Origin of the sequence: Micromonospora coriariae (assembly GCF_900091455.1) — a bacterium.
Classification (GTDB): domain Bacteria; phylum Actinomycetota; class Actinomycetes; order Mycobacteriales; family Micromonosporaceae; genus Micromonospora; species Micromonospora coriariae.
Window position 1 is genome coordinate 626,220 of record NZ_LT607412.1, and the last position, 115,343, is coordinate 741,562.

Annotated in this window: 98 protein-coding genes, 2 pseudogenes and 2 riboswitches (2 of these 102 cut by a window edge); of the genes and pseudogenes, 52 read left to right on the top strand and 48 right to left on the bottom strand. The window is 71.6% G+C overall.

The window, feature by feature from the left end; genetic code table 11:
* The 3 genes from GA0070607_RS02930 to GA0070607_RS02940 form a co-directional block, all read left to right on the top strand.
* Positions 1 to 2,390, top strand: the 3' portion of a protein-coding gene (locus GA0070607_RS02930) for a Tex family protein (RefSeq protein WP_231930773.1). The gene continues 103 nt to the left of window position 1, outside the view; only the last 2,390 of its 2,493 coding nucleotides appear in the window; its start codon lies beyond the left edge, outside the window; its stop codon occupies positions 2,388 to 2,390.
* A gap of 354 nt (positions 2,391 to 2,744) precedes the next feature.
* Positions 2,745 to 3,629, top strand: a complete 885-nt coding sequence (locus GA0070607_RS02935; protein WP_089016781.1) for an aminoglycoside phosphotransferase family protein — start codon at positions 2,745 to 2,747, stop codon at positions 3,627 to 3,629.
* A gap of 34 nt (positions 3,630 to 3,663) precedes the next feature.
* The gene (locus GA0070607_RS02940; protein WP_089016782.1) at positions 3,664 to 4,131 is read left to right on the top strand and encodes a hypothetical protein; all 468 of its coding nucleotides are present in this window, start codon (positions 3,664 to 3,666) and stop codon (positions 4,129 to 4,131) included.
* On the opposite strand, the gene GA0070607_RS02945 is transcribed toward GA0070607_RS02940, so the two are convergent.
* Positions 4,061 to 5,008 carry a DUF389 domain-containing protein gene (locus GA0070607_RS02945; RefSeq protein ID WP_089016783.1) on the bottom strand — a complete coding sequence of 316 codons (948 nt, stop codon included), beginning with the start codon at positions 5,006 to 5,008 and terminating at the stop codon, positions 4,061 to 4,063. The two genes, GA0070607_RS02940 and GA0070607_RS02945, sit on opposite strands and share 71 nt — an antisense overlap.
* A 259-nt stretch (positions 5,009 to 5,267) precedes the next feature.
* Between GA0070607_RS02945 and GA0070607_RS02950 the strand changes: the two genes are divergently transcribed.
* The 6 genes from GA0070607_RS02950 (at position 5,268) to GA0070607_RS02975 (ending at position 12,298) form a co-directional block, all read left to right on the top strand.
* The gene (locus GA0070607_RS02950; RefSeq protein WP_269458418.1) at positions 5,268 to 5,966 is read left to right on the top strand and encodes a sugar transferase; all 699 of its coding nucleotides are present in this window, start codon (positions 5,268 to 5,270) and stop codon (positions 5,964 to 5,966) included.
* Positions 5,963 to 7,111, top strand: coding sequence for a DegT/DnrJ/EryC1/StrS family aminotransferase (locus GA0070607_RS02955; protein ID WP_089016784.1), 1,149 nt, complete (start codon positions 5,963 to 5,965; stop codon positions 7,109 to 7,111). Before GA0070607_RS02950 ends, GA0070607_RS02955 begins: the two co-directional genes overlap by 4 nt.
* Positions 7,108 to 7,752, top strand: a complete 645-nt coding sequence (locus GA0070607_RS02960; protein WP_089016785.1) for an acetyltransferase — start codon at positions 7,108 to 7,110, stop codon at positions 7,750 to 7,752. Before GA0070607_RS02955 ends, GA0070607_RS02960 begins: the two co-directional genes overlap by 4 nt.
* 145 nt (positions 7,753 to 7,897) lie before the next feature.
* Entirely contained in the window at positions 7,898 to 9,769 is a 1,872-nt protein-coding gene (locus tag GA0070607_RS02965; protein ID WP_089016786.1) for a nucleoside-diphosphate sugar epimerase/dehydratase, read from the top strand.
* Positions 9,770 to 9,854: 85 nt separating this feature from the next.
* Entirely contained in the window at positions 9,855 to 11,087 is a 1,233-nt protein-coding gene (locus GA0070607_RS02970) for a glycosyltransferase (RefSeq protein ID WP_231930775.1), read from the top strand.
* Between the two features lie 170 nt (positions 11,088 to 11,257).
* On the top strand, positions 11,258 to 12,298 hold the full coding sequence (locus GA0070607_RS02975) for a glycosyltransferase family 4 protein (protein ID WP_231930776.1): 1,041 nt from the start codon (positions 11,258 to 11,260) through the stop codon (positions 12,296 to 12,298).
* 97 nt (positions 12,299 to 12,395) lie between these two features.
* On the opposite strand, the pseudogene GA0070607_RS34265 reads toward GA0070607_RS02975, so the two are convergent.
* From GA0070607_RS34265 to wecB, 8 genes and pseudogenes are all read right to left on the bottom strand, one after another.
* Positions 12,396 to 13,095 (bottom strand): annotated as a pseudogene (locus GA0070607_RS34265) (IS982 family transposase).
* A 62-nt stretch (positions 13,096 to 13,157) separates the two neighbouring features.
* A complete protein-coding gene (locus GA0070607_RS02985) occupies positions 13,158 to 14,507 on the bottom strand; it encodes a glycosyltransferase (protein WP_157743066.1) in 1,350 nt (449 codons plus the stop codon).
* A 218-nt stretch (positions 14,508 to 14,725) separates the two neighbouring features.
* On the bottom strand, positions 14,726 to 16,051 hold the full coding sequence (locus GA0070607_RS02990; RefSeq protein WP_157743067.1) for a lipopolysaccharide biosynthesis protein: 1,326 nt from the start codon (positions 16,049 to 16,051) through the stop codon (positions 14,726 to 14,728).
* Positions 16,048 to 17,493 carry an O-antigen ligase family protein gene (locus tag GA0070607_RS02995; protein WP_172898969.1) on the bottom strand — a complete coding sequence of 482 codons (1,446 nt, stop codon included), beginning with the start codon at positions 17,491 to 17,493 and terminating at the stop codon, positions 16,048 to 16,050. The genes GA0070607_RS02990 and GA0070607_RS02995 overlap by 4 nt, the downstream gene beginning before the upstream one ends.
* A 65-nt stretch (positions 17,494 to 17,558) precedes the next feature.
* Complete coding sequence (locus tag GA0070607_RS03000) at positions 17,559 to 18,566, bottom strand: SDR family NAD(P)-dependent oxidoreductase (RefSeq protein ID WP_089016791.1); 1,008 nt, start codon at positions 18,564 to 18,566, stop codon at positions 17,559 to 17,561.
* Complete coding sequence (locus GA0070607_RS03005) at positions 18,563 to 19,531, bottom strand: NAD-dependent epimerase/dehydratase family protein (RefSeq protein ID WP_089016792.1); 969 nt, start codon at positions 19,529 to 19,531, stop codon at positions 18,563 to 18,565. Before GA0070607_RS03005 ends, GA0070607_RS03000 begins: the two co-directional genes overlap by 4 nt.
* Positions 19,528 to 20,283, bottom strand: a complete 756-nt coding sequence (locus tag GA0070607_RS03010) for a sugar phosphate nucleotidyltransferase (RefSeq protein ID WP_231930780.1) — start codon at positions 20,281 to 20,283, stop codon at positions 19,528 to 19,530. Before GA0070607_RS03010 ends, GA0070607_RS03005 begins: the two co-directional genes overlap by 4 nt.
* 99 nt (positions 20,284 to 20,382) lie before the next feature.
* Positions 20,383 to 21,471 carry a non-hydrolyzing UDP-N-acetylglucosamine 2-epimerase gene (wecB, locus tag GA0070607_RS03015; protein WP_089016793.1) on the bottom strand — a complete coding sequence of 363 codons (1,089 nt, stop codon included), beginning with the start codon at positions 21,469 to 21,471 and terminating at the stop codon, positions 20,383 to 20,385.
* Between the two features lie 684 nt (positions 21,472 to 22,155).
* On the opposite strand from wecB, the gene GA0070607_RS03020 reads away from it, so the two are divergent.
* Entirely contained in the window at positions 22,156 to 23,064 is a 909-nt protein-coding gene (locus GA0070607_RS03020; protein ID WP_408630887.1) for an NAD(+)/NADH kinase, read from the top strand.
* A gap of 151 nt (positions 23,065 to 23,215) precedes the next feature.
* Here GA0070607_RS03020 and pgm read toward each other — a convergent pair whose 3' ends face one another.
* Positions 23,216 to 24,859, bottom strand: coding sequence for a phosphoglucomutase (alpha-D-glucose-1,6-bisphosphate-dependent) (pgm, locus tag GA0070607_RS03025; RefSeq protein ID WP_089016795.1), 1,644 nt, complete (start codon positions 24,857 to 24,859; stop codon positions 23,216 to 23,218).
* 47 nt (positions 24,860 to 24,906) lie between these two features.
* Complete coding sequence (gene glgC, locus GA0070607_RS03030) at positions 24,907 to 26,139, bottom strand: glucose-1-phosphate adenylyltransferase (RefSeq protein WP_089016796.1); 1,233 nt, start codon at positions 26,137 to 26,139, stop codon at positions 24,907 to 24,909.
* Between the two features lie 72 nt (positions 26,140 to 26,211).
* Here glgC and glgA point away from each other — a divergent pair, with 72 nt between their 5' ends.
* The gene (glgA, locus tag GA0070607_RS03035) at positions 26,212 to 27,417 is read left to right on the top strand and encodes a glycogen synthase (protein ID WP_089016797.1); all 1,206 of its coding nucleotides are present in this window, start codon (positions 26,212 to 26,214) and stop codon (positions 27,415 to 27,417) included.
* 27 nt (positions 27,418 to 27,444) lie between these two features.
* Here the strand turns inward: glgA and GA0070607_RS03040 are convergent, their stop codons facing one another.
* On the bottom strand, positions 27,445 to 28,389 hold the full coding sequence (locus GA0070607_RS03040; protein WP_089016798.1) for an inositol-3-phosphate synthase: 945 nt from the start codon (positions 28,387 to 28,389) through the stop codon (positions 27,445 to 27,447).
* Between the two features lie 147 nt (positions 28,390 to 28,536).
* Between GA0070607_RS03040 and GA0070607_RS03045 the strand changes: the two are divergent.
* Positions 28,537 to 29,737 (top strand): annotated as a pseudogene (locus tag GA0070607_RS03045) (DUF222 domain-containing protein).
* Between the two features lie 197 nt (positions 29,738 to 29,934).
* On the opposite strand, the gene GA0070607_RS03050 reads toward GA0070607_RS03045, so the two are convergent.
* The gene (locus tag GA0070607_RS03050) at positions 29,935 to 31,221 is read right to left on the bottom strand and encodes a helix-turn-helix domain-containing protein (protein WP_231930782.1); all 1,287 of its coding nucleotides are present in this window, start codon (positions 31,219 to 31,221) and stop codon (positions 29,935 to 29,937) included.
* 16 nt (positions 31,222 to 31,237) lie between these two features.
* Positions 31,238 to 31,435: a hypothetical protein gene (locus GA0070607_RS33170; protein WP_231930784.1), complete on the bottom strand. Its 198-nt coding sequence runs from the start codon at positions 31,433 to 31,435 to the stop codon at positions 31,238 to 31,240.
* A gap of 419 nt (positions 31,436 to 31,854) precedes the next feature.
* Between GA0070607_RS33170 and GA0070607_RS03055 the strand changes: the two genes are divergently transcribed.
* The 4 genes from GA0070607_RS03055 to glgB all read left to right on the top strand — a co-directional run bounded on the left by GA0070607_RS03055 (position 31,855) and on the right by glgB (position 37,139).
* A protein-coding gene (locus GA0070607_RS03055; protein ID WP_197701278.1) for an IS5 family transposase occupies positions 31,855 to 32,654 on the top strand; the annotation gives its coding sequence in 2 pieces (ribosomal slippage) (positions 31,855 to 32,191 and positions 32,191 to 32,654; 801 coding nt in all).
* Positions 32,624 to 32,821, top strand: a complete 198-nt coding sequence (locus GA0070607_RS03060) for a winged helix-turn-helix domain-containing protein (protein ID WP_269458430.1) — start codon at positions 32,624 to 32,626, stop codon at positions 32,819 to 32,821. The genes GA0070607_RS03055 and GA0070607_RS03060 overlap by 31 nt, the downstream gene beginning before the upstream one ends.
* Before the next feature lie 152 nt (positions 32,822 to 32,973).
* Positions 32,974 to 35,049, top strand: coding sequence for an alpha-1,4-glucan--maltose-1-phosphate maltosyltransferase (locus GA0070607_RS03065; RefSeq protein ID WP_089016800.1), 2,076 nt, complete (start codon positions 32,974 to 32,976; stop codon positions 35,047 to 35,049).
* On the top strand, positions 35,037 to 37,139 hold the full coding sequence (glgB, locus tag GA0070607_RS03070; RefSeq protein ID WP_089016801.1) for a 1,4-alpha-glucan branching protein GlgB: 2,103 nt from the start codon (positions 35,037 to 35,039) through the stop codon (positions 37,137 to 37,139). Before GA0070607_RS03065 ends, glgB begins: the two co-directional genes overlap by 13 nt.
* Positions 37,140 to 37,143: 4 nt before the next feature.
* On the opposite strand, the gene GA0070607_RS03075 is transcribed toward glgB, so the two are convergent.
* The gene (locus GA0070607_RS03075; protein ID WP_408630863.1) at positions 37,144 to 38,220 is read right to left on the bottom strand and encodes an App1 family protein; all 1,077 of its coding nucleotides are present in this window, start codon (positions 38,218 to 38,220) and stop codon (positions 37,144 to 37,146) included.
* Positions 38,221 to 38,306: 86 nt separating this feature from the next.
* Between GA0070607_RS03075 and GA0070607_RS03080 the strand changes: the two genes are divergently transcribed.
* The 4 genes from GA0070607_RS03080 (at position 38,307) to GA0070607_RS03095 (ending at position 42,648) form a co-directional block, all read left to right on the top strand.
* Positions 38,307 to 39,932, top strand: a complete 1,626-nt coding sequence (locus tag GA0070607_RS03080; protein WP_408630864.1) for an ArnT family glycosyltransferase — start codon at positions 38,307 to 38,309, stop codon at positions 39,930 to 39,932.
* Between the two features lie 53 nt (positions 39,933 to 39,985).
* Entirely contained in the window at positions 39,986 to 40,783 is a 798-nt protein-coding gene (gene yaaA, locus GA0070607_RS03085; protein WP_089016803.1) for a peroxide stress protein YaaA, read from the top strand.
* A gap of 112 nt (positions 40,784 to 40,895) precedes the next feature.
* Complete coding sequence (locus GA0070607_RS03090; protein ID WP_231930794.1) at positions 40,896 to 41,612, top strand: hypothetical protein; 717 nt, start codon at positions 40,896 to 40,898, stop codon at positions 41,610 to 41,612.
* A 73-nt stretch (positions 41,613 to 41,685) separates the two neighbouring features.
* The gene (locus GA0070607_RS03095) at positions 41,686 to 42,648 is read left to right on the top strand and encodes a TAXI family TRAP transporter solute-binding subunit (RefSeq protein WP_408630865.1); all 963 of its coding nucleotides are present in this window, start codon (positions 41,686 to 41,688) and stop codon (positions 42,646 to 42,648) included.
* A gap of 11 nt (positions 42,649 to 42,659) precedes the next feature.
* Here GA0070607_RS03095 and GA0070607_RS03100 read toward each other — a convergent pair whose 3' ends face one another.
* The 3 genes from GA0070607_RS03100 to GA0070607_RS03110 all read right to left on the bottom strand — a co-directional run bounded on the left by GA0070607_RS03100 (position 42,660) and on the right by GA0070607_RS03110 (position 45,159).
* Positions 42,660 to 44,096, bottom strand: a complete 1,437-nt coding sequence (locus tag GA0070607_RS03100; protein WP_089016805.1) for a sensor histidine kinase — start codon at positions 44,094 to 44,096, stop codon at positions 42,660 to 42,662.
* 9 nt (positions 44,097 to 44,105) lie between these two features.
* Complete coding sequence (locus GA0070607_RS03105; protein WP_089016806.1) at positions 44,106 to 44,762, bottom strand: response regulator transcription factor; 657 nt, start codon at positions 44,760 to 44,762, stop codon at positions 44,106 to 44,108.
* A gap of 85 nt (positions 44,763 to 44,847) precedes the next feature.
* Positions 44,848 to 45,159, bottom strand: a complete 312-nt coding sequence (locus tag GA0070607_RS03110) for a hypothetical protein (protein WP_089016807.1) — start codon at positions 45,157 to 45,159, stop codon at positions 44,848 to 44,850.
* 100 nt (positions 45,160 to 45,259) lie between these two features.
* Between GA0070607_RS03110 and GA0070607_RS03115 the strand changes: the two genes are divergently transcribed.
* Together GA0070607_RS03115 and GA0070607_RS03120 are read left to right on the top strand one after the other, a co-directional pair.
* Entirely contained in the window at positions 45,260 to 45,598 is a 339-nt protein-coding gene (locus GA0070607_RS03115) for a DUF952 domain-containing protein (RefSeq protein WP_089016808.1), read from the top strand.
* Between the two features lie 162 nt (positions 45,599 to 45,760).
* Positions 45,761 to 46,306, top strand: coding sequence for an acyltransferase (locus tag GA0070607_RS03120; RefSeq protein WP_089016809.1), 546 nt, complete (start codon positions 45,761 to 45,763; stop codon positions 46,304 to 46,306).
* Positions 46,307 to 46,367: 61 nt separating this feature from the next.
* Here GA0070607_RS03120 and GA0070607_RS03125 read toward each other — a convergent pair whose 3' ends face one another.
* The gene (locus tag GA0070607_RS03125) at positions 46,368 to 48,125 is read right to left on the bottom strand and encodes a CDP-glycerol glycerophosphotransferase family protein (RefSeq protein WP_172898970.1); all 1,758 of its coding nucleotides are present in this window, start codon (positions 48,123 to 48,125) and stop codon (positions 46,368 to 46,370) included.
* Positions 48,126 to 48,633: 508 nt separating this feature from the next.
* On the opposite strand from GA0070607_RS03125, the gene GA0070607_RS03130 reads away from it, so the two are divergent.
* Positions 48,634 to 50,673: a DUF6541 family protein gene (locus GA0070607_RS03130; RefSeq protein ID WP_089016811.1), complete on the top strand. Its 2,040-nt coding sequence runs from the start codon at positions 48,634 to 48,636 to the stop codon at positions 50,671 to 50,673.
* A 55-nt stretch (positions 50,674 to 50,728) separates the two neighbouring features.
* Here GA0070607_RS03130 and GA0070607_RS03135 read toward each other — a convergent pair whose 3' ends face one another.
* Both GA0070607_RS03135 and GA0070607_RS03140 read right to left on the bottom strand, forming a co-directional pair.
* Positions 50,729 to 51,694 (bottom strand): Gfo/Idh/MocA family protein, encoded by a 966-nt coding sequence (locus GA0070607_RS03135; RefSeq protein ID WP_089016812.1) that lies wholly within the window; start codon positions 51,692 to 51,694, stop codon positions 50,729 to 50,731.
* Entirely contained in the window at positions 51,691 to 52,791 is a 1,101-nt protein-coding gene (locus GA0070607_RS03140) for a DegT/DnrJ/EryC1/StrS family aminotransferase (protein ID WP_089016813.1), read from the bottom strand. Before GA0070607_RS03140 ends, GA0070607_RS03135 begins: the two co-directional genes overlap by 4 nt.
* Before the next feature lie 214 nt (positions 52,792 to 53,005).
* Here GA0070607_RS03140 and GA0070607_RS03145 point away from each other — a divergent pair, with 214 nt between their 5' ends.
* The gene (locus GA0070607_RS03145; protein WP_231930796.1) at positions 53,006 to 54,133 is read left to right on the top strand and encodes a lysylphosphatidylglycerol synthase domain-containing protein; all 1,128 of its coding nucleotides are present in this window, start codon (positions 53,006 to 53,008) and stop codon (positions 54,131 to 54,133) included.
* A 100-nt stretch (positions 54,134 to 54,233) separates the two neighbouring features.
* On the opposite strand, the gene GA0070607_RS03150 is transcribed toward GA0070607_RS03145, so the two are convergent.
* The 4 genes from GA0070607_RS03150 to GA0070607_RS03165 are packed head-to-tail and all read right to left on the bottom strand — an operon-like array spanning position 54,234 to position 57,996.
* Complete coding sequence (locus GA0070607_RS03150; protein ID WP_089016814.1) at positions 54,234 to 55,421, bottom strand: glycosyltransferase family 4 protein; 1,188 nt, start codon at positions 55,419 to 55,421, stop codon at positions 54,234 to 54,236.
* 13 nt (positions 55,422 to 55,434) lie between these two features.
* Positions 55,435 to 55,902 carry an acyltransferase gene (locus GA0070607_RS03155; protein ID WP_231930798.1) on the bottom strand — a complete coding sequence of 156 codons (468 nt, stop codon included), beginning with the start codon at positions 55,900 to 55,902 and terminating at the stop codon, positions 55,435 to 55,437.
* Positions 55,899 to 56,831, bottom strand: coding sequence for an NAD-dependent epimerase/dehydratase family protein (locus tag GA0070607_RS03160; protein WP_089016815.1), 933 nt, complete (start codon positions 56,829 to 56,831; stop codon positions 55,899 to 55,901). The genes GA0070607_RS03155 and GA0070607_RS03160 overlap by 4 nt, the downstream gene beginning before the upstream one ends.
* 25 nt (positions 56,832 to 56,856) lie before the next feature.
* The gene (locus GA0070607_RS03165; RefSeq protein WP_089016816.1) at positions 56,857 to 57,996 is read right to left on the bottom strand and encodes a DegT/DnrJ/EryC1/StrS family aminotransferase; all 1,140 of its coding nucleotides are present in this window, start codon (positions 57,994 to 57,996) and stop codon (positions 56,857 to 56,859) included.
* 119 nt (positions 57,997 to 58,115) lie between these two features.
* Between GA0070607_RS03165 and lhgO the strand changes: the two genes are divergently transcribed.
* Positions 58,116 to 59,312: an L-2-hydroxyglutarate oxidase gene (gene lhgO, locus GA0070607_RS03170; protein ID WP_089016817.1), complete on the top strand. Its 1,197-nt coding sequence runs from the start codon at positions 58,116 to 58,118 to the stop codon at positions 59,310 to 59,312.
* Between the two features lie 32 nt (positions 59,313 to 59,344).
* Here the strand turns inward: lhgO and GA0070607_RS03175 are convergent, their stop codons facing one another.
* A complete protein-coding gene (locus GA0070607_RS03175) occupies positions 59,345 to 59,953 on the bottom strand; it encodes a TetR/AcrR family transcriptional regulator (RefSeq protein ID WP_089021621.1) in 609 nt (202 codons plus the stop codon).
* A 217-nt stretch (positions 59,954 to 60,170) separates the two neighbouring features.
* On the opposite strand from GA0070607_RS03175, the gene GA0070607_RS03180 reads away from it, so the two are divergent.
* From GA0070607_RS03180 to GA0070607_RS03195, 4 genes are all read left to right on the top strand, one after another.
* Positions 60,171 to 61,067, top strand: a complete 897-nt coding sequence (locus tag GA0070607_RS03180; RefSeq protein WP_089016818.1) for an ABC transporter permease — start codon at positions 60,171 to 60,173, stop codon at positions 61,065 to 61,067.
* Positions 61,068 to 61,071: 4 nt separating this feature from the next.
* Positions 61,072 to 61,881 (top strand): ABC transporter ATP-binding protein, encoded by an 810-nt coding sequence (locus GA0070607_RS03185; RefSeq protein WP_089016819.1) that lies wholly within the window; start codon positions 61,072 to 61,074, stop codon positions 61,879 to 61,881.
* Between the two features lie 147 nt (positions 61,882 to 62,028).
* Positions 62,029 to 63,546: a bifunctional cytidylyltransferase/SDR family oxidoreductase gene (locus GA0070607_RS03190; protein ID WP_089016820.1), complete on the top strand. Its 1,518-nt coding sequence runs from the start codon at positions 62,029 to 62,031 to the stop codon at positions 63,544 to 63,546.
* Between the two features lie 42 nt (positions 63,547 to 63,588).
* Positions 63,589 to 65,259 carry a CDP-glycerol glycerophosphotransferase family protein gene (locus GA0070607_RS03195; protein ID WP_089016821.1) on the top strand — a complete coding sequence of 557 codons (1,671 nt, stop codon included), beginning with the start codon at positions 63,589 to 63,591 and terminating at the stop codon, positions 65,257 to 65,259.
* A gap of 23 nt (positions 65,260 to 65,282) precedes the next feature.
* On the opposite strand, the gene GA0070607_RS03200 is transcribed toward GA0070607_RS03195, so the two are convergent.
* From GA0070607_RS03200 to GA0070607_RS03220, 5 genes are all read right to left on the bottom strand, one after another.
* Positions 65,283 to 66,029 carry an alpha/beta fold hydrolase gene (locus tag GA0070607_RS03200; protein WP_231930802.1) on the bottom strand — a complete coding sequence of 249 codons (747 nt, stop codon included), beginning with the start codon at positions 66,027 to 66,029 and terminating at the stop codon, positions 65,283 to 65,285.
* Positions 66,030 to 66,186: 157 nt separating this feature from the next.
* On the bottom strand, positions 66,187 to 67,035 hold the full coding sequence (locus GA0070607_RS03205) for a C39 family peptidase (RefSeq protein ID WP_172898971.1): 849 nt from the start codon (positions 67,033 to 67,035) through the stop codon (positions 66,187 to 66,189).
* A 226-nt stretch (positions 67,036 to 67,261) separates the two neighbouring features.
* Positions 67,262 to 67,403: riboswitch (cyclic di-AMP (ydaO/yuaA leader) on the bottom strand.
* Positions 67,404 to 67,695: 292 nt separating this feature from the next.
* On the bottom strand, positions 67,696 to 68,460 hold the full coding sequence (locus tag GA0070607_RS03210; RefSeq protein ID WP_172898972.1) for a hypothetical protein: 765 nt from the start codon (positions 68,458 to 68,460) through the stop codon (positions 67,696 to 67,698).
* A 163-nt stretch (positions 68,461 to 68,623) separates the two neighbouring features.
* The gene (locus tag GA0070607_RS03215) at positions 68,624 to 69,007 is read right to left on the bottom strand and encodes a hypothetical protein (RefSeq protein WP_089016823.1); all 384 of its coding nucleotides are present in this window, start codon (positions 69,005 to 69,007) and stop codon (positions 68,624 to 68,626) included.
* Positions 69,008 to 69,125: 118 nt separating this feature from the next.
* Positions 69,126 to 70,340 (bottom strand): acyltransferase family protein, encoded by a 1,215-nt coding sequence (locus GA0070607_RS03220; RefSeq protein ID WP_089016824.1) that lies wholly within the window; start codon positions 70,338 to 70,340, stop codon positions 69,126 to 69,128.
* 288 nt (positions 70,341 to 70,628) lie between these two features.
* On the opposite strand from GA0070607_RS03220, the gene GA0070607_RS03225 reads away from it, so the two are divergent.
* Positions 70,629 to 71,954, top strand: a complete 1,326-nt coding sequence (locus GA0070607_RS03225; RefSeq protein ID WP_089016825.1) for a polysaccharide pyruvyl transferase family protein — start codon at positions 70,629 to 70,631, stop codon at positions 71,952 to 71,954.
* Here GA0070607_RS03225 and GA0070607_RS03230 read toward each other — a convergent pair.
* Entirely contained in the window at positions 71,951 to 72,145 is a 195-nt protein-coding gene (locus GA0070607_RS03230; protein ID WP_157743071.1) for a hypothetical protein, read from the bottom strand. The two genes, GA0070607_RS03225 and GA0070607_RS03230, sit on opposite strands and share 4 nt — an antisense overlap.
* Positions 72,146 to 72,390: 245 nt before the next feature.
* Between GA0070607_RS03230 and GA0070607_RS03235 the strand changes: the two genes are divergently transcribed.
* From GA0070607_RS03235 to GA0070607_RS03245, 3 genes are all read left to right on the top strand, one after another.
* The gene (locus GA0070607_RS03235; RefSeq protein WP_408630888.1) at positions 72,391 to 72,996 is read left to right on the top strand and encodes an alpha-ketoglutarate-dependent dioxygenase AlkB; all 606 of its coding nucleotides are present in this window, start codon (positions 72,391 to 72,393) and stop codon (positions 72,994 to 72,996) included.
* Positions 72,997 to 73,242: 246 nt separating this feature from the next.
* The gene (locus GA0070607_RS03240) at positions 73,243 to 74,778 is read left to right on the top strand and encodes a glycosyltransferase family 39 protein (protein WP_089016828.1); all 1,536 of its coding nucleotides are present in this window, start codon (positions 73,243 to 73,245) and stop codon (positions 74,776 to 74,778) included.
* Positions 74,720 to 75,949, top strand: a complete 1,230-nt coding sequence (locus GA0070607_RS03245; RefSeq protein WP_089016829.1) for a glycosyltransferase family 2 protein — start codon at positions 74,720 to 74,722, stop codon at positions 75,947 to 75,949. The genes GA0070607_RS03240 and GA0070607_RS03245 overlap by 59 nt, the downstream gene beginning before the upstream one ends.
* Positions 75,950 to 76,079: 130 nt before the next feature.
* On the opposite strand, the gene GA0070607_RS03250 is transcribed toward GA0070607_RS03245, so the two are convergent.
* On the bottom strand, positions 76,080 to 78,563 hold the full coding sequence (locus tag GA0070607_RS03250; RefSeq protein WP_089016830.1) for a DNA gyrase/topoisomerase IV subunit A: 2,484 nt from the start codon (positions 78,561 to 78,563) through the stop codon (positions 76,080 to 76,082).
* Positions 78,564 to 78,595: 32 nt separating this feature from the next.
* On the bottom strand, positions 78,596 to 80,653 hold the full coding sequence (locus GA0070607_RS03255) for a DNA gyrase/topoisomerase IV subunit B (protein ID WP_089016831.1): 2,058 nt from the start codon (positions 80,651 to 80,653) through the stop codon (positions 78,596 to 78,598).
* Positions 80,654 to 80,925: 272 nt separating this feature from the next.
* Between GA0070607_RS03255 and GA0070607_RS32230 the strand changes: the two genes are divergently transcribed.
* From GA0070607_RS32230 to GA0070607_RS03270, 4 genes are all read left to right on the top strand, one after another.
* Entirely contained in the window at positions 80,926 to 81,102 is a 177-nt protein-coding gene (locus GA0070607_RS32230; protein ID WP_157743072.1) for a hypothetical protein, read from the top strand.
* 8 nt (positions 81,103 to 81,110) lie between these two features.
* Positions 81,111 to 81,845, top strand: coding sequence for a hypothetical protein (locus tag GA0070607_RS03260; protein WP_089016832.1), 735 nt, complete (start codon positions 81,111 to 81,113; stop codon positions 81,843 to 81,845).
* A 156-nt stretch (positions 81,846 to 82,001) separates the two neighbouring features.
* Entirely contained in the window at positions 82,002 to 83,258 is a 1,257-nt protein-coding gene (locus tag GA0070607_RS03265; RefSeq protein WP_089016833.1) for an SGNH/GDSL hydrolase family protein, read from the top strand.
* A 114-nt stretch (positions 83,259 to 83,372) separates the two neighbouring features.
* Positions 83,373 to 84,236, top strand: coding sequence for an alpha/beta hydrolase family protein (locus tag GA0070607_RS03270; RefSeq protein WP_089016834.1), 864 nt, complete (start codon positions 83,373 to 83,375; stop codon positions 84,234 to 84,236).
* Positions 84,237 to 84,275: 39 nt separating this feature from the next.
* On the opposite strand, the gene GA0070607_RS32235 is transcribed toward GA0070607_RS03270, so the two are convergent.
* A complete protein-coding gene (locus GA0070607_RS32235; protein ID WP_157743073.1) occupies positions 84,276 to 84,446 on the bottom strand; it encodes a hypothetical protein in 171 nt (56 codons plus the stop codon).
* Between the two features lie 197 nt (positions 84,447 to 84,643).
* Here GA0070607_RS32235 and GA0070607_RS03275 point away from each other — a divergent pair, with 197 nt between their 5' ends.
* On the top strand, positions 84,644 to 85,273 hold the full coding sequence (locus tag GA0070607_RS03275) for a hypothetical protein (RefSeq protein ID WP_089016835.1): 630 nt from the start codon (positions 84,644 to 84,646) through the stop codon (positions 85,271 to 85,273).
* 166 nt (positions 85,274 to 85,439) lie between these two features.
* Positions 85,440 to 85,811 (top strand): hypothetical protein, encoded by a 372-nt coding sequence (locus GA0070607_RS03280; protein WP_089016836.1) that lies wholly within the window; start codon positions 85,440 to 85,442, stop codon positions 85,809 to 85,811.
* Between the two features lie 55 nt (positions 85,812 to 85,866).
* On the opposite strand, the gene GA0070607_RS03285 is transcribed toward GA0070607_RS03280, so the two are convergent.
* A complete protein-coding gene (locus GA0070607_RS03285; protein WP_089016837.1) occupies positions 85,867 to 86,796 on the bottom strand; it encodes a DUF72 domain-containing protein in 930 nt (309 codons plus the stop codon).
* A gap of 131 nt (positions 86,797 to 86,927) precedes the next feature.
* Here GA0070607_RS03285 and GA0070607_RS03290 point away from each other — a divergent pair, with 131 nt between their 5' ends.
* The 3 genes from GA0070607_RS03290 to GA0070607_RS03300 all read left to right on the top strand — a co-directional run bounded on the left by GA0070607_RS03290 (position 86,928) and on the right by GA0070607_RS03300 (position 89,141).
* Positions 86,928 to 87,431, top strand: coding sequence for a DinB family protein (locus GA0070607_RS03290; RefSeq protein WP_089016838.1), 504 nt, complete (start codon positions 86,928 to 86,930; stop codon positions 87,429 to 87,431).
* A gap of 123 nt (positions 87,432 to 87,554) precedes the next feature.
* Complete coding sequence (locus GA0070607_RS03295; protein WP_157743074.1) at positions 87,555 to 88,358, top strand: hypothetical protein; 804 nt, start codon at positions 87,555 to 87,557, stop codon at positions 88,356 to 88,358.
* An 87-nt stretch (positions 88,359 to 88,445) separates the two neighbouring features.
* Complete coding sequence (locus tag GA0070607_RS03300; protein WP_172898973.1) at positions 88,446 to 89,141, top strand: Pr6Pr family membrane protein; 696 nt, start codon at positions 88,446 to 88,448, stop codon at positions 89,139 to 89,141.
* 15 nt (positions 89,142 to 89,156) lie between these two features.
* Here the strand turns inward: GA0070607_RS03300 and GA0070607_RS03305 are convergent, their stop codons facing one another.
* From GA0070607_RS03305 to GA0070607_RS03315, 3 genes are all read right to left on the bottom strand, one after another.
* Complete coding sequence (locus tag GA0070607_RS03305) at positions 89,157 to 91,238, bottom strand: amylo-alpha-1,6-glucosidase (protein ID WP_089016840.1); 2,082 nt, start codon at positions 91,236 to 91,238, stop codon at positions 89,157 to 89,159.
* The gene (locus GA0070607_RS03310) at positions 91,235 to 91,624 is read right to left on the bottom strand and encodes an SCP2 sterol-binding domain-containing protein (protein ID WP_089016841.1); all 390 of its coding nucleotides are present in this window, start codon (positions 91,622 to 91,624) and stop codon (positions 91,235 to 91,237) included. The genes GA0070607_RS03305 and GA0070607_RS03310 overlap by 4 nt, the downstream gene beginning before the upstream one ends.
* Before the next feature lie 112 nt (positions 91,625 to 91,736).
* Positions 91,737 to 92,246, bottom strand: coding sequence for a mycothiol transferase (locus GA0070607_RS03315; protein WP_089016842.1), 510 nt, complete (start codon positions 92,244 to 92,246; stop codon positions 91,737 to 91,739).
* A gap of 78 nt (positions 92,247 to 92,324) precedes the next feature.
* Between GA0070607_RS03315 and GA0070607_RS03320 the strand changes: the two genes are divergently transcribed.
* The gene (locus GA0070607_RS03320) at positions 92,325 to 92,840 is read left to right on the top strand and encodes a 2'-5' RNA ligase family protein (protein WP_089016843.1); all 516 of its coding nucleotides are present in this window, start codon (positions 92,325 to 92,327) and stop codon (positions 92,838 to 92,840) included.
* 179 nt (positions 92,841 to 93,019) lie between these two features.
* On the top strand, positions 93,020 to 93,211 hold the full coding sequence (locus tag GA0070607_RS03325) for a hypothetical protein (protein WP_146218288.1): 192 nt from the start codon (positions 93,020 to 93,022) through the stop codon (positions 93,209 to 93,211).
* 15 nt (positions 93,212 to 93,226) lie between these two features.
* Here GA0070607_RS03325 and corA read toward each other — a convergent pair whose 3' ends face one another.
* Positions 93,227 to 94,357 (bottom strand): magnesium/cobalt transporter CorA, encoded by a 1,131-nt coding sequence (gene corA, locus GA0070607_RS03330; RefSeq protein WP_089016845.1) that lies wholly within the window; start codon positions 94,355 to 94,357, stop codon positions 93,227 to 93,229.
* A 207-nt stretch (positions 94,358 to 94,564) separates the two neighbouring features.
* Between corA and GA0070607_RS03335 the strand changes: the two genes are divergently transcribed.
* The 4 genes from GA0070607_RS03335 to GA0070607_RS03350 all read left to right on the top strand — a co-directional run bounded on the left by GA0070607_RS03335 (position 94,565) and on the right by GA0070607_RS03350 (position 99,485).
* A complete protein-coding gene (locus GA0070607_RS03335) occupies positions 94,565 to 96,535 on the top strand; it encodes an amino acid transporter (RefSeq protein WP_231930803.1) in 1,971 nt (656 codons plus the stop codon).
* A gap of 86 nt (positions 96,536 to 96,621) precedes the next feature.
* Positions 96,622 to 96,733, top strand: a riboswitch (SAM riboswitch).
* A 271-nt stretch (positions 96,734 to 97,004) separates the two neighbouring features.
* On the top strand, positions 97,005 to 97,919 hold the full coding sequence (locus GA0070607_RS03340) for an ABC transporter substrate-binding protein (RefSeq protein WP_089016847.1): 915 nt from the start codon (positions 97,005 to 97,007) through the stop codon (positions 97,917 to 97,919).
* Between the two features lie 43 nt (positions 97,920 to 97,962).
* On the top strand, positions 97,963 to 98,745 hold the full coding sequence (locus GA0070607_RS03345; protein ID WP_089016848.1) for an amino acid ABC transporter permease: 783 nt from the start codon (positions 97,963 to 97,965) through the stop codon (positions 98,743 to 98,745).
* The gene (locus tag GA0070607_RS03350; RefSeq protein WP_089016849.1) at positions 98,742 to 99,485 is read left to right on the top strand and encodes an amino acid ABC transporter ATP-binding protein; all 744 of its coding nucleotides are present in this window, start codon (positions 98,742 to 98,744) and stop codon (positions 99,483 to 99,485) included. The genes GA0070607_RS03345 and GA0070607_RS03350 overlap by 4 nt, the downstream gene beginning before the upstream one ends.
* A 59-nt stretch (positions 99,486 to 99,544) precedes the next feature.
* Here the strand turns inward: GA0070607_RS03350 and GA0070607_RS03355 are convergent, their stop codons facing one another.
* The 3 genes from GA0070607_RS03355 to GA0070607_RS03365 all read right to left on the bottom strand — a co-directional run bounded on the left by GA0070607_RS03355 (position 99,545) and on the right by GA0070607_RS03365 (position 106,015).
* Positions 99,545 to 100,852: a hypothetical protein gene (locus tag GA0070607_RS03355; RefSeq protein WP_089016850.1), complete on the bottom strand. Its 1,308-nt coding sequence runs from the start codon at positions 100,850 to 100,852 to the stop codon at positions 99,545 to 99,547.
* A 148-nt stretch (positions 100,853 to 101,000) separates the two neighbouring features.
* Complete coding sequence (locus GA0070607_RS03360; RefSeq protein WP_089016851.1) at positions 101,001 to 102,575, bottom strand: Na+/H+ antiporter; 1,575 nt, start codon at positions 102,573 to 102,575, stop codon at positions 101,001 to 101,003.
* A gap of 113 nt (positions 102,576 to 102,688) precedes the next feature.
* Positions 102,689 to 106,015, bottom strand: coding sequence for an AfsR/SARP family transcriptional regulator (locus GA0070607_RS03365; protein ID WP_197701231.1), 3,327 nt, complete (start codon positions 106,013 to 106,015; stop codon positions 102,689 to 102,691).
* A gap of 174 nt (positions 106,016 to 106,189) precedes the next feature.
* On the opposite strand from GA0070607_RS03365, the gene GA0070607_RS03370 reads away from it, so the two are divergent.
* The 3 genes from GA0070607_RS03370 (at position 106,190) to GA0070607_RS03380 (ending at position 108,184) form a co-directional block, all read left to right on the top strand.
* Positions 106,190 to 107,068, top strand: coding sequence for an alpha/beta fold hydrolase (locus GA0070607_RS03370; protein WP_089016852.1), 879 nt, complete (start codon positions 106,190 to 106,192; stop codon positions 107,066 to 107,068).
* A 274-nt stretch (positions 107,069 to 107,342) separates the two neighbouring features.
* Positions 107,343 to 107,792, top strand: a complete 450-nt coding sequence (locus tag GA0070607_RS03375; protein ID WP_089016853.1) for a hypothetical protein — start codon at positions 107,343 to 107,345, stop codon at positions 107,790 to 107,792.
* Complete coding sequence (locus GA0070607_RS03380; RefSeq protein ID WP_089016854.1) at positions 107,789 to 108,184, top strand: hypothetical protein; 396 nt, start codon at positions 107,789 to 107,791, stop codon at positions 108,182 to 108,184. Before GA0070607_RS03375 ends, GA0070607_RS03380 begins: the two co-directional genes overlap by 4 nt.
* Before the next feature lie 38 nt (positions 108,185 to 108,222).
* On the opposite strand, the gene GA0070607_RS03385 is transcribed toward GA0070607_RS03380, so the two are convergent.
* The 5 genes from GA0070607_RS03385 to GA0070607_RS03405 form a co-directional block, all read right to left on the bottom strand.
* A complete protein-coding gene (locus GA0070607_RS03385) occupies positions 108,223 to 110,397 on the bottom strand; it encodes a hypothetical protein (RefSeq protein WP_089021625.1) in 2,175 nt (724 codons plus the stop codon).
* A complete protein-coding gene (locus GA0070607_RS03390) occupies positions 110,390 to 111,583 on the bottom strand; it encodes a low temperature requirement protein A (RefSeq protein WP_157743075.1) in 1,194 nt (397 codons plus the stop codon). The genes GA0070607_RS03385 and GA0070607_RS03390 overlap by 8 nt, the downstream gene beginning before the upstream one ends.
* A gap of 119 nt (positions 111,584 to 111,702) precedes the next feature.
* On the bottom strand, positions 111,703 to 112,467 hold the full coding sequence (locus tag GA0070607_RS03395; RefSeq protein WP_089016856.1) for a TetR/AcrR family transcriptional regulator: 765 nt from the start codon (positions 112,465 to 112,467) through the stop codon (positions 111,703 to 111,705).
* A gap of 62 nt (positions 112,468 to 112,529) precedes the next feature.
* Positions 112,530 to 114,164, bottom strand: coding sequence for an MFS transporter (locus tag GA0070607_RS03400; RefSeq protein ID WP_089016857.1), 1,635 nt, complete (start codon positions 114,162 to 114,164; stop codon positions 112,530 to 112,532).
* Positions 114,158 to 114,853, bottom strand: a complete 696-nt coding sequence (locus GA0070607_RS03405; protein ID WP_157743076.1) for an SDR family NAD(P)-dependent oxidoreductase — start codon at positions 114,851 to 114,853, stop codon at positions 114,158 to 114,160. The genes GA0070607_RS03400 and GA0070607_RS03405 overlap by 7 nt, the downstream gene beginning before the upstream one ends.
* A gap of 183 nt (positions 114,854 to 115,036) precedes the next feature.
* On the opposite strand from GA0070607_RS03405, the gene GA0070607_RS03410 reads away from it, so the two are divergent.
* Positions 115,037 to 115,343 carry the 5' portion of a sensor histidine kinase gene (locus GA0070607_RS03410; RefSeq protein WP_089016859.1) on the top strand. The gene runs 986 nt beyond the window's last position, so the window shows 307 of its 1,293 coding nt (coding positions 1-307); the start codon lies at positions 115,037 to 115,039; its stop codon lies beyond the right edge, outside the window.

Here is a 115,343-nt window from a genome sequence, read left to right on the forward strand (position 1 = left end):
TCATCGCCCGCTACCGCAAGGAGGCCACCGGCCTGCTCGACGACACCCAGCTGCGCACCCTTGAGGAGCGGCTGCGCTACCTGCGCGAGTTGGACGAACGGCGGGCCGCCGTCCTGGAGTCGATCCGCGGCCAGGGCAAGCTGGACGAGGCCCTGGAAGCGCAGATCATGGCCGCCGACTCGAAGTCCCGGCTGGAGGACATCTACCTGCCGTACAAGCCGAAGCGGCGGACCCGGGCGCAGATCGCCCGCGAGGCGGGGTTGGCGCCGCTGGCCGAGACGCTGCTGGCCGACCCCTCCCAGGACCCACGGGCCACCGCCGCCGGGTTCGTCGATGAGGAGAAGGGCGTCGCCGACGCCGCCGCCGCGCTGGAGGGCGCCCGGGCGATCCTGATCGAGACCTTCGCCGAGGACGCGGACCTGATCGGCACGCTGCGCGAGCAGATGTGGTCGCGAGGCCGGCTGGTCTCCCGGGTACGCGACGGTCAGGAAGCGGCCGGCGCCAAGTTCGCCGACTACTTCGACTTCTCAGAGCCGTACCCGAAGCTGCCCTCGCACCGGATCCTCGCGATGTTCCGGGGCGAGAAGGAGGGCGTGCTCGACCTGACCATGGAGCCGGAGGAGGCCGGCGAGGCGGACGCCGCGCCGACCGGTCCGAGCCGGTACGAGGCGGTGATCGCCGGCCGGTTCGGCGTGTCCGACGCCGGCCGCCCGGCCGACCGTTGGCTGGCCGACACGGTCCGCTGGGCGTGGCGCACCCGGATCCTCATCCACCTCGGCGCGGACCTGCGGATGCGGCTCTGGCAGGCGGCCGAGGAGGAAGCCGTACGGGTCTTCGCCATGAACCTGCGGGACCTGCTGCTCGCCGCGCCGGCCGGCACCCGGCCCACGATGGGGCTGGACCCCGGCCTGCGTACCGGGGTCAAGGTGGCCGTGGTGGACGCCACCGGCAAGGTGGTCGCCACCGACACCATCTACCCGCACGAGCCGCGCCGGCAGTGGGACGCGTCGATCGAGACCCTCGCCCGGCTGGCCGGCGCGCACGGCGTCGAGCTGGTGGCGATCGGCAACGGCACCGCCTCCCGGGAGACCGACAAGCTGGCCGGTGACCTCATCAAGAGGCACCCGCAGCTCAACCTGACCAAGGTGGTGGTCTCCGAGGCCGGCGCGTCGGTCTACTCGGCCTCCGCGTACGCCTCCCAGGAGCTGCCCGGGATGGACGTGTCGCTGCGCGGCGCGGTGTCCATCGCCCGCCGGCTCCAGGACCCGCTCGCCGAGCTGGTCAAGATCGACCCACGGTCCATCGGGGTGGGCCAGTACCAGCACGACCTATCCGAGGTGAAGCTGTCCCGGTCGCTGGACGCCGTCGTGGAGGACTGCGTCAACGCGGTAGGGGTGGACGTCAACACCGCCTCCGCGCCGCTGCTGACCCGGGTCTCCGGCATCGGCGCCGGGCTGGCCGAGAACATCGTGCTGCACCGCGACGCCAACGGGCCGTTCCGGTCGCGTACCGAGCTGAAGAAGGTGGCCCGGCTCGGGCCCAAGGCGTTCGAGCAGTGCGCCGGCTTCCTGCGCATCCCCGACGGTGACGACCCGCTCGACTCCTCCAGCGTGCACCCCGAGGCGTACCCGGTGGTGCGCCGGATCCTCACCAGCACGGGCCAGGACCTGCGCTCGGTGATCGGCAAGAGCGGGATCCTGCGTGGGCTGCGGGCGACGGACTTCGTAGACGACCGGTTCGGCCTGCCCACCGTCACCGACATCCTCGCCGAGCTGGAGAAGCCCGGGCGCGACCCTCGGCCGGAGTTCCGCACCGCCACCTTCGTCGAGGGCGTGGAGAAGATCGGTGACCTGACTCCGGGCATGGTGCTGGAGGGCGTGGTCACCAACGTGGCCGCGTTCGGCGCGTTCGTGGACGTCGGGGTGCACCAGGACGGTCTGGTGCACGTCTCGGCGATGTCGCGGACCTACGTGAAGGACCCCCGCGAGGTGGTCAAGTCCGGTGACGTGGTCAAGGTCCGGGTGCTCGACGTGGACGTACCCCGCAAGCGGATCTCGCTGACCCTCCGTCTTGAGGACGAGCCGGGAGCGGCATCTGCTGGTGCGCGGGACGGGCAGGGTGCCCGCAGCGGCCGGACCGGCCAGGACGGACGCGGCGAGCCGGCTCAGCGTGGTTCACAGAGCGGGCGCGGCGGCTCCGACCAGCGCGGGGGTCAAGGGGGACGCGGCGGACCCGACCAGCGCGGCGGCCAGGGCGGACGCGGCGGCCCCGACCAGCGCGGGGGCCAGGGCGGACGCGGCGGTCAGCAGCGGCAGGGGCGGGGCGGCGGCGCGCCCGCACCGGCCAACGACGCGATGGCCGAGGCCCTGCGCCGCGCCGGACTGGCCTGACTCCAATCGGGCGCGGCCACGCGCCCGCGCCGACACCGCCCGGGATGCCCGCCACAAGGCGGCCATCCCGGGCGACCGGCCCCGCCCGCCCATCACCCCACGCCGGGCGCTGTCGAGCTGCCCCATATCTGGGGCGGGCCGGCCGCACGCTGGCGACGCACGCACGGGACCGTTGGCGCCGTGCAAATCTTGGACACTTTCCGTCAGGGCGGAACGGAAACTGTCCAAGATCTGGTCTTCGCAGCGCGCCCCCAAATATGGGGCAGCTCGACAGGGACTTCGGGACGTGGTGGCAGGGCGCGGGAAATCGGATCGCTTGGTGGTGGGGTCCGGGGTGATGATCTCGCAGTGAGGATGCATACCGACCAGGTTGACGTCACCGCGGACGTGGTCGCCGCGCTGGTGGCCGAGCAGTTTCCCGAGTGGCGGGCCCTCCCGGTGCGCCCGCTCGCGTCGTCCGGCACGGTGAACTCGCTCTTCCGGCTCGGCCCGGAGATCGTCCTGCGGTTCCCGCTGCGACCCACCGCCGACCCGGAGCTGCGCGCCGAACTGCGGCGGGAGCAGGAGTACGCCCGACTGCTCGCCGCGCACCTGCCGGTCGCGGTGCCCGAACCGCTCGGCCTCGGTGAGTCCGGCGAGGGATATCCCGGGCCGTGGACGGCGTACCGCTGGATCGCCGGAGAGCCGGCGCGGCCCGACCTGATCGACGACCCGGACGCCTTCGCTCGCGACCTGGCTGGTGTCGTCGCCGCTCTGCATGACATCGACAGCGGCGGTCGGGCCTGGCCCGGGTTCGGCCGGGGCGGCCCGCTGGCCGCTCAGGACGCCGGCGTGCGGTCGGCCCTCGCCGACAGCGGCCAGCTCACCGACACCGCCCGGCTCGCGGGCGTGTGGGACCGGTGCCGGGAGGCTCCCCGGCACGACGACCATGACGTGTGGATCCACGCCGACCTGATGCCGGGCAACCTGCTGGTTCGCGACGGCCGGCTGGCCGCGGTCATCGACCTCGGCACGGTCGGCGTCGGCGATCCGGCGGTGGACCTGATGCCGGCGTGGAATCTGCTCGACTCCGGGCCGCGGGAGACGTACCGGCGGGCGCTCGGCGTGGACGACGCCACCTGGCAACGCGGGCGCGGCTGGGCCCTGATGCAGGCGATCAACGCGCTGCCGTACTACGTCGAGACCAACCCGGTGATGGCCGACATCGCCCGGCACACCCTGCGGGCCGTACTCGACTGAGCCGCGCCGCACTCGCGGGCGTACCGTCGGCGTCGTGAGTGAGCGGGACGGCCGGGAGTGGCGGGAGCGGCAGCGACAGGCGGTGCGGGCGCACGCCGACGCGGACGCGCGGCAGCGGGCCACCGAGCACGCCGAGGCGGCGGAGCTGGTGGCCTGGTTCGTGGCCGAGGCGACCCGGCGAGGGCTGCCGACCACCCGGCTGGTCGCCCGGGGCTACGACGGGCGCGGGCGCTACCGGACCCGGCTGACCGGGTGGTACGTCGACCGGGCCGAAACCCGGGCGGTGGACGTGGCCGGCCGGTTCCACCTGCTGACGGTGCCGGGCGGCCTGCGGGCGCGGCTGTTCGGGGTCGATCCGCAACCCAGCCCGGCGCCGTTGATTGTCGGAGCGGGTGGCCGCGACGGCGAGTCGATCCCGTTGCGAACGTTGCTCAACCGGCTGCTGGACGACGGGGCTGACGGGCCAGGTTCCACCACCACAGCTGCTGCACCGCGAGGGTGAGCAGCCCGGCCAGGACGATCGCGCAGAGGTTGATCACCAGCTGGAGGGCTGACCCGGCCGCCTCGTCCCACACCCCGTAGGCGCTGGCGACCGACACGTTCGCCGCGGCCGGCACCGTGGTCACGGAGATCAGCACCCCAACCAGGCTGCCTGACTTCTTCGACGTCAACGAGAGCATGCCGGCCACCCCGGCGAGCAGGCCGACCACCCAGGACAGCGCGTCCGGCCGCCAGATGAAGTCGGTGAGCGGGCGGTCCACGAGCAGCATCTCCCGGCTGACCAGACCGGCGGCGTTCAGTGCCCAGGTGCTCAACACGGTCGCGACCATTGCCACCAGGAAACCGACGGTGAGGGCTTGCACCGACCGGATGATCACCGCGAGCCGGCGGCGCAGCAGCGCGACGCAGAGCGCGGCGAGGGGGCCGAACTCCGGCCCGACCACCATCGCCCCGACGATGAGGATCGGCTGGTCCAGCAGCACACCGATACCGGCGATCATGGTGGCGATGGTGAGCAGCGCAAGGTAGGTACCGGACAGTTCGGTCTGCTCGCCGGTCTTCGCCGCGATCTCGTCCCAGACAACCGCGTCAGCACCGCTGCCCGGCGCTTTCTCCGCCGCTCGGTCGGCCGCGGTGGAGATCGTCAGCTCGACGTCGTCAGCGGCGATGCCGCCGCTCGTGTCCACGCCGATTCGCCGCAAGCCTTGGAGCACCCGGTCGGCGCTTTCCCGCACCACGTCGCAGAGGATGAGGTCGCCCTGCGGCTGCCGGGCCGCGCCAGGCAGCACGGCCAGGTGGGTCACCCCCGCCTCCGCCGCGAGCAGGTCGACGACCTGCGTCGACCTGTCCGCCGGAGCGATCACCCTCAGGTGCAGCACTATCCTCCCTCGCCCGACCGGGTTGAATTTCCGCCCCACCGGGCGGTCGCGACTCTACCGCTCGACCTGTGATGACACGGACCGCACGAGAGCCCTGAGCAGGCCGTGTCCATGCGCGATGTTTCCGGGTTGATCGGGAGGAAGCAGCCTGAGTGTCTGGATTCGAGGCTGCTTGACCGTCTTGTACTGATAAAACACGTGAGTAGTTTTACGTCGCTTTCTCTCGGAGGTCGGATCGGTGCCGGTGCCTGGTGGTCTCGTGAACGCCCCGGAAAAACCTCTGCTGCTGCCTCGCCCTGACCCGGTCAAGCGCATCTTCGACGCGACCCTCGCGGCCGTGCTGCTGGTGCTGCTCACGCCGCTGCTGGTGGTGGTGGCGGTCCTCGTCATGGTGGGCCTCGGCCGCCCGGTGCTGTTCCGCCAGTGCCGCGCCGGCCTTCACGGCCGACCCTTCGAGGTGGTCAAGTTCCGGACGATGCGGCCGCCCAATCACGGCCGCAGCCTGGTCAGCGACGGCGACCGACTCACCCCGCTGGGGCGTTGGCTACGTGCCACCAGCCTGGACGAGCTGCCCACGCTCTGGAACGTTCTGCGCGGCGACATGAGCCTGGTGGGCCCGCGCCCGCTGCTGCCGGAGTACCTCGGTCGCTACTCCGCAAGCCAAGCCCGGCGGCACGAGGTACGGCCCGGTGTCACCGGCCTGGCTCAGGTGCGCGGGCGCAACAGCCTGAGCTGGGAGGAGAAGCTGGACCTCGACGTGCAGTACGTCGACACACGCAACTTCCGCCTCGACCTGTCGATCCTGGTCGCGACAGTGCGCACCGTGCTGCGCCGCGAAGGCATCAACGCGGCGGGGTCGGTCACCGCGCCGGAATTTCGCGGGACCGGCCATTGGTCGGGATCCGGCCGACAGGAGCAGAAGCCAGCACTTCGCCCCATGTCGGAGGTGCCGCGATGAGCCGGACGATCCACCTGTCAGCACCCGACGTCGGCCCCCTGGAGGAGTCGTATCTGGTGGCCGCGCTGCGGTCGGGGTGGGTCGCGCCAGTCGGTCCCGACCTTGAGGCGTTTGAGCGGGAGGTGGCTCATCGGGTCGGCACCCAGGGCGCGGTGGCCGTCACCTCCGGCACTGCCGCGCTGCACCTGGCCCTGCTCGGCCTCGGGGCCGGTCCGGGCGACGTGGTCCTGGTACCGACACTGACTTTCGTGGCCACCGCGAACGCGGTTCGCTACACAGGTGCCCGGCCGGTCTTCGTTGACTGCGACCCGCTCACCGGCAACGTTGATGTCGGGCTGCTCACCGAGACGCTGGGAAAGCTCAGGGCCCGAGGCGAGCGGATAGCCGCGGTCATACCGGTGGACATGTTCGGCAGCTGTGTCGACTACACAACCTTGTTGCCATTTTGTGCGGAGGCAGACGTACCGGTCGTGGAAGACGCCGCAGAGAGTCTCGGCGCCCACCACAACGGGCGGCCCGCGGGCTCGTTTGGACACGTCGGAGCGATCTCGTTCAACGGCAACAAGATCATGACGACATCGGGGGGCGGGATGCTCGTCTCCGACGATCTCGCCCTGCTCGCGCACGCCCGCCACCTCGCTACCCAGGCGCGAGAGCCAACGCTGCACTACGAGCACCACGAAATTGGATACAACTACCGACTGAGCAACCTGCTGGCCGCGCTCGGCCGGGCTCAGTTGATGAGGCTCGACGGAATGATCACTCGGCGCCGTGCTCTGCGGGACCGTTACACCAAGCGCTTCACCCCGGTGCCGGGCGTCGAGTTGATCGGCGGAGAGGACACCGGCTCCAACTGCTGGTTGACCTGCCTGCGCGTGGATGCGGCGCGCTCGGGCTGGGAAGCGACGGACCTCGCCGCCCACCTGGCCGCCCGCGACATCGAGACCCGGCCGGTGTGGAAACCGATGCACCGACAGCCGGTGTATGCCGAAGCCGAGAGTGTGCTCACGGGTGCGGCCGACACGCTTTTCGCTCAAGGACTCACTCTGCCCAGCGGCAGCGGGCTGACAGAACCTCAGGTCGAATTCGTGCTCGCGGCTATCGACGAATTCCTTTCCGCCACGGCTGAGGTGGCGTTCGCGTGACCATTCCACTTGTGGTTGTCGGTTGCGGCGGCCACGGCCGCGAGATGCTCATCGTCGCCCGCGCACTGGCGGACCAACCCGGGCAACCATGCTGGCGCCTGCTCGGCTTCATCGACGATCGGCCCTCAGAGGAGAACCTGAAGCGGGTACAGCGACTGGAGGTCCCCTTCCTCGGCGGTCTCGCCTGGCTACAGGACGCACCAGCGGACACCCACCACGTCATCGGGATTGGGGACCCCCAGGTGCGCAGGGCTGTCGGGGAGCGCATCGACCACTACGGCACACCCGCGGCGAGCCTCATCCATCCGGCGGCCACGATCGGTCCGGACACCGTTCACGGGCCCGGGTTCGTCGCCTTCGCGGGCGCTCGGGTCACCACAAACGTGACCATCGGTCGTCACGTGCACCTCAACCAGAACACCACTGTCGGGCACGACTGCGTGCTCGCCGACTACGTCTCGGTCAACCCCCTCGCCGCGGTTTCCGGTGACTGCCACCTCGACGAGGGGGTGCTGATCGGCACCACCGCCGCAGTGCTGCAGGGCCTGACCGTCGGACGGGACAGCATCGTGGGGGCAGGCGCCTGCGTCGTCCGCGACGTACCCGCCCGCGCAGTTGTCAAGGGCGTCCCGGCCCGCTGAGCTGGCATCGCCGACAAAGAATCCTGACTCTTCGTCTGAAAACTGATGTATTCACCCAAACAGCGCAAATAGCATGCCTCAAGCTAAAGCGGACAACTTCCTGCCCCCTCGGGCGGAATGGTCGGAAATGGATCAAGGAGCCCACATGCCGCTGGACACGGACAGCCCGCCACGGGTGGACGAGCCAACACGCCGATCCCGAGCCCGCCGCCGCACTGTCGCGTTCCTCGCTACCGATGCCACCGCTTGGCTCTGCGGCTTTCTCGCGGCCGCATGGACCCGCTACGAGTTCCAACCACCGCCGAACCTGTTCGCGCGAGCCGCCGTCGTCGCCACGCTCGCCGCACTGGTGCACGTCGCCGTGGCCGCGCTCCGGCGGCTCTACTCCGGACGTCATCCGCTGGGCAGCCTGCAGGAGGTCCAAGGCGTCGCCGGAACAACGATCACGACGGCCGGCATCCTGCTGCTCGGGCTGCTGCCGTCCGATGACCGGCCCGTGCCGGCTAGCACCCCACTGGTCGGCGGCGCTCTCGCCCTATTGTTCATGCTGGCAGCCCGGTTCGCGTACCGGCACCGGCGCGATCTTGCCATGCGTCCTGATCACAGGTCGGCGACGCCGGTCCTGCTCTTCGGGATGGGTGACGCCGGGCAGGGCCTGCTCCGCGCGATGCTCAGCGACCCACGCGGCCGGTACCTGCCGGTCGGCGCTCTCGACGACGACCCCGACAAGCGCGACCTGCGCATCGGCGGGGTACGCGTGCTCGGTGGGCGGCGCGACGTTGGCAAAGCGGTACGACGCACCAACGCCAGCACGGTCATCTTCTCTGTCGCCAATGCCGACGCCGCATTGATTCGGCAGATACGAGAAGCAACCCTCCAGACCGGGGCGGCGTTCAAGGTGCTGCCTCCGGTGCGGGACCTGGTCGACCACCGGATCACCGTCACCGACGTCCGCGACGTGCGGATCAGCGACCTGCTCGGGCGCCGCCAGGTGGTCGGCGATTTGCCACTGAGCACAAACACCCTGACCGGCCGACGGATCCTGGTCACCGGCGCCGGCGGCTCGATCGGCTCCGAACTCTGCCGCCAGGTGATGAAGGCGGACCCGGGCGAGCTGATGATGCTGGACCGGGACGAGTCCGCCCTGCACAGCCTCCAGATGTCGCTCGCCGGACGGGCCCTGCTAGACGGTCCTGAGCTGATCCTCGCCGATCTACGGGACGACGAGGGCATCCGACGGATCATCCGAGAACGCCGTCCGGAGATCATCTTTCACGCTGCGGCGCTCAAGCACCTGCCCCTGCTTCAGCGGCACCCCGGAGAGGCGGTCAAGACCAATGTCTGGGGCACCCTGTCCGTGCTCGACGCCTGCCAGGATGTAGCTAGGTTCGTGAACATCTCCACGGACAAGGCCGCCGATCCGATCAGCGTGCTCGGGTACTCCAAGCGAATCACCGAGATGCTGACCGCGCACGCGGCCTCACGGTTTCCGGGAACCTTCCTCAGCGTCCGGTTCGGAAACGTCTTAAGTAGCCGCGGATCGGTCGTGACTGCCTTTCAGCGGCAGATCGAGGCGGGCAACCCGCTGACCGTGACGCATCCGGACGTGACGCGCTACCTGATGACTGTCGAGGAAGCCGTGCACCTTGTGCTTCAGGCCGCCGAGATCGGTCGCGACGGGGAAGCATTGGTGCTTGACATGGGTGAGCCGGTCCGGATCGCCAACCTGGCCCGGCAAATGGCCGACCAGGCCGCGAGTACGGTGCCGATCGTCTACACCGGTCTACGGCCGGGCGAAAAGCTGCACGAGGATTTGCTGGGTGCCGGCGAAACAGACACCAGGCCGTTCCACCCGCTGATCTCGCACGTTTCAGTGCCCGTCCTGGATTCGCTGGAGGTCAGCGGCCTCGACCCGTATGACGACCCGGACAAGATTGTCGCGAAACTCGCCCAACTCTGCGCCCATCCGGTCAACCCGACCCACGCCGCCACCCGCGAAGCGCCGCTACCGCACTGACCCGTGGGCGGTGGTGTGGGCGTCGGGGCGCCCGGATCACCGCCCACGTAGTCGTTGAACGTGTGCTGAAGGGAGATTCCGCACGGTGACTTCGACCCACGAGAAACAGATTCACACGCAAGGCCCGCTGGCGAGCCCCCGGCTCCGGATCGTCGTTCTGATCAAAACAAACAGCGGCGGGGCTTGGATCCTGCCGCAGGTAGAGGCGATGCGGGGGCGCGGACACGAGGTCATCCTGGTGCTTCCCCCAGGCCCCGGCCGGCTCACCACCGAGCTGCGTGAACGGGGGTTCGAGGTTTTCGAGTGCCCGTTCCCACTACGGCCGGCACCATCGACGCTGGCCGGGCTCGCACGCCTGCGCCGCCTGATCCGCCGCCTGCGGCCGGATATCGTGCAGTATCACCTGATCGCCTCAGCGTACGCGGCGCGGCTGGCAACGGTCGGGCTACCCGTCCGCCGGGTACACAGCGTTGCCGGCCCGCTGTACCTGGACTCGCCATTGATTAGGACCGCGGAGCGCCTGATGTGGCGGTTGGACGACGTCATCGTCAACGGCTGCGCCAACGCCGCGGCGCGATACGAAGCGCTGGGATGCCCCCCGCACCGACTTCCGGTGGCGACCTACGGGGTGGATACCAGCAGGTTCGATCCGACAGAAAGCCCACCGGAGCAGCGCGTCGCGGCCCGGGCCGCGTTGGGCGTCGCTCCGGATGCGTTCCTGGCCATCATGGTCGCGTATGCCTATCCGCCGAAGCGGCTGGTCCACCGGGGACGCGGCATCAAGGGTCACGACGTGCTGCTCGATGCGTGGCGACTGTTCCGCGAAAAGCGCGAAAAGCACGAAAGCTTTCACCTGCTGCTGGTCGGCGGCGGCTGGACCCAGGCTGGGGAAACGTACCGGCATAGCCTCATCGATCGGTTCGGAGTCAACGAGGACGCCAGCATCACCTGGCTGACGAGCGTGCCCGATGTCCGGCCCTGCTACCTGGCAGCGGATGTCAGCGTCAGCCCGTCGCTGAGCGAGAGCCACGGGGCAGCGGTCGAGGCCGGGGCGATGGCCGTACCGAGCATCGTCAGTGACGCCGGGGGGCTCCCCGAGACGGTCGACGCCCGGTCCGGCTGGGTCGTGCCCCGCGACGACCCGCCCGCGCTGGCAGCGGCCCTGAATGACGCATACGCCGAATTCACTGCGGGCACGTTGGCAAGCCGCGGCTCGGCCGCTCGGCAACGTATGGTCGACCAGTTCGACAACCGTAAGACAGCCGAGCAGGTCACTGATGTCTGCGAACAGGTCGCCGCGCTGGTGGTGCGCCGATGAGGGTCGTGGTGAGCACCGAATCTCGGTTCAGCCGCACCCCCAACGGTCGTGTCTGGGTCCAGGCGGGACCGGACAACTCGATCTGGCGGCGCTACCTCACCGTGTTCCAGCGCGTCCGGGTGGTCGGCCGGACGCTTGACGTAGTGGACGTTCCCGAAGGGGCCGCACGGGTGGACGGAGACGGCGTCGAGGTCTGGCCGTTGCCGTACTACGTCGGCCCCCGCCAGTACCTGCTCCGCCGGCACGTGGTGGCACGTGCTGTCACCGCATCGGCGGACGCCGACGATGCGGTGATCCTCCGAGTGCCCTCCCCTATCGGCTCTCTGTTGGCTGCGGCGCGAGAACGTGCCAGGCTTCCGTACGCCTTGGAAGTCATCGGCGATCCGTACGACGTGCTCGCCCCGGGCGTGGTCCGCCATCCACTTCGGCCGGTGCTGCGAGCGTCGGCCACACGACGGTTGCGCCAGCAGTGTCGCTCGGCAGTCGCTGTAGCGTATGAGACGGAACGGCATCTGCAGCGGCGATACCCCAGCCTGCCCAGCACTCCCACAACTGGCATTTCCAGCGTCGACCTGCCGCCGGCGGCGTACGTCCCACGAGCACGGGGCGTTCGGCCGTTGCTGCAGGAAGCCAAGCTAATTTCGATCGGCTCACTTGAACAGCTCTACAAGGGCATCGACACTTTGATCGAGGCGATCGCCCGGTCGAGGGCCCTTTCCCCGCAGCTCCGGCTGGTGCACGTCGGGGTCGGCGCGTACCGCCCCGACCTCGAACAACTCGCCGCACGGCTCGGCGTTGCAGACCGGGTGACCTTCACGGGTGTGCTGCCGACCGTCGAGGCGGTGCGCGAACAGCTCGACGGCGCCGACCTGTTCGTGATGCCGTCGCGGACCGAAGGGCTGCCACGGGCACTCATCGAGGCCATGGCTCGGGCTCTACCGGCCATCGGCTCAACCGTAGGTGGCATCCCCGAGTTGCTCCCCTCGGCCAACCTCGTTCCGCCCGATGATCCTGCGGCCCTGGCCACCGCCATCACCCGGTTGCTGGCCGACCCGGAACGGCTGGCGAGCGCCTCTGCCAACAATCTGGCTCGAGCCCGGCAGTTCTCCACCGAGACCCTCGGTGCCCGGCGGCTCGCCTACTACGGCGCGGTGGCGGAGGCTGCCCGTAAGCCGCTGCGCCAGCGCTCCACGCTCGTGATCGGGCGTTGACTCAGGCCGGGTTACGCAGCACGACGCGCGTCCCCGCGCCCGCCCGGTTGGGCGCGGAGACTCCAGTCGCGGCCTAGACGAGTAAGTCCGAAGTCGGTCAGTGGTCGTAGGCGATCAGGGACCTGGTCAGGGGTTGGCCGGTGGTCCGGTTGTGCCAGATCGCGGCGATCATCGCAAGGAGGCGTTGCGCGACTCGTGCCGAGACGCCTTCGATGCTGCGTCCGCCCTGCAGTTCGAGGTCGAGTTGGCCCTTCAACGTGTCGTTGACGGACTCGATGAGCTGCCGAACAGGTTTGAGCAAGTGCTCGTCCGGGCGTGGGACCGGTTGCGGTACGACGGTCTGAGCAATCGCACCCCACGCTCTGCCAACCACCGGTCCAGCTCCGCGGACACGTATCCCTTGTCCGCGACGATCAGCAGGCCTGGACGCTCGGCGATGAGCTCGGGGTCGTGGTCAAGGACAGCCATCGAGTCGACCACCCAGGTGCCGTCGGTCCACAGGTCGGTGTCCGCCGCGACCACGCGGATCGCTCGCTTGAGCAACGGCAACGCCGCCCGCAACCGCTTGTTGTAGCCGGACTGCCCGGGCAGGTACCTAACGCCACGGGTAGATGCCCGGGGACAAACCGCAGCCAGCGGGCTTCGGACCGCATGCCGAGCAGGGCCTGAGCCACGGCCAGGGTGAGCAGTTCCGCGTCGGACAGCCTGGGTGGCCGCCCCGGCCTACGCTGCCGCCCGAGCCAGTCATCGATCTTCACGTAAGTGCGGTCAGAAAGGGTGTTGAGGCCGGTCGTCACAAACCGATCCTCAACACCCTTTCGACCATCTCCACCCCCGAGGGTCGTTAGGACTTACTCGTCTAGCGGCGTAAACTGTGGACCCGAAATCCCAGACCGGTCGCGGCTCGTAAGGTGACATCGCGCAGGATCTGCATGTATTCGGTAAGTTGGTCCTCCCGATAGAGACCGTCCAGTGCCGCGGCGGGCACCGCTGGGATCCGGCCGCTCCGCTCCTTGACGGCCAGCCACTCGCGAAGCTGAGCCGCGATCGCATGCTTGTCGTTGTGGACAACGCCGGCGCGGCGCTCGCGCACCAACTTCGCTGCCAGCCCCGCCTCATAACCGAGCAGCAGAATCGGCCGCCGGGCTTGGAGGTAGTCGAACATCTTGCCGCTCATCGTCCCCGCGTCCCGCGGATCGTTCCACATCAACAGGACGAGTACGTCCGCCTCAGCCTGGATGCGCCAGGACTTTTCAGCGGAGACGTGACCGAGGAGGGTGACCGAGTCCTGCACACCGGCACGCTCCACGCCAGCGCGCACCACCCCGTTTTCCTCGCCGGCGAACACGACATGGACATGTGCGGCATCCGACCCGAGCAACGCGATTGCGTCAAGCAACGGGCCAGGCTCTCGCTTCCCCGGATAGATGTAGCCGGTGTGCGCCAGCGTCAACATGGGTGCGGACTCGCCTACGGCCGCACGTTCCTCGCTGATGACCGGCGCGGTGGTGGTTGGCGGAGGGAGCGGGCGACGGTCGATGCCATTCATGATCGTGTAGGTCGCGCATCCGAATGTGGTCCGCAAGGTTTCGGCCATCGGCTCAGAAACGGTCACACACGCGGCGACCGATCGGAGCAACCGCCGCTCGATCCAACGGTCCACGGCGAGACGCAACCTGGACCGCGCCCAGTACTCGTTGCCGATCGACCAAAGGTCGCGGTAGTCGGCAACCCAGGGCACACCGAGCCGGCGAGCCAGCTTGGCCGCCACGACGAACCCTGAGAAGGGTGGGCCCGAGGTGACGATGACGTCCGGCCGCCAGTCACCGCGCACCCGCAGGTACTCCCGGATTGCCGGTCGAATCCAGTTAAGTTGCGGGTCCGGCACGAGCATCTCCATGCCGAGACGCCAGAGCCGGCGGTTGGCCGCGCGCCGGACTGCCGCCAGCCGGATGCGCGACCCTGGCCGGCCGGTCGCGGAGTGTGGGGCACCCGACGGTGAAAGATTGAGCCGCGGAAGCTTCGGGGCGGGCGCGACCCGCACCACCAGATCCTCGGGGATCACGGCGGGCGCGTCACCCGACCCCGCGGCAGTGGCGGTGAGCACCTGAACGTCCCAGCCCTGCTCGGTGGCGAAGGCGACGAGAGCGGCTGGCCGCCGAGCCCCCACCGTCTCGGCCGGGGGAAAGTGGTAGGAGACGAGCAGCATCCGGGGCGTCCCGTCGGGAGCCCGGTCGCCGGCGCGGGTCCGGTCCGCGTCGTCCCACGGAGCGGGCGTCCGACGGCTCATCGACGTCCTCCGCAGAGCCATCGGCACCATTGTCGATCAACATTCGGCATCGCCTTGCTCCTTTCTGCACTGGACACCTGGGGCAACGACGCCTCCATCGGCAGAGACGTGCAGGGCGTCGGAAGAGTCGGCACCGGTCAGCCCTGCGGCACCAACGGGGTTTCGGCAACGCCGACTGCCTCGGCCCGCCGCCCGGCAGACGTGACGGCCCGCAACGCCATCAGCCATGACGCGATGTAGGCCACGAACCCGGATACGCTGAGGGCCCAGACCGCAACCAGCGATGACGCACCAGCTGCGGCAACCGCACTGACCGCCCCGGCGACGAGTACGACACGACCCACATCCCAGGCCAGTTGGCGGCCCTGTTGCTCGAAGACAACCAGAGTCTGGGACAGCGGTGACGCCATGAGTTGGCCTGCCACGTAGAGCGCCAGAGCCTGTGCGTACGTCCCGCTACGCTCCCACTCCGACCCGAACACGACGGAGAACGCGGCGGGCGCGGCGACCGAGAGCACCACTGCGGTAAGCCCGGCGAAGAGTGCGAGCTTACGACTAGCGGTAACGAAGATGGGCCGGCAACGACCGGGTTGCTGACGCACCGCGCGGGAGACCTCCGCCAGGTAGACCTGAGCGACCGCCGACGCGACCAGAGCGGCTGGAATCGCGATCACGCGTTGGGTCAACCCAAGCCAGCCGGCGACGGAGCCGCCGTACCAGTAGGCGACGAGCAATACCGGGAGCTGGGTGCCGAGGACGTTGAGCAGCCCCGACGGCGCCAGCAGTAGTGGAAACCCACGGTATCGACGGGCGACGTCCCGCAGGTGGCGCCGCTCACGACCCGCCCGCGCCTGCCCATCGGAGAGGCCCGCACCGCGCATAAGGACAAGCGCGGCCATGGCCTGGCCCAGCCCAAGCCCCAGCACCAGGCCGCCGGGGCGCAGCGCAGCGCCGCCCAGGGTGAGCTGCATTGCCGTCGTGGTCGCCGACTGGAAAAAGTTGCGCCGGCCGATTGATCCATAACGGCGGTGCCGGATGGCGAGTTGATTGAGCAGCAGCACAACGCCCGTTGCCGCCGCTGCCGGCGGGACGACCCACAACCACGTTTCCAGCTCGGGCTGCCCGAAGATCCGGGCGACATCATCCCTGAACGTCAGCACCGCGACGGCGCCTGCCAGCACCGTTGCGCAGGCTGCGGTGAGGCCGAGCGCGACCAGCGTGTGGGCGTCGCGTTCCCGTTCGGGCAGCGGGATGGCCAGATCGTAGCGGAGGACCGACACCGTCCCGATCGTCAGCGTCAGAGCGGCGACCACGGTCAGGAGGCCGAAGTCAGCGGGTCGGTAGATCCGGGCCAGCAGCGGCGCGGCTGCCATCGCTAATACCTGACCGCCGGCCGAGCCCGCAATGATGGCAACCAAGCCTCGCCGGCTCCCCGACATGCGCCGGATGCGCAGCGTGCTCAACGGCGCGCGCACTCCCCCGCTCGCCCGTGCCCCACCCTCGGTCGGCTCGGTTCCCGTCGTCCGGACACCGGCGGCACGCCCCGGCGGGTGGACGCCAGATGCCGGTCTGGCGCCCGCCAGCGCCCGTCGACGCCCTGCCAGCTCGGTGGCCCGTGCCGGTATGCGTCCCCCAGCATCCGGTGCCTGCCCGCACCCTCGTCCCGCGTCGCACCGATAAGCACGAGTAGACCGAGAGCCAGCGAACAGAACAGCGGCCGACTCGCGTTGATGTCGCCGGACGTCGAGACCGCGAGCACGTTGAAGGTCAGAGTCGCGAGGACGAATCCGGCCACCGGGTCAGTCCCGGCCGACCGCCAGAGCCCGATTGCCACGACCGCGACCGCCAGCATAAACAGCCCGCCGACCAGCCAGCCGCCCTCGGCGGTCAGCTCCAGCCACAGGTTGTGCGGATAGGTGTGCTCGATCATCCAGGTGTGGCTGTTCCAGTTGCCGTACCCAACTCCGCCCGGGTTCTCGGCGATAACGGACAGCGTGCGCTGACGCATGTCCGCTCGGGCGCTGTCGAACAGTTCCTCGGATGGGTCGACGATGAGTGCGTACATCCGCGGTGGCAGTAGCGACGGTAGTGCCCAGACGGCAGCGACCACGCTGGACATAAGCCCCACGCCGACCCACTCGCGCCGCCGCCGCCTGCCCTTCTGTCGCAGACCGGCGAGCACCAAAGTGAGAACGGCGGCAGCGGTCGCCACCAGCGGGCCCCGCGAGCCCGTGGCGAACAGACCCAAGATGAGGAGAAGTCCGATCCCAGCCGCCCACCACCCCGAGAGTCGACTGCGGAAGTACAGCCATGCCAGGGCCACCATTGCACCCCCGATCGCCCGGGCCAGCCAGATGGGATTGGAGCCGAAGCCGCCCGACCGGTCACCCTGCGGTTCGCCGACCAGCGCCGCCAGCGCCAACACCACGCCGCAGCCGAGGAAAATGGCGGCGAACATCTCGACATCCCGTCGGCCTCGAATGATCGCCACGGAGATGGTGGCGAGCAGGGTCAACGTCAACAGGAGGAAGAACTTCTGCTGCCCGTACTCGGTCTCCGGCCTTCGCAGAATCCCCGGCAGGGCAAGGACCCCGAACATCAGGAGCACCCAGAAGACGACGACCCGCGCGCGCGAGGCCGGTCGGAACAGATCGTGAAGCACCACCAGCACCGCGAGGACGGCCCCGGTGATGAGGAAGGCCCGGCCAACCGTGCGCGGGAACTGGTCGAAGTTCAGCAAAAACACGATGACAGCAGCTCTGATCGCGGTAGACCAGATCCCGCCACGCTGCTTCGACATCACCCCCGACTCCGTCGTCCGACTTGCACGGACGGCACTACCGATCACCGGCGACCAGGTGTCGCCACGCGTCATCATCACGTCGTTCCTCCGGTCGGCTGCCAACACTCGTAGTCGGGCGGCGGCAGCGGACGCCGTCCAGGTGGGTGTGAATAGTCAGGCGGACGCGCTCAGACGGCGCGGTCCGGCCGGTACCGGGCGAGGTTTCCGGGCTCGAGGAACCACTCGACCGTCGCCTTGAGCCCGTCGTCGAGGGTGGCGGTGGGCTGCCAACCCGTATGCTCCCGGAGCAGCGTGCTGTCACCCACCAGCCGCTCAACCTCGGATCCCGCAGGCCGCAGCCGGGCCTCAGTCACCACCACCTCCGGGTGGTTGCCGAACATCGCCCCGATCCGTCGGACCAGATCGCCGATGGCTGTCTCGCACCCCGTGGCTGCCTGAAACACCCGGCCCACCACCGCAGAGTCGACAGCAGTTCCGACGGCGATGAAGGCGGCTACGGTGTCCGCCACGTAGAGCAGATCGCGGGTTGTGGTCAACGCACCGAGCTCCACCCCGCCGCGTCCCTTCGCCAACTGACTGATGATCGTCGGGATCACGGCCCGGGTCGACTGCCGGGGCCCGAAGGTGTTGAACGGCCGGAGGGTGACCACCGGCAGCCCGAAGCTGAGGTGGTAGCTCTCCGCCAACTTGTCCGCAGCAATCTTCGTGGCTGCGTACGGTGACTGGCCACGCAGACGGTGGTCCTCGGTCATCGGCACCGTGGTGGCCGTGCCATACACCTCGCTGGTGGAAGTCACCACCACCCGGTCGACTCCGGCCACCCGTGCGCTCTCCAGCACGTTGAGCGTGCCGGTGATGTTGGTGTCCACGTATGACTGGGGTGCCAGGTACGAGTACGGGATCCCACCAAGCGCAGCTAGGTGGTAGACGACTTTAGCCCCGTCCACTAGACGCTGAGTCATGCCGCGATCGCGGACGTCTCCTGCAAGGACCTCGACGTTCGCCAACTGGTCTGGGCTGAGCATGTCCAGCCACCCGTGCGTCCCCGCCCCGTTGTAGTGGACGAGGGCACGCACATGCTGCCCTTCTGCCACGAGAGCTTCCACCAGGTGCGAGCCGATGAATCCTCCGGCGCCCGTCACCACCACCGTGTCACCGGCAGAAACCGTCCTCATGTCAACTGCTCCTCTTTCTGCATGCCTGGCACTGGGGCTTGCATACCGCTGGTACGGCCGGGGCGACTTGGAGAGAGTCCCGCCAGGTCGAGCGCCGCGGCGCTCCAGACGGCTCGAATCGAGTCACTCAGCGCGTGTGCGGGGGTCCAGTCGAGCACGGAGGCTGCGCGGCTGATATCGGCGCGGACCCAGTCAACCGACGCCGTCCGCGGTGACGGGGGCTGGTCCTCCACAATCTGCACCTGCAGGCCGGACGTTTCGATCAGCTGACGTAGCACGTCTCGCACCGATACGGCCCGCCCGCTGGCGATGTTCAGGATGCGAGCTCGGGGTGCCTTGATCGTGACCGCAGCTCGTACCGCCGCCGCCACGTCCCGAACGTCGACGAAGTCGCGATACGCGTCGAGCGGCCCGGTCCGCAAGGAATCGTCGGGGGCGAGCCGGGCGAGCAGCGCCGCCGCCCTCCCGAGCAGCGTCGTCGGTGGAAGACCCGGACCGATCGGGTTGAACACGCGCAGCACGACCGAGTCCACCCGACCGGCGGCCGCCGCCACCTCGATCAGCCGGGTGGCCGTCGCCTGACTGATGCCGTAGTCGCTAACCGGCTTCGTCGTAGCGTCCTCGTCGACCGACGCACCGAACGGTATCGGCCCATACTCGGCGGCCGACCCGAGCCGGACCAGCCGGGCGCGGGGTGCCGTCGCGGCCACCGCGTCCACTAATTTTGCCGCCACGATGGCGTTGCCGAGAAGCAGCTCCGTAGCGGTACCGGAGGTCGCGCCCGCACAGCAAACCACTGCGGCCGGGCGTACGGAGCCGACCAGCTCGCGTAGCTCTCCGAGCGTGCAGGTCGTGAGATCGCAGTCGGTCCTAGAAGGACAGACGACGTCCGCATCGGCCTCGATTGCCCTCCGCACCTGGGTCCCGAGGAAACCGGAGGCACCGAAAATCAGCACACTTGTCATGCCACTGGCGTCGTGCCGACGGGCAGCAGCATGTCCTGCACCTGCGCAAAGGACCGGTTGGCTTCGTCGTAGTCCTCGGGGCGGCCGATATCAAGCCAGTAACCGTCGAATTCGTAGCCTGCCGGCGGGTCGCCCTTCCCCAGCAGGTCCAGCACAAGCTGGTCGAACCCGAAGGGCCGTCCGGGCGGGTAGGACGCGATCGCACTCTTGGAAAGCCCGTAGACCCCCATGCTGACCCGGTACTGAAGGACCGGCTTCTCGGAGAAGGAGATAATCTTGTCGCCTTCTGCTTCCAATACACCGAAGTCGATCTTGACCGTTCGGCGGAATGTAGCGACCGTCAGCGGCGCGCCAGATCGCTGGTGATGGGTGAGCAGACCGGCGTAATCCAGGTTTGTGAGGATGTCGCCGTTCATCACTAGGAAGTGCTCCGGCAGCCTGTCCCGAATACCGAACAGGGGCCCAATAGTGGAGAGCGGCTCGCGCTCTTCAATGTACTCCACCTTGAGGTTGAACCGGGAGCCGTCCCCGACGAACGCACGGATCAGGGAACCGAGATGGTTGATGGCCAACGTCACCTGCGCAAATCCGCACGCCGCCAACTGGTGCAGGATGATCTCAAGGATGGCGTAGCTCTCGCCGATCGGCACAAGTGGCTTCGGAAGTGTCGACGTGTATGGCCGCAGTCGCACCCCCGCACCACCAGCCATGATCACTACATGCATCGACCCTCCGCTCAGCACGCCATCCATCGCCCGTCCAACGACCCCAGCCCGCCAAGGACACGCAAAAAACGCGTTTGTTGGACAAAACAGACGCCTGACGGGCGTCTCATTGCTGGGTGAAGGCACCTAGTGCGTCCCGACGAACCGCTCTATCACCTCGGCGATTCGGGCGCCCGCCCGTCCGTCCCACAGCGGCGGCGTGGGCCAGCCGGCAGCGCGATGCCCTGCCGCCAGCACCCCGCGGACCTCCTCCGCCAGGTTCTCCCTCGTCACCAGACGATTCGTCCCCTGGGTGACCGTCACCGGACGCTCGGTCTCGTCCCGAAGGGTGAGGCATGGTATGCCCAGCATGGTTGTCTCCTCCTGGACGCCGCCCGAGTCCGTCAGAACAGCCTTGGCACCGCGCACCAGGCTGAGGAACTCGACGTAGCCCAACGGATCGGCCACCCGCAGATTCGGATGGAGAAAGAGGCCGGCATCGGCGAGGCTGTTCCGTCCCCGCGGGTGCAGGGGCAGGACGATGTGCGTCTGATCGGCAACCGCATGCAGCGCCTTGACCAACTCGGCGGCATCGCCTGGATTGTCCACATTCGACGGTCTGTGCAGCGTGGCGACCACATACCGCTCCGGCAGTGACAGCTGTGCACGGGCGGCCGCGACGTCGAAACGGTGCAGATTCGCCATCAGCGTGTCGATCATCGGATTTCCGGTGAAGAAGACCCTGTCCGCGTTGATCCCTTCGTTGCCCAGGTTCACCAGTGCATCCGGACTGGTCGCAAACAGCAGGTCCGAGAGCCGATCAGTGACCAGCCTATTGACTTCCTCCGGCATTGATCGGTTGAAGCTACGCAAGCCAGCTTCCACATGCGCGATAGGGATACCTAGCTTGGCAGCGACGAGCGCTGCCGCCACGGTGGAGTTCACATCGCCGTACACCACCACGAGGCCCGGGCGGGCAGTCTGGAACAGGCGCTCCAGCCGGTTCATGATTTCGCCCGTCTGGAAGGCGTGGCTGCCGGAGCCCACCGCCAGGTTCAATTCGGGTTCGGGCAGCCCCAACTGGCGAAAGAAGACCTCGGACATCCGCTCGTCGTAGTGTTGCCCGGTGTGCACCAGTTGCTGTCGTACGTGGCATCCATCGAGCGCTCGGATGACCGGTGCGGCCTTGGGAAAGTTCGGCCGGGCACCGGTGATATGAATAACCTGGACAGACATTTCGCTCCTCAGCTCGCTCCACCCGGCGGGTCCAACCCGCGGCACCAACCACGCCGACGCCCAGCGCCGCAGCAGACCCGGTCCAGAGCACCGGGGTCAGTCGGAAAGACTCAGGCCGGCCCGCGCGACGCATCGTTCAACGAGGTGATCGCGCCGGTCGTTGCGTCAGCGTGAGGAGAGAAACCCCCATACGGCACAACCGTCCCCCAAGATCGGGCCCCGCCCCCGGGCCGGCATCCGGGGGCGCCGATAGAGATCTCGGCGATGGCCGCCTCATCGCGGTCGAAGTCACCAGGAACGCCCGGACGTTGCCGGACGGCCGCCCGGCAGGCTGGACGCCACCGAGCTGTTGTTTCTGCCGGTGGCCAACCCAGAGGGCTAGGACTACAGCCCTACCCCGAGGCAACCGGCTGATTCGTCGTAAGAACCTGCGCGACAACAACGGCGACGGGCAGATCAGCCGCATGACGGCGTCGTCGACTTCAACCGCAACCGCAGCTACAAGCGGGTGGGGGTAGGACAACCAGGGCTTGTCGCCGGAGCCGAGCAGCGAGACCTACCGGAGCCGTTCCCGCCGGCCGCGGCGCGGTGCCCTGCGGGACCTGGTCGACGTACACCGCACGCACGTTCGGTGTACGCCCGGCGCGGCCGCCCCTGATGTGGTGAGCTGTACGGGTGTCGGGTCTGGGTCTCGTACTGCACCCCACCCGGGATGTCACCGAGGTGGTCGGGATCATCGAACGGTGGGCGACGCGCCACCACAAGTCGCTGATGGTGCGCGCGGAGGACAAGCACCGCGTACCGGCCAGCGTCGAGCCCGTTCCGGAGGACGAGGTGGCTGTCCGCGCCGACGCGTTGATCAGCATCGGCGGTGACGGCACGATGCTGGGTGCGCTGCGTTCCGCGGTCCTCGACCCGAAGCCGGTGCTCGGCGTACATCTGGGCCGCTTGGGGTTCCTCGTCGAGGTCGAGCCGCCGGCGCTGCCCGAGGCGCTGAGCCGGCTGCTGTCCAAGGACTTCACAATCGAGTCGCACGCCTGTCTGGCCTGCGACGTGTGCGGTGACGACGTGGTGGCGTTCAACGACATCGCGCTGGTCCGCCAGCCGGGGTCCGGGTTCGTCACCGCCACTCTCGCGGTGGACGGCCAGCAGTACGGCTACTACCGCGCCGATGCGGTGGTGGTCAGCACGCCGACCGGCTCCACGGCGTACAGCTACGCGGCGGGCGGCCCGCTGATCTCCCCGGCGGCGGACGTGGTGGTGGTGACGCCGTCGGCGCCGATGGCGGGCATCTCCCGGGCGGTGGTGCTCTCACCGGACGAGAAGATCCGGCTGGAGCTGGAGCCCAACTCGTCGTCCGTCGTGGTGGAGATGGACGGGTTGGTGTTCCGGGACGCGGCGACCGAGGGTGCCGTGGACATCAGCTACCGCCGCAACGCCGGCCTGGTGGTCCGCTTCGACCCGTTGCGCTATCAGGAACGCAACCAGTTGAAGATGACCCTGCTCGACCTGCCGTTCCTGCCCGAGCAGCTCAGCGAGCTCCTCCCCGATGAGCTGCGGCGGCGCCAGCGGGAGCTGCCGCCACCCTGCTGACCGACCCCAGCCCAGGACCGGCCCCGGGCCGCTCCCCCGCCTGCCCGCAGTTGACCATGAAGTTATTGCCGCCCGACGCGGCGTGTCGTGGCAACAACCTCATGATCAACGCGGAGGGGGCACCAGGGACCGGGCCGGCCGGGGGGTGTGATCAGGTTTGGCTGAGGACTTCGTCGACCAGGGCCTTGGCTTCCTGTTGGATGCGGGACAGGTGCTCGGGGCCCTGGAAGGACTCGGCGTAGATCTTGTAGACGTCCTCGGTGCCGGAGGGCCGGGCGGCGAACCAGCCGGACTTCGTACTGACCTTGAGGCCGCCGATCGCGGCGCCGTTGCCGGGTGCGTTGGTCAACGTCGCGGTGATCCGCTCGCCGGCCAGCTCGGTGGCGGTGACCTGCTCGGGGGTGAGCTTGCCGAGCACGGCCTTCTGCTCCCGGGTGGCCGGGGCGTCGATCCGGGCGTACGCGGGCGCGCCGAACCGCTCGGCCAGCTCTGCCCAGTGCTCGCTCGGGCTGCGCCCGGTGCTGGCCAGGATCTCGGCGGCGAGCAGGCAGAGCAGGAGGCCGTCCTTGTCGGTGGTCCAGGTGGAGCCGTCGCGGCGTAGGAACGACGCGCCGGCGCTCTCCTCGCCGCCGAAGCCGACCGCACCGTCCAGCAGCCCGGGCACGAACCATTTGAAGCCGACCGGCACCTCCAGCAGCGGCCGGCCCAGGTCGGCGGCGACACGGTCGATCATCGACGAGGAGACCAGGGTCTTGCCCACCGCGGCGGCCGGGCCCCAGTCGCCGCGGGTGCGGAACAGGTGGTTGATCGCCACCGCCAGGTAGTGGTTGGGGTTCATCAGGCCGGCGTCCGGGGTGACGATGCCGTGCCGGTCGGCGTCGGCGTCGTTGCCGGTGGAGATCTGGTAGTCGGCGCGGGCGGCGATCAGCGACGCCATAGCGTTCGGCGATGAGCAGTCCATCCGGATCTTGCCGTCGCCGTCCAGCGTCATGAACCGCCAGGTCGGGTCGACCGTCGGGTTGATCACGGTCAGGTCCAGTCGGTGCCGCTCGGCGATCTCGCCCCAGTACGCCACGCTCGCCCCGCCGAGCGGATCCGCGCCGATGCGTACCCCGGCGTCGCGGATGGCGTCGATGTCGATCGCCGTGGGCAGGTCGTCGACGTAGCTGGCGAGGAAGTCGTACTCCCCGGTGGTGTCGGCGGCCCGGGCCCGCGCGTAGGTGATCCGGCGGACCTCCTTGAGCCCGGCGGCGAGGATCGCGTTGGCCCGGTCCTGGATCCAGCGGGTGACGTCGGTGTCGGCCGGCCCGCCGTTTGTGGGGTTGTACTTGAAGCCACCGTCGTCGGGCGGGTTGTGCGAGGGGGTGATGACGATGCCGTCGGCGAGCCCGCTGGTGCGCCCCCGGTTGTGGGTGAGGATCGCGTGCGACAGCGCCGGGGTGGGTGTGTAGCCGTCGCGGCTGTCCACCAGCACGGTGACCCCGTTGGCGGCGAGCACCTCCAGGGCGTCCACGGCGGCCGGCGCGGAGAGCGCGTGGGTGTCCCGGGCGAGGAAGAGTGGGCCGTCCAGGCCCTGCTCCCGCCGGTAGTCGCAGAGAGCCTGGGTGACCGCCAGGATGTGGTCGGAGTTGAAGGCGTTGCGCAGGCTGGAGCCCCGGTGGCCGGAGGTGCCGAAGGAGACCTGCTGCGCCGGGTCCGCTGGGTCCGGATGCTCGGCGTAGTAGGCGGTCACCAGGCGCGGCACGTCGACCAGGTCGGCGGGCTGGGCCGGCTGGCCGGCACGGGGATGGGTCACGGGGGTCTACCTCCTCGGTGCTGGGATCAACGACGGGCGGGCCCGGGTCACAGCTCGACTCTCTGGCCCTTGCCGATCACCACGATGCCGTTGTCCGAGACGGTGTAACGCTGCCGGTCCTTCTCCAGGTCGACGCCGATCTCGGCGCCCTCCGGGACGAACACGTTCTTGTCCAGGATGGCCCGCCGGATCACCGCGTGCCGGCCGATCTCCACACCCTCCATCAGCACCGAACCCTCGACGTGCGCCCAGGAGTGCACCCGCACCTTCGGCGAGACGATCGAGTTTTCCACCAGCGAGCCGGAGATCACCACGCCCGGGGAGACCATCGAGCCGACCGCGCGGCCGACCCGCTCCCCCCACTGGTGTACGAACTTCGCCGGCGGCCACGGCGGCTGCTCCGTGTAGATCGGCCAGTCGAAGTTGTACATGTTGAACACCGGGTGCACGTTGATCAGATCCATGTGCGCGTCGTAGAACGAGTCGAGCGTCCCGACGTCCCGCCAGTAGCCCCGGTCCCGGTCGGTGCTGCCCGGCACCTCGTTGTCCCGGAAGTCGTAGACGTTCGCCTCGCCCCGCTCGACGAGCATCGGGATGATGCTGCCGCCCATGTCGTGCTTGCTGGTCTTGTCCTCCGCGTCGCGCTCGACGGCCTCGCAGAGCGCGCGCGTGGTGAAGACGTAGTTGCCCATCGAGGCGTAGATCTCGTCCGGTGCGTCGGGCAGGCCGACCGCGTCGGTGGGCTTCTCCCGGAACGCCCGGATGCGCCGGCCGTCCTCGCCGACCTCGATGACGCCGAACTGGTCGGCCATCGACAGCGGCTGGCGGATGCCGGCGACGGTCACCGCGGCGCCGGAGGCGATGTGGTCCTCCACCATCTGCCGCGGGTCCATCCGGTAGATGTGGTCGGCGCCGAAGACGATCACGTAGTCGGGCTGCTCGTCGTTGATCAGGTTGAAGCTCTGGTAGATGGCGTCGGCGGAGCCGGCGAACCACCAGGGGCCGCGACGCTGCTGCGCCGGAACGGGCGTGACGTAGTTGCCGAGCAGCGTGGACATCCGCCAGGTCTTGGTGATGTGCCGGTCGAGGGAGTGGGACTTGTACTGGGTCAGCACGACGATCTTGAGATAGCCGGCGTTGGCCAGGTTGGAGAGGACGAAGTCGACCATGCGGTACATCCCGCCGAACGGGACGGCCGGCTTGGCCCGGTCCGTGGTGAGTGGCATCAGGCGCTTGCCCTCCCCACCCGCCAGGACGATCGCGAGCACCTTGGCAGCCATGCCACGACGCTATCCACCCTCGCCGCACTTCACCACTCGTACGGGGAGTCTTCTGCACTAGGGTGCGGGGTCATGACGGAACCCACCCCGCTGCGCGTCGACCTGCTGACCCGGGAGTACCCGCCGGAGGTCTACGGCGGCGCCGGAGTGCACGTCGAGTACCTGGCCCGGGAGTTGCGCGGCCTGGCCGACGTACGGGTGCACTGCTTCGGTCTGCCGCGTACCGAGCCGGGGGTCACCGCGTACACCGAACCGCCCGGCCTGACCGGCGCGAACGCCGCGCTGCGCACGATGGGCGTCGATCTGGAGATGGCCGCCGGCGCGGCCGGCAGTGACGTGGTGCACAGCCACACCTGGTACGCGAACCTGGCCGGGCACACCGCGAAGCTGCTGCACGGGGTGCCGCACGTGGTGACCGCGCACAGCCTGGAACCGCTGCGGCCGTGGAAGGCCGAGCAGCTCGGTGGCGGCTACGCGCTCTCCTCCTGGATCGAGCGCACCGCGATGGAGGCCGCCGACGCCGTGATCGCGGTCAGCGGGGGGATGCGTAACGACGTGCTCACCGCGTACCCGCAGATCGACCCGTCCCGGGTCCGGGTGGTCTACAACGGCATCGACACCATTCAGTACGCCCCGGATCAGGGCACCGACGTGCTGGACCGGCTCGGCATCGACCCGGCCCGACCCAGCGTGGTCTACGTAGGCAGGATCACCCGGCAGAAGGGGCTGCCCTACCTGCTGCGGGCCGCCCGGGAGTTGCCGGCGGACACCCAGCTCGTGCTGCTCGCCGGAGCGCCGGACACCGCCGAGATCGCCGCCGAGGTCCAGGAGCTGGTCGCCGAGCTGCGGGCCAACCGCTCCGGCGTGGTGTGGGTGGCCGAGATGCTGCCCAAGCCCGAGGTGATCCAGGTGCTCACCCACGCCACCGTCTTCGCCTGCCCGTCGGTGTACGAGCCGATGGGCATCGTCAATCTGGAGGCGATGGCCTGCGAGACGGCTGTGGTGGCGACCGCGACCGGCGGCATCCCCGAGGTCGTCGCCGACGACGAGACGGGTCTGCTGGTGCCGATCGAGCAGGCCACCGACGGTTCCGGGACCCCGCTGGACCCGGACCGCTTCGTGGCCGACCTGGCGGCCGCGATCAACACCTTGCTGAGCGACCCGGCGCGTACCGAGCGGTTCGGCCTTGCCGGCCGGCAGCGCGCGGTGCAGCACTTCTCCTGGGATGCCATCGCCCGGCAGACCCTGGATGTCTACCGCTCCGTAGGCGCGGCCTGAGGGGGCGAGCCCTGATCACCGCCGGCCTCAGATCGCCGTCCCCGGCGGCGACTTGAGCAACGACGCCGCCTCGGCGGAATGACCACCACGGCCGTTGCGTAGCGCGCTGGCTGCGATGCGGATCAGGTCGATGTTGACCCCGGCGGCACCACTGGGATCGTGCACCTTCAGCTTCACGTCGAGGCTCACCGCGGTCTCGCCCCAACCCTGCGCCTCAAGGTTGAGGTGAGCCACCTTCTGCGACGCGAGATGCGGCAGGTATCCGAGCGGGGCCACCTCGACCGTGTCAGCCGCCGACAGGGCGTTGAGCTTGGACTGCTTCTTGGTATTGGGGTTCTCGACCAGGTTGCGGAAGTCTTCGGTGCCGCCCAGATTGACCTGGTAGGAACTGACCAGGGTGAGGCCCCGGTCCGCGAGTAGCCGCAGCAGCGCGTCGTGCAGCACCGAGGTGCCGAACTGGCTCGCGAGGTCGTCGCCGAGCAACGGAAGATTGGCCGCTTCGAAGCTGTCCAGCAGCTGCGGATCGCGGGCTACCGGGTCGGAGGTGGTGTTGATGAAGGCGACACCCGCTGTGCGAGCTGCCTCGGCATACGCCTGGGCGGTCGTTGGCCGGCCACTCGGTGCCGAGTAGAGCAGCACCTCCGCCCCCGCCAGCGCCGCCACCACCCGCGCCACCTCGGTCGCGTCGACAAGGCCCTTCGTGACGGGCACACCTGCTCCGGGCAGGTCGCAGTTCAGCCGGGGAAAGTTGTTGGGCGCCAGGAAGATCGCCTCGGTAAGGTCCCGACCGATCTTCTCCTCGGATGTGGCGAATGCCGCCACGACGTCGATGTCGCCCACCCCGAGCCCGTCGATCATCGGCCTGCGGATTCCGACCAGGCTGCCGCTCTGGCGGTACAGAGCAAGCCCCTGCACAAGTGCCGACGTGTTGTTACCGACACCAACGACCGCGACTTTCACCCGTTCGACCATGGCGGCAGGCTACGTCACAGTCGGCTCGGTGATCCGCTTCGACCGGACCGCACGACGAGGCCGGAAAGTGTCGTACAGGTGTTCTAGTCTCCAATCGTGATCGATGCGTTGGAGCAGGCTGAGGCCGCAGTGGTGGCCTGCTTCGACATGCCCGTCTGGGCTGCCAGCGAGCGCGATCTTGTGGCGGCGCTGGAGGCGACGCATCGCCTGGAGCAGCGCGTGGCGGCAGTCAAGGTGACCCTCGTACGCGAGCTGGACGGCCGCGGCACCGCGACCGCGCAGGGCGCGTCCTCCACAGCCGTGTGGCTACGGGACCGGCTACGCCTCGGCGTCGGCGCCGCCCGCCGCCTGGTCGAGCTGGCCGCGAGCCTCGACGCCGCCCCGCCCCGGCGTGCGGGACGCGCTGGCCGGCGGAGCGGTCGACGTGGAGCAGGTCCGGGTCATCGCCGATACGGTCGAGATCGTCCACGCCACCGCCGGCACGGAGGCCGCCGACAAGGCTGTCGGCGTCCTCGTCGAATGGGCGGCGCAGTTCGACGCCGCCCTGCTCCGCAAGCTCGGCACCCGGATCCTCGACCACGTCGCCCCAGACCTCGCCGACGCCGCCGCCGAGGCGGCGCTGCGGGCGCAGGAGTCGCGCGCCGTCCGGGACCGACACCTCACCATCAACGAGCAGACCGACGGCCGACTACGCCTCAGCGGCATCCTCGACACCGAAACCGCCGCCGCGCTGCGTGCCGCCATCGACCCGCTCACCTCGCCCACTGGCCTCGACGACGCCCGCACCCCCGGGCAACGCCGCCACGACGCTCTGGCCGACGTGTGCCGGCTCGCCCTTCGTACCGGTGAGCTACCCGGGAACGGTGGCGACCTCGCCCAGGTCGTCGTCACCACCAGCTACGACGAGTTGACCCGCCAGTTGGGCACCGGCGTTCTCGACATCGGCCCGCACCTCACGCCCGAGGCCGTGCGCCGCTTGGCCTGCGACGCGAGCATCCTGCCCGCCGCGCTCGGCAGCACCGGCCAGGTCCTCGACGTGGGTAGGCAACGCCGCCTCATCAGCGGTCCGCTGCGACGCGCCCTGGTGCTGCGCGACCGGGGCTGCGCGTTTCCCGGCTGCGACCGCCCACCGCGCTGGTGCGAGGGCCACCACATCCGGCACTGGGCCGACAGCGGCGACACCAGCCTCGACAACGCGGTGCTGCTCTGCGGCCACCACCACCGACACCTGCACCACGGCGACTGGGCCGTCCGGCTCGGCGGCGACGGCCACCCCGAATTCGTGCCACCCGCCTGGCTCGACCCCGACCAACTCCCCCGCCGCAACCACTACCACCGACGCAGATAGCCAACGACGGGTTGCCCGCTGCCCGGCCGGTCGGTGTCCGCCGGTCCGTGACCGCTGTCCGCTGTCCGCTGTCCGCCGCTGGAGTGTGTGTGGTGTCGACCTGCCACCTTTGTGGGCGCTCGGCTCCGGTCCCTGCCGGGCTGCCCAAACGCGGCGCAGACAATGCGGGGCAGCCTGACACGTGGGACGGAGGTGCGTCACGTGGCGTGGAGGGTGGCAGCGAGCTGGGCCAGGCCGGACGGCGCGTCGGCGGACCGCCACACGACCGCGACCAGTTTCCGTACCGCAGGCCGGTCGTGCACCTCACTGCGGGCGGTGCGTTCCGCGTCGAGGACCGTCTGGCCCGCGCGGCGCATGTCGCCGGCCAGGGCATACGCGCGGGCCACATCAAGGAGGTACGCGGCCCGGTGCTCGGGCGGCAGCCACCGCCACTCGTCGCCGGCCACCAGCCGCTCATGCCGGGCCGTCGCCGTGGTGACGTCGCCGAGGGCCGCGTCGGCAACCACCCAGGCCGCCTCAACCGCCGCCCGGCCGAAACCCCCGACACCAATGACCGCACCGCCCGAGACCGCACCCCCACAGCCCGCACCCCTACAGCCCGCACCGCCAGGGCCTGCACCGCCAGAGCCAGGGTCAGCGGCAACGGCAGCGACAGCCGCACGGGCAGCGGTGCCGTCCGCGCCGAGGTCTCGCGCGATCTTCGCGGCCTGGTCGCATGACTGGCGGGCGAGGCGTTCGTCTCCCCCGCCTGCGGCGGCGAGGGCTGCCTGAAGGAACAGCGTCCCGCGCAGCGCCACGCTGGCCCCGGAGCAATCATGCGCACCGATGCGGTCAGCGGCGACGAGCGCGGCGTCCAGGGCGGACCGCCGTCGACCACGGGACCGCAGGGCCTGACTCAGGGACACGGTAGCGACGGCGGCCACCTGCGGATCGCGGTTCGCCAGGGCGACGGTCATCCCACGGTCGGCGGCCAGCCAGGCCAACTCCCCCTGGTCGACCTTGACCAGCACCAGCGCGATGAGCGCGTACACCGACACGAGCAGCGCGTCCGTCGCGCCCGGGCGAGCGGCGTGCGCTTCGCGGGCGGCGTCGAGCAGGCCGGGCAGCAGTGCCAGCAACGCCGGGTACCGGGCATGCCGATAACTCTGCTCGGCATGCTCCAGCCGGGCCCGCAACTCCTCGACCAGCGGCGGCCGGTCCGCGCCCGACAGGTCGTACCGGGCCAGCGCCGTCCGGATCCCGTCCACCCCCGCGGCGACCGGAGTCGGCCGCACGGGCCGGGCCGCCAGCAGGACCTCCACATCGATGCGCAACGTCTCGGCGACCTCCCGGAGGTTGGACACCCGCTCCAACCGGCGTACCCCACGCTCGACCTTGTCCACCCAACTCTTCGACTTACCGAGCCGGTCGGCGAACTGCTGCTGCGTCATGTTCCTGCGTACCCGCCACTGCGCGACCCGGCGACCCACCGGCAGCTCGTTCACCGCCGGCCCGTCGCGCTCACCGCAGGACCCCAACCACGAGCAGCACGAGTACGACCACCGCGATCGCGATGCCGTAGGTGTACTGCCGCCGGGTGAGCGGCGCCCGCGTCGGCGAGGGCGGACCGGGCACCCGATCCCCATCCGGCTGCGGAGGCCGCGCCCCGGCAACGGGGTACGCGGGCGGCAGCGGCCCGTCCGGCAAACGCTCGTCCACCTGTGCCTCCTCGCGGCGCGACGAAATGGTGAGTGATGGAGGTAGTGGGTGCTGGGAGTGATCGGTGATGGGGGATGCGGGTCAGGGGCGGGATGACACGGGAAACCACCCCGCCTGCGATGAGGCACTCCGCTGCTGACGAGAGGACCTCCTACACCATCCAACTTAGGACCCTAAGTAGCCAGAGTCAACACAGGGTCCAGACTGTGTCGCGCGTGGTGAGACTCTGTACAGGCTGACGAGAGGTGGTCCCACCATGCCCCGCAAGCCTGTCTACGAGCAGGTCGTCGATGACATCACGACGTCAATCCGAAGCGGCACCCTTAGAGCTCCTAACAGAATGACCTAGGGGCCGTCCGTCCTTATCGGATGGTCGACTAGAGTGCTCGGCCGTGAGGAGAGGTGACCAGCCGCCGTGGATCGTCTCGGACGACCTGTGGGCTGAGATCGAGCCGCTGCTGCCGCCCCGTCCACCACGCCGGCACCGGTTCCCCGGACGCAAGCCCCTCGACGACCGCAAGGTGTTGTGCGGGATCTTGTTCGTGCTCTACACGGCGATCCCGTGGGAGTACCTGCCCCAGGAGCTCGGCTTCGGGTCGGGGATGACCTGTTGGCGCAGGCTGCGGGACTGGAACGACGCCGGCGTGTGGCAACGGCTGCATGAGGTCCTCCTGGGCAAACTACGGGCCGCCGATCAACTGGACATGTCGCGGGCGGTGATCGACGGCTCCCACGTCCGGGCGCTCAAGGGCGGCCCAAAACCGGCCCGAGCCCGGTCGACCGCCGCAAGCCAGGCTCGAAACACCACGTCATCACCGATGCGGGTGGCATCCCCCTCGCTGTCAGCCTGACCGGCGGCAACCGCCACGACGTCACCCAACTGATGCCCCTGGTCGAGAAGATCCCGCCCCTGCGAGGCATTCGAGGTCGACCCCGACAAAGACCGAAGCGGATCTATGCAGACCGCGGCTACGACTACGACTGCTACCGCCGCGATCTGCGGGCCAAGGGCATCACCCCGGTCATCGCCCGACGCGGCGTCGACCACGGCTCTGGCCTCGGCACCCGACGATGGGTCGTCGAGCAGACCATCGCCCTGCTGCACTGGTTCCGCCGCCTGCGCATCCGCTGGGAGATCCGCGACGACATCCACGAAGCCTTCCTCACCCTCGCCTGCGCCATCATCTGCTGGCGCCGACTCCAACGCTCAAAGAGTTAGGAGTTCTTAAGCCCGGCGACAAGTTGCCGACCATCGCTGAACTCGCCCGCCAGTACAACTCGTCGGACAACCCGATCAAGCGGGCTCTGTGGATCTTGGATGAGCGGGGTTGGATCGAGGTGCACCAGGGCAAGGGCTCGTTCGTGGCCCCGAAGCCGCCCGCCTGACGTCGTTGCGGCCTCTCGCCCGGCCTAGATCGACACGGGTTTCAGGAAACCGCCGCATCCGGAAACCGCCGCATCCGGGTCGCCTCGATACGGGAGCGGCACCTGGTGTGCTTGGCCGCGCGCGAACGGATCTCGCGCAGTAGGTTGGCGGGGTGACTGGACGGTTCCCGATCGAAGACGTCTCCCCCGTCGTCTCGTGCGGGCGGTACCCGGCCAAGGCGGTGGTCGACGAGCCCGTTCCGGTGTCGGCGCGCGCCTACCGGGAGGGGCACGACGCGCTCGGCTGCAACGTGGTGTGGTCCGGCCCGGACGGCACCACCAGGCCGTTCACCCGGATGCGCCCCGGTGAGCCCGGCCAGGACCGCTGGCATGCCGTCCTCCGTCCGGACGCCGTCGGCTCCTGGACCTTTCATGTCGAGGCGTTCCAGGACCCGTACCTGACCTGGCAGAACGCGGTGACCAAGAAGATCGCCGCCGGGCAGGGGCCGGAGGACCTGGCCAACGACCTGGCCGAGGGCGAGCGGGTGCTCGCCGCCGCCCGGGCCCTGGTGCCGACCGCCGACCGGGCCCGGGTCGCCGCGGCGCTCACCGCGCTGGTCGACACCGACCTGACCCTGCCGCAGCGGGTCGACCCGGCGCTGGCCCTGGCCGACCTGCTCTGGGCCCACCCGGTGCGCGAGCTGGTCACCGCCGGTGAGACGTACTCTCTCTGGGTTGACCGCAAGCGGGCCCTCTACTCCGCCTGGTACGAGTTCTTCCCCCGCTCGGAAGGGGCGACGAACGGTCGGTCCGGCACCTTCGCCACCGCCACCGAGCGGCTGCCCGGTGTCGCCGCGATGGGCTTCGACGTGCTCTACCTGCCGCCGATCCACCCGATCGGCCGGGTCAACCGCAAGGGCCGCAACAACGCGCTCACCGCTGGGCCCGACGACGTGGGCTCGCCGTGGGCGATCGGCGCCGCCGAGGGCGGCCACGACGCCATCCACCCCGATCTGGGTACGCCGGCAGACTTCCGGGCCTTTCTCGACGCCGCGGCGGCGCAGGGCCTGGAGGTGGCGATGGACCTGGCGTTGCAGTGCGCGCCGGACCACCCGTGGGTCACCGAGCACCCGGAGTGGTTCACCACCCGGGCCGACGGCAGCATCGCGTACGCGGAGAACCCGCCGAAGAAGTACCAGGACATCTACCCGGTCAACTTCGACAACGATCCCGAGGGCATCCGGACCGAGGTGCTGCGGGTGGTGCTGCACTGGGTCGGCGAGGGCGTCCGGATCTTCCGGGTGGACAACCCGCACACCAAGCCCTTCGACTTCTGGCACTGGCTGATCGCCGAGGTCAAGGCGGTCGACCCGGACGTGCTGTTCCTGGCCGAGGCGTTCACCCGGCCGGCCATCATGCACGGCCTTGGCAAGATCGGCTTCACCCAGTCGTACACCTACTTCACCTGGCGCACGACGGCGGCCGAGATGCGGGAGTACTGCCAGGAGCTGCTCGCGGCGGCCGACTACATGCGGCCCAACTTCTGGCCGAACACCCCGGACATCCTGCACGAGTCGTTGCAGCACGGCGGCCCGCCGATGTTCAAGATCCGGGCGGTGCTGGCCGCGCTGCTCTCCCCGTCCTGGGGCATGTACGCCGGCTTCGAGCTGTTCGAGCACGTGGCCCGCCCCGGCGCCGAGGAGTACCTGGACAACGAGAAGTACGAGCTGCGCCCCCGGGACTGGGCCGGCGCCGAGGCGCAGGGCCGCTCGCTGGCCCCGTTCATCGCCACCCTCAACCGGGTACGCCGGAACAACCCGGCCCTGCACCAGCTACGCAACCTGCGCTTCCACGAGATCGACAACCCGGCGCTGCTCTGCTGGTCCAAACACGACCCGGAGACCGGCAACACGGTCATCGTGATCTGCTCGTTCGACCCGCGTGCCGTGCAGTGGGGCAACACCACGCTGGACATGCCGGCGCTCGGCTTCGACTGGCACGAGCGGTTCACCGTGCACGACGAGCTCACCGGCACCAGCTACGACTGGGGACAGCGCAACGCGGTCCGGCTCGACCCGTACCTGCAACCGGCGCACGTGCTGACCGTGCGCCGACCCACCCCGCCCGGCGCGCCGGCGCCCGTCGCCACGGTCCCGGCCACCCTCACGGTCGCGGACGTTCCCGCCGACCTCTCCGGCGGCACCGCGCCGACCGCTCCCGCCCCGAAGGATCCTCGATGGACCAGCTGATCACCGGCGTGACGCACGACCCGCACGCGCTGCTCGGCGCGCACCCCGCCGACGGGCGGACCACCATCCGCACGCTGCGCCGGGGCGCGGGCGACGCCGCGGTCCTGGTCGACGGTGACCGGCACCCGATGAAGCGGGTGCACGACGCGGGCGTGTTCGAGACGGTGCTGCCCGGCGAGGTCCTCGACTACCGGGTGGAGGTCGACGGGGCGACCCACGACGACCCGTACCGCTACCCACCCACCCTCGGGGAGCTGGACCTGCACCTCATCGGTGAGGGCCGGCACGAGCGGCTGTGGGAGGCGCTCGGCGCCCGGGTCTTCGACGAGGGGGTGGCGTTCACCGTCTGGGCGCCCAACGCCCACGGCGTGCGGGTGGTCGGCGACTTCACCGGCTGGTCGCCGGACGACGGCTGGCCGATGCGCTCGCTCGGCTCCAGCGGGGTGTGGGAGCTGTTCGTCCCCAACGCCCGGGTGGGGTCCCGCTACAAGTACCGGGTCCTCGGCGCCGATGGGCAGTGGCGGGACAAGGCCGACCCCCTCGCCGCGTACGCCGAGGTGCCGCCCGCCACCGCCTCGGTGGTGCACCACTCGACGTACCGGTGGTCCGACGCCGACTGGCTGGCCCGGCGGGCCGAGCGGCGGCCGCACCAGGAGCCGATGAGCGTCTACGAGGTGCACCTCGGCTCGTGGCGGCCCGGGCTGGGCTACCGCGAGCTGGCCGAGCAGCTCACCGCGTACGTCACCGAGCTGGGCTTCACCCACGTGGAGTTCCTGCCGGTGATGGAGCACCCGTTCGGCGGTTCCTGGGGCTACCAGGTGACCGGCTACTACGCGCCGACCTCCCGGTTCGGCGACCCGGACGAGTTCCGGCACCTCGTCGACCAGCTGCACGCCGCCGGCGTCGGCGTGATCCTGGACTGGGTGCCCGCGCACTTCCCCAAGGACGAGTGGGCCCTCGCGCGCTTCGACGGCACCCCGCTCTACGAGCACCCCGACCCGCGGCGCGGCGAACACCCCGACTGGGGCACGTACGTCTTCGACTTCGGCCGGCGCGAGGTACGCAACTTCCTGGTCGCCAACGCGCTCTACTGGTGCGACCAGTTCCACGTCGACGGGCTCCGGGTGGACGCCGTCGCCTCGATGCTCTACCTGGACTACTCCCGCAAGGACGGCGAGTGGGCCCCCAACCAGTACGGCGGCCGGGAGAACCTGGAGGCCCTCGCGTTCATGCAGGAGGTGAACGCGACCGTCTACAAGCACCACGCCGGCGTGGTGATGATCGCCGAGGAGTCCACCGCCTGGCCCGGGGTGACCCGATCCACCGCGGAGGGCGGGCTGGGCTTCGGATTCAAGTGGAACATGGGCTGGATGCACGACACCCTGCTCTACACCTCGAAGGACCCGATCTACCGCCAGCACCACCACCATCAGCTCACCTTCTCCCTGGCGTACGCCTGGAGCGAGAACTACGTGCTGCCGATCAGCCACGACGAGGTGGTGCACGGCAAGGGCTCACTCGCCGGCAAGATGCCCGGCGACACCTGGCAGCGGCTGGCCAACGTCCGGGCGCTGCTGGCGTACATGTGGGCGCACCCGGGCAAGCAGCTGCTCTTCATGGGCTCGGAGCTGGCCGACGACCGGGAGTGGAGCGAGGAGCGCGGCCTCGACTGGTACCTGCTGCACGACCCGGCCCGGGCCGGAGTGCAGCGCCTGGTCGGCGACCTCAACCGGATCTACCGCGACACCCCGGCGCTCTGGGCGCAGGACACCGAACCGGCCGGCTTCCGTTGGATCGCCGGCGACGACGTCGCCAACAACACAGTGTCGTTCGTCCGGATCGCCCCGGACGGCTCGACGCTGGTCTGCCTGGCGAACTTCTCCGCCCAGCCGCTGCACGACTACCGGATCGGGCTACCGGCCGGCGGCACCTGGGCCGAGGTGCTCAACACCGACGCCCGCCACTACGGCGGCTCCGGGGTGGGCAACCTGGGCGCTGTGCACGCCGAGGACGTGCCCTGGCACGGCATGGTCGCCTCCGCGGCCCTGCAGATCCCCCCGCTCGGCGTCGTCTGGCTCCGCCAGGAGTAGGGGGTCAGACCAGGCCGGCGTCGCGCAGCAGTTGCCACAGGCCGGCGCCATCCGGCGCGGAGAGCCACTTCTGCCCCACCGGCCCCGACGACGGGCGACCCGCCGGCGCGGGCAGGCTACCGGCCAGCACCGACTGGGTCGGGGAGAGCCGGCGGATCGCCACCCCGGCGACGTTCTCCGGGTGGGCGGCGGCGAACTCCCGGTAGATCTCCTGGTCATGCTGGCCGTCGTCGCCGACCAGCAGCCAGCGCACCTCGGGAAACTCCCGCGCCAGCCGGGCCAGGGTGACCCGCTTGTGCTCCCGGCCGCTACGGAACCAGCGGTCCGCGGTCGGACCCCAGTCGGTGAGCAGCAACGGCCCGGCCGGGTAGAGATGCCGGGACAGGAACCGGGTCAGCGTCGGCGCCACGTTCCACGCGCCGGTGGAGAGGTAGAAGACCGGCGCGCCGGGGTGCGCGGTGACCAGCCGCTCGTAGAGCACCGCCATGCCGGGCACGGCGGCCCGGGCGTGCTCGTCGAGCACGAACGTGTTCCACGCGGCCAGCAGCGGCCGGGGCAGCGCGGTCACCATCACCGTGTCGTCGATGTCGGAGAGGATGCCGAACCGAACCTCCGGGTCGAGGATGCGCACCGGCGCGTCGACCGGCTCGGCGTCCGGCACGCTGAGCCGGACCGAGCCCCACCCGGGCGGCAGATCGGCCTCGACCAGCGTGTCGACGAAGCCGCTGCGGTCGGCCCGCGCCTCGCAGCGCACCCCACCGGCCTCGATGGTCACCGTGACGTGCTTCGCGGGCAGGGTGGTGAAACTGCGCCACCCGCGGACCTTGTCCAGCCGGCCCCGCTGACGGGTGTCTGGACGACCCAGCAGCACCCGGCACATCACCCGCACCCAGCCCGGTGAGCCGTAGCCGGTGTACGCGATGATGTTGACTCGCCAGCCGGTGCGCCGCAGCCGACGCTCCACGAGCTGGTGCACGGCGTCCTCGATCCGCGCGGCCCGGTGCAGGTTCGGAACGGCCAGCTGGCCGGCGGGAGTGGGTGGCACCCGCCAACCCTGCCACAGGTGGACGGCCACGGCCATGCGAGCGACGCCGCCTCCCGCGAACCACAGCGGCCGGCCCGCCGTCCGTGAAACACTCCGGTCGGGACGACGACGGGGGCGTGGTCGTGTCGAATCCAGATCCAGAGCAGCACCGTGGGCGATGGCGTCCACGACTCGACCGGCCGGCGCTCGTCGCGCTGTTGCTCGGGCTGGCCGGCGTCGGGTATCGGCTGGTCCTGACGCTGTACACCGTGCCGGTGTCGAACAGCGACGAGGCCACGTTCGGTCTCGCCGCGCTGCACATCGCGCAGGGCCGCGAACGACCGGTCTTCCTCTACGGCCAGCACTACATGGGAATGCTGGAGTCCTATCTCGCCGCGCCGCTGGTCGCGCTGACCGGGCCGAGCTGGCCGGTGCTGCGGCTGCCGATGCTCGCGCTGTACGCCGTCTTCCTCTACCTGATCCACCGGCTGACCCGTCGGCTCTGCGCGCCGTGGTTCGCCGCCTTCGTCGTCGGCCTGCTGGCCCTCGGACCGGAGCGGGTGGTGCGTGACCAGCTCACCGTCGTCGGCGGACGGCCCGAGGTGAAGCCGGCGGTGCTGCTGATGCTGCTGATCACCGTGGGGCTGGCGGCCGGCACGGTGCACCACCGACGGCTCGCCGTCGGCCTGTTCGGCCTGCTCGTCGGGCTGGCCGCCTGGTCGGACTGGCTGATCCTGCCGTACCTGGCGGTGGCCGGACTGGCCCTGGTGTGGGCGGTACGGCGGGAGCTCGTCGGCTGGTCCGGTCTGCTGCTGGTGGCGGGATTCGTGGTCGGGGTGGCGCCGATGATCTATGACAACCTGCGGGCGCCTCCCGGTGCCGACTCGCTCTCGGTGTTCCGGGAGGTCAGCACCAAGGCTGGCCCGTTGCCGCCGTGGTCCGAGCGGATCCGGGGCGGCCTGCTGGAGGGGGTGCCGCTGGCGCACGGGCTCTGCCCGGTGGACGGCTGCGGTCGCTGGCAGCAGTGGTTCGGGCTGCTCTATCCGGTGCTGCTGGTGGTCGCCGCGGTGCTCGCGGTACTCGCGTACCGCCGGGCCGCCGGGGCGTCCCGCGGGGAGCGGGCCCGGCCCGTGGTGCAGCTCGCGCTTGTCGTCGGCGCCGCGTTGACCCTGCTGTCGTACGTGCGCACCCCGCTCGCCGCGACCAGCCCCCTGGACAACGCCCGGTACCTGTCGGTGCTGCAACTGTCGCTGCCGGCGGTGCTCTGGCCGCTCTGGGTGGCCGCCGTCGCCTGCTGGCGGGGCACGGTCGGCGCGCTCGGCCGGCTCACCGGCGCGCTGGCCACCGCCGTGCTGGCCGCGTTGACCGCGACCACGCTGGTGATCACCGTGCTCTTCGCGACCACCGGCGTCGGGGCGTCGCGAACCGAGGAGCGCCACGCCCGGGAGCTGGCTGGCGCGCTGCGCGCCAACGGCCCCCACGAGGTGTACGGGGACTACTGGACCTGCAATCGGCTGATCTTCAACACTGACGAGACGGTGATCTGCGGTGTGCTCGACGGCGACCTGTCCCCCGGGCAGAACCGCTACCTGCCGTACTGGCGACAGGTCGGCCGGGCCGAGCGACCGGGCTACGTGGTGGAGGCCGGCTCGCCGATGGACCGGCGGCTGCGCCGGCTGCTCGCCGACCGGCCCGACGCGGCGCCGGTTCGCGAGGTCGGCGGCTATCGCGTGTACCACCCCGACACCCCGGTCCGGCCCTGGCGGTAGCCGCGGGTCGTACGCTGGCCGGGCCGCCGCCGTCCGCCCGTCGAGGAGATCCGATGCTCATCCTGCTGCCGCCCTCGGAGGGGAAGGCCGACGCCGGTACCGGTCGACGTTGGTCCCCGGACCGGGTCGCGTTGCCGGAGCTGAACCCCGCCCGGGAGCGGGTGCTCGACGCGCTCGTGGCGTTGAGCGCCGGGCCGGACGAGGCGGCGGCGCTTGCCGCGCTCGGGCTCAGCGAGGGCCAGCGCGGCGAGCTGCGCCGCAATGCCCGGCTGCGGGTGGCGGCCACCGCGCCGGCCGCGCAGGTCTACACCGGGGTGCTCTACGAGGCGCTGGACCTGGCCTCGTTGCCGGCGGCGGCGCAGCGGACGGCCCGCCGGTCGATCCTGATCAGCTCCGGTCTGTGGGGTGCGGTGCGGCTCGCCGACCGGATCCCGCCGTACCGCTGCCCGATCGGCGCCCGCCTGCCCGGTGTGGGGGCGCTGTCGGCGTACTGGCGGCCGGTGCTGTCGCCTGTGCTGTCGGCCGCGGCGGGCTCCGGGCCGGTGCTCGACCTGCGCTCCGGGGCGTACGCGGCCACCTGGACGCCGCGCGGGGAGCTGGCCGAGCGGACGGTGACCGTGCGGGTGCTGCACGAGCGGGAGGTCGACGGCGTGCCGGTCCGCTCGGTGGTGAGCCACTTCAACAAGGCGACCAAGGGGCGGTTGGTCCGTGACCTGCTGGTCGCCGGGGTCCGGCCGCGTACCGTCGCGGAGCTGATCGGCGCGCTGCGCGAGCTGAAGCACACCGTCGTGGAGCAGGCGGCCGCCCCCGGCCGGGCCCGGCAGGTGGATCTGGTGGTCACCGACCTGTAGGGCGCGGGGCGGCACCCGCAAGATTTCCTCAAGGCTGGGCGGGACCGGTTCCGCAGCGGCGGCTCAGGGGCGACGGTAGGGGAACCCAGACTCCGACAAGGGAGCTCCTCCGTTGGTCCGTGAACCCGCCCTGCTCGACCGGCCCCGTTCCCCGGCGACGCCACCCCCGCTGGACTGGCTGACCCTGGGCGACGCGTTCGAGGCCGCCTGCCTGCTGCGTTGCACGCCACGGCCGACCGCCACCCGGTCGGCGGCGGCGCTGCGGTCGGCCTCGCCGGGCGTGGAGTTCAACCGGGAGGACGCCGCCGAGCGGATGCGGCAGTTGCTCGCCCGGCTGGACATCCCGGTGACCCACGAGGTGGCCGTCGGCGGCCTGCGCCGCCGCTACGAGCTGCACCGGCTCTGGGTGCCCCGGGAACACCATGGGGCGTACGTCCGGATGCTCGACGCCGGTTGGTGGCAGGGTCGTCGGGAGCTGCTCGGCGGTCCGCTGCCCGGCGCCTCACCGGCACGCCGGCGGTGGGTGTCCCGGCTCGCCGCGGCGGCCTGGCGTTCGGCGCTGCTGGCCGGCGGGCGGCACGTCCGGCGGCACATCCTCGGCGTTCGGCTCACCGATCGGGAGCTGGCCGCGGTGCTGATCCGTGGCGCGGCCGTACTCGACGTGCCGGCCCTGCTGCGTCCCGGCACCGGCTGCTTCCTGGTCAGCGTCGCCGATGGACCGGATCGGGAACGGATCCTGCGCAGCGCGGCCATGGAGCCGGCCCGTACCACCGCCACGGAGCCGGCCGGCACCGTTGCACCGCAACCGGAGCGCCGCCCCGCCTGCTGACCCGGGCCCGGCCGGGATCCCGGCCTGTCGAACGGGCTTGCGCGCACCGGTCCGACGGCGCACAGTGCACCGCGTGAGTGGTACCTCGCCCAGCCGGCCCGGTCACCGCCGTCAGGGGACGGCGGTGCTGTTGACGCTGCTGCTGGCCGCGACCCTGACCGGGGCCGCCAGCTGCCGGGAGGCCCCGGCCGAGCCGCTGCTGATCCGCATCGCCACGGGCAGCCCCACCGCCGTCTACTACGCCTTCGGGCAGTCCCTGGCGGCCATCCTCAACCGGGAGTTGCCCGGCGTGCGGGCCAGCGTGGTCGTCACCGCCGCCTCGGCGGAGAATGTCCGGCTGATCGGCTCCGGCGAGGCCGAGCTGGGCTTCACCCAGGCCGACGTGCTGCCCACCACCACGACGGACAGCCCGCTTGTCGACGCCGTCGCCCGGGTCTACGACGACCAACTGCACCTGGTGACGACCGGCGGTGGGCCGGTCCGCACGGTCGCCGACCTGCGCGGGCGGCGGGTCTCCGTCGGCGCGCCCGGATCGGGCACCGAGATCACCGCGATGCGGCTGCTGGAGGTCGCCCAGCTCGGTGACGGGGTGCGTCAGGAGCGGCTCGGGCTGGACGACTCGGTGACCGCGTTGCGCGCCGGGCGGATCGACGCGTTCTTCTTCTCGGGCGGGCTGCCGGTGCAGGGCATCAAGGAGCTGGCCGGGCGCAGCGCCACCCGGATCGTGGACCTCGGCGAGTGGACGGAGGCGCTGCGCGCCCGCTACAGCGAGGTCTACGTCTCCCGGGACATTCCCCGCTCGGTGTACGGCGTGGACCCGGTGACCACTGTGGCCAACCCGAACTACCTGATAGTCCAGGCCGGCCTCCCGGAGCGGTTGGTCCGGGACGTGACCCGGCTGCTGATGGAGCGGCGGGCCGAGCTGGGCGCCGCGCATCCGGCGGCGGGGCGGATGAGCCCCCGCTCGGCGATCGCCACGGCGCCGCTGCCGCTACACCCGGGGGCCGCCGACTGGTACCGGGCGGCCAAGCCCTGAGGCCCGGCCCGTCACCGGGTGAGGGTGGAGCGTAGGTCGACGGCCGGTTCCTCGTCCGGGGGCTCCGTTACGGGACCCGGCTGAGGCGCCGGGAACCACAGGTCGGCGACCAGGCCACACGGCTCTCCCCGGCGCATGGTGAGCCGCCCGTCGGAGGCGTCCACCAGCACCGCGGCGATGGTCAGGCCGAGCCCGGCACCGTCCACGTTCTGCGCGTCCGGTGCCCGCCAGAACCGTTCGGTGGCCTGGCCGAGCTGGCTCTCGGTCATACCCGGACCGGTGTCGCGCACCTCCAGGGCCACCCCGTGGTCGCGGCCGGCCACGGTCACCGTCACCGCTCCGCCGGCGGCGCTGAACTTCACCGCGTTGTCGATCAGCGCGTCGAGCGCCTGGTCGACGGCGGTCGGGACGGTCCGGGCGTACGCCGGAGCGTCGGTCGTGACGAGCCGCAGCGCGACCGACCGGTGCCGGGCCAGCGGCGCCCAGGCGGCCACCCGGGACGCGGCCACCGCGGCGGCGTCCACGGTGACCCGCTCGTTCTCCTCGCGTTCGGCGCGGGCCAGGGTGAGCAGCGCGTCGAGGAGCAGGGCCAGCCGGTCGGTCTCCTCCAGGGCCAGCCGATGCTCGAAGCGCCCGTCCGGGTCGGTCAGGCTGGGGCCCAGCTCCTCCACCCGCAGCCGCAGCGCGGTGAGCGGATTGCGCAGCTGGTGGCTGGCGTGCGCGACGAACGCCCGCTGCCGGTCCATCACGTCGGAGACCACGTCGGCCATGTGGTTGAAGCTTGCTGCGAGCCGGCGTAGCTCCGGCGGGCCGAGCCGGTGCAGCACCCGGGCCCTCCGGTCGCCCTCGGCGATCTCGTGGGTGACCGCGTCCAGCTCGGTGACCGGGCGCAGCACCCAGCCGGCCAGGCCGAACGCGGTGAGCACGCAGGCCAGCACGGCGAGCAGCCCGGCCAGGGCGAGCAGCAGCCACCAGGCGGTGACGGTCCGGCGGATCGGGTCGGCCGGGGTCACGATCACCACCGCACCGAGCACCTCGCCGCCGTCGTTGATCGGCACCGCCACCACCACCGCGTCGGCCGTCCACGGCAGGATGGAATCGGGGGCGCTGGTCTGCTGCCCGGACAGCGCGATGTCCAGCGCCGTTCGGGTCCCCGTGGCCGGCCGCCAACTCGCCGAGGCGACCACGGTGCCCCGTTCCCGGTCGACGACCGCCGCGCCGATCGCGTACAGCTCGTCGTAGCTGCGCAGCTCCGCCTCCAGCGGGCCCGGCCCGCCGCCGCGCAGCACCGGCCCGGCCAGCGAGGCGAACCGGGTGGCGTCGGCGAGCCGGTCGGCGCGTACCCGTTCGGTCTCGCGGCTGGCCAGGGTGGCGGCCAGCGGGGTCTCCAACGCGATGAGGACGAGCACCATGAGCAGCAGATAGCTGATCACCAGTCGACGGCGCACGGCGGCCCCTCACGCATCGCGCAGCCGGTAACCGACCCCGCGTACTGTCTCGACCAGGCGGGCGTCGCCCAGCTTGCCGCGCAGCGACCCGACGTGCACCTCGACGGTGTGCCGGTCGGTCCAGGTGGTGCCCCAGGCGTCGAGCAGGATGCGGTCGCGTGGCACCGCCACCCCGGGCTGACGGGCCAGCGAGAGCAGCACGTCGAATTCCTTGCGGGTCAGCGTGACCTCCCGGCCGTTGACCGTCACCGTCCGGGCGGCGACGTCGATGCGCACCCCGCCGGCCTCGATCAGGTGCCGCTCCGGAGTGGCGTTCGCGGCCCGGCGCAACACCGCCTCGATGCGGGCCTGCAACTCCACCATCGAGAACGGCTTGACGACGTAGTCGTCGGCGCCGAGACGAAGGCCGAGCACCCGGTCGCGTTCCTCCCCCCGGGCGGTCACCGCGATGATGCCGAGTTGGCTGCTGCGCCGGCGCAGTTCCCGGCAGAGGTCGGTGCCGTCCCCGTCGGGCAGGGTCAGGTCGAGCAGCACCAGGTCGCACGGGGCGGCGGCGAGCGCGGCGGCGACGGTGGCGGCGTGCTCAACCTGGTACCCGCGGCGGGTGAGGGCGGAGGAGAGCGCGGCGGCCACCCGGCGGTCGTCCTCCACCAGCAGGATCCGCACCCGTGCCCCCGTCCATCGCAGTACCGTCCTGCGAATGGTGGCAGAAGGCTGCCGCGAGCGGGAGGGCCGCCTCCCCGGGACGGCCCTAGAGGCCGAAGACGTCGTCGTCGACGCCGTCCCGGACGCCGTCGACGAAGCCTCGGAAACCCGGGTCGTCGTGGCGGGCCGGCACGCTTGTGACGTTGACCCCGGTGGCCTGGGTCACCGCGTCGACCAGGGGCGGGTAGTCGATCTCGGCGTCGGTGAAGGCGTCGTCGTCCGCCTCGGCCAGGTTGATCACGTGCTGTACGTCATCGGACGGGGTGTCCGGGTCCTCGGCCCACTCGCCGCCGGCCCGGTAGCACTCGTCGTACAGCGCGCGCTGGGTATCGGTCCAGTCCTCGTCGTAGCTCTCCATCTCACCCTCCCGCCGCCTGCTCCACCTGAGCATGCCGGGCCGCGACCGGCGTCGGCGGCGGTACGGCCGAAACGCCTGCCGGCCCGCGTAGGCTGCCACAGTGATCTACAAGTTGCTGCCGACTGTCGAGTGGGACGACGCCCGGGCGGTCGGCCACCTGGTTGGCTCGGCGGTGGACCGGCAGGACGGTTTCATCCATCTCTCCGCCGCCGACCAGGTGGTGGAGACGGCCCGGCGACACTTCACCGGCGCCACCGGGCTCACCCTGCTGACCGTGGACCCGGAACGCCTGGGCGACGGGCTGCGTTGGGAGCCCTCGCGGGGCGGGCAGCTCTTTCCCCACCTGTACGGCCCGCTGCCGGTGGCGGCGGTGGTGTCGACGCAGACGCTTCCGGCTGATCAGCCGGCCGCCGACGCGGTGGCGGCGCTGCTGGCCTGAGCGGTCGCTATGCTACGCCGAGTCCCGTGCGCCCCGGCCCCACGCTCCGTGCCTGGGCGGGCGTGGCAGCCCCGATCCGCGCGGCCGACGGCCGTCCCGGCGCATGCCGACGCGGGTCACCGACGGCGCCCGGCGCGCCCTGCGACCCATGCGAGTTGAAGGATGACTGACAGCAGTTCCCCGTCCCCCTCGGTCTTCGTCCACCCCACCGCCGATGTGGAGGAGGGGGCGCGGGTCGGCGACGGCACCAAGGTCTGGCACCTGGCCCACATCCGGTCGTCGGCGGAGGTGGGTGCCGGCTGTGTCATCGGCCGCAATGTGTACGTCGACGCCGGCGTCACGGTCGGAAACCTGGTGAAGATTCAGAACAACGTCTCCGTCTACCAGGGGGTGACCCTGGAGGACGAGGTCTTCGTCGGCCCGTGCGCCGTCTTCACAAACGACTTCCGGCCGCGCGCGCAGAATCCGGACTGGAAGATCACCCCGACGATGGTGCGCCGGGGCGCCTCGATCGGCGCGAACGCGACCCTGGTCTGCGGAATCGAGGTCGGTGAGTACGCGATGATCGCGGCCGGCTCGGTGGTGACCAAGGACGTCGCGCCGTACCAGCTCGTCGCCGGCAACCCGGCCCGGCCCAAGGGCTGGGTCGACGACCGCGGCGAGGTCATCTCCCGGGACGTGGACAACCCGCCGCAGCGGCAGGGCTGAGCCGACGACGAACGGCGGTGGACGGAACCCGTCCACCGCCGTTCCTGTCGGTCGCGCCGTTTCAGCGGCAGAGCCGGGCGATCTCCTCCTGGAACCGGTCCATCGGGTTCGCCTCGGCCGGGCCGAGCAGGTAGGTCTTCAGCTCACGCCGGGCCTCGACCATCGGGTCGTCGTCGGCCCGGGTCACGGCGACGATCTTCTCCAGCTCGCCGCAGTCCCGGCAGAGCAGGTACGCCGCCCGCGCGGTCGGGTACTCCCGCCGGAACTCGTCCTCCGGCAGGCCGCCCGGGTTGGCCACCACGTACGGCCGTTCGCTCTGCACGAAGTCCGAGACCACACTGGAGACGTCGCTGATCAGCAGGTCAGTCTGGTTGAAACAGTCGAACAGCGCCGGCGTCCGGCCGGTGACCACGAGGTGCCGGGTGCCGTCCAGCGAGGTCGCGTCGGCGTCACCGCCGGCGTCCCGGATGAGTTCCACCAACCGCTCGTGCACTGCCTTGGCGTCCTTGGAGCGGGAGCCGGTCAGCGGGTGCGGCTTGTAGATGACGCGAACCTCGGGCCTCGTCGCCAGCAGACCCTGGATGATCCGCTCCCCCATCAGCACGAGCGAGGTGTGGTACGGGTCGTCGTCCAGCCAGCCTTCCCACGTCGGGGCGTAGAGCACGGTGAAGGGCCGATCGACCGACTCCGCGCCGAAGGTGTGCACGCCAGCGAGCTGCGGGCGCCCGATCTCCACGATGTCGGTGTCGAGCACGCCCACCCCCGCCCGGGCGTACCGCTCGCGACCGGCGAGACCGGCGACCCAGACCTCGTCGTACACCTTGCTGTAGGGGTTGACGCTGGCCGCCTTGTCGCTGTCGCCGTGCCCGACGAAGACGTGCTTCATGCCCGGCTCGCGGAGCATGTGGATGTTCGCGCCGACGTTCGCCGCGTAGAGCGCCGTGCGTACGCTGCCCAGCTCGAGGTTCATGAAGTCCACCCCGGCCGGCACACAGATCACCGGCAGTCGGGTGTCGGCGAGCTCGGTGAACGCCTCCCGGCTACGCATCAGCACCACCGCGCGCTGCTCCAGCGCCTCGGTCGGAGCGAGCCACATGTTCGCCTGGTAGACGTCCTTGGCCGGGCCGGCGAAGTAGAGCGCCACCTCGGGCCGGTGGGTGTCGAGCCAGCGCTGGACGGCGGGCAGCAGCGGGCTCTGCCCGGACCCCCGGCCGCGCAGCCAGGTCAGCGCGACGATCCCGCCGACGACCGCGGCGGCGAGCACCGCCACCACTCCCGCGACCAGCACCGGCGCGACGCTGTCGAGCACGGCCGCGGCCACGGCGGCCGGCGCCAGCACCACGTTGACAAGGGCCAGCCGGTCTCCGGCCAGCCAGGCCGCCCACTCCGGCGGACGGGGCGCCGAGCGCATCGGCCCGAGGTCGATGTTGCGTACCAGCGCCGAGGTCGGGTTGCGCCGGTCGATCATGGTGGCGAGGGCGCCGGCGAAGACCGAGATCAGCCAGACCGTGGCCGGCAGCAGCAGGATCAGGCTGAGCTGCCCCGCGCTGGGGCGTACCGCGGCCACCACCAGCAGGACGATCGCGAGGTCCCTGGTGAGCTGGCGATAGTCCCCGCGCAGGCCGACTTTCTCAAGAAGGGTGTGCGTGGCGGGCGACCAGCGGGCCAGCGCGTACTCGCCGCCGACGGCCGCCAACCCGGCTACCGTGAAGGCGGCGGCCCAGCCGAGCGCACCGGCGGCGAGCATCACCACGTAGGCCAGCAGCAGCAGCGCGCCGCGGGCGGCGACTCCCGCCGGTCCCATCAACTTACCGAACAAGGACTAGCTCCCTAAGAGATCGACGACTGGCTACACGGGCCACCACTGGCGCCGCGACGGCATGGATCCCCGTTTCTGCTGCGATCGTGGGCGTGCCGGGCGTCGCCGGCAAGCCCCTCGCCGAGCCACCAACGGACGACCGGTCGGCCAAGGCTGCCCACCTGCCCGCCCGCCGATCCTGACCCGCGACGGCAACCGGCGCTCACGCGGCCACCCGCCACCGCGCTGGTGTGACCTTAACGCGAAGGAACGCGCCGGTATCGCTCGGGTGCCGCAGTGTCAGGCGAAAAGTCCTCCGGGGTCCGGATCGCCACCCCTGCGGGTCGGCGCGAATCGGCTCCACCTGAGAACGTCCTGAGCGCCGCGGATTGCGTCCGGTCTCGGGAAAACCTCGTCGGTCGCCGCTTCCTATACTGGGCCGGCCGCCTGGCCCAAGCGACGGCCGCCCACGCAGCAATCGATGACGGCGGTAGCCGCGGAGAATTACCGTCCCCAAGGAAGGATCTGCGTGTTCACAACCCTGATCGCCCTCGTCGTGGCCCTTGTGCCCGGGGCGGTGCTCGGCTTCGCCCTACCCCCGGGGCGCTACCGGTGGGCCGTGTGGGCCGCCGCCCCGGCAACCACCCTCGGTCTGGTCACTGTCGGAATGGCGTGGTTGCCGACGCTGGGCCTGCCCCGGAGCGCCCTGGCGGTGCTCGTCGCGGAACTGGTGCTGGCCGGCGCCGCGGTCGTCGTGTCCCGCCTGTTCTGGCGGGGGCTGAGCACCGCGGACGAGGAGGGTGGTCGGCCGAGTCTGCGTGCCCGCTTCCGCCCGCTCCCCTCGGTCCGTCCCCGCTGGGTCGACATGGCCGGTGTCGCCGTCCCGTCGGCGATCACCATCGCCTTCGGCTGGTTGATGCTCGGCCGGCTCGTCGCCCCACCCGGCTGGGACGCCATGAACCACGGCTTCCTGACCCGCCGCATCCTGGACACCGGCAGCGTCATGGTCACGTCGGCGTGCACATCCGGCGTCAACGAGGTGGTGGTCTCCTGCAAGTTCTACCCGTTGGCCGCCGACATCTCCTGGGCTCAGGCCGTACAGATCACGGGCGGGCACATCAGCACCGCGATGGCGGCCTGGTCCATCATCCTCGGCCCGCTCGCCCTGGTCGCCAGTGTCTACGGCGCCGCTCGAGCGCTCGGTGCCCGGCCGGTCGTCGCCGCCTGCGCCGCGACCGCGCCCGCCTTCATCGGCCCGATGTGGGTCTCTGTGATCAACGGGCGGATCAACGAGCAGACCGCACCGGCCATGGCCGGTGCCATCGCGCTGCTGGTGGCCCTCGCGCTGCGCGGCCCGCACCCCATCCGTTTGGGGCTGCTGGCCGGGCTCGCCGGTGCCGGCCTGGTCATGACGCACACCTACGACGTCCTGTTCATCGGGGTGCTCACGATCGGCGTGGTGCTGGCGCTCCGCGCGCCGTTCAAGCTGCGTGACGGCGCCACCGCCCTCGGCACCATGGTCGTCGCCGCGCTACTGCCGCTGCTTCCACTGCTGGGTGCCCTGCTCGGTGCGAACGGCGAACGGACCTCCAACGAGCCCGCCCTGCCGAACATGTGGGACAAGTCGTTCGAGTACTGGGTGACCCACCCCCAGCGCTACGCGCTCTTCGGCTACCCGCTGGTGCCGAGCAAGGACTTCGTCTTCACGATGTCACCGATCAGCGTCGCAGTGGTCATCACGATGGCCTGCCTGCTGGTCTCGCCGTTCTGCCTGATCATCCCGCGGCTGCGCTGGGCCCGGCCGTGGTTCGTGGCCGGGGCCCTCTTCACCGCCATCGGCATCTGGACCACCAGTTCCGAGTCGACCGCCGCCGCCACTCTGGCGGGCCTCTGGTACGGCGTCCGCGAACGGGTCCGTTCGATGATCTTCCCGGTCTACGGCATCCTGACGGTGGTCGGTGCGGTCGTCATCGGGATCGCGATCCAGTGGCTCCTGTCGCGGCTCGTGGCCAAGGCCCGTGGCCTGCGCGAATCGGCGGTGCCGGCCGCGGTGGCCGCGACGGTCCTGGTGCTCGCGCTCATCGGATTGGGCGCCGTGCCGTCGAGCTGGAAGCCGTTGCGGACGGCCATGATCAACAGGGCTCCGCTCGGCAACTCCTACGTGCAGACATATGAATGGCTCCGCGAGAACACCCCGCCCGGCAGGACGGTGGCCTACGACCGGCACCGCGAGTTCATGTCCTGGGCGTACGCCGATTACCAGAACCCGCTGCTGTTCGGCATCCCGCCGCTGCCCGGCCTCAGCGAAGCGGGCGACGACTACGTGCGCCGCTGGGCCGCTTTCAGCTGGCTCGTGGGCAACGAAGGTGCGGTCCCCGCCGGTTGCGAAGTTCGCCGGTTCGGCGTCGAGTACGTCGTCGTCGGCAAGCGGGGCATTCCCGCCGCGACGAAGAACTACAAGCAGGCTCTGCTGGACGCCAGCGACAAGGTCAGGCTGGTGCAGCGCTTCGGCCGGATCAAGATCTACCAGGTCACCGACGCGGGACGGGCGTGCGCGTCCGACGGCTGACCGGCCGCACACGAAAGGGCGGGGCGACAGTGGTCGCCCCGCCCTTTTCCGTCCGTCAGCGACCGTTGTCGGCGAAGAGCCGACCCACCACCCGGTGCGCCGGCAGGATCCGCTGCCGCTCGACGTCGGCGTCGGCGGTGCCGGCGACGATGTCCAGGAAGTGGTCCAGCTGGGCGGCGAGCGGCTCGCGGTTCGTGATCAGCTCCGGCACCTCGATGATGCTCTGCTGCCGGTAGCCACGCCCGTCCGGGGTGGCGGCGTCCAGCGAGACGTGCCGATAGATGGTCACGTCCTTACGGATCAGGTCGGCCTCGATCAGCCGGTCGACCTCGCTGATCACCAGGGTCCGCACCTTGCGCTGCCCGATCCGGCTCGCCGACACGTTGGCCACGGCGCCGGTGCCGAACGACAGCACGGTCTCCGCCACGTCCTCCGCCTCGGTGAGCGAGTCGGGGTGGAAGTGGCCGAAGGTCCCGCGTACCGTCGCCGGCTCCTCTCCGCCGAATGCCTGGATCGCCAGGTCGACGTCGTGGATGAGCAGATCCCAGGCGACCCCGGTGCGGATCCGCGGCGCGTACGGCGAGTGCCGGGTGGCGGTCAGGTGCACCGGGCGGTGGGCCAGGGCCAGTGCCGTCAGCACCGCCGGGTTGAACCGCTCCAGCAGCCCGCACAGCAGCGGCACTCCGCGCTTCTCGGCGGTCGCCACGATCTCCTCGGTCTCGGCGAGGCTGCCGCAGACCGGCTTCTCGATCAGCAGCGGCTTGTCGGCTGCCAGGACCTGGTCGGCGAGGCCGCGGTGGAACTCGGTGGGAGCGGCGATCACCACCGCGTCGACGTCGGAGAGGTCGTCGGCGTCCGGGGACCAGTCGGCCCCGTACCGCTCGGCGACCTGCTGGCCGACCGACCGCCGGGGCTCGATGACCCGGGCCAGCTCGGCCCGGTCCGACTGGGCGACCACCCGGGCGTGCAACGAACCCATGACCCCGGTGCCGACCAGGGCGAAACGCAGTTTGGCGGTCACGCGCCGACCGCCTTCCGGACGGCCTCGACGACCTGGTCGAGGTCGCTGTCGGTGAGATGGTGGTGCACCGGCAGGGAGACGCACTGGCGGACCACCCGGTCGGTCACCGGCGCCGGGTCCGCGATCACTCGGGGGTGGTCGCGGTAGCAGTCGTAGTCGTAGACCGTCTTGGGGTAGTAGATGCCGCAGCCCACGCCGCTCTCGGTCAGGCGGGCGATCACCTCGTCGCGGCTCACCGGAGCCTCGTCGGTGACCAGCACCGTGTACTGGTGCCAGACGTGCGACCGGCCGGGCAGCTCGGTCGGCAGGCGCAGGCCGGGGACATCGGCCAGGCCAGCGGAGAGCCGGCCGGCGTTGTCCTTGCGGCGCTTGACGTTTCCGCCGTACGCGGCGATCTGCGGGATGCCCAGCGCGGCCTGCAGGTCGGTGAGGCGGTAGTTGTGCCCGGCCACCTCGTACTGGTAGCGCTGCCGCATGCCCTGGTTGCGCAGCACGCGCAACCGGTCGGCGAGCGCCGCGTCGTTGGTGGTGATCATGCCGCCCTCACCGGTGGTGAGGTTCTTGGTGGCGTACAGCGAGAAGGTGCCGAGACCGAAGCTGCCGGCGCCACGGCCGGAGATGGTCGCGCCCAGGGACTGCGCGGTGTCCTCGACCAGGCCCAGGCCGTGCTTCTGGGCCAGCGGGGCGATGGTGTCCATGTCGGCGGGCTGGCCGTACAGGTGCACCGGCATCAGCACCCGGGTGCGCGGGCCGATGGCGTCGGCGAGCGCCGCCGGGTCGACGCAGAAGTCATCCTCGCGAATGTCGGCGAACCGAGCGGTGGCGCCCGCCTCGAGGATCGCGTTGAGGGTCGCGACGAAGGTGAAGGGGCTGGTGATCACCTCGTCGCCGGGCTGCAGGTCGAGCACCTGGAGCGCGGCCACGAGGGCGGTGGTGCCGTTGTTGACGGCGACCGCGTGCTCGACGCCGACCAGCTCGGCGAACTCGCGCTCCAGGCGGGCCACCATCGGCCCCTGCGCGATGACGCCCGAGCGGATCACCTCGACCGCCAACCGTTCGGCTTCCTCGTCCAGCTTGACGACGGAAATCGGGATCACAACAGCTCTCCTTGAGGTATGGGGCAGCGTGCAGACCGTAGCAGCGAGGGAGATGCCCGGCACACCTGGACCACCGCGACGCGAGTCCTCCCACCGCCGGCCCGGTCCCGACTCGCGGTCAACCTCGGTTCGTGGTACGCGGCCTACTGCGCTAGTCTCGGCGAATTGTGCACGCGACCCCGACGGGTCAGGACGACCAAAGGACAGGACGGCCGTGGCAGAAACCGCGACGCAGGTCGAAACGGTACCCACCCCGGCCACCGGGGCCGCCACGGCGAAGTCCCGCTGGCTTTCGCTGGCCGTCCGGGTGGTGGTGATCGGGGCGATCGCGGCCGGCATGACCTGGAGCGTCGTCAGCCAGTGGCCGCAGGTGCGGCAGACCTGGCTCGACCTGGCGTGGCCCTCCGTGGTGCTCGCCGTGCTGGCGGTGCTGGCCGGCATGTTCGCCAACTCGATGGCCTGGCGGGCCGCCGCGGCGGACCTGGAGCACCAGGTGTCCGTGCCGGCCGCCCTGCGGATCTGCATGGTCGGTCAGCTCGGCAAGTACATCCCGGGCAGCGTCTGGGCCTACGTCCTGCAGATGGAGCTGGGCCGGCGCGCCGGCCTGCCGCGGGCTCGGGCCTTCCTGGCCACGCTCGTGGCGCTGGGCCTCGGCGTCGTCGCCGCGCTCGGTGTGGGGCTGCTCAGCCTGCCCTCACTGCTCGACGCGACCGCCGACTCCGGCGCGGAGTACGCGGAGCCGGTCCGGGTGGCGCTCTACATCGTCGCCGTTCTCTTCCCGATCGCGCTGCTCTGCGCCGTTCCGGCCGTGTTGACCCGGCTCATTCAGCTCGTCCTCAAGGTGCTGCGTCGTCCGCCGCTGCAGCACCGGCTCACCCTGCCCGGCGTGCTCCGGGTGGTCGGGTGGAGCGCCCTCGGCTACACCCTCTTCGGCGTGCACCTGTGGCTGCTGGCCAACGCACAGGCCGCGCCGGGCGTCGGCGGCCTGCTCCGCAGCATCGGGTCGTTCGCCATCGCGATGACGGTCGGGATGTTCGCGTTCCTCTCCCCCTCCGGGCTGGGCGTCCGGGAGGCCGTGCTGGTCGCCACCATGGCGCCCTTCCTCGCCGGCGCCGGCGGCATCGGCGCGGCGACCGGGATCGCGCTCGCCTCCCGACTGATCTTCACCGTGGCCGACCTGCTCGCCGCCGGCATCGCCGCCCTCTCCGGGATGCGGCAGCTGCGGAAGGCGACCGGGGAGAGCGCTGGCGGCCCGGCCCTCGACGGGGCCGCCGCGGCGGTCCGGGCCGAGCAGGTACCCGCGCCCCGCTCGGGTGCGGACGCACCGGTCACCACCGGCTGACGGCGCCGCCCGGCCGAAGGACGGCCCCTGCACAGGTACTTGAAACGCCGGTGCCCCCGACCTCATGGTCGGGGGCACCGGCGGTTGGACGTACGCCAGGTCAGCGGCCCTGCGAGGCGGCCATCTCGGTCAGCACCTCCAGGTGCCGGTGCAGCACCCGCTCCAGGCTGAACCGCTCGCGGATCAACGCCTGACCGTTGACTCCGATCTGCTTCGCCACACCCGGCTCGGTCAGCGCGGCGACCAGCCGCTTGGCCAGGCCCTGGACATCGCCCGGCTCGCAGAGCAGGACGTTGTCGCCGTCGCGGAGGGCGATACCGGGGAAGTTGTCCGCCCGCGCCGGCGCCACCACCGGAACCCCGGCGGCCATCGCCTCAAGCGTCGCGGTGCCGAGGCCCAGCCCCTGCTCGTGCGACTCCACAGTGGCGGCGGCGAGGTAGTCCGGGATCTCACTCTTGGGCACCTTGCCGGCGGCGATGATGGCGTGCTCGACGCCGAGCGCACGGGCCCGCTCGGCGAAGTGGTGGTAGTAGACCTGCCCGCAGATGAGCAGCTTCGCGTCCGGCACCGCGGCCAGCACCTCGGGCAGCGCCTCGACCAGCGCGACGCGGTCCCGCAGCGGGATGACGTGACCCACCGAGAGGATCACCGGCGCGTTGCCCAGTTCGTGACGGTCGCGGACCCGCTGACCGTTGCCGCCGACCACCCAGTCCGGATCCACCCCGACCGGGATCGGCACCAGGCCGGAGTGCGCGCCGCGATAGCGCGACTCGATGTACTCCTGCATGAGCACGTCCATCACCACGAGCCGGGGCTTGGCGCGCCGCATGAACGGCTTGACCATTGTCGCGTCCAGAGCGCGGAACACCTTCGCGTACCGGGCCTGCGGGTTCTCCAGCCGGGTGTGGATGGAGAGCAGCGCCGGCACCCGGCGCTTACGCGCGTAGAGCGCTGTCGCCCAGGTCAGGTCGAAGAACTGCCCGTGCTGGTGGATGACGTCCGGCCGGAAGTCGTCGAGCAGTGTGCGGACCCGTCGCAGCACGCTCGGCCGGCTGGTGAAGGAGATGTCGAAGCTGACTGCCAGCCGGGTCTCCGGCAGCATGAACGCCGGCAGCCGGACGATCCGCAGCCCGTCGCGCTCCTCGACCGCCGGAGCGTCCTGGTAGGCGGCGGTGAGCACCAGCACCTCATGCCCGGCGGCGGCGTAGCCGCGGGCGAGCGACTCGGACAGGTGGGAGCTTCCGCCGGCGCGCGGCGGGAAGAAGTTGTTGACGACTGCGATACGCACGGGAGGGGGACTCCTAGCTTTCCGCTACGGGGACGAACCGGACATCGCCGCCGTCCAACTCGACTGTGGAGACCACCCGAGCCGGGACCCCCGTCACGACCGCCCCCGGTGGCACGTCTCTGCTGACCACGGCGCCCGCGCCGACGACCGCACCGTCACCGATGGTGACGCCCATCATCACTGTCGCATTCGCCCCGATGAAGACGCGGTCGCCGATCACCACCGGCGCCCGGTCCACCGAAGCATAGGCACGACCCGATACGCAACGCCGGGCGGTGGAGTGGGTGTAGATCTGCGCTCCGCAGCTGATGTCGCACCCGGCGCCGATGGTCAGCCCGCCGGACCCGTCGATGACCGTGAAGGCGCCGATCCATGTCCCGGCGCCGATCACCGGCTCGCCGATCACCCAGGCGTGCGGGTTGTACGGATTCGCCGGGAGCCCGTGCGATGACGGACTCCCGGCGGACGACAACTGGGTCACGCCACCTCGGTCTTGATCAGGTCGGTCATCCCGTCCTCGACGGCGATGGTCGGCTCCCAACCGAGCACCTCGCGGGCCCGGGTGATGTCCGCGGCCCGGCGGCTGACCAGCACCTCACGAGGGCTGAACTGCGGCTCGACGTCGACGCCGACCGCCTTGATCAGGATCTCGGCGAGGGTGGCCACCGACGTGTCGATGCCGGTGCCGATGTTGACCGCCACATTGCCCTGCTCGGCCTCCAGCGCGGCGACGACGGAGCGGGCGATGTCGTGGACGTGGATGAAGTCCATCGACTGCTCGCCCTTGCCGTCGATGACCGGGGGCTGACCGGTCTTCAACCGCTTCACGAAGTGGTTGATCACCGAGGTGTAGTAGGCGGTCGGCTTCTGGCCCGGGCCGTAGACGTTGAAGAACCGCAGGGCGACCCAGTTCAGGCCCTTGCTGCGCTGGTAGAAGCCGAGCAGGTCCTCACCGGCCCGCTTCGAGATGCAGTACGGCGTGAGCGGGTCGAGCCGGTCGTCCTCGTGCATCGGCAGCTTCTTCGGGTCACCGTAGACCGAGGCCGACGACGCGAAGACCAACCGCTTGACGCCGTGGTCGGCGGCGGCGGCGAAGACGTTGTGGTTGCCGACCATGTTGATGTCGATCGACTCGTGCGGGTCGGCCTGGCTCTTGTTGATCGAGACCGCGGCGAGGTGGATCGCGTAGTCGCAGCCCTTCATGGCCGCGTGCACGGCACCGCCGTAGCGGACGTCCTGCTCGATCAGCTCGACGTCGCCGGTCGCCACCAGCTCCGCGATACGGTCCCGGTCGCCGCGGGTCATGTTGTCGAAGATGCGGACCCGGTAGCCCTTCTCCAACAGCATCGGTACCACGTGCAGGCCGATGAAACCAGCGCCTCCGGTGATGAAGACGGTCTGCTTCGACATGGCGGAGCGTGTCCTTCCTGGGGGATCAGCGGCTGGTGGCCGCGGAGTTGACGACGTCGATGAGCGTGGCCGCGACGGTCTCGACCTGGTCGTCGGTGAGGTTGGCGTGCATCGGGATGGCCAGGTGCCGGACGAACAGGTCCGCCGAGACCGGGCAGGGCGTGGTCTGGCCGTAGAGCGGCTGGGCGTGCGAGGCGTACGTGCCGAAGGTGCACTGCACTCCGCGCTGGCGCAGCTCCAGCGCGACCGCGCCCCGGTCGACCGAGGGGGCCAGGGTGACGACGTACGACTGCCAGGGGTGCTCGCGGTCCGGCGCCTCGTAGGGCGTCGTGATCAGCTCGTGGTCCTTGAGCAGCTCGCCGTAGCGGGCGGCGGTGCGACGCTTGGCGGCCAGCAGGTCCGGCAGCCGGTCGAGCTGGGCGAGCATGATCGCCGCGGAGATGTCGGAGAGCCGGTAGTTGTAGCCCAGCTCGGTGAAGGTCGGGATCGGCAGGTGCGACAGCTCGGCGCGGGTGAGCGCACCCTCCACGCCGTACGTGTGCAGCTTGCGGGCGTGCGCCGCGAGGTCCTCGCGGTCGGTGACGTACGCCCCGCCCTCGCCGGCGGTGATGCCCTTGCGGCCGTGGAAGCTGAAGGTGGCGATGTCGGCCAGGCTGCCGGCCGGGCGGCCCTTGTAGGTGGCGCCCGCCGAGCAGGCGGCGTCCTCGACCAGGAACAGCCCGTGCTTGTCGGCGATGGCGCGCAGCTCGTCGTAGTCCGCCGGCTGCCCGAACGCGTCGACGGCGATGATGCCGACGGTACGTGGCGTGATCGCGGCCTCGACGGCCGCCGGGTCGACGGTCCAGGTGTCCGGGCGCACGTCGGCGAAGACCGGCGTGGCGCCGGTCCACATCACGGAGTGGCCGGTGGCCGGGAAGGTGTAGTCGCCGACGATCACCTCGTCGCCGGGCTTGACCCCGAGGGTGAGCAGCGCGAGGTGCAGGGCGGAACCACAGTTGCTGGTGGCGAGGGCGTGCCGGGTGCCGGCGACGACGGCGAAGCGCTCCTCGAAACGACGGCAGGTGGGCCCGGAACCAGCGAGCCAGCCGGAGGCGAAGACCTCGGCGATGGCGGCGAGTTCGGCCTCGCCGACCGTGGGCTGACCGAGCGCGATGACCTCAGACATGTGACTCCCAGAGAGGATGGACCCGGAGCAGTCTAGGCCAAGCCCATGGGGGGTGGGCCAGTCGGGCGCGCGGGTGGGCTTGGTTACCATCGGTCGCGGCGTCGGGCGGGAGAGATGACATGACCAGGTTCGTGGTGGTGGGTGGCGGCATCGTCGGGCTGGCGGTGGCACACCGGCTGATGATCGACCGGCCCGGCGACTCGGTCACGGTGCTGGAGAAGGAGGCCGGCTGGGCGGCCCACCAGACCGGTCACAACTCGGGCGTCATCCATGCCGGCGTCTACTACAAGCCCGGCAGCCTGAAGGCCACCCTCTGCAAGGCCGGCAGCGCCTCGATTGTCGAGTTCTGCCGCGAGCACGGGCTGGCGCACGAGATCTGCGGCAAGCTGATCGTCGCCACCGACGGCGCGGAGCTGCCCCGGTTGCACGACCTGCACCAGCGCGCCCTTGCCAACGGCCTGCCGGCGCGGCTGATCGATGGTGCGGAGGCGGCCGAGTACGAGCCGCACGTGGCGGCCGTGGGCGCACTGCACGTCGCCTCGACCGGCATCGTCGACTTCGGCGCGGTCTGCCGCAAGCTGGCCGAACTGCTCGCCGAGGGCGGGGCGGACCTGCGCACCGGCACCGAGGTCACCGGGGTGGCCACCCGTCCGGAGGGTGTGGTCGTCACCACCAACCGCGGCGAGGTGACCGCGGACGTCCTGATCAACTGCGCCGGCCTGCACGCCGACCGGATCTCCCGGCTGGCGGGCGTGCCGACGCCGGTGCGGATCGTGCCGTTCCGCGGCGAGTACTACGAGCTGGTCCCGCAGCGGCAGGGGTTGGTGCGGGGACTGATCTACCCGGTGCCGGACCCGCAGTTCCCCTTCCTCGGGGTGCACCTGACCAAGATGATCGACGGCAGCGTGCACGCCGGCCCGAACGCGGTGCTGGCCACCGCCCGCGAGGGCTACTCCTGGGGCCGGATCAACGCCCGTGACATCTGGGACGAGCTCTCCTACCGCGGTCTCTGGGCGCTGGGTCGGCGGCACTACCGCTACGGCCTGACCGAGGTGACCCGGTCGCTGTCGAAGAAGCGCTTCGCGGACAGCCTGGCCCGCCTGGTGCCGGAGCTGACCCCGGCGGACATCGTCCGGGCCGGCGCCGGCGTGCGGGCGCAGGCGATCCTTCCCGACGGCGGCCTGGTGGACGACTTCCTGATCGTCGAGGCCGACCGGCAGGTGCACGTGCTCAACGCACCCTCCCCCGCCGCGACCAGCTCGCTGGAGATCGCCCGGCACATCGTCTCCCGACTTCCGGTCGACGCGCCGCGCTGAGAGCGCCGGGCCGCGCTGAGAGCGCCGCGCGTTCAGGCGCGCGTCGACGGGGCCACGACGTTCCGGTGCCGGGGTACGGCCGGTTCGGCGCCGAGCCCGGCGGCCACCGACTCGACCAGGGCGCCGAGGTAGCTGTCGGTGACCGGAGCGCGGGCGATGGCGAGCCGCCAGTAGAGCGGGCCGATGATGAGATCGACGGCGGCGTCCGGGTCGGTGTCGGCGGGCAGCTCGCCGCGCTGCACGGCGCGGGTGACCAGACGGCCGCCAACCTCCTGCTGGCGGGCGTGCAGCACCTGACGCAGGGTCTGGTCGATGGTCGGGTTTCGGGCGGCCTCAGCGAGCAGGTCGGGGATGATCTGCGAGGCCAGCGGATGCCGCAGCGCGTGCGCCACCGCCTGGAAGAGCAGCGCGAGGTCGCCGCGCAGGGTGCCGGTGTCCAGCACGGGCAGCTTGCCGTGCGCGGCCGAGGCCACCATTTCCAGCACCAGGTCGAGCTTGGAGTTCCACCGCCGGTAGACCGCTGTCTTGCTGACGCCTGCCCGCCGGGCCACCGCCTCGATGGAGAGCCGGCCGTAGCCGACCGCGGCGAGCTCCTGCATCAGCGCGCGCCGGATGGCCGTGGTGATCTCACCACGAAGCACCGCCGCGCCGGCCGGGGCCCGCCTCTTCTCGGTCGTCACCAGGGACTCTTCTCGCAGGTCACGACGACCAGAGTAGCGCAACGACGGTACGGTTGCGTCCCGACGTGTTTCGGACTACTGTCCACGCAGCGACGAGGCGGCGCTCCGCGCACAGCTCCCACTAGGATTCCATCGTCGCGAGCAACCCGTCGGCACGAAAGATCGGAGCGCCCTTTTCATGGCCACCACCGCGCTGGTCGACCCTGACACGGGCCTGACCCAGGCGCAGCTGGCCGCTCGGCACGGGCTCCGGGTCGCTGGTGAGCGACCCACCCTCGTCGAGTACAGCCGCCGACTGTGGGCCTACCGGCACTTCATCGCCGCGTACGCCAACGCCAAGCTGGTCGCCTCGTACAGCAACGCCAGACTGGGCCAGCTCTGGCAGGTGCTCACCCCGCTGACCAACGCCGCCGTCTACTACCTGATCTTCGGGGTGGTGCTGGCGCAGAACGACAGCATCCCGAACTTCATCGGTTACCTGACCACCGGCCTGTTCATCTTCAACTTCACCCAGAGCGCGGTGCTGGCCGGCACCCAGTCGATCAGCGGCAACCTGGGGCTGATCCGGGCCCTGCACTTCCCCCGCGCCAGTCTGCCGCTGTCCACCACGGTGACCCAGTTCCAGCAGCTGCTCGCCTCGATGGTGGTGCTGATCGGCATCGTGCTGGTCACCGGCGAGCCGCTCACCCTGAAGTGGCTGATGCTGGTGCCGGCCCTGCTGCTGCAGGCGGTGTTCAACGCCGGCGTGGTGCTGCTGGTGGCCCGGATGGGCGCCAAGGCGAGCGACCTGAAGCAGGTCATGCCGTTCATCATGCGCACCTGGATGTACGGCTCCGGCGTCCTCTACAGCGTCAGCCTCTTCGAGCGCCTGCCCGGCTGGGCGACCACACTTGTCCAGTTCAATCCGCTGCTGGTCTACATCGAGCTGGCCCGCTACGCGCTGCTCGATCAGCCGCCACTGCTCAACGAGTCGCTGACCCAGCTCTGGCTGGTCGCCGCTGGTTGGGCGCTGGTGGGCGGGATCGGTGGCTACATCTACTTCTGGCGCGGCGAACAGGAGTACGGCCGTGGTTGATCAAATGCATGCCACCGACGAGGCGACAGTGGCCCTGCCCGTGCTGGCGCCGGAACGGATCCCCACAGTGGTGGTGGACGACGCGCACATCATCTACCGGGTGCACAAGGGTGCCGCCGGTGGCACCACGCCGGTGGCCGCGCTGCGCCGGCTGGTCAAGCGCACGTCCGCCCCGAACGTGCGGGAGGTGCACGCGGTCAAGGGGATCTCCTTCACCGCGTACCGGGGCGAGGCGATCGGGCTGATCGGCAGCAACGGCTCCGGCAAGTCGACCCTGCTGCGGGCCATCGCCGGCCTGCTCCCGGTCAACCGGGGCGCGATCCACACCCAGGGGCAGCCCTCGCTGCTGGGCGTGAACGCGGCCCTGCTCAACGACCTCTCGGGTGAGCGCAACGTCACCCTCGGTTGCCTGGCGATGGGGATGCACCCCGACGACGTGGCCCAGCAGGCCGCGGGGATCATCGACTTCTCCGGGATCAACGAGCGGGGCGACTTCGCCAGCCTGCCGATGCGCACGTACTCGTCCGGCATGGCGGCCCGGCTGCGGTTCTCCATCGCCGCCGCCAAGAAGCACGACGTGCTGCTCATCGACGAGGCGCTCGCCACCGGCGACAAGGGCTTCCGCAAGCGCAGCGAGCAGCGGGTGCGGGAGCTGCGTGAGGGCGCCGGCACGGTGTTCCTGGTCAGCCACCAGCTCTCCTCGGTACGGGACACCTGTGAACGGACCATCTGGCTGGAATCCGGCGTCCTGCGGATGGACGGGCCCACCAACGACGTGATCCGGGCATACGAGGCGTACGCCAACAGCAAGTAGAGTGCCGGCGAACCTCCGGCATCGACATGGCGCCATGAACCCGCGTCGCCCGCGTGGGGGCGACGCGGTTCGCGCGTTAAGGTTCATTCCGTCGCCGCTCGGGCGGAACCTTCCGTTAAACACATCGCTGAGAGTGAGGATCCGGCAATGACGCAGGACCAGACCACTGGCCCGGACGCCACACCGGAGACCCCGGCACCATGGCGGCCCTCACGGACGGTGGCCGTGGTGCTGGCCGGCGGCACCGGGACCCGGCTGGGCCTCGGCATCCCGAAGCAGCTGCTGAAGATCGCCGGTAAGCCGATCATCGAGCACACGCTGGCGGTCTTCGAGGCCGCTCCCGAGATCGACGAGATCATCGTGCTGATGGCCACCGGGCACGTCGAGGACGCCCGGCAGATCGTCGAGAAGGCCGGCCTGCGCAAGGTCACCAAGGTGATCGAGGGCGGCGAGACCCGTAACGCGACCACCCGGATAGCGCTGGACGCGGTCGGCCCGGCGGACTGCAACATCCTCTTCCACGACGCGGTGCGCCCGCTGCTCAGCGGCCGGATCGTGCGCGAGTGCGTCAACGCGCTCTGGACCTACGACGCCGTGGACGTGGCCATCCCGTCCGCCGACACGATCATCCAGGTGGACGAGAACGACTGCATCACCGACATCCCGGTGCGCTCCCGGCTGCGCCGCGGGCAGACCCCGCAGGCGTTCCGCTCCCCCACCATCCGCGAGGCGTACCGGATCGCCGAGGGTGACCCGGACTTCGCCGCCACCGACGACTGCGGTGTGGTGCTGCGCTACCTGCCGGGCACCCCGATCAAGGTGATCGACGGCTCGGACGAGAACATCAAGGTCACCCACCCGGTCGACGTGCACCTGGCGGACAAGCTCTTCCAGCTCGCCGCCGCCCAGGCACCCCGGCTGACCGACCATCGCAGCTACACCGAGGAGCTGACCGGCCGCACCATCGTGGTGTTCGGTGGCAGCTACGGCATCGGCCACGAGCTGACCGAGCTGGCCCGGCGCCTCGGCGCCCAGGTCTTCCCGTTCAGCCGCTCCACCACCGGCACGCACGTGGAGCGGGCCGAGGACGTCGAGGCCGCGCTGAAGACCGCCTTCGAGGCCACCGGCCGGATCGACCACGTGGTGGTCACCGCCGGGATCCTGGAGAGGGGCGCCCTCGCCGAGATGGACGAGGAGACGATGGACCGGGTGCTCCAGGTCAACTTCGTCGGCCCGGTGACCATCGCCCGGCAGTCCCTGCCGTACCTCCAGCAGACCAAGGGCCAGCTGCTGCTCTACACCTCCAGCTCGTACACCCGGGGGCGGGCCCGCTACGCGCTCTACTCCGCCACCAAGGCCGCCCTGGTCAACCTCACCCAGGCGCTGGCCGACGAGTGGGCCGACGTCGGCGTACGGGTCAACTGCATCAACCCGGAGCGGACCGCCACCCCGATGCGGACTCGGGCCTTCGGCGAGGAGCCGGAGCACACCCTGCTCGCCGCGGAGGCCGTCGCCCAGTCCTCGCTCGACGTGCTGATCTCCGACCTGACCGGCCAGGTGATCGACGTACGCAGGGCGCCCGGCGACGGGCCCTCCGCGAGCGTGCCGGCCCAGTCGGGGCCGGGGCGGGTCGGTTCACCGGCCGGTGCGGCCTCCGTGAGCTGACCCTGACGGCGACGGACCCGGGACGGCAGCGAACGGAGCGACATGCGTGGTGATCTGGTCCGAAAGCTGGCCGCCCGGTGCCTGAGCACCGGCCTGGCCGTGCTGGCCTTCGTCGTGGTGGCGCTGACCGGCGCCACCGGATGGGGGCTGGCGCTGGCCGTCGCCGCGCTGGTCGCGGCGGCCGCGGAGCAGCGGATCCGGCCCGGCGCTGACCTCGTCGCCGAGACGACGCTGATCGGCGCCGCCGTCCTGGTCGGATACTCCCGGCGGCTGGACGATGGGCTGGATTCGGCGCTGGTCGCCACCGCGCTGGTCCTGCTGGGGCTGGTGCTGCTGGTGGGGCCGCTGCGGACCGCCGGCAACCTGGAGATCCGGGTGGCCAACCTGCCGGTGCGGGCCTGGACGCCGCTGATCGCCGACCAGCTCGGCACCGCCCTGCTCGGGCTGCTCGGCGCGGTGACGCTCGCCGCCGCGGTGGCTCTGCCCGCCTCCGTGGCGCTGGTCGCCAGCCTGTTGGTCGGCGCCGGAGCCGGGGCGGTCGCACTGGACCTGGCCCGGCGCCGCTTCCGGCCGGCCGGCCATGGTGGGGCGGTGGCGCGCGCGCTGCGCCGGCACCAGCCGGAGTTCCTGCTCTACTTCTCCGCGCCTCCCGGCTCGGAGTACCAGGTCACCATGTGGCTGCCGTACCTGGAGCGGATCGGCCGGCCGTTCATGGTCGTGCTGCGCGAGCCCGAATTTTTGGCGCCGATCGCCGCGGCCACCACCGCACCGGTGGTCTACTGCCCCACCCTCCGGGCGTTGGACGAGGCGCTGGTGCCGAGCCTGCGAGCGGCGTTCTACGTCAACCACGGGGCGAAGAACAGCCACTGCATCCGGTTCACCCAGCTCACCCACGTGCAACTGCACCACGGCGACAGCGACAAGGCGCCGAGCGCCAACCCGGTGTCGGGCATCTTCGACCGGATCTTCGTGGCCGGCCCGGCGGCGATCGACCGGTACGCCCGCGCCGGGGTGCAGATCCCGGCGGAGAAGTTCGTGGTGGTGGGCCGCCCGCAGGTCGAATCGATCGAGGTACGCCCGGAGCCCGTCCGCGGCCTGGCCTTCCCGACCGTGCTCTACACCCCGACCTGGACGGGGCACCACGCCGACGCCGACTACTGTTCGCTGCCGGTCGCCGAGGACCTGCTGCACCGGTTGCTGGAGCGCGGCGCCACGGTGATCCTGCGGGCCCACCCGTACACCGCGCACAACCCGGCCTCGGCCCGGCAGCTCGGCCGGTTGACCGAGCTGCTGCTCGCCGACCGGGCCCGCACCGGGCGGCAGCACGTGGTCGGCGCGGCGGCCCGGGAGTTGAGCCTGACCGAGTGCGTCAACCGGTCCGACGCCCTGGTCTCCGACGTGTCCGGGGTGATCTCGGACTACCTCTACTCCGGCAAGCCGTACGCCGTCACCGACATGGGCGACGAGGGCGAGCACTTCGTGGAGAACTTCCCGCTGGCCGGGGCGGGCTACGTGCTGCGCCGGGACATGTCGAATGTGGACGAGGTGCTGACCGCGCTGCTGGACACCGATCCGGCGGCCGAGAAGCGCTGGGTCACCCGCCGTCACTACCTGGGTGACTTCCCCGTCGAGTCGTACGCCGAGGCGTTCCTGACCGCCGCCCGCCGGGAGCTGGCGCCGACGAAGACCCTCGCCGCGCCCGCGCCGCTCTAGCCGGCCAGGGGCCGCCGGACGGCTCAGCGGTACGCGTCCAGCAGCGCCAGCACCGCCCCCGGGTTCTCCACGTGCGCGTTGTGCCCGAGCCCGGGCAGCGTGACGACCGGTACGCCGAACTCCTTGAGCTGCGCGTCGGTGACCATCGGGTCCTGCTCGCCGCGGGCCAGCACCACCGGCACGTCGGTCGCCGCCACCAGCGCGGCGAGGTCGAGATCGCCGACGGCGAACGCGGCCGGATCCATCGCGAGGCGCCACCGCCCGTCGACCTGGCGCAGCCCGGCGTCCACCACCGGGTGGTCGGGCGGGATCAGGCCGGCGAGCCCGGAGACGCGCAGGTAGCGACGGGCCGCCTCGCTGCGGCTGGCGAACCAGCTGATCGGGCGCACGGCCAGTTCGGCGGCGCGGGTCAGCTCGTCGGGTGACCAGACAGCCTTGATGCCCAGCCCGACCACCGCGTCCACCGGCAGTCCGGCGGCACGGGCGGCCAGCGCCAGGCCCACCACCCCGCCCAGTGAGTGCCCGAGCACGACGATCCGGTCGTCGGGGGCGAGGCCGTGGGCGATCCGCTCGGCGAACCCGGCGAAGGAGTACGACGGCAGCGGGGCCGACCAGCCGTGACCGGCGAGGTCCGGCGCCAGCCACCGCCCCGGCCAGTGCTGCTCCAGCAGCGGCGCCCAGGGCAGCCAGACGTCGCCGGTCGCCCCCATCCCGTGCAGCAGCAGCAGGACCGGCCCGCGGCCGGTGTGACCACCAGATTCATCCACCACGGCCGCAGTCTCCCACGGTTCGCCGACGGGTACGAGAGTCCTCGTCGGCGGGACGAGGACGAACCACCTCGCGCGGTACGGCTTCACCTGCAACATGGAAAACGCGGCGGGCGCCGGCCCCTCGTGGGGGACGGCGCCCGCGGCGGCTGCGCCCGGGTCAGGCGGAGTAACCCCGAGTGGCGATCCAGTTCGCCAGGTCGATCGTGGTGATCCAGTACGACGGGTCGGCGGCGTTCGCCGAGTCGGCGATCCGCACGGTCCGGCCGTTGTCCTTGTAACCCACCACGGCGATGTAGTGCCCGCCGCCGTAGGAGTGCCAGCCACCATCGGTGTCGGTGGCGTCGCCGACGACGTTGGCCACCACGCCCCGGCCGGCGGTGATCGCCGCGACCACGTCGGCCTGGAGCCGGTCCATCTGGGCCGGGCTGGGCGCACCGGCGAACATCCGGGTCCGGTACGGGGAGCCCTTCACCTCGGCGTTGAGCACCCGGGTGGTGTCCAGGGCCGAGTTGGTGCCCATCTCGGTGGTGCCCAGCTCGACGGCGAGCTCGTCCTGGGTGCGGTCGATACCGGTGGCGCTGAGCGCGTTGCGGGTGGCCGCCGGTCCACAGTTGTAGTACGTGTTCTGCGCCTGGTAGTCGTAGTCGAGCACCTTGGTCGCCGGCGGCTTCGGCGCCGGCTTACGGGTCAGGTCCGGGTTGCCGCTGGCCTTGGCGGCGGGCGACGCGGCGGCGCTGGCCGTCGGGGCGGCGGTGCTCGGCGAGGTGCTGGCCGAGGGGGACGCGACGCGGGCCTCGCCGCGGGACGCGACGGTGTCGCTGCGCATCTCGGCGACAGTGGTCGCGGTGTGCTGGCTGGCCGGGGCGTCGTCGGCGCCGGCGATCAGGGCGCCGGTGGTGGTCGCGAGCGCCAGGGCAGCGGCGGAGGCGGCGACGATCTGGTAGGGACGCTCGGTGGCCAGACGACGGAGCTGACGCTTCAGGGTGTGCTTCACGGGGTCCTCCACGGATCAGGGGGAGAGCGGCACACCGGGCCGGACCGATATCCGGGCAGGCGCCATCGCGCGGACCGTGGTCCGCGGGTGGTGAACCGCTCAGGGGTGTGCCCGGCGTGGCCGGGCGGGAGAGGCGGTGACCCGGGGGGTCAGCTCACCGGACGGATGAGCGGGGGCACCGCGGCGCCGTGGAGGCGGGGGAACAACCGGGGGGTGGAGAGGTGCTGCACGAGGATGGAACTCCTTCCGACACCGCCTACCGGGTTAGCTGACGGATTCGGGCGGGAAGATCGCCCTACCGCGGGCCGTGGCTCGCGGATTCACCCCGGACTTACTGATGGTTCCCCGGTTCGTTGATCACGATTGAGCGGGTCGGCGCGGCGTCGCCTCTTGCGATCGGTTACCGCACCGGACGGGACGACACTACTGGCCGGCCCAAGCCCTGCCAAGCCAGGTTCACCTGCGTAAACCTGAAATTGAGCGCCGATTTCTGCGCGTATTGCCACTGACGTGACTCGATGGGACAACCGGTTACGGTGGCGCCTACGGTCGACAACCAGACAGGCCGGCGACAATGCCGCCGGATTTGCGCGAACATTGCGCCGGATCGTGCCGACTGCCCGATCCGATGCCGGTGTGAGCGGGCTCACGCCCCTTGCGGGGCATTTCCGGTCAGCCCACCCGGGCCGGGCGCCAACGCGCCGCGGTCGCCGGACGCGCCGCCGCGGTCGCTGCCGGCCGGACCGGCACCCGGACCGGCCGCAACCGGGCCGCCGCCGCGTACGCCTCCTCGGCGAGCGTGCGGGCCGCCTCGGCGGCCAGTTCCGCGTCCCGCCAGGTGGACCGTTCGCGCTCGGCGGCGGCCCGGTGCTCGGCCAGCTTGCCGTCCCGGACAGCGCGGCTCAGCAGCACCTCCTGCTCGACCGGGTGCCGCCGGGGATCCCAGCCGTTGCGGTGTGCGAAAACGTCGGTGAGCTGACGCATCGACAGGTCACCGCGCCAGTGCGCCGCCATCGCCGCCCGGTGCAGGTAACGCTCCCGGGCGGCGTACTCCGTCGGGGAGCGCGGCGTGCGCGGGGTGGGCAGCGAACCGGCGCCGGCGAACCGGCGGGCGGCCCGGTCCGCCTCCTCGTACCCGGCCCAGGCCCGCTCGGCCGTCTCCTGCGCGGCCAGCCAGTCGGCGCGGCGTCGGCGGGCGGTCTGCGCCGCGCCGGCCGCGGCGACGGCCACCTCCTCGGCGTACCGCCGCAGGTCCGCCGCCTCGACGGCGGCCAGTTCCCGGGCCGTGGGCGCACGGGACTCCTCGTTGGTCGGCCGGTCCCGCTCGGGGCGGGCGATCAGCACGGTGAGCACGGTCAGGGCCAGCAGGAGCAGTGCCGACCAGATGGCGGCGGCCTGCGGAACCTCGGTCAGGAACCGGTAGAGGACGGTATCCATGATCGGCACCTCCGGGGGGGGGGGGGGGGGGGGGGGGAAGATCGCTGCGGTGGGAAGCCGCACGGCCGACCCGGGCCGGGACCATCGTGGCGGGCCACGGTCCGGCGGGCGGGTGTGCGGAAGTAAGTGATCGACAGGCGTGGTGGGACGTCGTCCCGGTGGCTCAGAGCCGCGGCGGGGCCCGGGACGCCCGGGTGGCCGGATCGGCGGTGCGCGGCGATCGACGCGGACCGGTCCCGACCGCGGAGGCACCGGCCTCCGCCCGCACGGCGGCCTCGACTGCGGGTGCCGCCGGGGGCGCGTCCAGCGAGATCGGCGAAGCGGTGTGGTCGACGACGACCGGAGTCGCCAACTCGGCGGCGCCCGCGGGGGCGACCCATCCGGACGACGAGGAGCCCGAGGACACCGCCGAGGCTGGCGGGGCGGCCGACGCGGGTGACGCGCCCGAGCCGACGGCCAGGGCGGCGACCACGGCGAGGCTGGTCAGTATCCGGGTCGCCCAGCGCGCCACCCACCACAGCGGACAGGTGAGCGCGACGGGAGGCACGTCCCCACGCTACCCGCGGTGCCGACCGAGCGCATCGACGCCGGGCGTGTCGGAAACCGCCGCGCCGCCGGATCCGACCAGCGTGGACGCTCGTCGAGGACGTCGAGCGGCGGGCCGCTCAGCGGTCGGCGTACGCCGATCGGCGCTCGGTGTCGGCCGCCCCGCGCCGCTGGCGCGGCAGGACCGGAGCGGACCCGGCGTCGGCGGTCTCGGCGCGGCCGGACCCGGCCTCGACCGGCGGACGGCGGCGGCGCGCCCACCGGCGCATCATCGGCGTCTCCACGTATCGGTGCAGCAGCCCGGCGAGGAGCAGCGTCACCAGCAGGAAGCCGACCACCACCGCGGGACCCCGCCAGCCGGTGAACCCGCCGCCCCAGTCCCCGGTCCAGCGCAGCACTGTGGTCATCACCAGGACGTGCACCAGATAGAAGGAGAACGACACCTCCCCCAGCCACACCAGCGGGCGCGAACGCCACGGTGAGCGCCGGCCGCGCACGTCAGCGTCCGCGGCAGCGGTGATGACCAGCAGGTACGCCACCGCGAGCAGGGTGGTCCACAGCTCGGCGCGGATCCACTGCGCGGCGACCACCCAGGTGACCACGAAGATCACGCTGGCACCGGCCAGCCCGGGTCCCCGCCAACTGCCCCGACGCATCAGCTCGGCCGCCGCCGCGCCCATCCAGAACTCCAGCGACCGCACCGGCGGGAAGATCTGGGTGAACCACCACCGGCTGGCCTCCGGTACCAGGGCCTGGGCCGGCCAGAGCGCGAGGATCAGCAGCGGCACCGCGACGACCAGCGCCCAGAGCAGCGCCGGCCGGGCCCGGCGCAGCAGCGGCAGCGCCAACGGCAGGCAGAGGTAGAAGAAGAACTCGCAGGACAGCGACCAGCTCACCGTGTTGACGCTGTAGAACCAGCCGGGCCTCGGGTCCCAGGCCTGAAGCAGCAGCAGGTTCTCCACAGCGGCGAGCGGGGAGATCGGGTCGGCGAACCAGAGGGCGACCAGCAGCGCGGTTGCCCAGAGCACCAGGTGGTTCGGGTAGATCTTGACGACCCGCCGGCGCCAGAAGTCACGCCGACGCTGACCGGGCCGGGCCGACCAGACCAGCACGAAACCGCTGAGGATGAAGAAGAACTGCACGCCGGACAGGCCCAGGGTGAACAGCGCGTCGACCACTGCCCGGTAGTCGGGCTCGGCGACGATCCGCATGGTCCCGGCATGGAAGCCGAACACGAGCAACGCGGCGATCCACCGCAGCCCGGTCAGCGAGGGCAGCCGGTCCGCCAGGTCAGCGCTCGGAGCGGCTCGACCGGCGGGCGCGGGGACGGTCACGCCGGGCTCGCGATGGACGGCCGGCTCCCCAACATGCACGTCTCCTCCGTCGACCTCGGCGGACGGCCCCACGAGCGCGTCCAACGGCGGGCCGCGGTCCCGGCGCCGCCCCGACCGGGCACCCTACCGGCGGTGGCGACACCCGTCACCTCGGCGATGGTGACGCTTGTGTTTGTTCCGGGCGACCCGTGTCTTAATATTCCGGGACCCGGAGGTGACGGCGCGCCAGTCTGTCGAAGCCTGGGCGGCGCTGTGCCCGGGCGCCAGCAGACGAGAGGTGAACCCCCCATGCACCAACGGATTCTGATGCGGGCGAAGAAGGGCCCCTTCGACGTCTACTCCCCGGAGGAGGCGTTCGAAGGCAACTGGATCGGCGAGAACAACGGCAACCTGGTGTTCAGCCACGCCGCCCACAAGATCCTGCGTACCAGCACCGCCGAGATCACCTCGACCGGCTTCAAGATCGACCTGCGCGACGTCGACCGCATCAACGAGCAGTACGACGTCTACGTCATTCCGCTGGCCAACGCGTTCCGCCGCAGTTACGCGCACCGCCTCGAGGCGATGACCAAGTTCATCGAGCGGTTGAAGATCCCGGTGGTGGTGCTGGGGGTGGGCGTACAGACCAACGTCGCGGGTGACCGGGAGTACCTGCGCCCGATCGACGAGGTGGTCAGCCGGTTCGTCCGGGCGGTGCTCAACCGCTCGCACAGCATCGGCGTGCGCGGCGAGATCACCGAGGGCTACCTGCGTACGTTGGGCTTCTCGGCGGTCGACGTGATCGGCTGCCCGTCGATGTTCCTGCACGGCGACACCCTCGGGGTGGAGAAGGGCAAGGCGGTGCTGGAGCCGCACGACCGGGTCGCCCTGACCGTCTCGCCGTACGTGAAGTCCATGGGGAAGATCATCGCCGCGCACCAGCGGCGCTACCCCAACCTGCGCTACCTCCCGCAGGACCTGAAGACCCTGGGCACCCTGCTCTACGGCGACGCCCCGGAGGACCGGGGGAAGACCAGCACCATCCCGATCCACAGCACGCACCCGCTGTTCACCGAGGACAAGGTGCGGATGTTCCTCGACCCGTGGACCTGGATGGACTACCTCGCCGGCTTCGACTTCGCCTTCGGCACCCGCATCCACGGCACCATCACGGCGCTGGTCGCCGGTACGCCCGGGTACCTGTTCGCGCACGATTCGCGCACCCTGGAACTGGCCCGCTACTTCGACATCCCGCACCGGGTGATGAAGGACGTGCCGGCCGACGTCGATGCCGCCGACCTGTACGAGGAGGCCGACTACACGGCGTTGAACAACGGTCACAAGGCCCGGTACAACACCATGCTGTCCTTCCTGGCCAAGCACGATCTCGGCAACTCGTTCGCCGACGGCGACAGCGCCGGTCGCTTCGACGCGCAGGTCCGGGCCACCACCTTCCCGCCCGCCGTACGCCCGGCCGCCGCCACGGCGACGGAGGAGCTGCTGGCCCGGGTGCAGTGGCTGCACGACCGCAACGGTGAGCTGCGGCGCGAAATCGAGGCGTTGGGAGAGCAGCGGCTGCGGGCCCGGGTCCGGCGGGCCCTGCCCGAGCCGGTGCGCCGCATCCTCAAGCGTTAACCCCGTGCTGGACCGCTGTTCAGGCGGCCCACGCTCGGGCGCCACGTGAGGTTCCGAGGCCGTCCATCCGCGTCGTCAATGGTGACGAGGTGGTCTTCGAGCCGGCGCACGCCCCGCACCGGCTGCAGGCCCCACGGCCAGAACGAGAAGAGCAGCGCCGCGGCGCAGACCGCGCCGATCAGCAGCGCCACGGCCAGCACCAGCCGGCGGGCGCCACCGTGAGGCTGGTGGGGCTGCTAGGCACTGGTCGTCTCCTCGCCACACCGTCCGCCCGGACCGGGCGGAGCCGCCTCACGCTGGGGCCGCACCGACGATGTCCGGCGACACCGACGTGTGCGCCAGGTGACCAACGGGCGAAGAGACTCCCCTGGTCGTACACCTGTGCCAACGCGGCGGGTAGGGTGGGCATGTGTCCGAGCTCGCCTACCAGCCGTCGATGCTGGATCTCGCCGCCGCGGAGCCGTCGCTCGGCCCGCTGGTCGGGCGGCTGCGGAGACAGCTCTCCCGGGGCGCCTGGGTGGACCACCTGCCCGGCTGGGTCGCCGGCTCGGACGCGGTCTTCGACACCCTGCTGCGGGACGTGCCCTGGCGGGGCGAACGGCGCACGATGTACGACACCGAGGTGGAGGTCCCCCGCCTGCTCTCCTGGTACGGGCCGGACCGGCCGCTGCCGCACCCGCTGCTGACCGAGGCACGCACCGCGCTCACCCACCACTACGCCCCCGAGTTGGGCGAGCCGTTCGTCACCGCCGGCATGTGCCTCTACCGCTCGGGGCGGGACAGCGTCGCCTGGCACGGCGACACCCACGGCCGCTCCGCGCACACCGACACGATGGTCGCCATCGTCTCCTTCGGCGCGCCGCGGCCGCTGCTGCTGCGCCCGCGCGGCGGGGGCGCGAGCCTGCGGTTCCCACTCGGGCACGGCGACCTGGTGGTGATGGGAGGCTCCTGCCAGCGCACCTGGGAGCACGCCATCCCGAAGACCGCCCGGCCCGTCGGCCCCCGGGTCAGCGTCCAGTTCCGGCCCGCCGGCGTCTCCTGAGCCGCGCACCGGCGACGCGCGCGGGCAGGCCGAGCGGGTCGACGAGACCGTCCACTCGGCCGCTCGACCCCAGCCATTCGGCCCGGGGTCCGCAGGACCGGGGCCGATTTGGTCCTTTCAGATAGGTGAACGGCAGTTTGCGGCATTGACACGCCGCTGTTGGCGCCGGCGCCGGTCCCCCCATGGCGAAGGAAAGCCGTGTTAGCTTGACGGCCAATCACTCTCCGCAGTTTCCTGGAGCGCTCCGTGCCCGTTGGACGCCTGATCGCCCGATCCGTCCGCACCACTCGCACCCTCGTCGACCTGCTGCGTCGCCACGTCGGGCTCACCGTCGTGGTCGCCGCGGGCATCACGCTGCGGATCGTGACGATGATCGCCTACCAACCCGCACTGTGGTTCCAGGGCGACTCCGGCACGTACGTGCGGCTGGCCCGACAGTGGCCGGCCATGCCACCCCGCTGGCCGTTCGCGTGGCTGCTCAAGGCGTTCGAGTGGAGCGGCACGTTCATCTCGGTCGTGGCGGTGCAGCACCTCGCGGGCGTCGCCCTCGCCGTCGCGACGTACCTGGTGCTGCGCCGGATCGGCGTCGGCCCGTGGGTGGCCACCCTCGCGGTGACCCCGGTGCTGCTCGACGCCACCCAGTTCACACTGGAGCAGTACCTGCTCACCGAAACACTCTTCACCACCGCCCTCGCGGTCGCGGCGCTGCTGCTGGTCCGGCGGGAACGACCCGGGACGGCAGCGAGCCTGGTCGCGGGCGTGGCCGTCGCGCTGGGCATGGCGACCCGACCCACCGGTGTGGTCGCCATCGGCGCGCTGCTGCTGTTCCTGCTGCTGCCATGGCGGGGCTGGCGGGCGCCGACCGCGTTCCTGCTCGGCATCGTCGCCCTCTTCGGTGCCGCCTTCGTCGGCATCGGCTCCGTGAAGGGCGCACTCGGCCTCGAAGGCGGCCGGTTCCTCTATGGACGAACCGCGCACTTCGCCGACTGCGACCGGCTGGAACTGCGCCCCGGCCTGCGCAAGCTCTGCCCGGTGCAGCCGCTGGACCAACGACCCGACCGGCCGGACTGGTACATCTGGAACATCAAGAGCCCGATCCTCCAGGCCGAACGACCCGAGGACCTCGACGAGTTCGCCCACGAGGTGATCAAACAGCAGCCGGGCGACTACCTGGCCGCGGTCGCGTCGGACAGCGCGCGCTACTTCTGGCCGACCCGGCTCAAGCCGATGGAGCAGTGCCTGGCCAACTGGTGGCGACCGCAGCCGGCCCCGAGCGACTGGGCCGCCGACTTCAACTGCGTACCGCGCACCGCCAGCCCCGGCTACCAGCCGACTCCGGCGCCGTCCAGGGACGTCGAGGCGAACGCGGCGAGCCGTTTCCTGCACGAGTACGGCCGATACGGCGTGACCCCGGCGCCGGCCATGGCCGCCATGCTCCTGATCGCGCTGGTCGGCGCGGTGTGGCCGCGCCGGGGCCGGCTACGGCTCAGCATGATCGCCCTCCTGTACGCCAGCATCGGCGTCGGGATCATGGTCTTCTCCGTCGCCACCTCCATGTTCGACCACCGCTACGGCCTGCCGGCGCTGGCGTTCCTCCCGGTCGCCGCCGCGGTCGGCTGGCAGCGGCTGCGATCGACACCAGTCTCGACGGACCGGCACACGCCGGCCGACGACGAGCCCGAACGGCTCGCACCCACCATCTCGTCCGAAAGCAACGGGGATCATGACGAACGAACGGGAGATCGAGGTCACGGTACTGCTGCCGTGCCTCAACGAGGCTGAGACGCTGGAGACCTGCGTCCGCAAGGCACTGCGCTCGCTCGAGGAGTGCGGGGTCGTCGGGGAGGTACTGGTCTCCGACAACGGTTCCACCGACGGGTCACAGGAGATCGCCGAGCGGGCCGGCGCCCGCGTGGTGTCCGCTCCGATCCGCGGCTACGGCGGCGCCCTGCTCAACGGAATCGAGCAGGCCCGCGGCCGGTACGTCATCATGGCCGACGCGGACGACTCGTACGCGTTGTCGGACCTCGGGCCGTTCATCGAGGCGCTGCGCGCCGGGCACGACGTCGTCATGGGCAACCGGTTCCGGGGCGGAATCGCGGCCGGCGCCATGCCGCCGCTGCACCGGTACCTGGGCAACCCGGTGCTCAGTTGGCTCGGTCGGGCGCTCTTCGGCCTGCGCGAGGTCCGGGACTTCCACTGCGGCATGCGCGGCTTCGACGCCGAGCGGGTCCGGGCGCTCGGGCTCTGCATGCCGGGCATGGAGTTCGCCTCCGAGCTGGTGGTGCGGGCCGCGCTGGCCGGCTACGACATCGTCGAGGTGCCGACCACCCTCTCGCCGGACGGGCGGTCCCGGCCGCCACACCTGCGCACCTGGCGGGACGGCTGGCGGCACCTGCGGTTCCTGCTGGTGTTCGCCCCGCGCAAGACCCTGGTCCGGCCGGGCGCGTCGCTCACCCTGCTCGGGCTGGTCGGCGCCGGCGCGCTCACCCCGGGCCCGCTGTCGCTGGGCCCGGTCCAGCTCGACGTCAGCACCCTGGTGTACGCGTGCCTGATGGTGATCGTCGGCGTGCAGCTCATGCTCTTCGGCGGACTGGCCGAAATCTACGGCCGGCAGGAGCGGCTCGTCCCCCAGCGCGCGTCGGACCGCTGGATCCGCCTCCTGCGGCTGGAGACCAGCGTCACCACCGGCCTGCTGCTGCTCGCCGCCGGCGCGGCGGGCACCGTCGGCGCGGTCTCCTACTGGGGACTGGACGGCTTCGGCGACCTCAACCCGGGCGACACGCTGCGAGTGGTGCTGCCGTCGGCCACCGCGATCGCGCTCGGCGTGGTCGTGCTCTTCTCCGGGCTGGTCGGCAGTCTCCTCACGCTCCGCCCGGCGTACCCGGCGCCGACGATCGTCCGGCAGCCCGGCCCGGAACGTGAGCGTGAGCGAGTCCCCAGCACCACGTAACCCAGCCGCCCCACCCCCGCCCCGTTGATCATGAAGTTGTTGCCGTCGACACCGGCGTGTCGCGGCAATAACTTCATGATCAACCCGAGGTGGTGTGGGGTGGGGCCCCGGAGGATTGGGGGTGGGTGGGTCAGTCGCGTTCGATCAGGTGGCCGACCACCGTCGGGCCGAGCATCACGGCGAAGCCGGAGCCGTCGCGGCGCGGGTCGGCGGCGGGCAACTCGACCGGTTCACCCGTGCCGGTAGCGCCCACCGGCCGCGGCCCCACCCAGGCGACGACCACATCCGTCTCGTCCTTGAGGAAACGGTGCGCGCGCACACCGCCGGTCGCCCGACCCTTCGCCGGATACGCCTTGAACGGCGTCACCTTGACCGTCGCCCCGGTGGACGTGACCACCATCGGCTCTCCGTGGCCCGGGTCGTCGGTGCGCACCGCACCGAAGTAGACCACCCGCGATCCGGCGGGCAGGTTGATGCCGGCCATGCCGCCACCCTTGAGGCCCTGCGGGCGGACCAGCCCAGCGGCGAAGCGCAGCAGCGACGCCTCCGAAGTGACGAAGGTCAGCGTCTCGGCGCCGTCGGTCAGCCAGGTCGCCCCGACCACCTCGTCACCGTCCCGCAGGCCGATCACCTCGAACTCGTCGGAGCGCACCGGCCACTCCGGCGCGCAGATCTTCACCACGCCCTGCCGGGTGCCGAGCGCCAGCCCCGGCGAACCGTCCGCCGGCCCGCCGAGCGGGGCCAGGCCGACCACCGTCTCCCCCGCCTCCAGCGGCACCAGCTCGGCGGCGGACATGCCGCCCCGCAGCGACACCGTGCCGGCCTGCTCGGGCAGCACCGGCAACGGCAGCACGTCGATCTTGAAGGCCCGGCCGGCGCTGGTCACCAGCAGCACCCGACCGCGGGCGGTGGAGTGCACGATCGCGCGGACAGTGTCGTGCTTGACCCGGCCGTTGCGGCGACGCCCCTCGGCGCTCTCCTCCGACTCGGCCGCGGTCCGGGCGACCAACCCGGTCGCTGACAGGATCACCTGACACGGGTCGTCGGCGACCTCCAGCGGCCCGGCCGGCGCCGACGCGGCCAGCACCTCCTTGAGGTCACCATCGACCAGCGTGGTGCGCCGTTCGGTGCCGAACTGCTTGACCACGGCCGCCAGCTCGTCGGAGACCAGCTTCTTGAGCACCTTGTCGTCGTCGAGGATCGTGGACAGCTCGGCGATCTCCGTGCGCAGCCGCTCCTGCTCGGCCTCCAGCTCGATCCGGTCGTACTTCGTCAGGCGGCGCAGCGGAGTGTCCAGGATGTAGGTGGCCTGGATGTCGGAGAGGCCGAACTGACTCATCAGCCCGTCCTTCGCGGCCTGCGCGTCGTCACTGCCCCGGATCAGCCGGACCACCCGGTCGATGTCCAGCAGCGCGATCAGCAGGCCGTCGACCAGGTGCAGCCGCTCCTGACGCTTGCGGCGGCGGTACGAGCTGCGCCGGGTGACCACCTCGTACCGGTGCGCCAGGAACACCTCCAGCAGCGCCTTCAACCCAAGCGTGCGGGGCTGCCCGTCCACCAGCACCAGGTTGTTGACACCGAACGACTGCTCCAGCGGGGTGAGCCGGTAGAGGTCGGCGAGCAGGGCCTGCGGGTTGACACCGACCTTGCACTCGATGACCAACCGGGTGCCGCTCTCCCGGTCGGTGAGGTCCTTGACGTCGGCGATACCGGTCAGCCGCTTGGTCTTGGTGACCTCGTTGGTGATCGCCGCGATGACCTTCTCCGCGCCAACGCCGTACGGCAGCTCGACCACGGTGATCGCCTGGCGCCCGCGGCTGCCCTCGAGGGGGCCGATCTCCACCTTGCCGCGCATCCGCACCACACCGCGCCCGGTCTCGTACGCCCGGCGCACCTCGTCCAAGCCGAGCAGCACGCCGCCGGTGGGCAGGTCGGGGCCGGGGACGAACTCCATGAGCTTGTCCAGGGTGGCGTCCGGGTGGTTGATCAGCCAGCGGGCGGCGGACACCACCTCGGCCAGGTTGTGCGGGATCATGTTGGTGGCCATCCCGACCGCGATCCCGGACGCGCCGTTGACCAGCAGGTTGGGGAAGGCGGCCGGCAGCACGGTCGGCTGGGTCAGCGAGCCGTCGTAGTTGGGCTCGACGTCGACGGTGTCCTCGCCCAGCTCACCGACGAGCAGCATCGCCTCGCGCGACATCCGCGCCTCGGTGTAGCGCGCCGCCGCCGGCCCGTCGTCCGGGGAACCGAAGTTGCCGTGCCCGTCGATCAGCGGGACGTTGAGCGAGAAGTCCTGCGCGAGGCGGACCATCGCGTCGTAGATCGCAGTGTCGCCGTGCGGGTGGTACTTACCCATGACGTCGCCGACCACCCGCGCGGACTTCACGTGCCCACGGTCGGGTCGGTAGCCCTGCTCGTACATCGACCAGAGGATGCGCCGGTGCACGGGCTTGAGGCCGTCGCGGGCGTCGGGCAGGGCGCGGGAGTGGATGACCGAGAACGCGTACTCCAGGTAGGAGTCGGAGACCTCGGTGACCAGCGGGTTGTCGAAGACCCGCGCGCCGGCCTGGTCGAACGAGGAGAGGTCGACCTTGTTTTCCTTGCGGCGTGCCATGACTCAGCTTTCCCCTCGGACGGTACCCGTGCTCATGCGTCGATCGCCTCGCGGTCGACGCGGTCGGCGGAGTCGATGAGCCAGTTGCGGCGCGGCTCGACCTTCTCGCCCATCAGCAGTTCGAGGATCCGCTCGGCGGCGTCCACGTCGTCGAGGGTGATCCGGCGGACGGCGCGGGTGGCCGGGTTCATCGTGGTGTCCCACAGCTCGTCGGCGTCCATCTCACCGAGGCCCTTGAACCGCGGGATCGGGGTGACGATCTGCTTGCCGGACTTCTCCAGCTTGCGGACCGTCGCCTCCATCTCCGCCTGGGTGTAGGTGTAGGTGGTCTGCGGGTTGCGACCCTTGGTGGTGATCTTGTGCAGGGGTGGCATCGCGGCGTAGAGCCGGCCGGCCTCGATCAGCGGGCGCATGTACCGGGCGAAGAGGGTGATCAGCAGCGTACGGATGTGCGCGCCGTCCACGTCCGCGTCGGCCATGATCAGCACCCGGCCGTAGCGCAGGGCGGAGAGGTCGAAGGTGCGCCCCGAGCCGGCGCCGAGCACCTGGACGATCGCCGCGCACTCGGCGTTGTCCAACACCTGCTGGAGGTTGGCCTTCTGCACGTTGAGGATCTTGCCGCGGATCGGCAGCAGCGCCTGGTATTCCGAGGAGCGGGCCATCCGGCTCGTCCCGAGGGCGCTGTCGCCCTCGACGATGAAGAGCTCGCTGCGGTCGATGCCGGTGGCACGGCAGTCGACCAGCTTCGGCGGCATCGACGCGCCCTCCAGGGCGGTCTTGCGCCGGGCGGCGTCCTTCTGCTGCTTCTGGGTGAGCCGGACCCGCGCCGCGTCGACGACCTTCTGCAGCACTGTGCGCGCCTCGGCCTTGGTGCGCTTGTCCTCCAGCCAGGCCTTGAGGTGCGCCTCGACCAGCGTGTGGATCACCTTGGTGATGCCCGTGGTGGAGAGCTCGTCCTTGGTCTGCGAGGTGAACTGCGGCTCGGGGATGCGCACGTGCACCACGGCGGTCATCCCCTCCAGGACGTCGTCCAGGGTGGGTGGCTCCTCCTTGGCCTTGAGCAGCCCGCGCGTGTTGCGGACGGCGTCGGCGAGGGTGCGCGCCAGGGCCCGCTCGAAGCCCTTGCGGTGCGTGCCGCCGTGCGCGTTGCGGATGGTGTTGGTGAAGCACTCGACTGTGCGCTCGTAGCCGGTGCCCCAGCGGAACGCCACCTCGACCTCGGCGCGGCGCTGCACGTTGGACTGCATGACGCCGTTGGCATCGGCGGCGTTCTCCCGGTACGTCCCCTCGCCGGTGACCAGCAGCGTGCCCGAGACCGGCCGGTCGCCGGCCGGGGCGAGGAACTCCACCATGTCGCTGAGCCCGTTGGGGTAGTGGAACTTCTCCTCGGTGGGCGCCTCGCCGGTCAGGTCGCGCAGCAGGTAGAGCACACCGGGGACCAGGAAGGCGGTGTTGCGCAGCTTCATCCGGACCGTGTCGACGTCGAGTGCCGCGCCGGTCTCGAAGTAGCGGGCGTCGTGCCACCAGCGGATCGAGGTGCCGGTGGACTGCCTGCGCTTCATCGCGCCGACCACCTGGAGCCCGGGGCCGGCGGTGAACGGCGCGTCCGGCCCGTCGCCGTCGAAGATCCCCGGCACGCCGTGCCGGAAGGACATCGCGTGGATCTTGCCGGCCCGGCGGACGGTCACGTCGAACCGGCGGGACAGCGCGTTGACCGCGGACGCGCCGACGCCGTGCAGGCCGCCGGAGGTCTTGTAGCCGGAGCCGCCGAACTTGCCGCCCGCGTGCAACCGGGTGAGCACCAGCTCGACGCCGGAGATCCCGGACTTGGCGTGCACGTCGGTGGGGATGCCCCGGCCGTCGTCGTCGACCTGCACCGAGCCGTCGGCGTGCAGCGTCACCTCGACGTGGGTGGCGTGGCCGGCGACACCCTCGTCGGTGGAGTTGTCGAGGATCTCGTTGACGAGGTGACCCACGCCACGGCTGTCGGTGGAGCCGATGTACATGCCGGGCCGCTTGCGGACAGCGTCCAGCCCCTCAAGGTGGGTGAGGTCATCGGCCCCGTACAGGGTGTCAGGCTCTGCGGTCAACTGGTCGTACTCCCCGGTCTCGGCGGTGTGCTGCCGGTCACCGGCGACATGAGCCGGCGTGGCGCGCCGCAGCGAGCCTAGCCCGAGGCTGGGACAACTCCCGGAGGACCTACGCGACCCGCCGTGCCTCAGTCCCCGGACGTGAGCCAACGAACAGCCCGCGCCCGGCCTGGTTGCCCGTCGGTGATCATGGGGTCACGCGGCGGTCGTCCAGCCACTACGCTGACTGGCGATCGTGGCCGGCTGGAGCACGGGCGCGGGGCGGGGGTGGCATGGACGAGGTTGAGTCGACGGGCCGGCTGGCGGCCGCGCCGCCGTGGCCGTTGACCCGCGCCGAGATCGACGCGTTCGGCGGCGCCGGGCTCGCGCCGGTCCGGGTCGAGGAGATCCAGGAACAGAGCGGGGTACGCCGCTGGCGCGCCGAATTCCACAGCGGGCCGATCCGATGAGCGCGTCCATGGACCCGGGTACGACCAGTCGTCAGGAGGCCGTCGGGGTGGACGAGACGACTGGCGGCGCTGTCCGGCGCGCCATCGGTACGCGGGCCCGGCCGTGGCTGCTCGCGGGCACCCTGTTTGCGGGGCTGCTCGCCGCCGTGGCCCTGATCGCCGCGATGGGCCCCGCGGACCGCACGTTCGCCGGTCTCTCGGACACGGTCCAGAGCCTGATGTCGGTCGCAACGCCGCTCTTCGGCATTCTGCTGGTGGGCGACCTGCGACGGGCGCCCGATGCCGTCCGGGTCATCCCCACGGTGCTCGCGGTGGGGCTGCCGGCCGTCGTCATCGGCGTCGTCGGGGTGCTCATCTGCGCCACGACGCTCGCTCTGACCCCGGCCGACGTCGCCGGCGACCCGTGGCGGCACGCCGGGACCGTCGCGGTCGGCAGCGTGTTGGCGCAGGTCGTCGCCGGGCTGGTGGGCACCGGGCTGGGCCTGCTGCTGCGTTCGCCCGTCGTCGCGTTCCTCGGCACCATCGTGTTGCCGCTGGGCGTGTACGCGCTGCTGGGCGCCGTGGACACCCTCCTGCCCGCCCAGGCCTGGCTCACCCCGTACGGCAGCGTGCGCAACCTGCTCTCGGGCGACATGAGTGTCCTGCGGTGGGCACAGTGGCTGACCGTTCTCCTGATCTGGGGTGTCGGTCTGAACGCCGCTGGCGCGGCGTTGCTGAGGCGACGCCGGCAGACCGACCGGTAGGTCAGCTCGGCGCCACCAGCCCGACAGCTCGGCGGTGGCCCGTCCGGGCGTGTCTTTCATCGAACGATTCTGTTACGAGCCATTGACGCCTGTCGCACGGGGGTGATCTGATCGCGCTCTCAGAGAATCTTTCATCTTTCGATGGATGGGAGCCCCATGGCCAGGTTCCGGCGTACCGCGCTCGCCGCGGCACTCACGATCGTCACGGCGGCGCTGTCGACCGCCGTCGCGCTGCCCGCCCCCGCGTCCGCCGCGCTGCCCACCGCCGCGGTGGCGCTCGGCGACAGCTTCATCAGCGGCGAGGGCGCCGGGGCCTACACCCCGGTCGTCGACGTCAACGGTGTCGCCCAGGGCTTCCCCGGCTGGACGGCACCGAACAACAACGCGTTCTTCTGCCACCGTTCGGCGAACGCCTCGTTGAACCAGGCCAACCTGCCGGGCATCCAGAACCGGTTCAACCTGGCCTGCTCCGGCGGCCAGCCGCACGACATCGCCAACGCCTCCCAGGCGCGAGCCAACGGCCGTACCGTGGCCTCGCAGCTCAACCAGCTCCGTGCCGTCGCGCAGACCCAGGACATCGACCTGGTGCTGGTCGGCCTGGGTTCGAACAACAGCTCGTTCACCTTCGGCAGCGTGGCGGAGAAGTGCGCCAACCGGTTCATCGCCGACGCCTGGACGGGTTGGTGGGAGTTCTGGGCGTACCTGGGCGGCCCGGTGGAGCAGAAGCCGTGCACTGACGCCGACCTGGCCACCGCCGCGCAGCTCAGCGCCGCGACCGCGGAGACCACCGCCGCGGTACGACAACTGCTGACCACTCTCGACCAGGTGGACGCGGACGGGCAGCACCGGATCGTGTTCCAGGACTACACCAACCCGCTGCCGATGGACCTGAACCCGACGTTCCACACCGAGGACGGCCGGGACGACACCCGGGACAAGTTCCGCGACCTGGGAGCCGAGCGGTACGCGGCCGGTTGCCCGATCCATCGGGCCAGCCTGATGCCCGGACACCGCTTCTCGCAGGGTCTCGGCACGATTGTGAAGTCCACCCGGGACACCCTGGCCGCCGAGTTCCCCGCCGCCGACCTGGTCTACCTCAACGTGCAGCGGGCCTTCGACGGCGCGCGGCTCTGTGAGTCGTCGAACAGTCCGACCGGCGCGCTGGCCACCCCGATCCGGCTCCAGGACAGCCCGAACGGCACCTTCGTCACCAGCCTCTCCGGCAAGGACAAGATCGCGATCCAGCGAATCGCCAACACCTGCGTCAGTTACTTCCAGACCTGCCAGGAGTCGTGGCACCCGAACGCCACTGGGCACCAGGTGCTCGGCCAGTGCCTCAGCGGCGCCGCCGCCACCAGCGCCCGCGCGGTGGCCTGCGTGCGGGCCAGCAACGGGACGATCTCGGTTTCCTGACCCGGATCGTCACCGGAGGCCCCGCCACCCGGCGGGGCCTCCGTCGCGTCCGCCACGGATGAGAGCGGCCAGCGGCGGCTACCCGCCGGTAACGTCGGCCCGTAGGCTGGGCCCGTGAACGGGGACACGGAGTACTCGCAGGAATTCGTCGACGTCGACGGCGGTCGGCTCGGTGTGCAGGTGTATCCCGAGCCGGCCGGACCGGCGGGGGCGCCGATGGTGGTTATCTGGCCCGCGATGGGGGTCCGCGCCCGCTACTACCGGCCGTTCGCGGCCGCGCTGCGCGCCGCCGGGCTGGGGGTGGTCGTGGTCGACCTGCGCGGCACCGGGACGAGCACCCCCGCGCCGAGCCGCGCCGACCGGCACGGCTACAGCGAGCTGGCCGGCGACGTCGGCACCGTGCTGGCCGCGCTCAAGCCGCGGCTGGACGGGCGTACCCGGCTGCTGCTGGGGCACTCGCTCGGCGGGCAGGCCGCGCTGCTGCACCTCGCCCTGCACGGTGGTGACGCGGTGGACGGGCTGGCGCTGGTCGCGGTCGGCGTCCCCTACTGGCGAAGCTATCCCGGCCGGCGCGGCCTCGGCGTGCTGCCGTACACCCAGGGGATCGCCGCGACCGCCGCGCTGCTCGGGGTCTGGCCGGGCTGGAGTTTCGGCGGCCGGCAGGCACGCGGAGTGATCAGAGACTGGGCGTACACCGCGCGGACCGGCCGCTTCCCCCGGCTGGACGGCACGGACACCGAGGCGGCGGTGCGCGCGGTACGAACCCCGGTGCTGGCGGTCAGCGTGGACGACGACCAGTACACACCGCACGAGTCCATGGACCACCTCTGCGCGAAACTCACAGCGGCGCCGCTGACCCGCGAGCGGTACACAGTGGCCCAGGCCGGCGCGGCGCTGGACCACTTCACCTGGGTCCGCGCGGGCACCCCGCTGGCACAGCGGGTCGCCCGCTTCGCCGGCGACCTGCCGCACCGCTGAGCGGTACCGGCCGGTCGCCGCGTGGCCCGGCCGGCCCGCTCACTCCTCCTGGTCCAGCGGCACCAGGTCGCCGTCGCGCTCCACCCGGACCTCACCGTGGTCCTTGCGCGGCGGCACCTCCGCGGTGTTCCTGTGCGGGTCGTTGTCCGGGTGCATGAGCACCGCGTCGGTACTGGCGGTCTTCTCCCGGCTCTCCTCCGGCTGCGACATCCCGTTCCCCTCTCCCTCAGCGTCTGTCGAGATCTACCCACCACGGACCGAACGACTCCTGCCGGCGACGATGCGGCAATCCAGGGCCCGGATGTCCTGGTCGTACCGGTTGCGGCGCGGACCGGCCCGCCGGGGGCGGGGTTAGCGGCCCGGGCGGCGGGTAAGCCGCAGCGCCCGACACGGCGGAAGGGGATCAGATGTCCGAACGGCATACCGCACTGCGCTCGATGCACGATCTGGGTCTGGCGGCCTGGTTCGGCGGCTCCCTCATGGGAGCGCTCGGCGTCAACGGCGCGGCTGCGAAGATCAGTGACTCCACACAGCGGCTCCCGGTCGCCTCGGCCGGATGGTCCAAGTGGACCCCGGTCAACGCGGCCGCCATCGGGGCCCACCTGGCCGGGGCGGTCGGTGAACTGGTGACGGAGAGCCCACGGATGGCCAGCCAGTCCGGTGTCGCCCGCGCCAGCACCATCAAGACGGCGCTGACGATCGGCGCGCTCGCGGTGACCGGCTACAGCCGGTTGATCGGCATGCGCTTGGAGAAGGCGGGCGCCCCACCGGTGAACGGCGCCACCGAGCCGAACCACCAGACCCCGGCCAGGGTTGCCGCCTCGCAGCGGCAGATGAGGATGCTCCAGTGGGCCATCCCGGCGCTGACCGGGACGCTGGTGGTGGTCACCGCGTACATGGGTGAGCAGCAGAAACCCGGTCAGGTGTTCCGGGGGATGCTCGGCCGGGCCGGAATGCTGATGGGCGCCCCGAAGGGGATGGCCAAGATCGCCGGCATGGGCGCCGGCAAGCGGCAGATGGCGATGGCCGGGCGCTGAGCGCCGCGCTGGCCGGCGTCCCGCCGGCACCTCGACGGCGGGGCGCCGGCCGGCTCTGCGCCGCAGTTACGACCGGGCATGGCGCGCGGCCGCGACCGGGCGAGCCTGACGGCCTGGGAAGGGCAATCGTCCGCCGGTAGCGGCGGACCCGACGAGCGGGGTGGCCATGACGGCGCACGAGGGACGCAGTGGCGGCGGCGACCGGCTGGAGCCGGAGGCGGTCGAGCCGTGGAAGACCGAGGACGGTTTCGACGCCGAGCCGCCCTGGGGCGCGGATGAGCACTCGCCGATGGACGAGGGCAGCGAGGAGACGGCGGTGCCCGAGGGGCAGCGGGGTGATCGCCGCGCCGGCGCCCCGGCGGGCCGGTCCGGCTCGGCAGGCCGGCACGGTTTCGGCTCGGTGGAACCGACCCGTACCACCGCGGCCGGACCGGGCGCGCCCCCGGACCCGGCGCCCAGCCGCCGGTCCTTCCCGGACGACGCGGACATCGACGAGCGGGCCGAGGACGCGCTGCGGACCCGGGGCCGGCGCTCCTGACGGCACCCACCCGGCGTCGTCCGGCCCGGGGCACCTGGGCGCCGACGCCCGACCTTCAGCCGGTCGACGTGGCGCGGGCCGGGACGCTCTGGCGCTCCGGCTCGGCTCCGAGAATGTTCTCGGTGAGCAGCTGCGCCAGTCGGGTGGCGTCGCGCTGTGCCTGACCGGCGCAGCAGTTGTTGAACAGCACGTGCAGCTCGTCGGCCGGGTGGGCCAGCTCGGCGAGCAGCCCGGCCCAGTGCCGCAGCTCCTCCTCGGCGTACGCGTAGCGGAACTTGTCCTGCTTGTCGCCGTCGCGCCAGGCGTCGCTGTGGCCGTGGAACCGGACGATCGCCGGCTCCGCCGTGGTGGTCAGGATCGGCGGCACCGACGACGGGTGGCCCTGCGGCATGTCGACGCAGACCAGCGAGAGGTCGTGCGCGCGCAGCAGGGCCATCGTGGCCGGTGCCGCGGTCTCGTCGAACCAGGATCCGTGCCGCAGTTCCACGGCGACCCGCCACGGCCGGCATCGCCGTGCCAGCTCGGCGATCCGGCGTTCGGCGGCGGCACCGCGTACCAGCCACGGCGGGAACTGCAGCAGCACCACACCCAGCTTGCCGGCCGCCGCGATCGGGTCCAGCGCGGCCCGGAACCGGGACCACAACTCGTCGTAGGCCCGCTCCGGCAGGTCGCGACGACGGATCCGGCTCGGGCCGGTGGCCGGGCGCAGGTCGCGGGGCAGCGCGGCGACCGGCGTCGGGTGACCGGTGAAGAGGCTGAACGCCTTGACGTCGAAGGTGAACTCGGCCGGTGTGGCGTCGACCCAGCCCTGCGTGACCTCCGGCAAGGGGATCGCGTAGTAGGAGGTGTCCACCTCGACCAGTGGGAACCGCCCGGCGTAGTAGGCGAGTCGACCGGCTGGGGTGTTGGCCGAGCGCGGGTACCACCCCGAGCGCAGCAGCGACTGGTCGGCCCAGGACGACGTGCCCACCCTAATCACACCCATGTCATTCAGTGGACCGCCCCACGCCCGGATCGGCAACCGCTGGCGGCCCGCGCCGCCCTCGGGTCGGTCAGGGATTGTCGGTGCCGCCTCCTACGCTGGCGCGCAGCACACATCGACGGAGAGGCGGCACCATGACCAGCACCGAGCAGCTCACCGGAGAGCGGGCCGACCTGCTGCAGACACTGCGCCGACACCGGGGTTTCCTCCTGCACACCGTCGACGGGTTGACCGACGACCAGGCGGCCACCTGCAGCACGGTCAGCGAGCTCTGCCTCGGCGGCCTCATCAAGCACGTGGCCGGCACCGAACACCGGTGGATGCTCTTCGCCGTCGGCGGCGCGGAGGCGATGCAACGCGAGGAGATCGACTGGGCGGGCCAGTTCCGGATGGCGCAGGGCGACACCCTGGCCGGGCTCGTCGAGCGGTTCCGGCAGGTTGCCGACCAGACCGACGAACTGATCGCCACCCTCGACCTGGACGCGGCGCATCCGCTGCCCCAGGCGCCCTGGTTCGAGCCGGGGGCGAGCTGGACGGTCCGCCGGGTGCTGCTGCACCTGATCGCCGAGACGTCTCAGCACGCCGGGCACGCCGACATCCTGCGCGAGGCGATCGACGGCGCCAAGACCATGGGCTGAGCGGGCTGAGCGGCCAGGGGCGTTCGCCAGCGGTCCCGTCGTCCACCTCGCGTGTCACTCCACATCCGCCCCCGCGCGGACGGATGTGACACCGCGCAGGCGGCCGGCGCTGAGGGACACGAGATGAACGCAGACCGGATGGACCAGGAGACCGCCGAGCGGCTGCTCGGCGGGTCCGTCGAGCCATCGGCCGGGCCACGACCTGTCGTGCTGCTGCTGACCGCGGCACGCGCCGCACCGCGCCCCGCGGAGCTCGCCGGTGAGGACGTCGCCGTGCTGGCCTTCCGCCGGGAGCGCCACGGCCGCCTCGGTCGCGAGCCCGCCCCGCAGGCCGGGGAAGACGTCACACCGGCCGGTCCCCGACCGACCGCCGGCCGTTCACGCGGCCTCGCCTGGTTCGGTGCCAGGGCCGCCGTGGCAGCCCTGGCCCTGGCCGTTGGCGGCGGGGTGGCGCTGGCCGCCACCAACGGCCCGGCGCCCCGCCGGCCGCGTCCGCCCACGGCCACCCCGGCGCCCGCCGATCCACCCGCCGCACCCGCCCCGACCACGGGTGGCGGGCAGCTCATATCGGACGCACCCGTGACGAGCGCACCGCTGCCGCCCGCCTCGGTGCCCCCTGACATGCGGGGCCAGTGCCGGGTGTACCAGGCGGTCGCCGCGGACGACCGCGGCCGCGCCCTCGACAACCCGGTCTTCTCCGGGCTGGTCGCCGCCGCCGGTGACCGGCAGCGGGTGGCCGGCTACTGCGTGCGGGTCCTGGCCGCCGAGCCGGCGCCGGACCGGGAGGCCAACGGGCGACCAGAGACCGCGCCGAGTCGGCGCAAGGAACCGCCCGGCCCCCTGGACAACCGGCCCACCCCCGCCGGACCGGACCGCACCGCACCGGGCAACGGCCGGCACTCCCCGCCGGGCGGCCCACCTACCTGACCGGCCGGGACGCCCGCTGGCTGCTCCCCCGACCCGTGCGGCTCGTCCAGCCGAGCGGCGTCGCCCGTGGACTGATAACTTGCCCCGATGAGTCTGCGGCGGCGACGCGCGGCGGCGGTCCTGCGCCCGGCGGTGGTGCTCAGCGTGCTGGCCGGAATCGCACTCACCGCGCTCGGCCCGGCCACCGTCACCGGACTGCTGCCGTACTTCACAATCCAGAGCAACGTGGCGGTCGGCGCTCTCGCGCTGTACGCCGGCCTCAACGCCTGGCGGGACCGGCCCGATCCCCCGTCGGCGCTACGCGGCGCGGTCACCCTCTACATCACCATCACCGGCGTGGTCTACCACCTGGTGCTCGCCAACCCCGCCAGCCCGTTCGCGATGGCCCAGCCGGACCGGGCCGCCGGCGAGGCACTCGGCAACCAACTGCTGCACACTGTCGTGCCGCTGCTGGCGGTCGCCGACTGGGTGCTGTTCGACAAGCGTGGCCGGCTGCGCCCGCGGTACGCGGCCTGGTGGCTGGCGTTTCCGCTGGCCTACCTCGGCTTCGCCCTGCTGCGGGGGCTGGTCGTGCACGGCTATCCGTACCCGTTCCTGGACGCGGGCGAGCTGGGCTACGCCGGGGTGGCGATCAGCGCGCTGTCCTTCGCCGTCGCGTTCTGGCTGCTCGGCCTGCTCTTCGTCGGCATCGACCGCACACTCTCGCGGCGTACCGCCACCCGACCCACACCTACCGCACACAGTGATCAGGAAGTAGTCGTCACCGCCGACCGCGTGCCCTGACGCACCCTCGCTGACTCACCGAAGTCGACGACGGCCGGTGGACATGGGGGAACGGTCTCCGGCGTACGCGTCGGTGAGACCCCAACGGCCCGGGATGTCCAGCAGCTCGACCCTGCCGAAGCCCGCTGGCAGGGCCGGGTTGACCAGAAGGTTGTCGCCGGTGGGCCGCAGCCCCATCAGGGTGCCCAGCAGCATCAGCAGCGCGCCCGAGGACCACGACTGCGGGCGACCCGCCGCCGGCAGCTGGACGGGATACTTCGTGATACTGCGCTCGTAGCCGGCGATCAGCTCCGGCACCGCCCCGCCGAGCGTCTGCGCCATGTCGAAGATGCCGGCCGCGATCCGGCCCGCGTGCGCGTCGAAGCGGTAATGCCGCAGCCCCGCCGCGATCACGGCGTTGTCCGACGGCCACACCGCCCCCAAATGTGAGCCCACCGGGTTGTACGGACGCTGCCCGGCGGCGAAGGTGCGCACCCCCCAACCGCTGAACAGCTGCGGGCCGAGCAGGTGCTCGGCGACCGCCTCGGCGCGGTCGTCCGCGACGATCCCGCTCCACAGCAGATGCCCGATGTTGGAGGAGAGCGCGTCGGTCGGCTCGCCGTACGGGTCCAGCGCCAACGCGTAGTACTCCCGTTCCGGCAACCAGAAGTCCCGGTTGAACCGGTCCTTCAGCTCCGCCGCCTCCCGCTCCAGCCGGTCGGCGTACCCGGGGTCGCCCCAGAACTCCCGGGCAAGCCGCGCGCCGCGCCGTTTCGCGTCGTACACGTAGCCCTGCAACTCGCAGGTGGCCCGGGGAAGCGCCGGTTTCCGGCCGCACGCGTCGGTGATCGCGTCCGGGGAGTTCTTCCAGCACTGGTTGATCAGTCCGTGCCGGTCGTTGCGACGCTGGTAGCGCAGGTACCCGTCGCCGGTCAGGTCGCCGTACTCGTCGATCCAGTCCAGTGCCATCCGGGCCGGGTGGCGCAGCTCGCGGACCAGGTCCGCGTCGCCGGACCAGCGCTCGTACTCGTCGAGCAGGACGACGAACAGCGGGGTGGTGTCCGCCGCGCCGTAGTACAGCACGTCCGGCCGGTCGGCGAACGCGGCCGACTCGCCGTAGCGGAGCTGCGCGAGGATCTTGCCCGGCTCCTCGTCGTGCTCGTCGTCGAGCTGACCGCCCTGCAACAGCGCCAGCAACCGCAGCGTCGCGGAGGCCAGCTCGGGAGTGAACGCGATGGTCTGCAGGCAGGTGAAGATGCTGTCCCGCCCGGAGAGTCCCATCGCCCACGGCAGGCCACCGACCGGCACCCGCGTGTCGTGCGCCAGCGGCAGGTAGCGCAGCGCCGCCAGGTCGGCCAGGCTGCCCCGGTAGGTCTCCTCCAGACCGTCCCGTTCGGCCACCAGCTGCGGGGCCCGGTCCATCCACGCCGCCAGATCCTCGCGCATCCCGACGCGTACGTGCTTCCGGTGTTCGTCCAGGTCCTTGCGCAGGTCCCGGCCGCCCTCGCCCTGGATGTTCATGGCGACGTGCAGGTCGGTCTCCCACGTCCCCTCGGGCTCGATCCGGATCTGGAACGTCATTCCCCGCTCGTCCACGTCGGCGGGAGCCGTACTGCTGATGGTGGTTGTCCGGGCGAACCGCTCCCGCTCGTACCGCAGCACGAGCTGGTTGCGCGCGGAGTCGGCGGCGACGCCGACGTCCCGTCGTCGCAGCTCATGGCCCTGAGCAACCTCGGCCAGGTCGGCGAGGTCGGCGAAGTCGTTGCCCATGTCCATCCGCACGGTGAACTCGGCCGGCTGCGCCGAGTGGTTGAGCAACGTGATGCGCTCATTGAAGCTGTCGTTGATCGAGCGGTGCCGGATGACCGACACGTCGGCGTCGACGTAGTGACTCGCCGCGCCCGGGACCAGGAAGAACCGGGTCTCGAAGTACGTCATGTCGTCGCGGGAGAGCACGTTCAGCTCTTCCCCGCCGATACGCAGCACCCAGCGCGACAGGAAGCGGGTGTCGAACGAGAAGAGCCCGACCGGAGCGCCCGGGGTATCCACCACGTCGCCCTGCGCGTCGCTGATCGCGAAGGCGTTCCCCGCGATCACGTTCACAAGTCCCCGGCTCACTGCCGCTCCTCCCGCCCGGCCATGGCGGCCCGACCCAGCTCACGCGGATGGCGGGCACCGGCCGACCCGGGAAAGATGCGCCGCAGCAGCATCAGCAGCTGCATGTTTCCCCGCGCGGTCAGCTCGTTGCGCAGCAGCGCCATCGCCACGTGGGTCTCCCCGCTCGCCAACCGGTCGAAGACCTCCGGGGCGGCCCGGATGACCAGGTCCGCCTCGTCGCTCGACTTGGTCACCCGCACGTGCTGGTCGGCGACGGTCAGGTACCAGTGCTCGGTGTGGCCGTCCTCGCGCGCGTCCAGCCGGAGTGTCCCGGAGGTCGTCTCCGGCAGGTCGCCACGCCGGCCGGAGTCCAGCTGTCGCAGGTGTTCCCCCACTGTCGTACCCATCACGTCCCCTCCCTCCGCTTCCCCGCAGGATCCCCCGCTACGGGGTGAGGCCGGCTCACCCGTACCGGGTGACCACCGGCGCGTGCCGGGAGCCCGGCGGACGCCCTTGCGGTCAGTCGGCTCCGATCAGGCCGCGGACGTAGCTGGCCTGCCCGACGTGTTGCAGGTCGTCCTCGGCGACGCTGACCAGCCGGACGCCGAGGGTGACCGGTGGATCCCACGCCTCGTCGACCACGCGGTCCAGGTCCGCCGGACGCAGACCGGCCAGGAACAGTCGGGTCCGTTCCGAGACCGCCTCGTAGTAGTCGATCAGCGCCTGCGCGCTCTCCGGCCGCACCGCCGCGACCTGTGCGGGCGAATGGCCGTAGCCGGTGTCGTCCGGGTCGGCGGTGAGCCCGAACCGTCCCGCCCAGTCCCCACTCACCCAGACCTGGTCGGTGTCGAGCAGGTCGGCGACGTGATCGTCCTGGACGCGGGTCAGGTGCCAGACCAGCCAGCCGATCGTGTTGGCGCCCGGACCGGGCGCCCGGTGCAGCTGCTCGGGGGTGAGGCCGTCGACCGCCGCGCGAACGAGGTCGGGCAGGCGGTCGTACGCCTCGGTCAGCAGGTCACTCACGTCCACGGGTCACGCCTCCTGGTCTTGTTTCCGATCAGGTACCGCCGGGGTCGTCGGACAAACCTCTGCCGTTACGGTGATCACGTGGTCGCCGCGTTGGAGCTGTATCTGGATCCGGACGCCACCCGGCGGATCCGGGTGCTCTGGGACGCGCTGGAGGCCGAGGGCGTGCAGAGCATGCGTTCGCTGCTGGAGCAGCGCCACCGCCCGCACGTCTCGCTCGCGGTGGCGCCCCGCTTCGACCCCGAGCAGGTCGCCGCGGCGCTGCGCGGCACGATCGTGGCCACACCGCTGCGGCTCGACTTCCAGCACGCCGGCCAGTTCGTCGGCCGGGTGCTGTGGCTCGGCCCGACGGTCACCCCGGAGTTGCTGGCGCACCACCGGCTGGTGCACGACCGGCTGGCCGCTGCCGGCATCACCCTGGTCGAGCACTACCAGCCGGGACGCTGGGTGCCGCACTGCACCCTCTCCATGCGGGTACCGAACGTGCTGATGGCCGCCGCGGTGCGCCGCTGCCTGGAGGTGCTGCCGGTGGCCGCGACAGTGGTCGGCGCGGCGCTCACCGACCACGCCCGCGGCATCGCCCACCCGCTGCCCTGACCCCACCGCACCGGACGGCGAGAGTCGGGAAACCGAAAACCAGGGGTACGGACGAGCCCGGGCGTGCGATGGTGCGAGATGGCTGCTGTACCGGTGGCGATCTGCCCGCACGCGGATGGCCCGGCCGGAGGCGCGGGCGTACGTCGCGCGGCCCGGGGCGGCTTCGACGAGGAGAGGCAGTGCCCATGCAGGCTCAGCGCAGGCCACCGCGTACCGAGCGGAGCCAGACCCGGGACGACCGGACCGGCGGCGGCATGACCGGAGCGGCCACGCCGCTGACCATCTGGGCCGCTGCCGTGCTGCTCGGCCGGATCGGCGCCGGCGACGACGACAGCGAGGACGAGCGGCACATCCTGCGTGGCATCGAGTGACCCTCGCCGGTCCGGTCACAGCCAGCCGCGCCGCTTGAAGACCAGGTAGAGGCTGCCGCAGACCACGGCCATCAGCAGGAGCGCGAACAGGTAGCCGTAGCGCCAGTTCAGCTCCGGCATGTGCACGAAGTTCATTCCGTACACAGTGCCGATCAGCGTGGGCGCGAACAGGATCGCAGCCCACGAGGAGACCTTCTTCAGCTCCTCGTTCTGCGCGTAGCTGGCCGCGGTGAGGCTGCGCATCTCCTCGTTCTGCTGCTGTGAGACGAGGGTGGCGTTGACGGTGAGGATGTTCTGCAGCAGATGCCGGAAGCCGTCCACCCGCTCCACCACCTGGGTGAGGTGGTCAATCACGTCCCGCAGGTAGCGGCGCAGTTCCTCGTCGGTGCCGTAACCGCCGGCGCCGGCAGCGAGCGCGTCGAGCACGGTGAGCAGCGGACGGGCGGCCCGCTGGAACTGGATGACCTCGCGGCTGAGCCCGTAGATGCGCCGGCTGGCGTTCGGGTCGCCGCCGAAGACCTCGGTCTCGATCTCGTCGATGTCGTTCTCCAACCCGGCCACCACCGGCGCGTAACCGTCGACCACCTGGTCGAGGATCGCGTACAGGATCACCTCCGGGCCCTGGGCGAGCATCTGCGCGTCGGCCTCCAGTCGCCGCCGCACCGCGGCCAGGTCCGGTGCCTCGCCGTGCCGGACGGTGACCACGAACCCGGGCCCGATGAACAGGTGCAGCTCGGAGAACTCGACCTCTTCCCGCAGGTCGTCGTACCGGGCGGCGCGCAGCACCACGAAGAGCGTGTGCCCGTACCGTTCCAGCTTGGGCCGTTGGTGGGCGTTGATCGCGTCCTCCACCGCCAGGTCGTGCAGCCGGAACTCCCGGGCCAGCGAGGTGATCTGGTCGATGTCGGGCCGGTACAACCCGATCCAGGCCATCGCGTCGCGCTGCTCCTGCAGGCAGCGGTACGTCTCGGCGAGGCCGTCAGGTGACGCGAACCGGTGCCCACGGATGTAGACGGCGCTGTCCACCAGGCCGCCGGTGGGCGGCGCGGGCGGCTTCACCCGCGGTGGCTGGCCGACGCGGACCTCGTGCTCATCGAGCCGGCGGCCGAAGCCACCGCCCGGGCGGAACCGACGGCCGCCGACCATGACCCGCTCCCTCCCCGGACGCACACCCGGCGGCTGCCCCGAACCGTCGGACTGTTCGGGGCGGGACGCCGGGAGGCGCTGCTTCCCCCATGTCCCCGGCCCGAAACCCACGACGCGCCGTCCGCCAGGGTGCCCGGGCGGGCGGGTTCCCCGCACTGGCGGACCCGCCCGGGCCTGCTGGCGGATACTCGCGATGACCGTGGGCGGATGACGGGGGAAGCGCCGATGGAGGTCGACAGGCGCGCCGGCCGCCGAACCGGTCGGCTGCGGGCGTGGCTGTTCGACGGCGCTTCGGAGCAGGCGGTGCAGCGGCACGGCCCGCACGGGCGCCCGCCGGAACATCGCCGCCACTCATGGTGGAAGGTGATGTGCCTGACCGGCGTCGACTACTTCTCGACCCTCGGCTACCAGCCGGGCATCGCCGCGCTGGCCGCCGGCGCGCTCTCCCCGGTGGCGACCCTGGTGCTGGTGCTGGTGACCCTGCTGGGTGCGCTGCCGGTCTACCGGCGGGTGGCGGTGGAGAGCCCGCACGGCGAGGGCTCCATAGCGATGCTGGTACGCCTGCTGAGCTACTGGCCGGGCAAGCTGTTCGTGCTGGTGCTGCTCGGTTTCGCGGCCACCGACTTCATCATCACCATCACCCTCTCCGCGGCCGACGCGACCGCGCACATCGACGAGAACCCGTTCTGGCCGACCGGGCTCAGGGGACACGAGGTCCTGCTCACGCTGCTGTTGGTGGCGCTGCTGGGCGCGGTGTTCCTCAAGGGGTTCGGCGAGGCCATCGGGATCGCCGTCGTCCTGGTCGCGGTCTACCTGAGCCTGAACGCGGTGGTGATCGCCGTCGGTCTGTGGCGGGTGGTGACGCATCCGAGCGCGGTCGCGGACTGGACCAGCGCACTGACCACCAGCCACGGCGATCCCCTGCTGGTGATCGGGCTCTCGCTGCTGGTGTTCCCGAAGTTGGCGCTGGGCCTGTCCGGCTTCGAGACCGGGGTGGCGGTGATGCCGCACATCCGCGGGGATCGGCGGGACTCTGAGGACCAGCCGCTGGGCCGCATCCGCGGCGCGCGACGACTGCTCACCACCGCGGCTGTGATCATGAGTGTCTTCCTGGTCACCAGCAGCGTGACCACCACCGTCCTGATCCCGCCCGAGGCGTTCCAGCCGGGCGGGCCGGCGAACGGCCGGGCGCTGTCCTACCTGGCGCACGAGTACCTCGGTGAGGTGTTCGGCACGGTCTACGACCTGTCCACCATCGGCATCCTCTGGTTCGCGGGGGCCTCGGCGATGGCCGGGCTGCTCAACCTCGTACCCCGGTACCTGCCCCGCTACGGCATGGCGCCGACCTGGGCCCGGGCCGTACGGCCACTGGTGCTGGTCTTCACAGCGGTGGCGTTCCTGATCACGGTCGCCTTCGGGGCGAGCGTGGACGCGCAGGGCGGCGCGTACGCCACAGGTGTCCTGGTGTTGATCACCTCGGCGACGACGGCGGTGACCCTCGCGGCGCGGCGGCGGCGCCAGCGCGGCCGGACTGTCGCGTTCGGGGTCATCGCGATCGTCTTTCTCTACACCACGGCGGCGAACGTGGTGGAACGTCCCGACGGCGTGAAGATCGCGGCCTGCTTCATCGGCGGGATCATCGTGGTGTCGGTGCTGTCCCGGCTGGTGCGGGCCTTCGAGCTCCGGGTCGACCGGGTTGAGCTGGACTCCGAGGCCACCCGGCTCATCGACGAGTGCGGCGGGCGTCGCATCCGCCTCATCGCGCACGAGCCGGCCACCCGGGACCGCGCGGAGTACCGCGACAAGCTCGCCCAGACCGTGGCGGACAACGACTTCCCGGCCGACAGCGCCGTGATCTTCGTCGAGGTGACGGTCACCGACCCGTCGGACTTCGAGACCGAGCTGCTGATCCGCGGCAGCGTGGAGCACGACCGGTACCCGGTGCTCAGCCTGGCCAGTTCCTCGGTGCCCAGCGCGGTGGCCGCCCTGCTGCTGGACATCCGCGACCGGGCGGGGCGGTGCCCACACATCTACTTCGAGTGGACCGAGGGGAAACCGGGCGGAAACTTCCTGCGCTACCTGGCGTTCGGTCACGGCGAGATCGCCCCGGTCACCCGGGAGATCCTGCGCCGCCAGGAACCCGACCCGCGCCGGCGTCCGCACGTGCACGCCAGCTGACCTGCCGACCGGACGCCCGTCGCGGACGGTGAGCGTGGTCATAACGACTGGACGATCCACCTCCCCGGGCTGCTAGCCTCGGCGCAGGTCATGAGCGCCAGCGCGAAGCCCCGGCTCGCTGGCCGGCAACCCTCCTCCGCGGTGGGGTGCCCCGGGTGAAGACCAGGCACCGGCACGACGTCGGTGCAAGCGTGGCCTGGCACCCAGGTCAGCACAGACCCGGGAGAACCATGCGCATCCTCAGCACCACACCATCGGCCGACGCCGCGGATTCCCGCACCGGCTGGCCCCCACCGGCACTGACCCGGCGGCGGCACGTGGACATGATGCGGGTGTGCAGCGCCGCCTGTCGCGGCCGCGCCGCGTACTAGCGCACCCCTTTTCGAACCCATCCCAGCGGTACGCCCACCGGGCGCACCGTCGGCGGCGCACGTCTGTGCCCGCCGCTGCGCAACCTTCGGAGACACCTGTGCGATTCCTTCCTGCCCTGACCCGCGCCGCGGCCCTCGGCGCGGCCACGATCCTGGCCGCCACCGCGCTCACCGCGTGCGGCGACGACACCTCGTCCGACGCCGCCGCCAACCCGTACGGACTGGCGCAGCCGGGCGTGCTGCGCGCCGGCACGCTGACCGACGCGCCGCCGAACGTGTACCTCAAGGACGGCAAGTTCACCGGCTTCGACAACGACCTGCTGACCGCGGTGGCGGGCAAGCTCGGCCTGACTGTCGAGTTCGTCGGCACCGACTTCTCCGCGCTGCTCTCGCAGGTCAACAACCACAAGTTCGACGTCGGCAGCTCCTCGATCACCATCACCGAGGCGCGCAAGAAGACTGTCGATTTCGGCAACGGCTACGACTTCGGCTACTTCGGCCTGGACGTGCCGGCCGGCTCGCCGATCACCGGCTTCGACCAGCTCGCCGGCAAGCGGGTCGTGGTGGTGCAGGGCACCGTCCAGGACGACTACGCCACCGGCGAGCAGCTCAACCCGGTCCGGGTTCCGGACTACAACGGCGCGATCAACCAGCTCAAGGCGGGCACCGCCGACGCGTGGATCGCCCCGGCCGAGATCGGCGAGAAGTCGGCGGCCGACAGCAACGGCAAGATCACCGTAGCGGCCAAGCAGCTCAGCCCGGCACCGACCGCGTACGCCGTCGCCAAGGGCGGCGACAAGCTGCGGGAGGCGCTGAACAAGGGCCTCGACGAGGTGATCGCGGACGGCACCTGGAGCCGGTTGCAGGCGCAGTACTACCCGGGTCGGCCGGTACCGGCGGACTTCCACCCGGGCAGCGGCACGGTGACCGTGCCGGCCGCGCCGTCGGCGTCGGCGTCGGCGTCGGCGTCGGCGTCGGCGTCGGCGTCGGCGTCGGCGTCGGCCGCGTCCTGAGACATCCGGTGACGAGCGAGCGGGGCGGTAGGAGAGGCGACCAATGGATCCGTTGAGCACCCTGTGGGAGACCTTCTTCGACTGGGACGCGATGCGCGAGGCGCTACCCGAGATGCTGACCGTCGGGTTGCCCAACACGCTGATCCTGGCGGTCTCCGCCGCCCTGCTCGGCTCGGTGCTGGGCCTGCTGCTGGCCGTCGCCGGCATCTCCCGCAGCCGGTGGCTGCGCTGGCCGGCACGGGTCTACACCGACGTGTTCCGAGGGCTGCCGGCCGCGGCGACGATCCTGCTGATCGGCGTCGGGCTCGCGCCGTTGGGCATGCAGGTCTGGGGGCCCGACCCCTACCCGTTGGGCATTCTGGCGCTGTCGCTGATCGCGGCGGCGTACATCGGGGAGATCTTCCGCTCCGGCATCCAGTCGGTGGAGGCCGCGCAGTTGGAGGGTGCCCGGGCTCTCGGCTTCTCCTGGGGCGAGGCGATGCGGCTGGTGATCGTCCCGCAGGGCATCCGGCGGGTGCTGCCGGCCTGGGTGAATCAGCTCATCGCGCTGATCAAGGACTCCAGCCTCGTCTACTTCCTCGGCCTGGTGGCCAGCCAGCGGGAGCTGTTCCGGATCGGGCAGGACTACGCGGCCACCACCGGGAACGAGTCCGCGCTGCTGCTGGCCGGGCTCTGCTACCTGGCGTTGACCGTTCCGCTGACGCACGCGGTCAACTGGATCGACCGGCGGCTGCGCCACGGCCGGCCGGCCACCGCGCCGGCCGACGAGGACGAGGACGACACCGAGTCGGCGCTGTCCGGCGCGACGGAAGGGGACCGGCGATGACCGCCAGCACGACCACTTCGGTCAGCCTCGACGTACGCGACGTGCACCTCGCCTTCGGACCGAACCGGGTGCTGCGCGGAGTCGACCTGGCCGTGCCGCGCGGCGCGACGGCCTGCGTGATCGGGCCGTCCGGGTCGGGCAAGTCCACTCTGCTGCGCACCATCAACCGGCTGATCGAACCGGACCGCGGCGACGTGCTGCTGGACGGGCGCAGCGTGCTGCGCGACGACCCGGACGCGCTGCGGCAGCGGGTGGGCATGGTCTTCCAGCAGTTCAACCTCTTCCCGCACATGACCGTGCTGCGCAACGTCACCCTGGCGTTGCGCCGGCTGCGCAAGCTCGGGGAGGACGAGGCGGAGGCCGTCGCCCGGGCCCAGCTGGAGCTGGTGGGGCTCGCCGGCAAGGCCGACGCCCGGCCGGCACAACTCTCCGGCGGTCAGCAGCAGCGGGTGGCGATCGCCCGGGCGCTGGCCCTGCGGCCGGAGGTGATGCTCTTCGACGAGGCCACCTCGGCGCTCGACCCGGAGCTGGTCAAGGGGGTGCTCAAAGTGATGGCCGACCTGTCCGCAGGGGGTATGACCATGGTGGTGGTCACCCACGAGATGGGCTTCGCCCGGCAGGTCGCCGACACCGTGGCCTTCATGGACCGGGGCGTGGTGCTGGAGTCGGGCCCGCCGGAGGCGATCTTCGAGGGAGCCGAGCATCCCCGGCTGCGCCGGTTCCTCGCCCAGGTGCTCTGAACCGTTAGGAAGGGGCCCTTCCTATACACGAGGCGTTAACAAGGGGCCCTTCCTTCGCGTCAGGCGGCCTGGCGGCGTAGGTGTGCGGCGAACGCCCTCAGGTCGCCGAGCAGCATCAGGATGGCGTTGCGGTAGGCGACCGACGCCCACAGGCGCAGTTCCTCGTTGTCCAGCCCGCCGAAAGCCAGCGACAACGCCTTGCGGCGACGCCGGTCGAGCACCTTGTGCGGGCGGGTGAGCAGGTCGCCCTCCCGGCGCAGGGCCTGCAGGTAGGCGGCCACCGCCTCCTGGTAGTGCCGGCCGGCGACCCGCTCCAACACTGTGAACTCGAAGACGTTCAACGCCGCCTCGGATTCCCAGTAGGCGTCGTTACGCTCCGGCGCGCTGGCGACGTGCCGGCCCATCGCGTGCCGGGCCTCGTAGAGCAGCAGCACTCCCCGGCCGGTGGTGCTCAGCGGCCGGCGTGGCGCCGGCAGCCGCAGCGTGCGCACCGGCGCCGCACCGGTCAGGTCCAGCGCGCCGGCGTACGACGGCATCCGCTGCCTCCCCCGGGCCGGCTCCGGCACCAGGCAGGCCCGCTCCTGATACGCCACCCGGCCGCCGGTGGGCAGTGCGCGCACCGCCGCGGCGTGCAGCTCGGCCAGGGGTCGGTCGTCCGGGGCGCCGGCCGGCGGGAGGGTGAGGACGAGGCCGCTGGCACCGGGCACCGGCACGCCCAGGAGGCAGGAGTTACGCAGGAACGCCCAGGTCGCCGCCGCCGCACGGATCCCGCTCGCGACGGCCTGCGCGTCGGCCCGCCAGTCCCGGGCGATTCGCAGCCGCTGCTGGAGATCCGCCGTCGCGGCGGCGTCGTGCGGGTACAGCTGGCGGACCGCCCGCGGCAGCGACTCGAGGCGCACATCCAGCGGGTCGCCGCTCGGTGCGGGCACCGCGTGCCGCGGGCAGTCGGCGTCGGCGTGCGGGTCGCCGGTGACCGCGTGGCAGTCGGCGAGCCAGCTCGCCCCGGGATGGCCGACCGGCCGGGCGAACGCCAGGTGGGGCAGCTGCCCGGTGCGCAGCACCGTCTCGTACTGGGGTCGGGTGCGCGCGGTCCGCATCAGGTCCAGTGGCAGCACCGGCGCCAGCGCCAGCACCGCCTCGAAGACGACGCAGTGCGGGCAGGCCGGGCCGCCGGGGTCGCGCACCCGGTAGCGGCGCCGATGGTCGACGCCGGGCTGCTCCCACTGCACCCCGATGACGCCGTCGCCCTGCGCCATCAGGTACAGGAATGTGGTGGCGCTGCGTTCCCGGGTGACCGAGGTCAACTCGTCGAGGAACTCCCGTTCGGTGACCACCCGCAGGTCGGTCTCCGTCTCACCGGTGGTCATGAGGCCCCCTCGCGGACCGAACGCATCGACGAACGCCGAACGCTTCCACCGTACGCGGCGCACTGGGCGGCCGCCCGCCCCGTGCGTGGCCCGGGAGGTGTCGCCAATCCGTCGGTCCGCCGCCCACCGCGGATCCGGGCGGCCGCGATCAGTCTGTGCTCTCGCGGCCCAGCAGCCGGATCTCCTCGTTGTCCAGCGCGGACTGAAGGTCGAGAAGGACGAGGTCGTCGATCTCCCGACGGTCACGCAACCGGGTGATTTCCCGCCGTTTGTGGTTGAGGACCGCGAGGCGCAGTTGGCGTTCCCGGGCGAGTTCCTCGGCGGTACGCCCACCGCCCTCGTTAACGTCCTCCAGGTGCCGCTGGTACTCGGCTTCCAGCCGGCGGACCGCCTCCTCGTCGGCTCCGACCTCGGCGGCGGCCTGGGGCAGCGCGGCCAGGCCCACCTCGGTGGCCCGCAGGCGTGCCTGCCGCAACTCGTCGGCCCGCTCGGGATCGCCGACCAGCCCCGCCCAGCGCACCACGAGCGGAAGGGTGGTGCCCTGAACGAGCATGATCAGCACGATCACCAGCGAGGTCACGAAGATGATCAGGTCGCGTTCGGCCACCGGTTGACCGGACACCGTCGTTGTCGGGACCGCCAGGGCGGCGGCGAGCGAGACGGCACCCCGGAAACCCGACCAGCCGGCGATGGTGCCGACCCGCCAGCCGCCACGTTCCTGGTCCCTGTCCACCGTTCGGCGGTGCAGCAGCTTCACCGATTCCGCCGTGACGTAGACGAAGAACAGCCGGGTGACGAGGACGACCACGCTGACCACCAGCACGATCATCAGCGCGCGCTGCGGCGAGGCGCTGGTGACGCCCCGCACCGCCCGGGGGATCTGGGTGCCCAGCAGCACGAACAGCCCACCGTTGATCAGGAACGTGGACAGGTCCCAGAAGGCGTACGCCAGCACCCGCGATCGGGCGCGGATCACCCGGGGGCCGGCGTAGGCCAGCACCAGGCCGGCGACCACGACCGCCAGCACGCCGCTGGCGTGCACCGCGTCGGCGAGAAGAAACGCGGTGAACGGCGTCAACACGCTCAGCGCGCCCTCGCGCAGGGGATCGTCGAGCCGTTTGCGGACCAGCACCACGACGGCGCCGACCAGCAGGCCGGCGATCACTCCCCCGGCGCTGGCCCCGACGAACTCCTCGCCGATCCCGAGCGCGCCGGGTTCCGCTTCCCTGGTGAGCAGGCCCACGGTCACCGCGAAGAGCACCAGCGCGGTGCCGTCGTTGATCAGGCTCTCCGCGTGCAGGGTGGTCAGGAGCTTTCGAGGGAGCCGCTTGGCCAGCCCGGTCACCGCGGCGGCGTCGGTCGGCGCGAGGACCGCCCCGAGCACCCAGGCGGCGGCGGGGTTCACCCCGAACGCCTGCGCGGTCAGCGACACAGTGACCATGGTGAGCACCACCAGCACCACGGCGAGCAGCCCGATCACCGGGAAGTTGGCCCGGATCTCGCGCAGGCTGATGGTGAGACTTTCCCGGTAGAGGATCGCCGGCAGGAAGATCAGCAGTACCAGGTCCGGCTCCAGGGTCAGCTCGGACAGCGGCGGCGCCAGCCCGAGCAGCACCCCGAACGCGATGAGCAGCACCGGTGGCGCGACCCTGTACCGGCCGCCGAGCGTGGTGCCGACGAGAACTGTGACGCCCAGCACCACGATCAGGACGAGCGCCTCCACGCGTACCCCCTTGAATCACGGCGGCTGCGCCGCTGGTTTCCATCTGACCGCACCCTGCCGGTCGGTTCCCGGCGAACCGGCAAGTCGCCGGGGGCGGCGGGTGACACCCGTGGTCAGTCGGAGGAGGTGGCGGCGCGGGCCTCGGCGGTGACCACGCGGGCGGTACGGCGGTGCCCGGCCGCCTCGTCGTCGCGGCCCAGTGCGGCGGCCAGGTCGGCGAGGTATCCGGCCACCGGGCCGAGGGTGAGCACCCCGCTGCCGGCGGCCAGTTCATCGGCGGCTGGCCGGAGTTCGTCGGCGACGCGCTCCATCGTGGGCCGGTCGGCCAGGGCGAGCGCCGCGCGGGCGGTGACGCAGAGCCGTGCCTCCCGCAGCAGGTCGTGCGGTCCGTCCGGGAGGGCCCGCAGGGCCGCTCCGGCGGCCTCCCGGTCGCCGTCGGCGACGAGCAGCAGCGGTCGGACCCACGGCTCGTGGGGGCCCCAGTCCAGGCCCGCCCAGTCCTGGCCCTGAAGCTCGGGGACGGGCTGGTCGACGACGCCGTCCGGCCCGGGTGCCGACCGGTCGGCGTCGACGGCACCGGCGAGGCGCAGCCCGAGCAGGGCGAACGGGAGCAGCCCTCGGGTCAGGCCCGGCATCGCGTCGGTGGGCAGCCGGTCGGCAGCCGCCCGGTACGCGTCCGCCGCCGCGGCGTGCTCGCCGGCCAGCGCCAGCCGCAGCGCGGCGTACCACCGGGTGAAGACACCGACCAGCGGTAGCTCGTACCGCTCCGCGAGGCGGTCGGCGGCGTGGGCGTGCGCGTCGGCGCCGACAAGGTCGGCCAGCGCGCAGCGGGCCTGCACCAGGACGAGGTGGCCCAGCACCTCGAAGGTCACCAGCTGGTGCCGGGCGGCCAGGTCGACCAGCTCGGCGCCGATCCGGGACCGCTCGCCGGCCAGGCCGGCGCGGTGGAAGGCGTGCATGAAGCGGGCATTGAGCGCGAAGGCCAGCAGCCCCGGGTCCGCGACGGCCCGGGCGATCCCCTCGGCCTCCTGTGCTGCCCGGCGGCCACGGTCGGTGGTGGTGCCACGCAGCTCGAGCGCGAGGGTGCTGAGCAGCCGGCTGCGCTGCGCCGAGGCGGTCGAGCCGAGGGCCGCCAGAGCGTGCTCGGCGGCCTGGACGATCCGCCCGGAGAGCTGGTCGTCGTCGTTGCGGGTCCAGATGGCGGGTACGTCGAAGCCGGCCAGCACCTCCGCGACCAGGCGAGGATCGCCGACCGACTCGGCGTCGGCGATCGCCTCGGCCCGGCGCCGTCGCGCCTCGGAGAGCCGGCCCGTCACCGCCAGCGCGCGACCCAGACCGAGCACGGCGCCCAGCCGCTCGCGCCGCTCGCTCCCGCCGGCGCGGTCGTACGCGTCGACCACCTGTGCCCACAGCCGAGCCGCCTCGTGCGGGTTGCCGGCCCGCTCGGCCTGTTCCGCGGCGGTACGGGCGTAGCCGGCCGCGCGCCGGGCGGCTGCCGGTCCGCCGGCGTGCAGCAGGTGGTGCGCCAGCGCGCCGGGATCGGTGGGTTGGCGGCTCCGCAGGGCCTCCGCCACGGCCGCGTGCAGGGCGGCGCGGCGCGGCGCGGACAGGTCGGCGTAGAGCGTGTCGCGGACCAGAATGTGGGTGAACCTCAGCCTCCCGTCGGGCTCCTGTTCGCTGAGGAAGCCGGCCTGCAACGCACGGTCCACGGCGTCCAGCAGGATCGTGGGGTCGCCGGCCAGCGCGCCGAGCACCTCCGGGTCGAGGTCCCGGCCGAGCACGGCCGCCTGCCGCAGCACAGTGCGGGTCGGTGCGGGTAGCTGCGCCAGTCGATGCCGGATGACGTCCCGCACCCCGGGCGGCACCGCCGCCAGCGCTCCGGCGCCCTCGACCGCGTACAGCTGGGCCAGCTCCCGCACGAAGAACGGGTTGCCGCCGCTGCGATTGTGGATCAACCGTACGGTGGGCGGGTCCAGCTCGGCCCCTGCGACGACGCGGGCCAGTTCACCGGTCGCCGACGTGGACAGGCCGCCGAGGTATTCCCGTACCGGCTCCAGCCGGGCCGCCCGGGCCAGTGCGGCGGTCAACTCCGGGCTGATCTCGGTGGCCCGGTAGGTGCCGAGGATCAGCACCGGTCCGGTGGCCGGTTGCGGGCCGGTGAGCAGCACCGTCAGCAGGTCCAGGGTGTCCCCGTCCGCGCGGTGCAGGTCGTCGAGGACCAGCAGCACCGGCCGCCGGTCGGCGACCGCCGAGACCAGCGACGCCACCGCGCGGTGCCGGCGGAACCGGGCGACGGCCGGATCACTCGCCGCCCCAGTGTCATCGACCGCGCCGTCGGTGCCAGCGCCCCCGCTGGAGTCGGTCGGTCCGGCGAGCGCATCCGTGATCTGCGTCCACGGCCAGGCGGCCGGGGCGCCCTCGTACTCCGGGCTGCGGCCCCACGCCGTGGCCCAGCCCTCGGCGGCGAGCCGTCGGGTCAGCGTCTCGGCCAGTGCCGTCTTACCGGCGCCCGGGTCCCCGCTGAGCAGGGCGAGGGTCGGCTGGCCGCGCCGGGAGGCGGCCTGAGCGGCCCGCCGCAGCCGGTCCAGCTCGGTGTCGCGGCCGACGAACGGACGCTCCCGCACCGGTCCCGGCCCGCCGGATGGAACGGGGACGGCCGCCTCCGGGTTGGGCGGGGTGAGGTGCGGCGCCTGGGCCAGGATGTCGGCCTCCAGCCGCCGCAGCTCGGGCCCGGGGTCCACGCCCAGTTCGGTCACCAGGGCGTCCCGGGCCTGGCGCAGCGCGGCCAGCGCGTCGCCCTGTCGACCGGAGCGGTACCGGGCCACCGCGAGCAGCCGCCAGGCGTCCTCGCGCAGCGGATGGCTGGCGAGGTGGGCCGGCAGGTCGGCGGCGGCCTCGTCCGGCCGGCCCAGCGCCAACAGCGCCTCCGCCCGCCGCTCGACGGCGAGCATCCGCAGCTCCTCCAGCCGGTTGATCTCCGCGACGGCCCAGGCCTCACCCGCGCAGTCGGCGTACGCGGGCCCCCGCCAGAGCCCGAGCGCCGCGTCCAGCGCGGCCAGGGCCGGTGCGGGCAGTCCCGCCGCCAGCAGCCGGCCCGCCTCGCCGACCGCCGCCTCGAACCGTCCGGCGTCCACCGCGTCCGGCGCGGCCCGCAGCACGTACCCCGGTGGTTCGGTGACCAGGAGCCGGGGCGGTTGCCGGGGCGGCCGGTCGGGCTCCAGAGCCCGGCGCAGGTCGGCGACGAAGGTCCGGATCGCGCCGACCGCGCCCTCCGGGGGCACCTCCCACAGGTCGTCGACGAGCCGGTCCACCGGCACCACCCGGCCCCTGGCGATCAGCAGCCGGCCCAGCACCGTGCGCTGACGGGGCCCCTTGAGCGGGACCGGACCGCGCTCGGTCGCGGCGGTCACCGGCCCGAGCACGCCGAAGGTCACCGCCACGGGTGCCGCCGCCTGGTCATGGCACCAATCTAGGCGGGGCCGCCCGGCCGACCCCGGTGTGTCGGCACTGATCCGACGCTGACCGCCTGCTGATCTCGGCGGAGCAGGCTCGACCAGGTACGACGGCGTCGGGCCACCGCCCCCGCCGACCCCTGCTCACCAGAGAGGTTCCCCGTGGACCTGAGGATCAACGGATTCGACTACCGGCGGGTCACCGTCGCCGAGGGCGTCACGCTCAACGTCGCCGTGGGCGGCACCGGGCCCGCGATCGTACTGCTGCACGGTTTTCCGCAGACCCACCTCATGTGGCGGCACGTCGCGGCCGACCTGGCCGCCGACCACACGGTCATCTGCCCGGACCTGCGCGGCTACGGCGACAGCGACAAGCCCGTCGACGTCGACGGCAGCGGGTACGCCAAACGCACAATGGCCGCCGACGTCGTGGCGCTGGCCCGGGCGCTCGGCCACGAGCGCTTCGCGCTGGCCGGGCACGACCGGGGCGCCCTGGTCGCGTTCCGCGCCGGCCTCGACCACCCGGAGGCGATCAGCCAGCTCGCCCTGCTCGACGTGCTGCCCACCCTGGACATGTGGGACGTGCTGCACGGCGCCAGCGCCGCTGTCGCCTTCCACCTGTATCTGATGGCGCAGCCACCCGGCCTGCCGGAGGAGCTGATCGCCGGCAGCCCGGACGCCTTCTTCGGGCACTTCCTGGACGCCTGGACCCGCGATCCGGAGGCCCTGCCGGCGGACGTGCGGGCCGCGTACCTGAGCGCGTCCCGGGCAGCGGTCACCTCGATCGTCGCCGACTACCGGGCGACCGCCGGGATCGACGTCGCCCACGACACCGCCGACCGGGCGGCCGGCCACCAGCTGCGGATGCCGGTGACGGTTCTGCAGCAGGACTGGGGCGCGGCGCTCGGCTACGACGCGGCCGGGCTGTGGCGTGCCTGGGCGCCGGACCTGTCGCACCAGACCGTCACCTGTGGGCACTTCATGGCCGAGGAGGCGCCCGCAGAGGTGGTCCGGGCACTGCGCGCCCTGCTCGCACGGTAAGCCCCACCCGGGCCGGCAGCCTTCAACATAGGGTCTGACCTGCGGATATATGACGTTGCACAAAGTGGACGCCAGCGGTTGATCGGTGCTACACAGGCAGATATCGGCCAGCCAACGACGGCGAGTCGCTCACCTCCTCGACCATCGACCGTCCACACGCACCGTCACCACCGTCGGGCTTCGCCGCACGGACCGGACCGCGGTCGCCGTCGATCCGCATGACAGCCCCACCGGCCGCTGGCGGTTGACGGCGGTCCTCGACCAAGGAGTCGCCGTGGGATACCTGCGTATCCGGTCCCGGCACCAACCCTTCGAGGTGGCCGCCCTGGCCATGGCTCCCGTCTGCGGCGGGCTGCTGCTCCTGCTCGGCGGCCGACCGACGTCGGTCCGGATGGCCATGCCGGTGCCGATCCAGATCGGTTGGGAGCTCGGTCTGGTCCTGGTCGGCGTCGGCGGCCTGTTGGGCATCCTGTGGCCCGGCCGGCTCGCCACCGGGCTCGGCATCGAGCTCGCCTCGGTCGTGGTGTTCGGCACCATCAGCGGGATGTACACGATGGCACTGCTGGTCGTGTCGGGCCGGCAGGCCATCGCCGCGGCGTCCTTCAGCACCGCGCTCGCCGTCGGGTCGCTGTGGCGGGCCGCTCAGATCGCCATCGACCTGCGCCGGCTGGCCCAGGCCAGCCAGTGCATAGCTGTCGAACCGGCAGAAGGCGGTGTCCCGTGATCTCCGCACCGGCGCCCGACGCACCCCCGTGGCTGCAGGTGGCGCTCAGCGTGTTCGGCATCCTCGGCGGCAGCACCGGCCTGGCCGCCATCGCCACCGTCGTGGTGCAGCGGGGCAAGTTCAAGGCCGACGCCGCCGACACCCTCACCGAGGCGGCCCTCACCCTGGTGCAACCACTACAGACCCGGATCACCGAGCTGGAGGAAGAGGCGCTGAGCGCCCGGTCGGAGCTGGGGCTGCTGCGCGAGCAGGTCAACCAGTTGCAGTTCGTGGTCCGGGTGCTCACCCGCACGCTGGACCGGTGGCGTGCCGCGATCCGCTCCCCCGACGCGACGCTGCGCAAGGTCCGGGCCGTGGTCGCGGAGTCCGAACGGCTGCCGGAGGACCGGTGAGGCCCGGCTCCGAACGCCCTGGATCCATCGATGACCGCTCAGGCGCCGCCCTGGTCGCGTAGTCGACAGGCGAGTTCGCGCACCGCTGCCCGGAACTCGGGGTCGGACTCGCCCGGGTGGTGCCCCCGCAGCGGTGGCGGCCGGCACTCCCCTGGCTGCGCCGTCAGGTCCCGCGGATCCCGCAGCCGCCGATCGACCCGCGCCGCGGGTTCGGTGGCGTCCGGCGGCGGATCGCCGGGCCGGTGCGCGGCGAAGATCCAGCCACCGACCGGGTCGGTGTCCCGCCACAGGTTCAGCCATCGCCACCCGACCCGCTCCCCCACCTGGCGCAGCACCTCCTCGCTCAGGTAGGCCGGAAACAGCCGGGCGTACAGGCGGTCCAGCGGGGACCCGTAGGTGAGCAGCGCGACCCGCTGACGCACCACCGGCGGGAGCCGCAGCACCGCGAGGGCCAGCAGCGCCGAGCCGTGGCTGTGCCCGCAGAGCACCACCCCGGCGTGCCGCTGCGTGAGCTGGGTGATCCGGTCCGCCAGCTCGGGTACCGCGCGGTCGGCGTAACTCGCGGGCGCGAACGGGTGGGCGGCCCGGGGCCAGAACGTGCCCAGGTCCCACAGCACCCCGACGTACCGGCGGAACCACGGCGTCCGGTACGCGAACAGCCCGCCCAGGAGCAGGGCGAGCAGCAGGGCGGCGACAAGGTAGCTGCCCACGGCGAGGCCGACACCGACGAACCCGGCTGGCAAACCGAGGAGTTGCCGCCCCAGCTGGTCTGGCTCGAGCTGGAACTGTCCCATCAGGCTCGTGCTCAACCCGATGACCGCCAGCGCCGCGTAGGTCACGGCGAGCAGTCCCAGCCGTTCGGTGAAGCGGGCCCGGGCGATCATCTTCGTCACCCGGTGTCGACGCTCGGTGGCCTCCGGCGGTGCCGTCGGGAAGTCCCGGTCGGTGATCGCGACAGCGGCACGCAAACGGCTACGCCGCGATACCACGGTCATCGCACCGCACACCACCACCCCCGCGACGACGTGCAGGAAGAAGGCCAGGATCGTCCAGTTGTACGCCAGCGGCCGACCGGCGGCGCCGCCGAGCAGGGTCCCGCTCCAGTAGACCAGGGTCGCCGAGAACGCTCCGGCCAGGCCCACCGCGATGGCCGCGATGACCGGTGCGCCCAGCCCGTACCGAGGTGTGCCGCGACGCACCCGGCGACCGGGGTCGCACAGCACCAGCGCGCCCAACGCCACGAGCAGCGTCATCTGGACGATCGACACCGACCCGATGATCCGCCCGTACCCCGGCAGCCCGGCCGACGACGGCCAGCCCCGTGGGTCCAGGGCCACTGTGGCGAAGGCGGCCACGCTCAGGCCGTACGCCACGAGGCGCAGCCCTCCGGCCACCCGGCCGGCCAGCCGCGCGGTCGCCGCCCCGTCCACCAGCCCGGGCACGCCGAGCAGAGCGACGCAGGCGAGCAGCACCGCCCCGGTGAGCGCGAGCAGAATGCTCGTCGCGGTCGTCCGGCCGCCGGCCGACCGGGCGACGAGCAGCACCAGGTCGACCATGGCGAACGCGGCGGCGACATGGGTCGCCCGCAGCCGTCCGACCAGTGGCTCGACGGCCCACAGCGAGTTGCCGGCGGGCCGGCGTCGACGGGCGCCGAGCAGCCGGAGAAATCCGACGGCGGCGATCGGCAACAGCGCCAGTACCGCCAGTCGCTGCCCGATCGACCAGCCGTCGAGCCCGGCGAGCCCTCCACGGGCCGCCGGGCAGCGGGCCATGCCGAGACAGCGCCACCCGAGCAGGTCGAGCGCGACACCGGCCGCCGACAGCATGTAGAGCAGGGTGAGGTCGAGCGCGAGGAGCCGGCACAGGACGGTGACGCCCGGGCCGCTCCACCGACCCGTCGGCCTCATCCAGACCGCCAGGTTGCTGAGCATGAACGGCAGCAGGAAGACCAGGGAGAGCGTCCGGGCCATCGTGCCCGAGGGAAGGTCGCCCCACCGGTACGCCTCCAGGGTGACCCCGTTCGGGTCGGTGTCGTCGGCCTCGGGGGCCCGACGGTGGAACCCGCCGCTGCGGTCACCGGCGACCTGCCGCACGTGTGCCTGGTCGAGCACCCGTTCCGGTCCCGCTCCGGAGACACCATGCACCCGCAACTCCACGACGTCGTCGTGCCGCCCCGGTCCGTCGCGGTAGCGCTGGGGGCCCTCACTACCCACGCCGCCACCGGCCAACCGCACCCGCCGGCCGGCGCTGCCGCGTCCTGGCGAGGAGCGCGTCGGCCACGATTATCAGGATGAGGAGACCGAGGATGAGCGCGCCAGCGCCGAGCAGCGGCAGCCGCGCGCTCGCGAAGCCACCCAGGACGATCATCGCCAGCCCGATCAGTCGGGGCCGCGAGAGGCTGCCGTCGACCACCACCGAGAGCAGGAGTCGGCCGATCAGGAACAGCACAGGGCCGACGACGGTCAGGGTCAGATGAGCCGGGTCGGACGCCCCTGGGTCCTCGATCGCCAGCTCCATGCCGACCGAGGTCGCCAGGACCCCGGCGATCATGACGAGGTGCAGGTAGCCGGCGAGCAGCGCCAGTCGGCTGCCGGGCGGACCGGCCGCTTCGATGGCGGCGCCCAACCGCCCGCCGGCAGGCCTCAGGTAGAGCCGAGCGAGGGCCACAGCGGTCAGGAACGTCACGGCGAACGCGATGGTGCGCTCCCGGTCGAAGCCGGCGTCGCTGTAGGTGATGCCGGACATGAGGATCAGCTCACCCAGCGCGATGATGAAGATCTGCTGGTAACGCTCGGAGAGATGTTCCCCGTTCACCTGGAGGTCCGGCCACGAACTGCGGCCGAGCCGTGGCGTCGGCCAGCCCAGCCGCGCCAATCCGTACTCCAGGACCAGCGCGAGCGCCCAGAGCGCCTCCCGGGCCGGGGCGACGGCCGCCCCGACCACCCAGAGCACACCGGAGACGGCGAACCAGATCGCCACCCGCGCGGTACGCAGTTGCAGCGGATGACCACGCAGGGCGGGGATGAGCAGGAAGGCGCGGCCCAGGTGGATGGCCACGTACGCGATGGCGAACACCATGGCGTGCCCACCGAACGCGGTGGGCACGGCGGCGGCCATCAGCAGGCCGCCGAACATCACCCAGAGCAGCAGGACGACGATCAGCGGGGCACGCGGGTCGAACCAGTCAGCCGACCAGGCGGTCACGAACCACACCCACCAGATGGCCGCCAGCAGCAGGAGCACCTGGAAGCCGCCGTGGAGGCTGAGGTCGCTGAGCAGCGCTCGGGACAGCCGGGCCAGCGCGAAGATGATGGCCAGGTCGAAGAAGAGTTCCAGGAACGACGCCCGCCGCGGATCCTCCCGCCGCTGCAGCAGCCGCCCCGGAAGCCCGTTCGCCATCGCCATCCTTCCCGGCCCCCGGTGTCGCCGCCTCCAGTCGTACCACCCGCGGGGCCGGACCCGGGTCTGTTCCCCCAGGCCCACCAGGCCGTCCGTTGCGGCGGGTCGGGCTGTCCGGGTCAGTCGGCCGTCCGCTCGGCGACCACCACCGAGATGCCGTCCAGGACACGTTGCAGGCCGAACTCGAAGGCGTACTCCGGCCCGTACGCGGCGCCGTGCTGCTGGCCCGCCGCGGTGCCGACCCGGGCGGCGGTCGGGTAGCTGCCGGCCGTCATGACCCGCTCCAGCCAGGGCGCGTGCGACTGCCACCACTGGCCGTCGGTCATGCCGGTCTCCCGCTCCAGGTCGACCACCTCGGACGCGGCGCGCGCGGCACTCTTCACGTGTCCGAGGACGAGGGTGAGTACCGCGTCCATCTCCACGTCGGTGAGCCCGATGTCGGCTACCGCGCCCAGCTCGTGGTCGTACTTGCCCACCAGGTGCGGGCCGAGCACGGGTCGGGTCGTCTCGGCCCGCAGCATCCAGGGGTGGCGCTGGTAGAGGGCGAGATTGTCCCGGGCGATCCGCTCCAGCCGGGCCCGCCAGTCGCCGGCGACGGTGGCGCGGGGCATCTCGCCGTACACGGTGTCGATCATGACGTCGACGAGTTCGGCCTTGCCCGGCACGTAGGTGTAGACCGACATGGTGCCGACGCCCAGCGCCTCCGCGACCCGGCGCATGGTCAGCGCGTCGAGGCCCTCGGAGTCAGCGATGGCGATGGCGGCCCGGACGATCCGGTCGACGCTGAGCCCCGGCCCCGCGCTACGGCTGGTCGGCTCGCGGGTGCGCCACAGGATGGCCAGGCTGCGAGCCGGGTCCGCGGTCGCCTTGCGCTCACTCGCCATTGTGCGGCCATCCTAGCAATCAGGCCGTACGTCGTACGCCGCCTGCCGGGCCGGTGCCGGCGTCAGAGCGCTTCCCGATCGTCGGTCAGCGTCGGGCCGGCGGCGGCCGGCACCAGGTGACGCACCTCCGGTTCGCCGTCGGTCAGCTCCCGGGCCCGCTCCTCGGCCTGGCGGTCCTCGCTCGTCAACCGGCCGCCGTGCTGGCGCAGGTGCTCACCCCAGGACGGCACCAGGTACACCTCGACGAACCGGTCCGTGGTCTCGGCCGGCCGGAACAGCCCCCAGCGCATCGCGCCGGTCCGCTGGCGGGCGCCGCGCACCACGTCCATCGCCGCCAGGAACGGTTGCGTCCGCTCCGGCCGGACTGTGTACTCCACGGTCACCAGCACCGGCCCCACCCGGGGGCCCGGCTCGTGCGCCAGGTGCAGCTGCGGCCAGTAGGCGGCCGGATCCCGGTCCACCGTCGGCAGTTCCGGCAGCGGCCAGATCCGACTGGTCACGGTGCCGACCAGCATGAACACCGCCGCGCCGAGAAAGGCCACCACCAGCCCTGCCAGGTCGGCCACCAGACCCCAGACGAACGCGCCCACCGCCTGCCCACCGGCGAAGAAGACCTGATAGACGGCCAGTCCTCGGGCTCGCACCCAGCTCGGCAGGAAGACCTGCATCTCGGCGTTGACGTTGGCCAGCACCGTCACCCAGGCCAGCCCGGCGGGCAGCAGGGCGATGAGCACCAGCGGCACCTCCCGCACCGTGCCGACCACCGCCAGCGCGACTGTGAACAGCACCCCGGCGATGAACAGCAGCTGGTTGGCCGACAGCCGGGTGCGGATCACGGCCAGCAGCAGGCCACCCGCGATGGCCCCCACCCCGAGGGCTGCCAGCAGCACGCCGTACCCACCTGAGCCCAGCCCGAGCCGGCGGCTGGCCACCAGCGGCAGCAGCGCCCACAGCGCGCTGGCCGGGATCACGAAGACCAGCGCACGGCGTAGCAACCGGCGGACGGTCGGCGAGTGCCGTACGTAGCGGCTGCCGGCACGCAGCGCCGCGGTGAACCGCTCGGGCACCTCGACCGCGCGGGCGTTGCCCGGTTTCCAGCGCGTCAACGCGTACGTGAAGATCAGGAACGCGATGGCGTTGAGCGCGAAGACCGGGGCGACGCCGGTCCGGGCGATCAGCACGCCGGCCACCGCCGGCCCGACCGCCCGAGCCATGTTCACGCTTATCGAACCGAGCGCGGATGCCGCCCGGAGCTGGTCCTGCGGCACCAGCTCCGGGATCACCGCCGCCCAGGCCGGCAGGGTGAGCGCCTGCCCGACCCCGAACGCGAACGTGAGGGTGAGCAGCAGCGCGGGGGGCATCCGATCGGTGACGGTGAGCAGGGTCAACGCCACCGCCACCACCACCAGGAACAGCTGTACGGCGATCAGCAGGTGCCGGCGGTCGAAGTTGTCGGCCAGCACGCCGGCGGGCAGCGCCAGCAGCAGCACCGGCAGCAGGCTGGCCGTCTGGACCAGGGCGACCAGGGTGGAGGCGTTCGAGTGGTGGATCAGCAGCCACTGCGCACCGACCGTCTGCATCCAGGTGCCGACGTTGGCAGCGAGCAGGGCCAGCCACAGGTTGCGATAGACGGCGGTCCGCAGGGGCGCCCACACCGAAGCCGGACGGTCGGCGGGTCCGGCCTGCGCCGTCACCACCGCCCGTCCGCGCGCAGCACGCGCTCTCCGGAAACGTAGAGGTCGTCGGGTTCGAGCAGCAGCAGCCGGACGACCTCGCTGGCGACCTGGTCGGGGCTGGCGTACACCTCGTCCAGAAACTCGGCGCCGACCCGTTCCTGCAGCCGGGTCGGCATCGGCCCGGGATGCAGCTGCATCACCTTGACCCGGTTGCTGTGCTGGGCCTCGGCCAGCGACTCGACCAGGCTGCTGCCGTAGCTCTTGGTCGCCCGGTAGACCGGGATGCCGGGCCGGGGGGATGTCACCGCCATCGCACCGATGTACACCACGTTCCCGTGGCCCTGCCGGTGCAGGTGTTCCAGCGCCTCCCGGAATACGTACGTGGTGCCCAGCACGTTGGTTTCCACCGCCCGCCTGATGTGCTCCACGGAGAGGTCCGCCAGGTCGCCGCCCGCCCACATCGACGCACAGGCCGCCACCCCGTGGATCGTGCCGTAACGTCCCACGGCCTCGGCGAACGCGTCGCGAACCTGCTCGTAGGAGGAGACGTCACACACCGCCCCGGCGCAGCCCAGCTCGTCGGTCACCGTGGCGACCTCGGCCGCCACGTCGCCGAGCACGACGACCCGGTGCTCGGCGACCAGCAGCCGGGCCACCGCGAGGCCGAGCCCGCTGGTGGCGCCGACCACCACGAACGTTCTGGCACCCATGTCTCTCCAGCCACCGCCAGCACAGGTCACGCGGTTCACGTGACGGCGCGTTCTTCCCGTTTCCGGCCACACCACACCCGGCCCACCCGCGCCGGTCGGGCCGGCGACGGTAGGGCTGGGCATACCTCAGAAGTGGATCTGGACGGCTGGGTCGGCCCGGGTGCGGCGATTAGCGTCTGCCTCATGACCCCGGAACACCCCCGCCACCTGGCCGAGGCGCTGCGCCGCCGCGGCTGGCTGGTCTCCGCCTGGCCCTGGCGCGCGCTGGTCTACCTGGTCAGCACCGTGCCGGTCGCCGGTGTGCTCGCCGTCGGGCTGCTCGTCGTCGTCGCGCCCCTGCTGGCGGCCGTCAACGGCGTACGACTGCAGGGCCGGCCGCCGGAGATTCCGCTCCTGCTGTTCCTGACGGTCGGCAGCCTCATCCTGCTGGCGCTGGCGCCGATCGCGAGCTTCCCGGTGGCCGCTGTCGAGCGCTGGCGGCTCGGCCTCG

Coding starts and splice junctions, on each gene's coding strand:
- GA0070607_RS03190 (WP_089016820.1), top strand. CDS start 62,029: ATGACGCAGGACCAGACCACTGGCCCGGACGCCACACCGGAGACCCCG.
- lhgO (WP_089016817.1), top strand. CDS start 58,116: ATGACCAGGTTCGTGGTGGTGGGTGGCGGCATCGTCGGGCTGGCGGTG.
- GA0070607_RS02965 (WP_089016786.1), top strand. CDS start 7,898: ATGCCGCTGGACACGGACAGCCCGCCACGGGTGGACGAGCCAACACGC.
- GA0070607_RS03300 (WP_172898973.1), top strand. CDS start 88,446: ATGAGTCTGCGGCGGCGACGCGCGGCGGCGGTCCTGCGCCCGGCGGTG.
- GA0070607_RS03210 (WP_172898972.1), bottom strand. CDS start 68,460: ATGGATACCGTCCTCTACCGGTTCCTGACCGAGGTTCCGCAGGCCGCC.
- GA0070607_RS03000 (WP_089016791.1), bottom strand. CDS start 18,566: ATGAGGACGGTTTCTGCCGGTGACACGGTGGTGGTGACGGGCGCCGGA.
- GA0070607_RS03075 (WP_408630863.1), bottom strand. CDS start 38,220: ATGGCCGTGGCCGTCCACCTGTGGCAGGGTTGGCGGGTGCCACCCACT.
- GA0070607_RS03250 (WP_089016830.1), bottom strand. CDS start 78,563: ATGGCACGCCGCAAGGAAAACAAGGTCGACCTCTCCTCGTTCGACCAG.
- GA0070607_RS03245 (WP_089016829.1), top strand. CDS start 74,720: ATGACGAACGAACGGGAGATCGAGGTCACGGTACTGCTGCCGTGCCTC.
- GA0070607_RS02935 (WP_089016781.1), top strand. CDS start 2,745: ATGCATACCGACCAGGTTGACGTCACCGCGGACGTGGTCGCCGCGCTG.
- GA0070607_RS32235 (WP_157743073.1), bottom strand. CDS start 84,446: ATGTCGCAGCCGGAGGAGAGCCGGGAGAAGACCGCCAGTACCGACGCG.
- GA0070607_RS03010 (WP_231930780.1), bottom strand. CDS start 20,283: ATGGATGGCGTGCTGAGCGGAGGGTCGATGCATGTAGTGATCATGGCT.
- GA0070607_RS03260 (WP_089016832.1), top strand. CDS start 81,111: ATGGACCCGGGTACGACCAGTCGTCAGGAGGCCGTCGGGGTGGACGAG.
- GA0070607_RS03290 (WP_089016838.1), top strand. CDS start 86,928: ATGACCAGCACCGAGCAGCTCACCGGAGAGCGGGCCGACCTGCTGCAG.
- GA0070607_RS03120 (WP_089016809.1), top strand. CDS start 45,761: ATGACTGACAGCAGTTCCCCGTCCCCCTCGGTCTTCGTCCACCCCACC.
- GA0070607_RS03195 (WP_089016821.1), top strand. CDS start 63,589: ATGCGTGGTGATCTGGTCCGAAAGCTGGCCGCCCGGTGCCTGAGCACC.
- GA0070607_RS03160 (WP_089016815.1), bottom strand. CDS start 56,831: ATGTCGAAGCAGACCGTCTTCATCACCGGAGGCGCTGGTTTCATCGGC.
- glgB (WP_089016801.1), top strand. CDS start 35,037: ATGGACCAGCTGATCACCGGCGTGACGCACGACCCGCACGCGCTGCTC.
- GA0070607_RS03235 (WP_408630888.1), top strand. CDS start 72,391: ATGCTGGATCTCGCCGCCGCGGAGCCGTCGCTCGGCCCGCTGGTCGGG.
- glgC (WP_089016796.1), bottom strand. CDS start 26,139: ATGGCTGCCAAGGTGCTCGCGATCGTCCTGGCGGGTGGGGAGGGCAAG.
- GA0070607_RS03185 (WP_089016819.1), top strand. CDS start 61,072: ATGCATGCCACCGACGAGGCGACAGTGGCCCTGCCCGTGCTGGCGCCG.
- GA0070607_RS32230 (WP_157743072.1), top strand. CDS start 80,926: ATGGACGAGGTTGAGTCGACGGGCCGGCTGGCGGCCGCGCCGCCGTGG.
- GA0070607_RS02955 (WP_089016784.1), top strand. CDS start 5,963: ATGAGCCGGACGATCCACCTGTCAGCACCCGACGTCGGCCCCCTGGAG.
- GA0070607_RS03275 (WP_089016835.1), top strand. CDS start 84,644: ATGTCCGAACGGCATACCGCACTGCGCTCGATGCACGATCTGGGTCTG.
- GA0070607_RS03280 (WP_089016836.1), top strand. CDS start 85,440: ATGACGGCGCACGAGGGACGCAGTGGCGGCGGCGACCGGCTGGAGCCG.
- glgA (WP_089016797.1), top strand. CDS start 26,212: ATGACGGAACCCACCCCGCTGCGCGTCGACCTGCTGACCCGGGAGTAC.
- GA0070607_RS03180 (WP_089016818.1), top strand. CDS start 60,171: ATGGCCACCACCGCGCTGGTCGACCCTGACACGGGCCTGACCCAGGCG.
- GA0070607_RS03405 (WP_157743076.1), bottom strand. CDS start 114,853: ATGGGTGCCAGAACGTTCGTGGTGGTCGGCGCCACCAGCGGGCTCGGC.
- GA0070607_RS03110 (WP_089016807.1), bottom strand. CDS start 45,159: ATGGAGAGCTACGACGAGGACTGGACCGATACCCAGCGCGCGCTGTAC.
- corA (WP_089016845.1), bottom strand. CDS start 94,357: ATGGTCGGCGGCCGTCGGTTCCGCCCGGGCGGTGGCTTCGGCCGCCGG.
- GA0070607_RS03265 (WP_089016833.1), top strand. CDS start 82,002: ATGGCCAGGTTCCGGCGTACCGCGCTCGCCGCGGCACTCACGATCGTC.
- GA0070607_RS03005 (WP_089016792.1), bottom strand. CDS start 19,531: ATGACAAGTGTGCTGATTTTCGGTGCCTCCGGTTTCCTCGGGACCCAG.
- GA0070607_RS03040 (WP_089016798.1), bottom strand. CDS start 28,389: ATGGTCGAACGGGTGAAAGTCGCGGTCGTTGGTGTCGGTAACAACACG.
- GA0070607_RS03165 (WP_089016816.1), bottom strand. CDS start 57,996: ATGTCTGAGGTCATCGCGCTCGGTCAGCCCACGGTCGGCGAGGCCGAA.
- GA0070607_RS03310 (WP_089016841.1), bottom strand. CDS start 91,624: ATGGGTACGACAGTGGGGGAACACCTGCGACAGCTGGACTCCGGCCGG.
- GA0070607_RS03345 (WP_089016848.1), top strand. CDS start 97,963: ATGGATCCGTTGAGCACCCTGTGGGAGACCTTCTTCGACTGGGACGCG.
- GA0070607_RS03295 (WP_157743074.1), top strand. CDS start 87,555: ATGAACGCAGACCGGATGGACCAGGAGACCGCCGAGCGGCTGCTCGGC.
- GA0070607_RS03225 (WP_089016825.1), top strand. CDS start 70,629: ATGCACCAACGGATTCTGATGCGGGCGAAGAAGGGCCCCTTCGACGTC.
- wecB (WP_089016793.1), bottom strand. CDS start 21,471: ATGTCTGTCCAGGTTATTCATATCACCGGTGCCCGGCCGAACTTTCCC.
- GA0070607_RS03355 (WP_089016850.1), bottom strand. CDS start 100,852: ATGACCACCGGTGAGACGGAGACCGACCTGCGGGTGGTCACCGAACGG.
- GA0070607_RS03390 (WP_157743075.1), bottom strand. CDS start 111,583: ATGGCGAACGGGCTTCCGGGGCGGCTGCTGCAGCGGCGGGAGGATCCG.
- GA0070607_RS03350 (WP_089016849.1), top strand. CDS start 98,742: ATGACCGCCAGCACGACCACTTCGGTCAGCCTCGACGTACGCGACGTG.
- yaaA (WP_089016803.1), top strand. CDS start 39,986: ATGCTCATCCTGCTGCCGCCCTCGGAGGGGAAGGCCGACGCCGGTACC.
- GA0070607_RS03395 (WP_089016856.1), bottom strand. CDS start 112,467: ATGGCGAGTGAGCGCAAGGCGACCGCGGACCCGGCTCGCAGCCTGGCC.
- GA0070607_RS03335 (WP_231930803.1), top strand. CDS start 94,565: ATGACGGGGGAAGCGCCGATGGAGGTCGACAGGCGCGCCGGCCGCCGA.
- GA0070607_RS02985 (WP_157743066.1), bottom strand. CDS start 14,507: ATGCTGCTCGTCTCCTACCACTTTCCCCCGGCCGAGACGGTGGGGGCT.
- GA0070607_RS03285 (WP_089016837.1), bottom strand. CDS start 86,796: ATGGGTGTGATTAGGGTGGGCACGTCGTCCTGGGCCGACCAGTCGCTG.